Source organism: Nocardia fusca NBRC 14340, assembly GCF_001618425.1.
GTDB classification, from domain to species: domain Bacteria; phylum Actinomycetota; class Actinomycetes; order Mycobacteriales; family Mycobacteriaceae; genus Nocardia; species Nocardia fusca.
This window is the reverse complement of the sequence record NZ_BDCU01000010.1, coordinates 1-84,912: the sequence shown is the minus strand read 5'-3', so window position 1 is coordinate 84,912 and position 84,912 is coordinate 1. Positions and strand designations below refer to the sequence as shown.

Sequence of the window (84,912 nt, the reverse complement as noted above, 5' to 3'; positions counted from 1 at the left end):
CCCCGACCCGCCCCGCCGCAGGCGGGGCAAATAAACACAGCTAGGCTCGGCTGGTGTTCGTTGTCGCAATTCTCCTGTTCGTCCTGGCCGTGGTGGCCCTGACGGCGGGTGTGCTCGGCCTCATCGGCCGTCTGCCCGGCAACCGCTATATCGGTGTCCACACCGAGGCCGCGCTGCGGGACGAGACCGCGTTCCGGACCGCCAACCGGGTGGCCGCGCCCACACTGATCATCTCGGCCGCGTTGCTGTCCGCGGGCGGCCTGGTGGTCATGGCCGCCGGCGGCTTCACCGGAGTCCTGGTGGCAGTGGGTGTGCTGGTCATCGCACTGTTCACCCTCGGTGCCGGGGCGAACGCCGGTGCCCGGGCGGCCGAGGCGATCGCGCCGCCGCCGGAACCGGCCGGGGGTTGCGGTGGGTCCTGTGGCGGCTGCTCGCTCAAGGAGATGTGCGAACCGGCGGCCGGCTCTCGGCCGGCCTGAACCGGTCAACCCAGCCAGTCCAGTACCGACGCGGCCGTCCAGGACTGCTGCATACTGCCCAGCGGTTCCCCGGTGAACGGCTCGTAGTACTCGGCGAAACTGCCGTCGCTGGCCTGGCGCAGGGCTTCGGCCCGCAGCATGAACGACCGTTCCGCCCAGCCGCGGTGGGCGAACACCCAGGAGAACAGCCAGCTCATCACCGGCCACACCGGGCCGCGCCAGTACTCGCGCGGCCGGAAATCCTTCGAGACCGGCGAGGTGGAGGGCGGTAGCGCGTAACGCAGATCCGGGTGACCGCAGAAGCGCGGCCCCTCGAAAAGGCGCAGTAGGTTGCGTTCGGTGGCCCGCGGCAGGCCGCCACTGATCAGCGGCGCGAACATGGCCAGTGTCTCGGTGGTGATCCAGCGCTGCAGGCGGGTGTCGTAGTCGCGCGCCGCGCCGGTGCGGGCATCGGTGGTCGCGATCACCCCGGCGCGGAACCGGTCGGCCCAGCCGAAGAGTTCCCGGACATCCGATTTGGGCTGGTGGTATTCCTCACCGATCTGTCCGAGGACCTCGCAGGCCAGGGCGAAGATCGCGGTCACGAACACGTCCTCGACCGCGAAGTCCATCGCCGCACTGAGGGCATCGTCGTCGTAGCGGGCGCGGCGCATCTGCTCCACCAGCCACAGATACCGGTCGTATTCGCGATCGGTGGGCCGCTGGGTGGGGTCGGCGACGACCAGGACGTCCTCGCGCCGGTAGGGCGGCAGCTCACCGGGCACCACGTGCGCGTAGGCCCGGTCCCAGCGCGGGGAGTTGTCCATTCCGGATTCCCAGCCGTGGTAGAGCGTGATGCGCCCGTTGCCCAGCGGGTCGCGGGCGTGTGCCAGCCAGCGATGCCAGCGCACCAGATCGGTCCAGCGCCGGTTGAGGAACTCCTCGGCCACCGCGCGCGTGCTGCGGCCGTGCCGGCGCGAATGGTCCAGGATCCGCTGGACCGCGATGGCGTGGACCGGCGGCTGGGTGATCCCGGAGGTGTCCGGACCGGCGGGCGCGTTGGCGGCCAGCAGCCGGCATTCCCAGCGGGCCGGGCCGGGGAAGTAGCCGTCGACCCCGTTGGCGAAGACGATATGGGGGATCATGCCGTTCTTCCACTGCGCCGAGAGCAGGGTGTCGAGTTCGATCACCGCGCGTTCCACGCTCAGCGGCGCCAGCCCCACCGCCACGAATGCCGCGTCCCAGCTCCACATGTGCGGATACAGGCGGGGCGCGGCGCTGGTCATGGTTCCCAAATCGTTGCCGCGCAGCAGATAGGCCGCGCGGGCGGCGAGCTGCGTGGGAGTGAAACCTGGGTGTGCCATCTCTACATCTTGCTGGTTCGGACCGGGGGCACGCTTCCTCGGGCGTGTGAACGCAATATCTACCGAGCCACGGTTTCGCCGCGGTGTGCGGCATATTTCGTATGCGCTACACGAACTTGCCGAACCCTCCCGCCGCGCCCGCGGCGGCGTGCGGTGTGTGGCACGCTGTCCGGCGGACCGCCCGGCACGCAGCGGACCGGTGGCGCGGCGGGCGACGATACCGAGGAGTGGCGATATGCAGCTGGAAGCCGATCGCGCACCGGACGAGCAGCGAGTAGCGCTGATCACCGGCGCCGGCCGTGGACTGGGCGCGGCGGTCGCCCGGGAGCTGGCGCCGGACCACCGGCTGCTGCTGGGCGCGCGCACCCCGGCCGGTCTCGAATCGATCCTGGCCGAACTGCCCGGGGCCACCGGGTGGCCGGTGGAGCTCACCGACTACGCGGCGGTGGCGGCCGCGACGGAGCCGATCGACCGGCTGGACGTACTGGTCCACAACGCGGGTATCGCCGATCTGGGCACCATCGCGGAATCCTCGGTGCGGCAGTGGCGCGAAACACTCGAGGCCAACCTGATCGCCGTTGCGGAACTGACCCGTCTGCTGCTGCCGGCCCTGCGGGCGGCGGGCGGCCATGTAGTGCTCGTCAATTCGGGGGCGGGTCTGCGTGCCAACGCCGGCTGGGCCTCGTATGCGGCCAGCAAGTTCGGTCTGCGGGCGTTCGGCGACGCACTGCGGCTGGAGGAGCCGTCGCTGCGGGTGACCTCGGTGCATCCGGGGCGTATCGATACCGATATGCAGCGCGCGATCGTGGCCGGCGAGGGCCGGGCCTACGAACCCGATCAGTTCCTGCGCCCGGAGACGGTCGCGCGCGCCATCCGGACCGCGATCGACACCCCACGCGACGCCCATCCCACCGAGATCGTGCTGCGCCCCTGGTGAACGCAGCCGCCCGCTGGCCGGACCGCCTCGTCGTGCGCCCCTGGACCCCGGGCGACGCGCGGCGTGTCGCCGCGTGGCGTTACGGCGGGCCGTGGCAGGTCTACGACCTGCCCGGCACCGAACTCCCCGGCGCTACCGGCGGTTGTCTGGCCGTGGCCGGCGCCGCGGACGGGCGGCTGGTGGGCTTCTACTGCACCGGGGACGAGGCGCGAGTGCCCGGTCTGGCCGCGGAGTTCGGTGTGGTCGACCTCGGCGCGGGAATGGATCCCCGCTGGGTCGGCCGGGGCAACGGGGCCGGTTTCGGGCGGGTGGTGCTCGCCGACCTCCGCCGGGACCACCCCACGGCCGTGGTCCGCGCGGTGGTCCAGTCGTGGAACACCCGCAGCCTACGGCTGCTCCGGACCCTGGGCTTCCTGGAGTCGGGGCGTCATGTGTGCGTGCAGAACAGCCGACCGGTCGAGTATGTGGTGGTGCTGCTGTCGCCCCGGTGATGATCGGCGGGAGGAGGTGGCCGACGACGCGGAGCGGGCCGGTGCGCGGCATGAGCCCCCTGCCGCGTGATCCGCAGGGCCGCCGGGGAATTCAGGGCGGGTGGCGAGGGACGGCCCTTCTCCGATCGCGATCCGCGACGATCGGGGGGAGGCCCTCCGGCACACTCCGCGGCCCGGGATCGGCGAGCGTGCATCCACTCCCGCCGATACCCGGCCGCGAACGCGGTGATCAGTGCTCGTCGTAGTGTCCGTCGTGGGCGGCGTGCCGATGCCCGTCGTGGATGTAGTCGACATGGTCGCCGTGCGGCACCGCGACATGACCGCAGCCCTCACCGTGGACGTGGTCGTGCGAGGTGACCTCGCTGTGCCCGTGGGTTTCACACTCGTCGAAGTGCCCCTCGTGCGCCCGGTGCAGGTGTCCGTCGTGGACATAGTCGACGTGATCACCGTGCGGGACCGCGACATGACCGCAGTCCGGCCCGTGTACATGCGTGTGGTCGGTATGCTGATCGTGTGCCGTTGTCATCGGTGTTCCCTCTTTCCTCGAAGCGGTTGCTCTGCTCGAAACGGTCACCTGGAACTACGCACTGGAATACATTACCAAGTGCGCATCAATGCAGGTAGCTACCTCTGCGCCGAGCGCCGACGAGACGGCGGGTCGCGGGAGAACCCCTCACACCTTCCCCGCTATAGCAAACCTTGACAGGTACCCGAATCATCGGATCTTCAAACCGGTTTCGGGAATTTTTCGCACAGTTTTTATGTCTTTCGGATACCAACCGCGTAACGTCGATGGAGTTGGGAACCGCCGGGCGACAGCGTTTATGCCCGGCGGCAACAGCTGCGCGACAGTTCTGGCTGGTTATTCCACTGGCAACACCGTGATGAAGATCGGACACGAGACCTCATGATGATCCGCAAGATCGTTGCGGCGGTAGTACCGCTGCTCGCCACCACCACCGTGGGCGCGGCAGTCGTGCACGCAGAACCCGCCGCCAACCCCGAGATCGGTTACCACGCCGAGCTCGTCGGTAACAGAGTGGTCACCACCCTGACCAACGGCACCTTCGAGGTCGCCGGCGAAACCGTCGAGATCCTGGACAACTCCGGCGCCACCGTGATGTCGTTGCCCCTCGCGGTACGCGAGGGCGCCACCGAGTACCCGCTTCCCCACGCGGTCCGCGAAGAGGGCCGGGTCCTCGAGCTGACGGCGGTCAAGGATGTGGCGGCGGCCCGGCCCACGGCGCAGCCGGTGGCCTCACCGCAGGAGAACTACGCGGCGCAGGCCAACTTCGCCTCCCAGTTCGGTCTCGCCACCGCCATCGGCGGCTTCATCGGTACCGCACTCGGCGCGCTGGTCGGATTGACCGGCGTCGTGACCGGACCCGGCGTGGTCGCCAGCGTGATCGCCGGTGCCGCTATCGGTGGCATCATCGGCACCATCGTCGTAGGCGGACCGACACTGATCATCGCCGGCGTCGATCTGTTCAACACCCTGACCGCCGCCCCCGGCACCACGCAGTGGGCGCCGCGTCAGCAGGTTCAGTCGGCGAACTGAGCCCACTCCGACGGATCGGTGAACACGGGTCGGTGACCCGATCCGCTCGGCATACGAAACCTCTCGGGCCCGGTCTGCGCTGGCAGACCGGGCCCGAGGGCTGTGCCGGTGGTCAGGCGATACCGCTGACCGGCTCCGGGTTGATCTCGTCGCGCCACGCGATGGCCTCGCGGACCTGGGACAGGTCGTAGTCCGGGCCGGTGATGCCGACCGTGAACAGCGTGGCCCCGGCCTTCAGGTATTCCGGCGCCTGCGCCGTGCCCGGCCAGGACACCGAGCGCTCGATCCGGTCGGTTTCGGTACCCACCCGCGCGCAGTGTTCGTCGAGCACCTGGCTCTTGTGGGTGAACACGTCCAGCTCGCCGAAGCTGTGCCAGATATGGGCGTACTCGGCCACCAGCCGCAGCGTCTTCTTCTCCCCGCCGCCGCCGATGAGCACCGGGATCTCGCGCACCGGCGGCGGGTTGAGCTTCGCCAACCGGCCGGTGATACGGGGGAGGTATTCCTTCAGCAGATTCAGGCGGCTGCCGGCGGTACCGAAGTCGTATCCGTACTCGTCGTAGTCGCGCTCGAACCAGCCCGAGCCGATGCCGAGGATGAGCCGGCCGCCACTGATCCGGTCCACGGTGCGGGCCATATCGGCGAGCAGATCCGGATTGCGGTAGCCGCCGCCGGTGACCAGCGCACCGATCTCCACCCGTTCGGTCTGTTCGGCGAACGCCCCGAGCATGGTCCAGCATTCGTAATGCGCGCCGTCGGGGTCCCCGTACAGCGGAAAGAAATGGTCCCAGTTGAAGACGATGTCCACACCTGCGTCCTCGGCCCGCAACACGGCGTCGCGGATGAGTCCGTAATCGGGCGCGTGCTGGGGCTGGAGTTGGACTCCGATCCGAACTGGTCGGCTCATCTTGTTTGACTCCTCGTCGTCGGGTGATGTCCCGGACCCGAGGCTACCGGGGCCGGGGAGGCCGGGCCGGGGCGGAAACAGCGGGTGCGGGCCGGCCGTCGACGCGGGTCGATACCGGCGCCTGTTCCGGTCGCGCATGGATTGCGTAACGGATGAATACAGTCCCTTTTCCGGACCGTTCCGTCGGTAGCATTTCGGGCGGCGTCTCGTTGTCACGACCCGCTGCCGGTCGGCGAATCACGCACAGAAGGAGGCTCCGCCATGCCTGTGTGCACGACACGCGACAAGGTGAATATCTTTTACAAGGACTGGGGCAGTGGTCGCCCGGTCGTCTTCATCCACGGCTGGCCGCTGAACGCCGACGCCTGGGAAGACCAGATGAAATTCGTCGCCGACAACGGTTACCGCGGTATCGCCCACGACCGGCGCGGTCACGGCCGCTCGGATCAGCCGTGGACCGGTTACGATTTCGACACCTTCGCCGACGACCTGAACGATCTGCTCACGGGTCTCGATGTCCAGGACGCGACGCTGGTGGCACACAGTATGGGCGGCGGTGAGCTCGCCCGCTATATCGGCCGGCACGGGACCGGGCGGGTGCACTCCGCGGTACTGCTCTCGGCCATCCCGCCGCTGATGGCCAAGACCGAGAGCAATCCCGAAGGTGTGCCGGACGAGGTCTTCGACCAGATCAAATCCGGAATCCTCACCGAGCGTTCGCAATTCTGGAAGGACACATCGGAGGGGTTCTTCGGCGCGAACCGCCCGGGCAACAAAGTGACCCAGGGAAATCGCGACGCGTTCTGGTTCATGGGCATGCAGGAGAGCATCCAGGCCGGAGTGAAATGTGTCGACGCGTTCGCGTACACCGATTTCACCGAGGATCTGAAGAAGTTCGATATTCCCACTCTGATCGTGCACGGAGACGACGACCAGGTGGTGCCGATCGATGCGACCGGACGCAAATCGGCGGAGCTGATCCAGGATTCGACGCTGAAGGTCTACGAGGGCGGCTCGCACGGTATCGCCCTCGTCCCAGGGGACAAGGAAAAGTTCAACGCCGACCTGCTGGAGTTCCTCGACCACTGACGGCACCGGGCACGGATCGGGCGCCGCATCGGCCGACGGGACGCGATCGACTGTGCTGTCCGGACCCCCCTCGGTTGTCTCGGCCGTCGCGGAGACGGAAGAATCCCGCGGATCCCGGGGTACCGGAAACCACAGGGCTCTTCCGCTGTTGCCGGCCGAATCCGGCGGCGGCGGGGTCGCCACCGCAACCGGACCGGGTAGACCGGGACGGGAAAGTCAGCCCCGGACGAGCGACATGAGACCGGCCGGCGATCCGGCCGACGGCAGTGCGAGCGCACGCTCGGCGACCGTCCCCGCCTGCGCCGCGGAGAGGTGACCTTCGACGTTCAGGTCGAACTTGAGAGTGAGTTCGTCATCGGAGAGCGGATTCGCCGGGCCGCCGCGGTTGTGGTCGACACGCGCCTCATGCCATTGCCCGTCGCGGGTGCGCACCCGCAGCACGGCCGGGAACTGGTGCGGGTAGATCTCGTCGCACCGGGCGTCGGGGTGCGCGGTCACGAGCGCGGCCAGCGCCAGCGTGCGTGGGTCGCGTGCGGCTTCGTCGGTGAAATCGGCATGGCCCACGCCCAGCCCGGATCCGCCGAGCAGCGCCCGTGCCACCGTGAACGGGCCGGAGAAGGCCGCGTGGTAGCCGGATTCGGGGGCGGCTTTGGCGGCGGGCGGTTCGGCGATGGTGCGCAGCACCGGTGTCGGCACGCCGAGCTCGATCTCCACGATCGCCTCCGGATCGATGCCGCCCGCTCGCAGCGCGCGGGCGGCATCGATACCGGCGTGGGTGAAGTGGTTGCACGGATACGGCTTGAAGAAGATCCCGGGCAGTTCCCAGTGTTCGCCCAACCGGTCGACGACCTTGGCGGTATCGGCCCGGTCCCCGCAGAAGGCGTGCAGGAATCCGAACCGGCCTTCGATCACGGTGGGCGGTCCGGTGAGCCCGTGCCGGGCGAATTCCGCCGCGGTGACTCCCGAATGCGCGGCCCAGCCGCAGTGCGCACGTTTCACCGTGCCGCCGGTCCGGTTGGCCTCCAGCAGTCCGGCGCCGAAGCTGGCGGCGATACCCATCGCGTCCGCGATACCTTCGACGTCGAGGCCGTAGAGCATGGCCGCCGCGGCGGCGGAGCCGACGGCGCCGCAGATGGATGTCGCGTGCTGGCCGCGTTCGAAGAATTCGGAATTACCCAGTTCTTCGTCGTAGCCACCCATGCCCAGGCGCACCGCGATCTCGATACCCACGCCCGCCGCGTCCAGGACCGCGGCACCCGAGGCTCCGGTGGCCTCGCCGACCGCGAGCGCGGCCGGGACCACGGACGCGGAAGGGTGCAGTACCGAGGGCAGATGGGTGTCGTCGGAGTCCATCGAATGCGCCAGGGTGCCGTTCACCAGCGCGGCGGTGGCGGCCGGGAAACGCTGGCCGGTGCCGATACCGGTGGCCGCGGCGGCCCCGGCCCAGCCGCGCGCCACGGCCGTGACGGCGTGCGCCGAGGGCTGCCCCTGCGCGGCGAGGGAGTTGCCGAGTACATCGAGGACCCGCCGTGCCACATCCCTGCGCAGGTCGGTGGCGAGTCCGGCGGTGCGGGTGTCCGCGGCCAGGGCCGCGAGCCGGCCGACCACGGTTCCGGTGAGGTCGTGGCGGGCGGTGGTGGCGGCGGTCACGCTGTGCCGGCCGGGCATGAGCGAGGGCCCTGCGTGGTCACGCTTCGCTACCGCCTCCGGGCCTGACTCGCTCATGCCGCCACCACCGCGACCGGGCGCACCGGCGAACCGGTACCACCGGTAATGCGCAGCGGCGCCATCACGAAGGTGAACTCGGTCAGGCCGCGGGCGCTCGCGTCCTCCAGATTCAGGTGCTCGATGATGTGGATTCCGTTCTCCACCAGCAAAACTCGGTGCACCGGCAGCACGCTGTGCCCCTTGCCGGGCGGAATATGTTCGAAGGCGGTGGTATCCGCTCCCGCCGCCACGATCCCGGCGGCGGCCAGCCACTGCGCCGCGCCCACATCGGCGCCCGGCACCCCGTCCTGCTGACCGAGGTAGCGCTGGGCGTCGTCGAAATGACGGGCCCAGCCGGTACGGATGAGGACCACGTCCCCGCGCCGCGGCGTCACCCCGGCCGCGTCGGCGGCGTCGCGCAGATCCTGCTCGGTGACGGCCTGGCCCGCTTCGAGGGCTGCGACGCCGCGCACCCGCGGCACGTCCAGCAGCAATCCGCGCCGGAGCATGAAGGGGATGGTTTCCGCGCCGAGCCGGGAGAACCGCCCGCCGCGCTGGGCTTCCTCGGCGTCGATATCGCCGTGCAGTTTGCCGCAGTGGCTGACATGGGACAAGGCATCCACATGGGTGCCGACATGCCCACCGGTCACGATGATCTCGTTGGACGCCGATCCGCCGTCCGGACGGACCATATCGCCGTGCCGGCGGATCAGGGTCATCCGGAACCCCGGATGGTTGGGTGAGCAGGGCATACCCGTCGTATACGGATGCCCGAGCTCGACGACGTCGACGTCGCTGTTCACCACAGCGTGCAACAGCGCGTCCGATGCGGTCACGGTTTTCTCGGTCAAATCCTCACTCCTCGTATTGCGGTGGCCTCTGCCCGGTCGAGCACCACGCGGGCGTTCGCGACGACGGCGGGATCGATGAATCTGCCGTTCTCGTCGAGAACCGCGGATTCCCCCGCCGCCTGGGACGCGGCCGCGCACTCCACGATTCGCCGGGCTCGGCTCTGTTCCTCCGGCGACGGTGTAAAGGCGTGGTTGACGATGCCGATCTGATTGGGATGGATGACCGAACGCCCGAAGAAGCCCTGGGCGCGGCCGATGCGCGAACTCTCCGCCAACCCCGCCGAGTCATCGACCGCCGTCCAGACGCTCTGGACCGGTGAGGACAGTCCGGCGGCGCGCGCCGCGGTGACGATCCAGCCGCGCGCCCACGCCAGGCCGTCGGCCTCGGTGCGCAGATCGGCGGCCAGATCCGCTTCGCCCAGCGCGATACCGGTGACCCGTGGATGACATTTCGCGATAGCGGGCGCCGCGAGCAGGCCCGCGGCCGATTCGATGATCGCGTGCACCTGGCAGGTGAGCCGGTCGGTGGTGGCCGCCACCGATTCGGGCGTTTCGGCCTTGGGGAGCCGCACCCCCGCGGGCGGGACCTGCGCGGCGGCCAGTTCGGCGAGCTCGTTGTCCAACCAGGATGACCCGATGGCATTGAGCCGCAACCAGATCCGGCGCTCTGATGGTGTCGTGCGCAGGGCGGCGAGGGCATTGGCCAGCGCGCGTTCCTTGGCGTGGACCGGTACGGCGTCCTCCAGGTCGATCACCACGGCGTCGGCGGCGCTGTCGATCGCCTTGCCGATCCGGTCGTCGCGATGTCCGGGCACGTAGAGCCAGCTGCGCGGGGTCATTTCGCCTCCGCCGCGACGGGGTTCGGCGGCCGGTAGCCCAACGCTCGCGAAACCCGCTGCGCCGCCTCGACCAGTGCGCTCTCGTAGCGGTCGCATGCTTCCTCGGTCATCCGGTAGCTCGGGCCGCAGACCGATACCGATCCGATCACCGTGCCGTCGGCGCCGAACACCGGCGCCGCGATCGATCCGGCGCCCTCCTGGCGTTCGCCGGTGGACCGGCACACTCCCCGTTCCCGCGCCTCGCGCAGCGCGGCGCGCAGCGACGCGGGGTCGACGATCGTGGTGGCGGTCAGCCGGGGCAGCGGTCGCGACAGCAGATCGTCCTGTTCCTCCTCGGAGAGGTGGGCCAGAATGATCCGGCCCGACGAGCCGCTGTGCAGGTCGAACCGGCGACCCAGCTCGACGGTCATCTTGATTTCCTGAGTACTCTCGACCTGATCGAGGTAGACGCGACCTCCCGGTAACCGGCCGGTGACGGTCGCCGTCTCGCCCGTGGCGCGCTGCAGGTCCACCAGGGCCTCGCGGGCCATCCGCCGCAGCGGGGATACGTCCAGTGCGCGTGCGCCCAGCGTCGCCGCCGCCGGTCCGAGCAGGTACCGGCGGGTCGAGGGCTCGTAGAGCAGCAGACCGCATTCGACGAAGGTTGTGAGGATGCGGTGGGCGACCGCCTTCGACATACCGGTCGAGCGGGCGATCTCCGAGACGCCGAGCGCGCTCGACCGGCGGCCGAACTCGAGCAGTACCTCGGCTGCCCGGGCGGCAGACGTGGTGCCTCCACTGGAGGACTCCATCGTGGCTCCGTTTCTGCGGGGTCTTTTCGTTGTTCCGACGGCGACGCTACCGCCGCGACCGACGTACATCTGAACAAAGTTGTACCGCTTAGCGAAACGATTGTCCAGGCCGCTCGACCGGCTCATGCATGAGTTTCGTCGGCGTTAATCGTTTCTACAGGCACTTGTGTCCGGATTGTCGAACGTGCATAGTGCAGGGGACCACATTCTTGCGTTCCGCTAAGCGGAACAGATTAGGAGGAAGCGTGGACGGTCCGGATTTCGATCTCGTCGTCGCCGGTGCGGGCGGCGGGCTGGTCGCTGCGCTGCGCGCCGCCGAACTCGGCGCGAACGTGCTCGTGGTCGACGCCGACGAGTACTTCCAGCGCGGGAACAACACCTCGATGTGCACCGCGATGATCCCGGCCGCCGGTACCCGCTGGCAGCAGGCCGCGGGTGTCGCGGACAGCCCGGACCGGTTCCTCGCCGATATCGACCGCAAAACCGGCGGTACGGCCGATCACCGTCTGGCCCGGGCCCTCGCCGAGTCGAGCGCGCGGCTGGTCACCTGGCTGGCCGACGCCCAGGAACTCGCCCTCGAACTGGTCACCGACTTCCGCTACCCCGGCCACAGCGCCGACCGCTGCCACACCCTCCCCGGCCGCCACGGTGCCAAGCTGCTGCGCCACCTCGTGGAGCGCGCGCGGGCCCACCCGCGGATCGAACTCATCGCGCCGATGAGCCTGCGGGAGGTACTCACCACCGACGGCCGGGTCACCGGGGTGGAGATCGTCACCCCGGACGGCAACGCCGAACGGCTGACCACCCCCGCCGTCCTGCTCGCGACCAACGGCTTCGGCGCCGACAGCGACCTGGTGCGCCGCTGGATCCCGGAGATCGCCGATGCCCACTATCACGGCGGCCGGTTCAGCCGGGGCGACGCGCTGCGGATCGGCCGGGGTCTGGGCGCCGACACCGGTTTCCTCGACGCCTACCAGGGGCACGCGGCGCTCTCCTCGCGCAGCCAGACCCTCATCGGCTGGGCCACCGTCGTCCACGGCGGCGTCATCGTGAACAGCGCGGGCCGCCGGTTCGCGCCCGAGACCACGGGTTATTCGGAGTTCGCGGCCATCCTCGCGGCCCAGCCCGGCAGTGCCGGATGGATCGTCATCGACCAGCACATCGAAGCGCTGTGCTCGGTGTTCGACGATTTCCGCGCGGTTGCCGAGAGTGGTTCGCTGGTCCGCGCCGCGACGGCCGCCGAACTGGCCGCACGGATCGGCGTACCGGCCGAAGCGCTGGACGACGAGCTCGGTGCCGCCCGCCGGGCCGCGGCGGGCGCGGAACCGGACCGGCAAGGTCGCACCGACGAGCGCCATCCCCTTACCGCGCCCTACGTCGCCGTCGCCGTGACCCCCGCCCTGTTCCACACCCAGGGCGGTCTGGTCGTGGACGAACACGCGCGGGTACTGGCCGGCGGTGTGCCGGTCCCCGGCCTCTACGCCTCGGGCGGCGCGGCCATCGGCATCTCGGGTCACGGCGCCGGGGGTTACCTCGCCGGTAACGGCCTCATCACCGCGCTCGGCCTGGCGTTCCTCGCCGCCGAGCACGTGAGCAGCCCGGTCGCCGCCTGATTCCCAGCTTTCACCTATCGGATATTCGCCAGGAGAAGAAATGACCTCGTACCTGATCAAGAACGGCACCGTGGTGCGCACCGACAACTCGGCCCCCGCGGAGGGCGAGTCCGCGGACATCCTGATCGTCGACGGCAAGATCGCCGCCATCGGCACGAACCTGGAGTCCGCGGATGCCGAGATCGTCGACGCGTCCGGCAAGCTGATCTTTCCGGGCGTAGTGGACGCCCACCAGCACTGGGGCATCTACAACCCGCTGGCCGAGGACACGCAGACCGAATCCCGCGCGAGCGCCCAGGGCGGTGTCACCACCGCGCTGACCTATATGCGGACCGGGCAGTACTACCTGAACAAGGGCGGTGCCTACGCCGACTTCTTCCCGGAGGTGCTGGACGCCTCGGCGGGCCGCAGCTATATCGACTACGCGTTCCACCTGGCGCCCATGTCCAAGGAGCACATCGGTGAGATCCCCGAGCTGGCCTCCGATCAGGGCGTGACCTCGTTCAAGATCTTCATGTTCTACGGCAGCCACGGCCTGCACGGGCGATCCACCTCGCAGAGCGATTTCCTCATGATTCCGGAGGACGAACGCTACGACATCGCGCATTTCGAGTTCGTGATGCGCGGGGTGCAGAAGGCACGGGAACAGTTTCCCGAACTGGCCGATCACATCTCGCTGTCGCTGCACTGTGAGACCGCCGAGATCATGAGCGCCTACACCAAGATCGTCGAGCAGGAGGGGAAGCTCAGCGGCCTCGCCGCCTACAGCGCCTCGCGCCCACAGCACTCCGAGGGCCTGGCCGTGACCATCGCGTCCTTCCTGGCCGACGAGACCGGACTGCCGAATATCAACCTGCTGCACCTGAGCTCGGCCAAGGCACTGAAGGCCGCCATGAAGATGGCCGAGGCGTTCCCGCACGTGAACTTCCGCCGCGAGGTCACCATCGGTCACCTGCTCACCGATATCGACAACGCGAACGGACTGGGTGCCAAGGTGAACCCGCCGATCCGCCCGCGCGAGGATGTGGAAGCCCTGTGGGAGCACCTGCTCGCCGGCAATATCGACTGGGTAGTCTCCGATCACGCCTGCTGCAAGGACGAGGTGAAGTTCGGCGCGGACCGCGACGACGTGTTCGCCGCCAAGTCCGGTTTCGGCGGCACCGAGTACCTGCTGCCCGGGCTGCTCACCGAGGGCCGCAAGCGCGGTCTGTCGCTGCGCCGGATCGCCCAGCTCACCGCGTCCAACCCGGCCGACCGCTACGGCCTGCCCGGCAAGGGCCGCCTCACCGAGGGCGTCGACGCCGATATCGCGATCGTCGACCCGAACCGCACCTGGACCGTGCGCGCCGCCGACTCCGAATCCACCCAGGAGTACACGCCTTTCGAGGGTTTCGAGCTGACCGCCGCGGTCACCGACACCTTCGTGCGCGGTAACCGGGTGCTGGCCGACGGCGTGGTCACCGGCGAGCCCGCGGGCCGCTACATCTCGCGCCCGTACTGAGGAGTCCGTAGGTGAACGACGAGTCGCAGCCGACCGGACCGCTACGCGGAATCAAGGTCCTGGATGCCTCCACCATCCTGGCCGGACCACTGACCGCCCAGATCCTGGGGGATTTCGGCGCCGAGGTCATCAAGATCGAGCACCCGCAGAAACCGGACGGGATGCGCGGCCACGGCCTCGACAAGGACGGAATCCCGCTGTGGTGGAAGATGGTCGCCCGCAACAAGCAGACGATCACGCTGAACCTCGGCACTCCCGACGGCCAGCAGATCTTCCGGGATCTGGCCGCCGACGCGGATGTGGTGATCGAGAACTTCCGCCCGGGCACCTTCGAACGCTGGGGGCTGTCCTACGCGGAACTCTCGTCCCGTAATCCGGCGCTGATCATGTTGCGCGTCACCGGTTTCGGGCAGCACGGCCCCTACGCCACACGTCCCGCGTTCGGCACGCTGGTCGAATCGATGAGCGGGTTCGCCCACCTGACCGGGCAGCCCGATGGGCCGCCCACCCTGCCTGCCTTCGGGCTCGCCGATTCCATCGCCGGTATCGCCGGTTCCTCGGCGATCTCGATGGCGCTGTTCGAACGCGAACGCAACGGCGGCACCGGACAGGAGGTCGACCTCGACCTGCTCAGTCCGATCATGACCGCGGTCGGCCCCGGCGTGATCTATGCCGATCAACTCGGGATCGACCAGGAGCGGACCGGTAACCGGTCGCAGAACAACGCGCCCCGGAACCTGTACCGCACCAAGGACGACCACTGGGTCGCGATCTCCACCAGCGCCCAGGCCATCGCCGAACGCGTGATGCGGCTGGTGGGGCATCCCGAGGTGATCGACGAGGAATGGTTCGCGACCGGGCGCACCCGCGCCCGGCACGCCGACCTGCTCGACACATACGTCGGCGGCTGGATCGCCGAACGAACTCGTGACGAGGTCACGAGTGTTTTCGAAGAAGCCGGCGCGGCCGTCGCGCCGGTCTACCGTCCGAGCGACCTGCTCACCGATCCGCAGGTCGTCGCCACCGACATGGTCACCACCGTGGAGGACAGCGAGCTCGGCCCCATGCGCATGCAGAACGTGATGTGGCGCATGACTCGATCGCCCGGGGCGATCCGGCACACCGGACGACCCGCCGGTGCCGACACCGACAAGGTCCTCACCCATCTCGGGCGCAGCCCCGAGGACATCGACGACCTGCGGGCACGCGGGGTCATCTGACCCGCGGCAGCTTTATCCGAGGAGTTCGTTATGAAATCGCGTTGGTGGACAATCGCCATCATCTTGGGCCTGGTGGTGGTGAATTATGTAGACCGCAGCGCCATCTCGTTCGCAGCAAGCCACCTGCGGGACGAGTTCGGAATCACGACCGGCCAGTACGGCGTCATCAGTTCCGCATTCTCGATCGGCTACATGCTTTTCGCCCTGCTATCGGGGCCGCTGGTCGACCGGTACGGTTCGCGCCGTGTCCTCATCGTGGGAATGTTCATCTGGGCCGCGGCCACCGCGCTGACCCCGTTCGCGGGCGGGTTCATCGGTCTGATCCTGCTGCGTATCCTCCTCGGAGCCGGTGAAGCGCCCTGCTTCCCGGCGGCGACGCGGATCGCCAGCCGGTGGCTGCCGGCGCACGAACGCGGTAAGGCGCTCGCCCTCATCGGCGGCGTCGCCGTCTCCGGCAGCCTGCTGATCGGCGGACCGATCCTCACCCAGCTGATCGCGCTGGTCGGCTGGAAGGGCATGTTCTTCGTGCTCGCGGTCGCCGGACTGATCTGGGTGGTCGTGGCCTACCCGTTCCTGAAGAACTCGCCGAGCGAGGCGTCCTTCGTCTCGGACAAGGAGCTGCGCTACATCCGCGCCGGTCAGACCGACGGTGAGGACAGCGGGCACGAGGAGAAGGTCGACTGGGGCGAGATCCTGCGCAACCGCAACCTGTGGCTCGTCGGACTCGGCTATTTCGCCTGGGGATTCATGTTCTGGGCCTTCATGTATTGGCTCCCGCAGTACCTGGAACACGAATTCGGACTCTCCATCAAGCAGGTCGGCGGTTTCTCGGTGGCACCGTGGGCGGCCGGTGTGGTCGGCGCGCTCGCCGGCGGCATCCTGGTGGACCGTGTGTACAAACGCACCGAGAGCATCCGGTCGCGATTCCTCATCATCGGCGTGGCGCTGCTGCTCGCCGGTGCCTCGATCGCCCCGATCCTGTTCTTCCCCGGCAACCTCACCGTCGCCCTGATCTGTATCTCCGCGGGTGTCGGCTTCGGCTTCATCACCGGCGGGATCTGGTGGGTGGCCTCGATCGACGCCGCCCCGACCCAGCCCGGTACCGCGGCCGGTTTCGCCGACGCCTGCTTCGCCCTCTCCGGGATCGTGGCCCCGGCGGTGATGGGCTTCATCGTCTCCGAAACCGGCACCTACGACGGCGGCTTCGTCGTCATGACGGTCCTGTGCCTCATCGGCGCGGCGGCGATGCTGTTCTTCACCAAGGAACCCGAACGGCCGGCGAACCCGCCGGTCCGTCCGGGAGAACCCGAGGGCGAACTCGCCACCACGAGTTAGCGTCCGCCGGATTCGTCCGGGGTGTTCGCGCGACGCACCGCGTACCCGATGAGGGGGTTACGCGGTGCGTTCGCGTATCGCGATCTGCACAACCTGCGGCAGGAGTGTGACCGTGGCCGACATCGCGTTTCCTACGCGCGGCAATCCACCCGAGGCAAGGTTCAGGTGGAACTACGCAGTACCGGCGACCACGGAAGCCGGCACGCTCCAGGCAACCATCGGTAACCCGAGACCATCCATGGGTCAGTTCGTTTCGGCAACCATCGGCACTCGGTGAAGGAAGCTACGAATCAGGCCGACCATTTCGTCGAGATTGGTTTCGAGCAGCCAATGCCCGCCGCGCAGCAGGTGAAGCTCGGCGTCGGGGTGGTCACGATGATAGGCGTGCGCGGCGCCGGCCGGCATGTAACCGTCCTGCGGCCCCCAGGCGATCAGCGTCGGAGGACGGTGTTCTCGCAGGTAGGCTTGCTCACGGGCGAACCACGCCAGAGTGTTGCGCTGATCGGCCAGCAGATTCGTCAAGTTCTCCCGGCGTTCAGGTGTTCCCAGCTGTGCCCACGCCAGCGTCCACAGATCCGGGCTGACGAGTTCGACGAGGTCCCGGTCGATCTCGCCGATGAACTCATCGCGGAATCCCTCTTCGGTTACGGCCTGGGAAAGCTCTCGGCGGCCTTCCTCGGTGGGGTTGTCCCAAAACCGGCGCAGCGGCCGATACTTCGGTCCGTGCTGATCCTCGTAGATGTCGCCATTACTGATGATGAGACCGTTCACCTTGTCCGGAGCGGCCATAGCCAGACGAAACCCGAACTGCGAACCGTAGTCGTGCAGATAGATCACATATCGCGACAGGTCCAGTACCTCGGTGAACCGCCTCAAGAACCGCGCGTAGCCGTCGAATGTGTAATCGAAATCGTCGGCGGCGGGTGTAGCGCTGTATCCGAAACCCGGAAAATCCGGGGCCAGTGTGCGCCATCGGTCGCCAAGGCATGGCATCAGGTTCCGGAACGCATACGACGAACAAGGGTACCCGTGAGGAAGCAGAACCACAGGTCCATCGACCGGGCCGCATTCACGGTAGAACACCGATACTCCGTCGACTTCCGCCCACCGGTGGTGCACCGTCGGCACACTGTCACCCATCGCAAACTCCTCCGCACAGCAGCGTCTTGCAGAACAGATGACCCACCAGGGTATAGGCACATCCCGGACTGCTTCCAGCCCGAGATCGTCGCCGATAGCTTGCGCTGTGCACCTGCACATTCCGTCCAGGACCCCGGCCTGCTGCAGTTGGTTTCTCGCGGGACGCCGCGACGAGATGGGCCCGTGGTACCGATGGATGTCACCGTAATCGTGCGGCCCTCCATCGGGCCGGTTGTTGTCATTCGCCGAGCGGGGCCGTCCCCCGGTCGGCACCGGGACAACGTTGCACTGCGATGTGGACCTTCCGCACCGCATCGGGGTGCTCGTGCTTGCGCAGAAGCTCGATGGTCGGTTCGACTTCGCCGGGGCTCTAGCCGTGCAGCGGCGAAGATCGGCCGGTTTCGCGCACTTTCGAAGAGTAGAGCCCCGGCCGGGCCTTACCGGCCGGAGCCCTGCCTTCACGCGGCGTCGAGGGCGGTGGTGATCTTGCGGGTCATATCCACGAGGGCGGGGGCGGGCGCGGCCTTGTCGGGACTGGTGGCCGACTCGACTGCGACGAGGACTGCGTTGCGGAAGTTGTCCGCCTCGGCCGGATTCTGCTGTTTCAGCAGGCTCATGGCCGCGGTCAGGGCCGGCAGTACCTGATCGGCGAGTTCCGCGACGTTCTTTCCCTTCAGCGTGATCTCCTTCGCTTTCACATCGGCGAGCACGTGTCCGATCGGGCCGGTCGCCGAGCCCAAGGCGATGGAACCGTCGGTGGCGGCCTTGTGCGGCGAGCCACCGACCGCGCTGGTGGCCGAGATCAGCGAGACGGCGCCGTAGGCGGCGGTACGCAGGGTGGCTTTATCCTGATCGGTCAAGGTGACGGACATGATCTTTCTCCTCCGGGAGTTGTGGGCGACCGGCTGTTCGAGCCGGTGGACAATGCCACTCTCACCGGCCCGGCTGACACCGGCCTGACGCCGGGCTGATACACCCACTGACACGGGAATCCGCACGGCGCTCGCGCCGGCCGCCACCGCGACGATTCACCCCGGGCCGGGCCGCCGATCCTTGCCCGGCGGCTGCCCGTCCGGCCCGTAGAGCAGCCGGTTCACCTTGACCAGGACGTCGATCTGGGCCGGGTTGTACAGATCCCGCAGCGCTTTGCCGACCGTTTCCGCCGCCCGCTTCGCGCCCACCGGCGAATCGGTGGCCGGGGCGGTGATCTCGGGATACTGCGAGGTCAGCTCGTCCACGTACGGAGCCAGCCGTTCGGCCAGCTCGGCCCGGGTGGATTCATCGGCGTCGGCGGGGAGGTTGTCGAACTCCGCCGTCGCGGGCTCGTCGCGCTGGTCGTTCAGCAGGTCCCGCAGCGCGCCCATGCCGGAAGGGCCCAGGACCCGGGTGAGGATGACGGTGAAGGCGCGGTCGGCGTCGGTGAGTACCTGGGCGGCCGGACCGATATCGGGTGGAAGATCGGTATGTGTGCCCTGCCGCAGGATCAGCGCCAGTTCCACCCGGATGCGCTGCAACCGTTCGATGGTCGTGGCCAATTCGGCATCCAGGGTCTGGAGCGCGTCGCGGGGGAAACCTTCCCCGTCGCCCATCTCGGCGATCTGCGACAGCGGTACGCCGAGATCGGCGAGTCGTTTGATACGCAGCACCCGCAGCAAGTGTGCAACGCCGTAGCGCTTGTAACCGTTGGAGGCGCGTTCGGGTTCCGCGAGGAGGCCGATGTCGTGGTAGTGGCGCACCGCCCGCACGCTCGTGCCGGCGAGTTCCGCGAGCTGACGGGTACTCCATGTCATATCCGACTCCTCCGCTACGTTCCCGCCGCGAACGCGCCGGCGCGATACCCAGCCTCAACCGTGCCGCAGCGGCACAGTCAAGTGTCGTCGGCAATGCGGTGCTGCCGCGGCGGAGCAGGGCCGCGGCACCGGTTCCGCGCCTCGACCGCCCGGCGCGTCACAGGGCGCCGGCGGGGGTGGACAGTCGGTGCGTTCACTGGCACGATACGCACCGAAAACGTACAGACCATGCGGAGCTCGAGAACACCAGCGGTAGCCTCTGACGCCATGACCACGCACATGTTGCGAATTCGCTCCACTTCGCGTGTTCCAACCGGTGAAGGGAAGTGAACAAGCCGTGGCCACGGTGACCTTCGATCGCGCCACCCGGCAGTATCCGGGGGCCAAGACACCCGCTGTCGATCAGTTGCAACTCGAGATCGCCGATGGTGAGTTCCTGGTGCTGGTCGGCCCCTCGGGATGCGGGAAGTCGACTTCGCTGCGCATGCTCGCCGGACTCGAGGAAGTATCGGGCGGCCGCATTCTGATCGGTGACCGCGATGTCACCCATTCCGACCCCAAGGATCGCGATATCGCGATGGTCTTCCAGAACTACGCGCTGTATCCGCATATGACGGTGGCCGAGAACATGGGTTTCGCACTCAAATTGGCCAAGGTCGGCAAGGACGAGAAGCAGCGCCGGGTAGGCGAGGCGGCCCGTCTGCTCGATCTGGAACCGCTGCTGGATCGCCTGCCCAAGGCACTGTCGGGTGGTCAGCGGCAGCGGGTCGCCATGGGCCGGGCCATCGTGCGCGACCCGCGGGTCTTCCTGATGGACGAACCCCTGTCCAATCTGGACGCGAAACTACGGGTGCAGACCCGCACCCAGATCGCGCAGCTGCAGCGCCGGCTGGCGACGACGACCGTCTATGTCACCCACGACCAGGTCGAGGCCATGACCATGGGCGACCGGGTCGCGGTGATGCGCGACGGGCTGCTGCAGCAGTGCGCCGCCCCGCGCGATCTCTACCGGGATCCGGCGAATGTGTTCGTCGCCGGGTTCATGGGGTCACCGGCGATGAACCTGTTCACCCTCCCGGTCACCGACGGGGCGGTGCGGATCGGCGGGTTCTCGCTGCCGCTGCCGCGATCGGTGGCCGATGCCACGGGCGCGACGGTGACGGTGGGTATCCGTCCCGAGCATTTGGAAGCCGGTGATTCGGGAATCGAGATCGAGGTGGACGTGGTCGAGGAGCTCGGCTCCGACGCCTTCATCTACGGCCGGCCCACCGAGGACACCCAGGGCGCGGACACGATCGTGGCACGTACCGATTGGCGCAACCCGCCGGCGAAGGGCAGCCGGGTGCGTCTGGCCACGGCCCCCGAGCACGTCTACTTCTTCGCGCCCGACGACGGCCGCCGCCTGAGCTGATTCGCGCGCCACTGCTCGTTGAGCCGGACGCCGAGATCGTCCACGCCGATCTCGCGGCCGGATTCGCTGCGCACCTGTACCCGGACCGGGTCCCCGGTGGCCGCCTCGACCAGGCCCAGCGGGGGCGGCCCGGGTTGCAGGTGGGCATTGCCCCACTGCATGAGCGCCAGCACCACGGGTAGCAGATCGCGGCCTTTCGCGGTCAGTACGTATTCGTGGCGGGTGCGTTTTCCTTCTTCCCGATAGGGCTGCCTGGTGAACAGCCCGGCCTGGGTGAGCTTGCGCAACTGGCCGGCCACGGCGGCGTCGGTGATTCCCACCCGGGCGGCGAAACCGTCGAACCGGGTGGTGCCGTAGTAGGCCTCCCGCAGGATCAGGATCGCCGAGCGGGTGCCGACCACCTCGAGCGCCATCGCGATCGAGCAGTGGTCGGGTTTCCACGAGTCGAGATCGGCCAGAGGGCCTTCCATCACCGCTGCCATCCGCCCATCATATCGACCCTGACTTGCCTCCACTGATGTCAGCACCTAATCTGGCTTTAGATAACTTTAGCCAGGGTTCGCCCCGGCGGCGGAAGGAATCGATATGCGAGACGCGGTCATCGTCGATGCGGTACGGACCCCCATCGGACGCGGCAGGCCCAACGGCGCCCTGCACGGCATCCACCCGGTGGACTTCATGGCCCACAGCCTGAGCGCGCTGATCACCCGGACCGGGGTGGACCCGGCCCTCATCGACGACGTGATCGGCGGGGTGGTGAGCCAGGTCGGCGAACAGGGCGTGAACATGACCCGGCGAGCGGCGCTGGCGGCCGGTTTCCCCGAATCGGTCCCGGCCACCACGGTCGACCGCCAGTGCGGCAGCAGCCAGCAGGCCGTCCACTTCGCCGCGCAGGGCGTGCTCGCCGGCGCCTACGACATGGTGGTGGCCACCGGAGTCGAATCCATGAGCCGTGTCCCGATGGGCGCGAGCGCCCGGGGCGCCGACGACATCTCCGGGGTGGGTTTCGCCCGGCGGTATCCGGACGGGCTGGTCCCCCAGGGCATCAGCGCCGAACTCATCGCCGCGAAATGGGGGCTGAGCCGGGCGCAGCTCGACGAATTCGCACTGAACAGCCACGAAAAGGCGGCCCGGGCCACCAAGAACGGGCAATTCGCCGCCGAGCTGGCCCCGCTGGCGGGCCTCGACACCGACGAGGGCATCCGCACCGGCTCCACCCTCGACACCCTGGCCGGGCTGAAGCCCGCCTATTACGACCCGGCCATGGCCGAACGGTTCCCGCAGATCGGCTGGAACATCACGGCGGCGACGGCGAGCCAGATCAGCGACGGCAGCGCCGCCGTGCTCATCACCACCAGTGAACGGGCCCGCGCGCTCGGCCTGCGCCCACTGGCCCGGCTGCACAGTTTCGCGGTGGCCGGAGACGACCCGCTGCTCATGCTGACCGCGGTCATCCCGGCCACCCGCAAGGTCCTGGACCGGGCCGGGCTCACCCTCGCCGATATCGACCTCATCGAGATCAACGAAGCGTTCGCCTCCGTGGTGACGGCCTGGGAACACGACACCGGCGCCGACCCCGGGCGGGTCAATGTCAACGGCGGTGCGATCGCCCTCGGCCATCCGCTCGGCGCCTCCGGGGCCCGGCTGATGACCACCCTCGTCCACGCCATGCACGACCGCGGCGCCCGCTACGGTCTGCAGACCATGTGCGAGGCGGGCGGCCTGGCCAACGCCACGATTCTCGAACGGCTCTGATCGCGGGCGGTACGGACCGGGTGGTGGCCGCGCGGCCACCACCCGGCCGACGCCGGCTCGTCCCCGGCCGCGCGCACGACCTGGCCTAGTGTGGTCACGGTGAGCGAACTGCCCCGGATCGACGAGGTGCACGTCTACGCGATTCCGCTGCGGTCGAAGTTCCGCGGGATCACCGTGCGCGAAGGGGTGCTGCTGCGGGGGCCCCGCGGCTGGGGCGAATTCTGCCCGTTCGCCGAATACGCCGACCACGAGGCCGGGCACTGGCTGGACACCACCCTCGAACAGATCACCGTCGGCTGGCCGGAACCGGTGCGGGACCGGATCCCGGTCAACTGCACGGTGCCCGCTGTCGGCCCGGACCGGGCATACGAGATCGTCGCCGGGTCCGGTTGCCGCACGGCGAAGGTGAAGATCGCCGACCATCCCAGATCACTGCCGGAGGATCTGGCCCGGGTGGAAGCCGTACGGTCGGCACTGGGACCGGGCGGCGCGATCCGCGTCGATGCCAATGCCGTCTGGGATGTCGCCACCGCCGTCCGGCACATCCGCGAGATCGACCGGGCTGCAGGCGGTCTGGAATACGTCGAGCAACCGTGCCGCACGATCGAGGAACTGGCCGACGTACGCCGCCGGGTCGAGGTACCCATCGCCGCCGACGAATCCATCCGCCGCGCCGAGGACCCGCTGCGGGTCGCGGTGGCCGGCGCCGCGGATATCGCGGTCCTCAAATGCACTCCGCTCGGCGGCGTGCGGCGAGCCCTGCGGGTCGCCGAGGCCGCCGGACTACCGTGCGTGATCTCCTCCGCCCTGGAAACCAGCGTCGGGCTGGCCGCGCAGCTGGCCCTGGCCGGCGCCCTCCCGGAGCTCGATCACGCGTGCGGTCTCGGCACGGTGAACCTGTTCGAGGGCGATATCGTCACCGAACCCCTGCGCCCGGTGGATGGTTTCCTACCGCTCCCGCGTACCGCCCCCGCACCGGATCCCGACCTGCTGGAGAAGTACCGCCACCCGGATCCGGAGCGCACCGAATGGTGGATCGCCCGCATGCGACGGTTGCTGGAGTCGCGGCACACCGAAGTGTGAGGTCCTATCGCGGTCGCATCCGGCGGCATCTCCTCCGCCCGCGGCCGCCTACCAGAACTGCCGGAAGGTTCATGGTTTCGGTCGCCGGGCCGCGTTTCTACCACTGACGCCTCGTTTCAGGCCGTGCGCGGCGCGGCCGGCCTCGTCGTTCAACATGGCGTCGGAGGCGGCCGCGGCGACGGGCACCGTCTCCCCATCGCACGGCTCCACCCTTTTCGACCAGCCGTTTTCCGGCTTTTCGGCGCGCGCCTCCAGCACCACCCGGCTTCATATTTGTTGGTTATACCAACTGTTGCTATCGTTGGCGTTACCAACAAAAGGAGCCACATGGACGGTCCTGTTCGATACGCCGCCCTCGCCGCGATCGCCCTCACCCTCACCGTGACGGGGTGTACCTCCCTCATTCCATCCGCCGACCCTCGACCCACTCCCGCTCAGGAGACCACCGTGAACCCGACCGCCATCACCGCTTTCCAGATCGATATCCCGCAGGCCGACCTCGACGATCTGGCGGACCGGCTCGCCCGCACCCGCTGGCCCAACGAGATCACCGACGCCGGTACGGATTACGGATTCCCGCTGGCCCGGCTGCGGGAGCTCGCCGAATACTGGCGCACCGGCTACAACTGGCGCGCGCACGAAGCCGAACTCAACGAACTCCCGCACTTCACCACCGAGATCGACGGGCAGAACATCCACTTCGTCCATATCCGATCGGCGAAACCCGATGCGCTGCCGCTGATCCTGACCCACGGCTGGCCCGGCTCGTTCCTGGAGTTCCTCGACGTGATCGAACCGCTCTCCCGCGATTTCCACCTCGTGATCCCCTCCATCCCGGGCTTCGGTTTCTCCGGGCCCACCCATGAGCGCGGCTGGGACACCACCAGGGTCGCCAGGGCCTGGGCCGAACTGATGCACCGCCTCGGATACGAGCGCTTCGGCGCGCAGGGCGGCGATTTCGGTTCCGGTATCTCCCAGGCGCTCGGCGCGCTGGCACCCGAACACGTCGTCGGAGTGCACGTCAACTACCTGCCGACCCGGCCGGACCCCGCCGCCGGCCTCGAACTGTCCGAAACCGATCGCGCCCGGCTCGACAAGGTGCAGTACCTGATGGCGAACCGGCCCCCCTACCAGGCGTTGCAGGCCACCACCCCGCAGACCATCGGCTACGCGTTGACCGACTCACCGGTCGGCCAGCTGGCCTGGATCGCGGAGCGCTTCGCCCAGTGGACCGACCCTCGCACACCCGTCAGCGATGAGCGGATGCTCACCGATGTCTCGCTGTACTGGCTGACCGCCACCGCGGCCTCCTCGGCACGACTGACGCGCGAGTCCGCCCGGGGGTCGGCACCGTGCCCGGTGCCGCTCGGGGTGGCGGTGTTCGCCCACGACATCACCCAGTCGGTGCGACCGCTGGCCGAACGGCTCTACGACATCCGGCACTGGTCGGAGTTCGACCGCGGCGGCCACTTCGCCGCCATGGAGGTCCCCGAACTACTCGCCGAGGACATCCGGGCCTTCTTCCTCACCGACCTCCGGACCGGACCGGACGCGCCGCGCTGAAACTGCCGGCCACGAACACCCGGGGCGAGAACGGTGTTCGTGGCCGACGACACGCTCGGCCCGTATGCCTCCGTGCCCGTCCGACGAACCCGGATGCGCTCTGGACGAACTTCCCGGGGCGTCGAAACCGCGACTCAACCCAACCGAACGCCCGAGTCGTGGAAGGTCAGGCGTAACAGCAGCCCCGCCTCCGGTCCGATCACGCCGTCGGCCAAATCCACATACCGCGAACAGAATTCGGGTCCGTGTGCGGCCACCGCCTCCGGCCGTGGTTCGAGATGGTGTGCCAATTCGTGCAGAACGACCAGTTCTCGCAGCGCCCACGCGGTCCGACCGCGCGCCGAGGTCTCCGCGCGCAGGGGTACCGCCAGCACGGCCTGCCCGGATTCGTAATGAGCGGCGATATTTCCGGCACGAGCGCGCACCCGGATCGGCACACCCGCCCGCTCCCAGGTAGCCGCGACCCAGCCGAGAGCGAGTACCCGGTCGCAGTACTGCTGCACCGAATCCACCGAGGCGAATTTCCGCTCCACCGGTAAGGTCAGCCGCGACCCGTGCACTTCGACCGTGCGCTGCCCGAATTCCGCCGCCCGGTCGAAGACCGAACGCACCAGCTGCTCGGCGTCGTACACCCTGGCGCGCTGCGTATCCCGCACGGCCGGCTATCCGGGGAGTTGCCCGCGCGCCCCGTCCAGTTCCCGCGCCGGCCCGAGCCGGGCCGCCCGCCCGGCCCGGTCCCCCGCGCGCCGGGCGTCCGGGGCGTAGCCGGTGGAGGTGCGCGGTCCGCGCCAGGTGCCGCGGGCCTCCGAGTTACGGGTGTAGAAATCGGCGAGCTCGATCTCCTTGCCGCGCAATGCCAGCGCCGTTTCCGCGGCCCGGTCCGCAGCGCCCGGTGTGGCGGTCCGGACGTCGCGGCCGGTCGCGGACCGTTCGACGTCCGCTCTGGCCTCGGCGAGCCGGATTCCGATGCGCTCGGCGAACGCGAGCTGGAAATTCAGCCTGGCCGTCACCCCGGCCACCGGGACCCGCACCACGCGGCGCACCCGCCGCCCGGCCCGGCGCTCGGTGACGACCTTCTCCATGGTCGCGGCCCGGTGATCGCCGGACTTGATGTACCGGTCCGACGCCCGCACCATCTGCACCAGCAGGCTGGAGTAGAGCGCTTCGCAGACGGCGATATCCGCCGCGAACCCGTAGGCGTAGACCTGGGTCGAGGTGCGGGCCACATCACAGCGCACATCGTTGGCGGTGGCGATGGCCACGAACAGCTGCACATAGGTGCGCAGACCCTTGCGGCCGGGTTCACCGATCGGGATCATCCGCTGGATCAGCGCGCTGGGCCGTTCCCGGTCCCGGGTGTGTGCCCGCGCCACCGCCAGGTCGATCGAGGACCGGGTCGCCAGCCGCTGCGCCGCGGCCAGGAACGCCTCCGCCTCGTGCTCGTTGTCGGTGGATTCGGCTTTGCGCAGCAGTCCACCGATCCTGGTGAGCAGGCGATCGGAGACTGCGTTCGCGGAGGACATCGGGCTACAGCCTAATCGGCGCAGCCCGTCCTCTGTCCGCGCACGGCCGGAGCGAATGCGGAGGTACGCCCAGCCGGCGCAGCCGGGCATAGCCCGTCCTCTGTCCGCGCACGGCCGGAGCGAATGCGGAGGTACGCCCAGCCGGCGCAGCCGGGCATAGCCCGTCCTCTGTCCGCGCACGGCCGGAGCGAATGCGGAGGTACGCCTACCAGTCGTTATACCCGCGACGCCCGCCGACGCCCGGCCTTGCGCCCCGTCCCGGCGGAGTCGCCGATGTCCGTGGCCACGCGCGCCTCCGCTCACTTCGGTACGGGAGTATCCGACACCGAGCGTGCACACCATGTATGTTGCGTTGTGCTGCCGCTCACTGTGTCGACCCTGGAGTTCCGCGATGGCTTTCAAGAAGGCGCCGTCTCTACGTGCCGCGCTCGTCCTATGGCCGATCGCGCTGCTGACCGTGACCTTTGCCACCGCCTGCAACACGAGCGACACCGATGAACAGCTCGGCATGAACCAGGACGGCCGCGGCCCGATCACCTACGTCGAAGGTAAGGACACCACCGAGACCGGTGCGGTCAAGCAGGTCATCGACCGCTGGAACGCCACCCATCCCGACGAGCAGGTCACCTACAAGGAACAGTCCAACGACGCCTCGGCCCAGTACGACGATCTGGTCGAGCACATGCGCGCGAAATCGACCGACTACGACGTGGTCGCCCTCGACGTGCCGTGGACCGCGGAGTTCGCGGCCAAGGGCTGGATCCAGCCCTTGGAGGACCAGTTCGCCATCGACACCTCGCCGCTGCTGTCGCCGCCGGTGGCCAGCGCCACCTACAACGGCACCCTGTACGCCGCGCCCCGCAACACCAACGGTGGCCTGCTGTTCTACCGCAAGGACCTGGTGCCGAATCCCCCGCTCACCTGGGCCGAGATGCGCGCCGGCTGCCCGCTGGCCCGGGACAACCAGATCGGCTGCTACGCGGGCCAGTTCGCGCCCTACGAGGGCCTGACGGTGAACACCGCCGAGGTGATCAACGCCTTCGGCGGAACGTTCGTCGGCACCGACGGCCGCACCCCGACGGTCAACAGCCCGGAGTCGCGGGCCGGGCTCGAGCAGCTGGTGGACGCCTATCGGGTCGGCGATATCCCCCGCGAAGCCATCACCTTCCAGGAACCGACGAGCGGTGCCGCGTTCACCCAGGGCAAACTCATGTTCCTGCGCAGCTGGCCCTCCACCTACGGTGACGCCGCTTCGGAAGCCTCCGCGGTCAAGGACAAGTTCGGGGTCGCGCCGCTGCCCGGAGACACCGGGATCGGCGCCTCGACCCTCGGCGGCTACAACGCCGCGATCAGCGCGTATTCCGAGAACAAGGCCACAGCACTGGATTTCCTGAAGTTCCTGATCAGCGAGGAAGCCCAGCACATCATCGCCTCCGGCGCGCTGCCGTCGGTACGGGCCTCGATCTACGACGATCCGGCGCTCATCGCCAAGATGCCGTACCTGCCCGCCTTGAAGGATTCCATCGCCAGCGCGGTGCCCCGACCGGTCACCCCGTTCTATCCGGCGGTGTCCAAAGCCATTCAGGACAACGCATATGCTGCCCTGACCGGAACCAAGTCCGTGAACGACGCGATCATCGGCATGCAGAAGGGCATCGAGACGGCCGGATCGTAGAAATTGTTCAACCGGACCCGGCGAGCCCGTAGGAGAGAGTAACGGTGTCGGATCCTTCCGGAACGGACGCGCAGGCGTCGGTCCGTACAGTAAAGCCCGCGAACGCGACCGACGATCGCGGGACGTCCAGCAGGCTTCGCGACGAAGTCCGTATGTCGGGCCGGGCGTGGCTGTTCGTCGCGCCGGTGCTGATAGCGCTCACCGTGGTGATCGGTTATCCGGTGCTGCGGGCGCTGTGGATGTCGTTCACCTACGACGATCGGCTCGACGAGACGACCGGCCGCTTCGTCGACAGCGGCGAAAGCACCTTCTACAACTACCTGCACTGGATCCTCGGCCAATGCCAGGTCATCACCGGCGGCGTCACCGAATGCCCCACCGGTAATCTGGGCGCCGAGTTCTGGGGGGCCGTCGGCGTCACGCTGTTCTTCGCGGTTGTCACGGTGACGCTGGAGGTGGCGATCGGGCTCGGTATGGCCATCGTCATGGGCAAGACCTTCAAGGGCCGGGCGCTGCTGCGCGCGGCGGTGCTGATCCCGTGGGCGATCCCGACCGCGGTGACGGCCCGGCTCTGGGAGTTCATGTTCCAGTACGACGGTGTGGTCAACACCGTGTTCGGCACCGAGATCCTGTGGACCTCCGACGCGTGGCCGGCCCGTTTCGCGGTGATCGCCGCCGATGTGTGGAAGACCGCGCCGTTCGTGGCGCTGCTGCTGCTGGCCGGCCTGCAGATCATCCCCGACGACGTCTACGAGGCGGCCCGGGTGGACGGCGCCTCGGCCTGGCAGCGGTTCACCCAGATCACCATGCCGCTGCTCAAACCGGCGCTGCTGGTCGCGGTGCTGTTCCGCACCATGGACGCGCTGCGCATGTACGACCTGCCCGCCATCATGACCAATAATCTCCCGGCCACCCGGACGCTGTCGGTCCTGGTCGTCGAGCAGACGCGGCAGGGACCCAACAGTGCGGCCGCACTGTCGACGATCACCTTCTTGTTGATCTTCGCGGCGGCGTTCGTACTGGTGAAGATATTGGGCGCGAACGCGGTGCGGACGCAGGAAGAACAGCGGAAGGCGTGATGGCCGCGGTGACAACTCAGCAAATCGGTACCACCCCCGCGTCGTCGTGGCGGCGCAGGCTCGGCTCGGCCCGCATCTACGTGGGCGCCCTGATCGTGCTCGTGTGGGGGCTGGGCCCGTTCTACTGGATGGCGGTGACCGCCTTCCGCGATCCCGCCCACACCTTCGATCCCACTCCGTGGCCCACGCACATCACCCTGGACAACTTCCGGGACGCGTTCGACACCAGCCGCGGTAACAATTTCGCTCACGCGCTGCTCAACAGCGTGATCATCGGCGCGGCCAGTACCGCGATCGCGCTGGTCATCGGGATCATGGCGGCATATGCGCTGGCCCGGCTCACCTTCAAGGGCCGCTACCTGGTGTCCGGCGTGATCCTGAGCGCGTCGATGTTCCCCGTGGTCGTCCTGGTGACCCCGCTGTTCCAGCTGTTCACCGAGATCGGCTGGATCGGCAGGTACCAGGCGTTGATCCTGCCGAACATCTCCTTCGTGCTGCCGCTGACGGTGTACATCCTGGCCTCGTTCTTCGCCGAACTGCCGTGGGAACTCGAGGAGGCGGCCCGGATCGACGGCGCCACCAAGGTGCAAGCGTTCCGGCTGGTGATGCTGCCGTTGGCCGCGCCGGCCGTGTTCACCACCGCGATCCTGGCGTTCATCGCGGCGGTCAACGAGTATCTGCTCGCCCGGGTACTCTCCGGTAGCGAAACGGAACCGGTGACGGTTGCCATCGCCCGGTTCTCCGGGAACAATCCGCTGGTCCCCCCGTACGGTGCGATCATGGCGGCGGGCACGCTGGTAACCGTGCCGCTGGTGATCCTGGTACTGATTTTCCAGCGACGCATCATCTCCGGACTCACGGCGGGCGGAGTCAAAAGCTGATCTCTGGGTATCCTGAGGTCTGGCGGTGGTGCGCCTGAGTTTTTCCGACGCTCCGAGAGGAGATGATCGTGAGCTCGTTCCGTTCTCGACGTGGCCGCAACACACCCCAGCCACCGCAGTACCCCTCGATAGCCGGTTGGAAAGAGCTCGACGATCCCGGGCCGCGTCCCCGTCCGCCCCGGCCACCCACCTATATCCGCCCACACCGGACCCGCGGCCAGCGTATCCGGCAGCTGGTGCTGTGGCTGTTCACCATCCTGATCGCCATCCCGACGCTGCTGATCGCCCTGGTGTACTGGAGTGCGGAAATTCCGGCCGCCGGGACGGTACCGATCAACCAGACCGCGACCATCACGGCCGCCGACGGCTCCACCGTGCTGGCGAAGGTGGTGCCGCCCGAGGGCAACCGTACGCCCGTACCGCTGTCGGATGTGCCCGAGCACGTCCGCGAGGCGGTCCTCTCCGCGGAGGACCGCAACTTCTACAGCAACCCGGGCTTCTCGGCGTCGGGTCTGCTGCGCGCGGTCCGCGACAATGTGCTGGGCCGGGCGAACGCCGGTGGCGGTTCCACCATCACCCAGCAGTACGTGAAGAACGCGTTTCTGGGCTCCGAGCGCACGGTCAGCCGCAAGATGCACGAGCTGATCATCTCTTCGAAGATGGCCAAGGAGTGGAGCAAGGACGATATCCTCGGCGCCTACCTGAACACCATCTACTTCGGTCGCGGCGCCTACGGGATCGCCGCCGCCGCCCAGGCCTACTTCGGTAAACCGGTTGCCGAGCTGACCGTCGCCGAGGGTGCGGTCCTGGCCGCGCTCATCCGTTCACCCTCCGCGCTGGACCCGCAGACCCGGCTGCCCCAGCTGCTGCAACGCTGGAACTGGGTGCTCAACGGAATGGTCGAGATGGACACGCTCGCCCCGGGGGAACGGGGCGCGATCGTGTTCCCGCCGACACTCCCGCCGCCCGCCCCCGAGGACGTCAACACCACCCGCGGACCGGAAGGGCATATCAAGACCCAGGTGCTCCGTGAACTGGCCGACGCGGGAATCTCCGACGAGGAGCTGAACACCGGCGCACTGCAGATCACCACCACCATCGACGCCAAGGCCCAGCAGGCCGCGACGGCCGCCGCGACCGGTGCACTCGGGGGCCAGCCACCGGAATTGCGGACCGCGGTGACCTCGATCGATCCGCGCTCCGGCGCGGTTCGCGCCTACTACGGCGGCGCCGACGGTATCGGATACGATTTCGCCCAGGCACCGGTACAGACGGGGTCGGCGTTCAAAACGTTCGCGGTACTCGCGGCGCTTCAGCAGGGCATCCCGCTGTCCCGGGCGTTCGACAGCGCCCCTGTGGACGTCAACGGGGTGCTGGTGCGCAACGTCGAGAACGAATCCTGCGGTGTCTGCAGTGTGAGCGAGGCCTTCAAACGCTCGCTCAACACCAGCTTCTACCGGCTCACCCTCGCCATGCACAACGGTCCCCAGGCCATCGCAGACGCCGCCCACCAGGCCGGGATCCCGCAGGACATCCCCGGCGTCCCGGGACAGTCGCTCACCGAGATGGGTGCGCCGCCCATGCCCTCCATCGTGCTCGGTACCTATCTGGTGCGGCCGTTCGATATGGCTTCGGCCTACGCCACCATCGCCGGTGCAGGCCGCTACCACCAGCCGTACTTCGTACAGCGCGTGGTCCGCGGGGACGGCCGCGTCCTGCTGGACCGCGGCGGCGATCCGGGGCAGCGCACCGGCGCCCAGCTGCCACCGTCGGAGCAGCGGATACCGCAGACCATCGCCGCGCAGACCGCCACGGCCATGTTGCCCATCGCCTCGTATTCCAACGGCCACTCGCTGAGCGGGCGCCCCTCCGCCGCCAAGACGGGCACCACCCAGTTGGGCGATACCGGCCAGAACAAGGACGCCTGGATGGTCGGTTTCACACCGTCGCTGTCCACCGCGGTCTGGGTCGGCACCGAGTCGAACCTTCCGATCGTCACCGCCGGCGGTGGCCGGATCTACGGTTCCGGGCTGCCCTCCGATATCTGGAAACAGACCATGGACGGCGCCCTGGCCGACACTCCGGCCGAGCAGATCGGGGCACCGGCCCCGAACCCCTCACCGGTCGTCCCGGCCGCACCCCAGCAGCCCTCCCGCAACCCGTACGACATCCTCAACCCGCCGCCCCCGCAGCAGCCGGAGCCGCAGCAGCAACCGACGCAGCAGCAACCCTTCATCGTCATCCCCCCGGCCGCCGAACCGTATGTCCCCGAGCCCGAATACGAATCGGAACCCCAGGCGCCCGCGCCTCCTCCGGCCGAAGCGCCCGCACCACCGGTGGCACCTCCGCCGCCGGCCCCGCGCGTCGTCGAAATCCTTCCCGGCGTAACGATACCCGTACCGTGACCGACGGATTCCGGTCGTGATCCCACCGAAGGAACGGTCGGCATGGCAGCATCGTTGGCCAGAGTGAGATGTCGCCCATCCGACCGACCGGCACGGGCCGACGCCCGGGCCGGGACGGGCGTGCGGGAGGATATGCGCTGGAGCGACGACGTATGACGAGACATAGGGGCTACGCCGGTGGAATTCAATGTCGTTGACCGCCCGGAAACGCTGGTGGCGGGAATGGTGCTACGCAGCCCGGCACTGGCCGTGGAAGGACCGCGCCGCACGAGAGTCGAAGAAGCCTGGAAAACCACACTGGCCCGATCGTTACCCGGCCACCCCGCCAGCGCCTTCGTCGATCATGCCCCGGAGATCAATTCCTACCTCACCCATATCATCGGCTACCGCTGTCACAGCCTCGACGATCTGCTACCCGGCGATGTCCTCGCCCGTATCCCCGCCGGCCGCTACGCCCGCTTCACCCTCAGCGGCGACGACCTCGGCGAGACGATCGTGACCCTGTGGCGGGCGATCTGGGATGCGGAGGCCGCCGGTCGGCTGGTCCGCTCCTATACCGGTGACTACGAGCGCTACCCCGACGAGCACACGGTGGAAGTGTTCGTGGCAATGGCGGCAGACGATGCGGCGAGCAGGTAGGAAGCAGCTGTGGATTTCGAAATTGTCGAACTCGACGAAAGCCTGGTGGCCGGGCTCACCATCCCGCTGGCCGGCCGGGAGGTGACCGCCCGCGACCTCGACCTGGTGAACTTCACCTGGGACCGGTACCTCGGCCGCGAGAAGAACGTCCCCCGGGTCGCCGCCTATATCGGCCAAGGGGATCACGCGGTGGCCGTACTCGGCTACGAGATCAAGAAGATGACCGACCTGGATCCGGGCGATGTCCTCACCCGGGTTCCCACCGGCCGCTACGCGAAATTCGTCGTCACCGAGAAGCCCTACGACCTGCTCCGCACGGCGTGGGCGCGAGTCCGGGAAGCGGAGAAGGCGGGCACGATAACCCGCTCCCACACCGCCGAACTGGAACGCTATACCGGACCCACATCGGTGGAGGTCTACGTCTCCCTGGACTGAATGCCGGCTCGGGCCGAAGTCGAGCCGAGCGCGCGGCAGGCGACCCTCGGCTCCCCGGCGGGGACGGTCACGGCCGGTTCGGGTCGACAATATGTTGTGCGGCTCGGTCACCGATGGCCGGAATTCGGATGTTCAGGTCGCACCCCCAGGCCGATGAACCGTCCGGCGAGGTGCCGGAGAGCCGGAACCCGGGCCGAGAGCCGGAGCATGAACGGCGGTCGCAGCGCCTGGTCGGCGGTGTCGCGGTAGAGGCCGGCGATCAGGTGGGTCTGGAAAATCTGGGTGATACGAGCGGGCCATGCGCGGCGGCGGCGTACCCGGTCGAGGTCGGCCGGGGTCGGGGTTCGGTCCCACAGGACCGGGGCGAGGATATTCGCCGTGGCCACCGCGTCTTGTACGGCGAGGTTGATCCCGACGCCACCGGCCGGTGACATGGCGTGGGCGGCATCGCCGATACACAACAGGCCCGGCCTATGCCACTGGCGCAGTCTGTCGACGGTGACGGTGAGCTGATGCACATCGCTCCAGTCGGTGATCGCATCGAGTCGGCCGGCGTAGGCGGGCTGAAGACCGGCGATCCGTGACCGCAGCGCGTCCAGACCCTGTGCGCGCAGTATCCGGCCTGTTCCGCGTGGAAAAGCGTAGGCCAACTGCCAGTTGTCGCCGCGATCGATGGAGATCAGCGATCCGTGCCCACCCGTGAACAACGGCATCTTCTCGCGGCTCTCTCTGGGGATTTGGAGCCAGAAAACATCGATCGGCGCCGCCGACTCCGACTGCCGTAGCCCGGCGAGACGGCGGGTGATCGAATGCCGACCGTCGGCACCGATCACCAGATCCGCTGGAATCTCGACCGTGTCCGCACCCTGCCGGGCGACAACACCGACCACGGTTTCTTCGCGCACCAGCAAGTCGGTCACTTCGGTCTCGCGCTGAAGCGTGAAGCTGTCGAGATCACGAGCCTTATCGGCGAGAAACGACAGGAAGTCCCATTGCGGGACGAAGGCGATGAACCGGCAGTGCACAGGCAGGCGACCGAAGTCGGCGACAGTGATACGGCTGTCGCCGAAAGCCACGTCGACCGTAGGCATGCGGTTGTGCGGAAGACGAAGGAAATCCTCGAGCCATCCCAGCTCTCGGATGATCTCCAACGTCGACGGATGAATGGTGTCGCCACGGAAATCACGGTGGAAGTCGGCGTGTTTCTCGACAACGACGACCTCGATCCCCGAGCGGGCGAGCAAGACACCGGCCATCATGCCGGCCGGTCCGCCGCCGACTATGCACACTCGTCGAAGCCTGGTGTGGGCCATATAGATAATCCTTTCTGGCAAGGTGCGGCCCATGCTCTGCGACGACAGGCATACTGGCAATCGTGGTGAATAACCGGCGCGGCCGGCCGGCGGGCGGATCGAATGCCCGTCAGCGCCTCATCGATGCAGCAGAGGAGCTATTTCTGCGCGACGGGTTCAGCCGGACCACAATCCGCGGCATCGCCGGACACGCGGGAGTCGACCACGCTTTGGTGAATTACTACTTCGGCAGCAAAGAGGGCCTTTTCACTGCTGTTATGGACCTGCTCGCCAGCCCGGGCGAACTCGTCGAGCACGCGACCGGCGCGGGGCCGGAACACCTTGCCCCACGGCTACTGAATGCACTGCTCACAACGTGGGACTCGCCTTCGGTCCAGGAGCATTCCCGTCGGCTGCTGTCCGCCATCCAGACGGACCCCACGACCCGAGACGCCTTCCGCGACTACCTGGAACACCAAGTCATCGCCCAGATCGCCGGAACGCTGACCGGCCGGGACGCCACGGCGCGAGCAGGTGCCGCCGCGACGGTCATCGCCGGGCTCTTCCTCACTCGCTACGTCGCACGCGTCGAACCGATCGCCGGCATGACCCGACCGCAGGTCGTCGGCTATCTGGGGCCCGCCCTCCACGCCTGCCTCGCGTCACGCCCCCGGCGATGAGCCCACCCCCACAGCCGCCGACCGGCCCCGGAACAGAAGCGGCCGCCGCGAACACTCGATTCGCGGCGGCCTCCTGTTCACACCTCGGTTACGCGTCGATGATGAAGGCTTCGAGCTGGGTGCGGGCGATATCGTCGGCCAGCTGCTGGGGCGGGGACTTCATCAGGTACGCCGACGCCGGGATCACCGGTCCGCCGATACCGCGGTCCTTGGCGATCTTCGCGGCGCGGACCGCGTCGATGATGATGCCGGCCGAGTTGGGCGAGTCCCACACCTCGAGCTTGTACTCCAGGTTCAGCGGCACATCGCCGAAGGCGCGGCCCTCGAGGCGGACGTAAGCCCATTTGCGGTCGTCGAGCCAGCCGACGTGATCGGAGGGGCCGATGTGGACATCGCCGGCGCCCATCTCCTTCTTCAGGTTGCTGGTGACGGCCTGGGTCTTGGAGATCTTCTTCGATTCCAGGCGTTCGCGCTCGAGCATGTTCTTGAAGTCCATGTTGCCGCCGACGTTCAGCTGCATGGTCCGGTCGAGCTGGACACCGCGGTCCTCGAACAGTTTCGCCATCACGCGGTGGGTGATGGTGGCACCGACCTGGCTCTTGATGTCGTCACCGACGATCGGCACACCCGCGGCGCGGAACTTCTCGGCCCATTCCGGGTCCGAGGCGATGAACACCGGCAGCGCGTTGACGAACGCCACACCGGCGTCGATCGCGCACTGGGCGTAGAACTTGTCGGCTTCCTCGGACCCGACCGGCAGGTACGAGACCAGGACGTCCGCCTCGGCGTCCTTCAGCGCCTTGACCACGTCGACCGGTTCGGACTCGGCGAGTTCGATGGTTTCGGCGTAGTACTTGCCGATGCCGTCGAGGGTGGGGCCGCGCTGGACAGTGACGCCCAGCGGCGGCACGTCGGAGATCTTGATGGTGTTGTTCTCGCTGGCGAAGATCGCCTCGGACAGGTCGAAGCCGACCTTCTTGGCGTCCACGTCGAAGGCGGCCACGAACTGCACGTCCCGCACGTGGTATTCGCCGAACCGCACGTGCATCAGTCCGGGCACCGTCGTGGAATCGTCGGCATCCCGGTAGTACTCGACGCCCTGGATGAGCGAAGAGGCGCAGTTGCCCACACCTACGATGGCGACGCGAACACTGGACTTGTTGGTGTCTCCACTACTCATGGCCGGTATTTCCCTCTTTCTGTGGTGCCGCCTTCGTCGATTGCTCCGCCGCAATCAACTCGTTGAGCCAGCGCACTTCGCGCTCGCTTGATTCGAGTCCGAGTTGATGGAGTTGGCGGGTGTAGCGATCCAGCGATCCGCTCGCCTTCTTGATCGCTTCCCGCAGCCCCTCTCGGCGCTCCTCGACCTGACGCCGCCTGCCCTCCAGGATCCGCATCCGCGCTTCGGCGGGGGTGCGGCTGAAGAAGGCGAGGTGAACGCCGAAGCCGTCATCGGTGTAGTTCTGCGGACCCGTATCGGCCAGGAGGTCGTTGAAACGCTCCCGGCCCGCCGGGGTCAGCTGGTAGACCCGCCGGGCCCGGCGAGTCGTGGACAGTCCCTCGGGTACTTCCTCCGCGATCAGTCCATCCGCCCGCATGCGCTTCAAGGTCGGATACAGCGACCCGTAGGAAAAAGCCCGAAACGCCCCGAGCAGACCGGTGAGCCGCTTCTTCAGCTCGTAGCCGTGCATGGGCGATTCCAGGAGCAGCCCGAGGATTGCCAGTTCGAGCAACGGGCTTCACCCCCTGACTTCCGTACAGACCTAACCAATGGATGCGATTACCCACTATATCGGAGCGATATAACCACGCATAGTTCAGCGCGAACAGCAATGCATCAGCGCAGGTGAGAGCAGATCTCTACAGCGGCCGGGCGGGTCCGGTCAGTCGGCCGGGTGGACTTCCCGCGGCGTTCCGTCGAGGGAGAGCTGCACCGTTCCGGTGTGATCGCCCCCGTCACCGACGTAGATTTCGATCACCGGCGCGGCGGCCTCGGGCGCGATGAGCTCGTAGCCGATACCGATATGACCGACCCGCCCGCCGGCCAGCTTCACCGTCGCCGGCGCACCGGCCAGTACCGCCGCCACGACGGGCAGGTCGATATCGGCGAGATCGATCGGGCGGCCCTCCGAATAGCTCGACAGGCTCGAGGTCTCGGTGGTGAACTCCGAGCCGTCGAACTCGTAAACCTTCTCCTCACCCCGGTCCAGGCGCTGGACGAGGATGCGATCGGAGAAGATCGTCGCCGTGTCGATGATCGTGTCACCGAACTCGCGGCGATAGCTGTCGACGAAGAGGGCCAGGCCGCCGCCGGTGGCCAGATCGGCGGCGGCCTCCTCGGCCGCCGCCTCGGTGGCGGCCTCACCCGCGCTCGCGGACTCGTCGGGCAGGGCGAGGCCCACCACCGCGCCGAGTACCGCGGCCGCCGTCAGCAGGGCGGCAGGTACCCACCAGGGCCGCGCCGGCCGGTCGCGGTTCAGGATCGCGGCATCGGCGAGTTCGCCCGGGACCTGCAGGTCCGCGATGAGCGCGTCCAGGTCGGCGGTGTATTTCGCCCGCATCGCCGACCGGGTACGCGCGGTGTGCTCCGCGTCGGAGAGCTGGCCGTCCGCGGACGCGGCGTCCAGCAGCGCGCACACCTCCACCCGGTCGCTGTCACGTGCCCGGACCTGTTCTCTTCTCGCCACGGTCGCTTCCTCTAGCCGTCGAAAGGCCACACCCTCAGCACCTCACCGGCGGGGCTGAGGACGAACCAACCGGATTCGTCGAAGGTGTTGCCCACATGGATACTCACCGCCGGCCGGCCCTCGAGCGGGTCGGAGGACTGGACATCGAGTTCGATCATCGAGACCACCCCGTCGGGCACCCGGGCAGTGGCCGCGGCCGTGCCGGCGGCCGCACCGATGGCGGCGGTGTCCACTGCTGCCAGGTCGACGGTGGGCGTATCGACGGAACGGGTGGTCGGATCGCTGTCCTGGTGGAAACCGCCGGTATAGGTGTAGGTCACCTTCCGGTTCGGCTGCCCCGGCAGCGCGCGGGTCACCCGGGCATGGGCCGGGAAGAGCGTGATCTCGTCGGCGACCGTATCGCCGAATTCGGTCCGGTAGTGGTCGACGAAGTGGGCGAGTCCGGCCTCGGTCACGAGATCCGGAGTGGGGATGACCAGCGGCTCGACCTCGTTCAGGGCGGCATACGACATCGGGGCGGCGGGCTCGGGCGCGGCGGCCACGGGCGGTACGGCGGGGGCCGGCTCGGCCTCGCGCTGGACGAGGGCGAAGGTGCCGAAGGCGACTGCGAGCGCGGCGGCACCGATCACCGCGAAGTACCGCCCCTGCCCGCCGGACCGGGCCGGCGGCGGGACGGGTGCCGGCCGCGCGCCCTGGAGATCGGCGGTGAGCTCGGCGAGATCGTCGAGGGTGACCGCGTCGGCGAGCAGTTCGGCGCGGACGCGGTACTCGTCCTCGGCGAGCTGGCCCTCGCCGAAGGCGCGGCTCAGTACCGCACCGGCGGCGTCGCGGTCGGCGGTGCGGGCGCGGGTGCCGGGCGGATATCCCGATGCCGTGGCGGCCGCGGCGGCACCACGCCCGGCGCGCACCCGCCGGGCGTCGGGCGTCTGCAGATCCGCGACCAGTTCGGACAGCTCACCGAGCGTTTTCGCGGCCCGGGCCTGCGCGATGCGATCGTGGTACTCGGCGGCGCCGAGCTGACCCTCGGCGTACGCGCCGTCGAGCACGGTCGCGGTTTCGGCACGGTCGATATCACGCGCGCGCAGACGACCGGGAAACACCGTGGACACCCTCGAATCGTACGGTGTGAGCAGCTCTGGCGTGGGTTTCCACGGTCACCCTTCATACCGCGGTAACCGGACGGGCACCGACGGTCCGGATGGCACACATGCGCCAATCGATCGCGCCCGGAGTGACGCGACCGGACGCCGGGACCCCGCCGCATCTCCGCACGCGGAGAATCCGCGAGGGCCGGGCCCGGCCCGCCGGCACCGGAACCGAACCGCCGCGACAGAGGTACGAATCCAATGCGGCCGTGGGCGGCGCCATTACATCACCGCTACTCTGGGAGCGTGCGAATACAGCGGCAAGTGGTCGACTATGCGCTCCGGCGCAAGTCGCTGCTGGCTGACGTCTATGCGGGCCGTGTCGATGTCGCCGAGGTATGTGACGCCAATCCCTACCTGCTGCGTGCGGCCAAATTTCACGGTCGGGGGAGCGAGGTCACATGCCCTATCTGCCGGAAGGAACAACTCACCCTCGTATCCTGGGTCTACGGCGACGGCCTGGGGCCGGTCGCGGGTTCCGCGCGCAGCCCGGAAGAGCTGGTACGCCTGGCCGAGACCCGAGAGGAATTCTCGGTTCACGTGGTCGAGGTGTGCCGGACATGCAGCTGGAATCATCTGGTGCAGTCCTATGTGCTCGGGAAGACGCCGCAGGGCCGGCGTTCCGGTTCCCGGGTGAACCGGCGCACCGCCGCGGAATGAGACCGCCCGGCCCGACGATGGTGCACGTGCCGAGCCCCCAGGGGCGCCGCGGAGCGAGCCCATCCGACCGATACGAGCTTTGGAGACCTTGTCAGTGACTTCGCCCTACGACCCCCCACCCGGCGATGACCCGCGCGGTGGTCGCACCCAGCGCGGACCGCTTCCGGGTCGAGAGCCGCAGCAGCGACCGGGTGCACCCAACCGTGGTCCCGCACCGAATGCGAACGCACCGCGCCCCGGACCGGGCGGCCGGCCGCCGGCACCGGGCGGGCCGCGCCCCGGACCGGGTGGGCCCCGACCGGGTCCGGTGACGGGTCCGCGACCCGCCGCAGGCGGACCGCGTCCGGGACCGAACGGGCCGCGTCCCGGGCCGGGCGGCACGGGACGACCGCCGGCGCCGGGTCCCCGGCCCGGCCCCGAGGGTCGCCGGCCGGGACCGAACACCGGTGGCATGCCCGGTGCCTCGCGAGGTCCGCAGCCGCCGCAGCGTCCCGGTCCGCCGCCCGGGCGCCCGCCGCAGGGTCAGCCGCCGAACCAGCCCACCCAGCGCATGGGCCGCCCCGGGGAACCGGGCGCGCCGCGCGGTGAACAGGGCACCGCGAAGATGGCGCAACCGGGTGCGCCCGCCGAAACCACCCGCCGCGAACGCACCCCGACCGGCCCGCGCCCCGTAACGGCTCGTCCGGGTCCGAACACCGGGGAGCGCCGAGCCGACGCGCCGGAGGGCCGGCCCTCCCGCTCCGGAGCCGCGGGCGGTCCGCCGCCGCGGCGGCCCGGCGGCCGCTCGGGTGGTCCCGGCGGCCCCGACGGCCGCGGACCGGCCCAGAAACGCAAGAACCGGTGGAAGATCGCGCGCCGGATCGCCTACGTCCTGGTCGCACTGGCGATCGTGGTGCCGAGCACGGTGTTCCTGATCGCCTATTCCACGGTGTCGGTGCCCGAACCCGGTGATCTCAAGACCAACCAGGTCGCAACGATTCTCGCGGCCGACGGCGAAACCGAGATCACCCGGGTGGTGCCGCCGGAGGGCAACCGCACCGATGTGACGATCGATCAGATTCCGCCGCATGTGCGCAACGCGGTCATCGCCGCCGAGGACCGGGATTTCTACAGCAACCCCGGTTTCTCGATCTCCGGCTTCGCCCGCGCCGCCCGCGACAACGTGCTCGGACGCGAAAGCGCCGGTGGTGGTTCGACGATCACCCAGCAGTATGTGAAGAACGCGCTGGTCGGTGACGAACGCAGCCTCACCCGTAAGCTGCACGAGCTGGTGATCTCGGCGAAGATGGCCCGGCAGTGGAGCAAGGACGAGATCCTCACCGCCTACCTGAACACCATCTACTTCGGGCGCGGCGCCTACGGCATCAATGCCGCGGCCAAGGCATATTTCGACAAGCCGGTGCAGGAACTGAGCGTGGCCGAGGGCGCGGTACTGGCCGCGACCATTCAGCTGCCGTCGCTGCTCGATCCCGAGTCGAACCCCGAAGGCGCGAAAACCCGCTGGAATTACGTCCTCGACGGTATGGTCGCCGGCGGCAATCTCGACCGTGGCGAACGCACCGGCCTGACCTATCCGCAGGTGGTTTCCTCGGCCAAGGCCGGGGAAACGACCGAGGCCGCCGGCCCGGAGGGGCATGTCAAAGCGCAGGTGCTGCGCGAACTCTCCGAAGCGGGGATCAGCGAACAGCAGCTGAACACCTCCGGCCTGCAGATCACCACGACCATCGATGCCAAGGCGCAACAGGCCGCCGTCGATGCCGCACGCAAGAACCTCGAGGGCGAACCGGACAAGTTGCGCACCGCGGTGGCCTCGATCGATCCGAAAACCGGTGCGGTACGCGCCTACTACGGCGGCGAGGACGGCTACGGCTACGACTTCGCCAATGCCGCCCTGCAGACCGGTTCCTCGTTCAAGGTGATCGGCCTGGCGCAGAACCTGGAGAACGGTGTTCCGCTGTCGCAGATGTACGACAGCTCGCCGATCACGGTGAACGGTATCGAGATCACCAACGTCGAGGGTGAGCAGTGCGGCGTCTGCACCATCGCCGAGGCGCTCAAACGTTCGCTGAACACCAGCTTCTACCGGATGCAGCTGGAAATGCAGAACGGCCCGCAGAAGATCGCCGATATGGGGCACAAACTGGGCATCCCGGAAGAACTTCCGGGTCTCGGCCCCACGCTGACCGAACCGGGCGGGGCCGGACCGAACAACGGTATCGTCCTCGGCCAGTACCAGGCCCGGCCGCTGGACATGGCGTCCGCGTACGCGACACTGGCCGCCTCGGGCATGTACCACAAGCCGCATTTCGTGAGCAAGGTCGTGTCGGCGGACGGCACGGTACTGCTCGATCGCGGCGACGTGGCCGGGGAACGGCGCGTTTCCGAGGCCGTCGCCGACAATGTCACCGCGGCCATGGAACCCATCGCCGGCTACTCCCGCAACCACGGACTCGCCGGCGGCCGCCCCTCGGCCGCCAAGACCGGTACCGCGCAGCTGGGCGACACCGGTGAGAACAAGGACGCGTGGATGGTGGGTTACACGCCGTCGCTGGCCACCGCGGTGTGGGTCGGCACCACCGACAACTCGCCGCTGCGCAACTACGGCGGCGCGATGATCTACGGCTCGAGTCTGCCGTCGGATATCTGGAAGGCCACGATGGACGGCGCCCTCGAGGGCACGCCCATCGAGAAGTTCCCCAAACCCGCGCCGATCAAGGGTCAGGCCGGTGTGCCGAAGTGGACGGCCCCTTACACCGCGCCCTCCACCACGATGCCGACCTTCGAGCCCCCGGTGGTGATCCAGCCGAGCCAGGTCGAGATCCTGCCCGGTATCACCATCCCGGTACCCGGGGTGGCGCCCAACCCGCGGAGCCAGCAGCAACCGCAGAACCAGCCGCAGGGCAACGGCGCAGGTCCGCTACCCGGGCAGCCCACTGCCGGACAGACCAGTACGGCTCCCACGGTCACCCAGGCGCCCGACGCCGGCGGCGGCACCGACACCGGCGGCGACAGTGGAGACAGCGGCGACACCGGCGGCGACAGCCGTCCGGACTCGGGCGGATAAACCCGCAACACTGTCCGGGGTCCCGGCTCGGTCCGGGCCGGGACCCCGGTAACAGGTAACCTCGGGTGCCGTGAGCGAGCAGCGACTGGTGGGTGGGCCGGACGACGGTGTAGGTCCCGGAAACGGGCGAACCGGTCGGGCCGCCACAGCCGGTTACGATTCGCCCGCCCCGCTCGCCCGGGATCTCCGCTCCGCCGACGCGCGCGACAAGCCGAGCCGCAACGATTCCATGACCGCCCAGCTGTGCACGGTCGTGGGCGGCCCGGTCGGCGATCACGCACTGATCGGGCGCGCCCGGTTCTGGACGCCGATACGGGTGCTGCTGGCGTTCACAGTGATCTTCCTGGCGTTCGGCTGGTTCGCCAAGGCCGGATGTATCCAGCAGACCACCACCACCGGCGGGCTGCTCACCCTGGACTGGAACAACGGTCGGCAGTACACGGCCATGTGCTATTCGGACACCGTGCCGCTGTACGGCGCCGAACGGCTCAACGAAGGCGCGTTTCCGTACAAGAAGTCCTGGGTGGAGGAAACACCCGGCGGCGGTACCGAGGTCCGGCATATGGAGTATCCGGTGCTGTCGGGCATGTACCAGTACGTGTCCATGCTGGTGGCCAAGAGCTGGGACGCCAGTCCGCTGCCGGGGGCCCTACAGGTGGTGCTGTACTTCAATGTGGTGGCCCTTGGTCTCTCGGTCGCCTGGCTCGTCACCATCTGGGCGACCGCACTGCTGTCCGGGCGCCGGATCTGGGACGCGGCGCTGGTGGCGTGTTCTCCGTTGGTGATCGTGCACGCCTTCACCAATTTCGATTTCCTCGCGACCGCCTTCGCCGCACTGGGGCTGCTGGCATGGGCCCGTCGGCGACCACTGCTGGCCGGTGTCCTGCTGGGATTGGGTGGGGCGGCGAAGCTGTACCCCCTGCTGCTGCTGGGCCCGATCGTGGTGCTGTGCCTGCGCGCCGATCCGATGCAGCGCATCCCCCGCGCGCATCAGGGGACCCGGCTGCACGATATCGACAGTGCCGCGGGGCTGCGCATCTGGCTCGCGGAGGTGCCGGCGCGGATCCGGTTGCTGGGCACCCGCCCGCTCGGCGCGGCCGCGCTGACCGGCGGCGGCGCCGCGGCCACCTGGCTCCTGGTCAATCTGCCGATCGCGCTGCTGTACCCGGAGGGGTGGCGGGAATTCTTCCGGCTCAACACCACGCGGCACGCCGATCCCGATTCGCTCTACAACGTGGTGATGTCATTCACCGACTGGTCGGGCTTCGACGGTGCGCTGCGCCACGGCGAACCACCCACGGTCCTCAACCTGATCTCGCTGCTGCTGTTCGTGGCGGCCTGCCTCGGTATCGCCTATATCGGCCTGACCGCCCCGCGCCGGCCCCGGCTGGCCCAGCTGTGCTTCCTGGTCATCGCCGCGTTCCTGCTGACGAACAAGGTGTGGAGCCCGCAGTACTCGCTGTGGCTGGTGCCGATCGCGGTGCTGGCCCTACCCCACCGGCGGCTCCTGCTGGCGTGGATGACGATCGACGCCCTGGTGTGGGTGCCGCGCATGTTCTACTACCTCGGCGAGGACCGTAAGGGCCTGCCGGAGCAGTGGTTCACCGCGACCGTGCTGCTGCGCGACCTCGCGGTGATCGGACTGTGTGTGCTGATCGTCCGGCAGATCTACCGGCCCGAGCAGGATCTGGTGCGCCACGACTATCTGGACGATCCGGTCGGCGGGGTGGTCGACCGTGCCCCGGATCCGCTGCTGCCGTGGTTACCGGAGGTGCTGCGCCCACGGATCTCCCTCGACACCCACTGGACCGGTGCGGTGGCCGCCACGCGGACCGGTAAGCGGGACACCGCAACCGCCGCGGCACCGGTGGAGCAGGTTCGGGAGTTCCAGCCGCCCGCGCGCCTGGGCTGACCTCGACGCCCTCCCCGGGTTGGAGGTGAAGCCCGGTGAAACACGAAACGCCCGCGCGCCGATTGACGTTCGGGATCACCGGAGGCGCCTGCCGGCGCCCCGCAATCAGTCAGGGGATATCGGTGGATGATCGACAGCGGCACGCGAATATCGCTCGGCGCGGACGAGCGAACCGGAACATACTGATCGTGGCCGGGATCGGTCTCGGCGCGTTCGTGCTACTCGGCATCATCGGCTACCTGATCGGTAGCGACGACACGGCAGCCGAGGAAGCCGCGCCCGCCCGGGCCACCAGCGTGGTCGCACCGGCTCCGGTGGCGCCGCCGCCCGCCGAGCCGAGCAGCGGTCCGCCGGCTCCCCCGGAAACTCCCACAGCCGCATCATCGACTCCCCCGGCCGCTCCGCCACCCCCCGCGGCCACGACGGCCTACGCCGACCCGCGGTGCGCCCCGGCGAGCGCCGAACTCGTCGCCCTGGTCGCCGCCGGCCTCACGACCGACGGCCACGAACTCGCCAACGGCACGGTGATCGATGAGAACGGAACGACATATTTCGGTGCGACCACTCTCGATGCCTTGGGCGAGATGGACGCCCGTTCGGATGTGTGGATCGTGCGGGACGGCGCCGTGTACTCCTCCTCGGGTGGTGCCCGCAACCAGACGAGCTTCCCCCGAGCGAGTGACGAACTCGGGATCTCGCCGGGTGATCCGATCGTCATCGCCGTGGACAACTGCGTAATCGACCTGACCGGCTGATCACCGAACCGAGCAGCGTCCTCGGGAACGACACGGTCGCCGCAACCTCTCACATGCCTCCGGCGCTCGAATCGCCCGACCCGGACTCGGCCCGCAGAATGCGCGCCCGCTGTTCGGGTTCGTGCGGTAGCAGGTCCAGGTCCAGCTGCCAGGCGTTACCGGTCCACGGATCGAAGAGCGGGGTGCCGGTGACGGTCGGCAGATGGCGGCAGGCACGCGACAGCGTGGCCACCGCGCTGTCCCCCGACTCGGACTCGTTCGCGCCGACGATGATGATCGACAGGCCGATCAGATCCCCGCGGGCCAGCAACGCCACCAGCCGCTGCGCGTCCGCGGCCTGGTATCCGTGCGGGAAATCCGCCGCCAGTAGGATGCGATGCTCGGCCGGCGGTATCGCCTGCCCGGAGTTGTAGGCCATCTCCGCCAGTTCGGCGGCGTCCACGAGCTGCTGTAACCGCGGGGAGATATCGGAGTGATCGGTGATCGGCGGGCCCGCCAGCACCGGTGCCAGCATCCCGGTGAAACCGGTGAACGCGCCGGTGAGATCGATGATGTCGACCAGGGTCCGGCGTCCCGGCGCGGCCCGCATCAACCGGGCGAGCAGGGCGCCGATCACCGGCGCGACGGCCGCCGAAGATTCGGTGTCCACCCACAGCGGGCGATTCAGCGGGACCGGCACACAGTAGGGGATTCGCAGCGCGCCCCGGTCGAGCGCGTAGAGCTCACCGAGCCGGATACCGTCCGCCGGGGCGGCCGGGCGGTCCCAGGCGGGGGATTTCCACGAGGCCAGCGCCGCGGGCAGCACCGCGTCCGCCTCGTGCAGTTCGCGCAGTAACTGGGTGCTGTCGCGCCGGTGATTGTGTTCGGCGGTCGCCGTGAGTTCGTCGTGCCGCCGCTGCGCGGCCGCTCGCGCGGCGTCGGCGGCGGGGGTGTTGCGGGTGGCCGGATCGGAGACCGCGGCCGACAGTTCCTGATCCAGGCGTTCGGCCGCGAAACCCCGCGCCGATTCCAGGGCGGCGGCCGAACGGGCGGCGTCCTCGAAGATCATCCACAGGCGTTCCAGCCCGTGCCCGACCTCCAGGGGCGGGATCTCGGCCTGCGCACCCGGCACAGCGGTCGCTGCGGTGGGGGCGGCCACCGTCGCGTCGAGCACAGTGGGCGCGGCCGCCGCCGCGGCGGGTGCGGCGGCGGCGAAACCGTCGGCGCCGTGTGCCCGGAGCAGTTCACCGATACCGCCCGCGTACCCCTGACCTACCGCGCGCAGCTTCCAGCCCGCACCGCGCCGGTACAGTTCGAAGCAGATCAGGGCCGTTTCCCCGGCCTGCGGAGCGATCACGAACTCGGCCACCGCGGCATCGTTCTCCGACAGCGATGCGGTCACCACGCCGAGCCCGCTCTGCGCGGCGGCCACCAGCAGTACCGCCTGAGCATCCGCGCGGACTTCGGCCGGCGTGACGACGACCGCCGCCTCCTCGACCCGGACCCCGGGGCCGGACGGACGGTCGGACACCAGCACATCGGCCGCCGAACCGACCCGCAGGTCCGCGGCCACCACCAGCGCCGAAACCGTCAGCGGCACAGCCGCGTTCACCCGGAAGCGGGTGACCCCGCCGGCCAGCGGGATGTTCTGCCCCGCCTGCAACTGCTTCATCGCCTGTCCCCCGACGCCGTTCATACCGCCAGGAACCGGCCCAGCTGGGGAATCGCCTCACCGGGATGTTTGGCGTTGAATCCCTCACCGATGGCCTGCATCTTCCAGTCGTTGCCCGCCCGGAACAGCTTCGCCATCGCCATGGCGGTGGTCGGCGTGCCGCCGGTGAGCGAGTAGCGGGCCAGCTCCGCGTTGTTGGCACCGTCGATCAACCGGCAGAAGGCGTTCTGCACTTGGCCGAACGTATGCCCCTTGTACGAGGTCACGACGAAGATCAGGCTGTTGACGTGGGCAGGAAGCCGGGTGAGGTCGACCAGGATCATCTCGTCGTCGCCCGCGCCCTCACCGGTGAGGTTGTCGCCCTGGTGCCGGACAGAACCGTCCTTGGAGGTCAGCTGTCCGTAGTAGGCGACATCCACCGGGTTCATATCGGCGAACATCACCACCGAGGCGTCGAGGTCGATATCCACGGTCCGGCTCCCGAAGAGGCCGCGCTGCTGCACCGGATCCCAGCCCAGGCCCATCTTGACGAAGGTGAGCGCCGCGCCATCCTCTTTGCGGAGGCTGACCCGCTGCCCCTTCTGCAGGCTGACCGGGCCGGTCTTGCTCAGACTGATCTCGCCGGGATGCTGCTGGGTGGGCGCCGCGGGAGCGGGCTGCTGCTGTGGGTAACCGGGCCCGGGCGGCGGCGGATAACCGCCACCCTGCGGCGGGTAACCGCCACCCTGCGGCGGGTAGGGCGGAGCCGGCGGCTGCTGCTGGGTGGGATAGGCCTGCTGGGTGGGCGGCGGTACCGGCGCGGTCTGTTGCACGGGCGGAGGCGGCGCGGCGGCGGGGGCCGCGGCCTGCGTTTCGGCCGGGGAATCGTCCACTGTGACACCATGATCGGTGACCAGCGCGGCGAAACCACCCGCGTAACCCTGCCCGACCGCCCGCACCTTCCACGCGCCCTGGCGGCGGTAGAGCTCGAGCGCGATCACGATGGATTCGGTGGCCAGTCCGTCGATCCGGTACTCGAACAGCTGCGCGCCGGACTGATCCGATACGTAGGCGACCGGGGGCGCGAACTGCCCGAAATTGCTGTTCGGGTCGTCGAGCGTGATGACCGCGCGGACCTGCGCGATATCGGCGGGAACCGCACCGAGGTTCACCGCCAGCGAAGCGGGCTGCCCGGCCGGGCCCGGCCGCAGGTTCACCCCCGGACCGCTGGGCTGGTTGTAGAAGACGAAATCCGCGTCGGACCGAACTTTGCCCTGCTCGGTGACCAATAGGGCGGACAGATCGGCCGGAGCCGCCAACTGGATGGAGACCACCACGTCGTTCGTGGCCAGTGGACCGTTCTGGCCCTTGGCGAGTGTTGCGGACAAGTCAGACCCTTCGCTTGTCGGTGCGTATGGATGCCACTGTACGAGATAGTGGGCAACCACGACCTCCGTTAACACCCGGAGCGGTATTCTCCGGCGTCGCCCGCGGCGCGCGGGCCGGCGCCCTCGCGACCCCGGCCACCGAGGCCGACCATCCGGCGCGGACGAAAGTTATGGGACCGGGCATGGACTCGGTAGACCTGCGGCGATTAAGGTGACGGCGACGGATGAGCACCGGCGGCGGGCCGGGCTCCGGGGCGGCGAGAACAGGCGACTCTGCATGGCACAACTCTTCGAACAGTCGAAGAAGGTGATCGAGGTACACCTGGCGAACACCAGTATCCGCGCCATCTCCGGCTCGATGGTCGCCTACGAGGGCGCCGTGCAGTTCAAATCGGCCGGGTTCGGTGGCGGGGACGGAGTGCTGGCCGGGATGAAGCGCCGCGCCACCGGCGAGAAGCTCTCGCTGATGGAATGCGGTGGCCAGGGCCGGGTCTTCCTGGCGGTCAACGGCCAGTACGTCTCGGTGGTGAACCTGAACAACGAGACCCTGCAGGTCGAATCGCAGCAGTTGCTGGCCTTCGCCGGGAACCTGCGCACCGATGTGCGATTCGCCGGTGTGCGCGGGGCGTCCAGTGGTCAGGGGCTGTTCACCACCACGGTCAGCGGTCAGGGGCAGGTCGCCCTGCTGTCGGCGGGCGGCCCGCTCATCCACCTGGAGGTCTCGCCGCAGTTCCCGCTGGTGGTGGACCCCGACGCATTCGTCGCCGCCCGCGGCAACCTCAACCAGTCCTTCGTCACCGATGTCTCCTGGCGTGCGGCGATGGGACAGGGTGGTGGCGAGGCGTTCTCGCTGCGCTGGGACGGGCAGGGCGTGGTCTCGATCCAACCGGCGGAACGGTAGGTCATGTTCGAGAAGATCAATTCCAAGGTCGTCGCCGTCGATATCGCCACCGCGGGCGGCGTGGTCGCCCGGGCCGGCGGCATGCTCTTCTACACCGGCGATGTCTCTTTCGCACCACACGAGATACCGGGTGGCGCCGGTATGGGCGGCGGCGGACTGGTCCGGATGGCCGGGCGGATGATGGCCGGCGAGCATCAGCGCACCATGCTCGCGCAGGGCAGCGGCAGCGTCCATTACGGTTTCGCCGGTCTGGAAGTGCAGGTGGTCCACGTACAGCCGGGTGCGGTACTGCAGGTGGAGGCGTCCCGGCTGCTCGCCTACACCGCCGGTCTGCAGACCTCGGTGGTGTCGGTGGCGAGCTCCGGCGGCGGGGGCGGCGGGGGCCTGATGGGCGCCCTGCGCGGTGCCGCGTCGGGTGCGCTCACCGGTCAGGGCATGTTCACCACCCAGTTGTCGGGGCAGGGCAGCGCCGTCCTGCTGGCCCACGGTGGTTTTCTCGAACTACAGGTCGGCGGGCCGAATCCGGTGGTGGTCGATCCGCAGGCGTTCATCGCCTCCTACGGGAACGTACACACCGATCTGAAGGCCGCGGTGAGCTGGCGTGACGCCGTGGGACGCGGAGCAGGCGAGGCCATGCAACTGCAGTGCGCGGGCCAAGGTCTGGTGTACGTGCAGGCATCGGAGGAGAAACTGTGAGCGAGATCCTCAACCCGATGAACCTCGGGGAAAGCGACAACGTCCCCGGCAACAGCTACGCGTACTGCATCGACCTGAACAAGCCGTGGTTCATGCGCAAGGGCGCGATGATCGCCTACTACGGGCAGATGCGGTTCCAGGCGCTCACCCAAGGCCTGCAGGGCCAGCTCCTGCACATGGTGGCGAACCAGTTCTCGGCCCCGCTGTTCACCGGCGACTACGTGGTCGCCGAGGGTCAGGGAAAACTGCTCATCGGTGACCGCGGCTACGACATCAACTCCTACGATCTCGACGACGGCAACCTCACCATCCGCGCGGCGAACCTGCTGGCCTTCGAGCCCGGGCTGTCGCTGAATCAATCGATCGTGCCCGGTTTCCTGACGCTGATCGGCACCGGGAAGTTCCTGGCTTCCTCGAACGGCCCGGTGATCTTCGCCGAGCCGCCGCTGCGGGTGGACCCGGAATCGCTGGTGGGCTGGGCGGATTGCCCGTCTCCCAGCCATCATTACGATCAGCGGTGGGTGTCGGGTTATCTGGCGGCCGGGGCGGCCGCGTTCGGGGTGACCTCCGGTGAGGAGCGCCAGTTCGATTTCACCGGCGCGGGAACCGTTCTCATCCAGTCGAGCGAGAAGGTCCTCGGCGACGCCGCCCTCATCCGCACCATCGAGGGGCAGCTGCAGAGCGGGATCACCGTCCCCGGCCTGCAGCGGCTACAGGGGGTCATCGCCCAGCAGCTCGCCGGCCAGCAGCAAGGGTACTGACCGGACGCCCGCAACCGGGCACGTCCGGCTGCGGACTGCTGCGCCGGCCGGGCAAACTTGCCGCATGCTGCATGTGCGGATGATGTCACCGGCCGAATTGACCGACGATGTGGTGGCGATCCTGGAGTCCGACGACTCGGTCAGCGGACTGGCGGTCCTACGCGGAAGCTCGCTACGGCCGAAAGGTGATGTGGTGTTCGCGGACCTGGCCCGCGAAGCCGCCAACGATGTCCTCGATCGCCTGCGCGCGATCGGCCTGCACCATCGCGGCAGTATCGAAGTGGAGCAGATATCCACCTGGATGTCGCTGTCCGGGTATCTCGCCGAGCTACGCACTCCCGGCTACAGCGCCGATTCGGTCGTCTGGGCCGATGTCACCCAGCGCTCCTACGAGGAGACCGAACTCAACTGGACCTATGTGAGTTTCATGACGCTGGCGACGGCACTCGCCAGTATCGCGATCGTGGTCGATTCACAGATCCTGGTGATCGGTGCGATGGTGCTCGGGCCGGAATTCGGCGCCATCGCCGCGCTGGGTGTGGCGCTGGTCCGGCGCCGTGCCGCGCTGTTCGGTCGCGCCGTGGCCACGCTGGCCATGGGTTTCGGCGCCGCCATCGCGATCACGTTCGCACTCGTCCTGGTCGGCCGGTTGTTCGGCTGGATAACCGTCGATGTCGTCACCGGGGACCGGCCGGAGACCTCGTTCATCTACACACCCGACAAATGGTCGTTCATCGTCGCGCTGATCGCGGCAGCGGCCGGGGTGCTGTCGCTGACCTCCGCCAAGTCGGGTGCGCTGGTGGGAGTGTTCATCTCGGTGACCACTGTTCCGGCCGCGGGCAATATCGCGCTCGGACTGGCCTTCGGCGCCGGTTCGGCCATCTGGGGTAGCGCGTTGCAGCTGGTGGTGAACCTGGCCGGGATGGCGATCGCGGGCTGGGCGACACTGGCGCTGCAGGATGCCGTGTGGTCGCGGATCTCGTTGCGGCGTTCGCGCGCCGAGGCGCGGGCCCGGCGGCGCATGCTCTAACCCGCCGTCCCGGCGGTCACCGGACCCGTGAGCGCGGCGGCGAACCAGCCGAGAATTTCTTCCCCCGCCTCGATTCCGCTGGCGGCGGTGACGGTCAGCCCCGGCCGGGTCCAGCCGAGTTCTTCGAGCTCACCGTGCCGGGGGCGGATGGCGTGATCGGCCGCGGCGAGCATTTCGGCGTCCAGCGCGCCGTCGCCGGCGGCCAGCGTCTGCGTCGTCGCGTCCAACGCGCCGGACTCGACGAGCCGGGCCCGGACCTCGGCCACCGCCCGGCTCTTGCACACCGCCGTCGGCATCGTGTAGATCTTGCGGCCCTGCCGCGACGCCGTCCAGCCACGCTCCCGGCACCAGGCGTCCCAGCCGGTGAGGAAATCCGGGGGAGCCGCGGCGAGGTCCACCACCAGATAGCAGAACAGGCCGTCGGCCTCGCGGAACTTGAGCACCCACGAGTCGTCGATCCGGGCCCGCAGCGCGGTCTCGACCTCGGCGAGACCGGCTCCGCCGGCCCGGACCGCCGCGTCGATCCCCCGACGCCACCGCGCATCCGGTACCCCGTCGACCAGGATGTTTCCACCGTTGCTGGTGACGGCATAGGGCCACGGCGCCCCGGGCAGCCGGATCCGGCCGAACTGCTCGATGGTCCGGGTGGTGGTGGGTAGGACCACCGCCGCGGCAGCGAGTTCCCGCAGCCGGTCGGTGGCGGCCGCGGTCATGTACGACAGCGGAGAGCCGTCGAGATGCTCCACACATACTGTCGCCGCGGCGGCGGTACCGGCGGCCGCGGCGGAGTAGATCATCGTGCGATCCAGATCCGTGGCGACCAGCAGTGATTTCGGAGACGACATCTACCGCTGCACATCCTTGATCAATCCCATACACGAATACGCCAGGTCCGGTACGACCTCCACCGGCACCGCCCGGGCCTGTGCCAGCAGCCGGATATGGGCGTGCTCGGGCGCGTCCGGTTCCCGGACCAGCACCCGCCACGGCACCCGGCGCAGCAGGACCCGGGTGGTCTCCCCGACGCCCGGCTTCACGAAGTTCACACTGTCGATCCCGTATTCGGCGCGCACCCGTTCCACCGACGCCCAGCCCGCCCAGGTGGGCGCGCGATCTCCGGAACGCACCGCCGCGACCTGTGCGCTCACCCGCGGCCGGACCGTCTCGAACGCCCCGGTGACGGTATCGATCAGTCGCGCGGAAACATCCTCGGCGGCCAGATCGGCGTAGAACTTGGCGCCGTGGAAATCCCCCGGGCCGATGAGGTCCCGGTTGAGCACCGTCCGCGAGACCAGTCCGGAAACCGTGGAGTTCAGGCAGGCCGAGGCGATCAGGAAATCGTCACGGGTGCCGTAGGTGCGCACACAGTGCCCGGGGTCGGCGAGCACGGCGAGGTCGTCGTCGAACCGGGCGCCACCGGCCGCGTGGTACTCGTCGAGCGCCGCGGTCAGTTCCCGGCTGATCGCGCCCTTACCGGTCCAGCCGTCCACGAACACCACGGACGCGGGATCGTGATGATGGGCCAGATAATCCAGGGCCACGGTGTCGATCCCACGATCGCGCACGATCGACACCGCGTAGTGCGGGATATCGAGCGCGGGGCGCTGCCCGTGCCCGGTGGCCAGCCAGCGGCGGATCAGGATGCCGACGGGGGTACCCGCCCGGGCCAGCGACGCCAGCACGATATCGGTGCCACGTTCGGCGGCCACCAGTTCGGCCACCGTCCCCACCGCCAGGGCCAGCCGCTCGGCACTGTCGGCCAGTACCCGGTCGAACAGTTCCCGGTAGGCGGCGTCGGGCTGGTATTCGATGGGCAGCGATTCGGCGTAGTGCGCGATTCCGGACTGGATCCGCCGCTCACGGGAGGCGGTATCGGCCTCCAGGTCGGCGCCGGACAGATCCTTCAGCAGCCACGCCACATCGGCCCGGTCGTAGGAACCGAATTCGGGACCGAACAGCGGTGCGGGCCCGGCGAAACCCCCCGAGCGCGCGGCGGCCAGCATGCGCGGATCGGCCTCCCGGATGATCGCGACCACCACATCGGAACCGGCGGCGGTGAGGACATCGACCAGCCCGCCCGGGGCATGGAGCCGCTCACCGTCGGCAGGGGAATCGGCCACGAACACCAGTACCGGGTCCGCATCCGGCTCGTCGGGCCAGCCCGCGTTGTAGAGGTAGCGCGGTGTGTCCTCGCCTGCTTCGGGAGCCGGGAACCGGAAACCGCGGCGCAGTGGATAACCGGGCTCGTCCAGGACGTACGCCGGGGAGCGCGTGGTGGTCTGGTACCGCACCGGCACCCCGGACTCGGCGATTCCCACGGCCAGGCACAGCGGCAGGTACATCAGCTCTTCGTGGGCGAGCACGATCACCGGGCGACCGGGATACTCGGTGACCAGCTGGTCCCGCAGCATTTTTCCCGCGACGGCGGTGGCCTGCTCGAACCCGGCCCGATCGGCGCGCAGGAACCCGTGCCGGCCGCCCTCGGGCACATCCCGCGGCCAGGGCAGTTCCAGCCGAGCCGGCACACCGCGACGCTCCGCCACCGGATTGAGTTCGGCCGCGGGCAGTTCCGAGACGGTGACCGCCAACCCGGCGGGCAGCACGGTGGCGCCCGACGCCAGGCACACGGTATCGATCCGCGCGCCCAGCGCCGCGGCCGCCGCGGCGAACCGGTCGCGGTCGGCGTCGGTGCGCATATCGACCAGCGTGGCCAGCACATAGTGTGTCCGTGGCGCGAACTCGTGCAGTGCCTCGATGGCATCCAGCGCGGTCGCACCGGTGGAGATTTCGTCGTCCACCAGCACCAGCGGCAGTCCCGCGGTGAAAACGTCCCCGGGCATCGGCTGCAGCAGATGCGAGGTCGCGTGCGAATGTCCCTCCTCGAACCCGGTGAGCGTCACCGCGCCCGGCACCACGCGACGGGTCGAATGCAGGTAGCACGCCGCGTCGATCCGCGTGGCCACACAGTGCCCGAGCCCGGTCGCGGTCTCGGCGAACCCGAGCACCACGGCGTCCTGTTCGCCGAGTACCGCGCGCACCAGATCACCGAGGCGGTCACCCGCGTCCCGGACCCGGACGGGATCGGTCGGCAGGTGTTTGCCGAGTACCGTGGAGACCAGCAGATGTGCGCGCCGCGGATTCTTGCGCAACCCCGGCTGCACCAGATCGGCGATCTCCGGTTCGGCCGCCAGTGTGTCGGGGGTGTCCCCGTGCCGGAACGCTTCCCGGTGCCGCAGTTCGATACCGAGGGCGCGGGTTGCCCAATACGACTCGCCGGACCCGTCGCTCATACCGTGACCAGCGCCGATAGCAGATCCACGAAGGACACCCCTTTCTTGGCCACCCCGAAGACCCGGGCCCGGGTCAGGGTGTTGCGCGCCCAATTGCGATGGGGCCGCATCTCGTTCATCTTGTTGCGGTAACCGGACGCGGCGACCCCACCGACCTCGGCCTGCAGAATGTCGAGGGCATCGGAGTATTCCTCGTGCGTGACCACCGACAGCGCGTGCACGGCCGCCACATGCGAGGGATGGATGACGGTTTTGCCCTGCATACCGTTGGCACGATCCAGCGTGATCTCGCGCAGCAGACCGTCCAGATCCCGGCTCACCAGATAGCTGCGGAACGGTACCGCGTCGGACTCCTCGAACGGCGCGGTGCGCAGCAGCGGCCGGAACATCCGTTCGTGGTCGGCGAAGTACTCCCAGACCGGCCCGGTGATCACGAAACCCGAATCGTCGGCCCGGCCCAGGTAGTTCACGATATCGGCGATCACATCCGCGATGACCCGCACGTCGTAGATGGTCAGGTCACGGTCGCGGCGGATACCGAAGGTCGCGCACATATCGGTGGCGCCGATCCGCACGGCCAGGATCCGTTCCCGGACCTCGGCCAGGCAGGCCGCGATCTGGGTGAGTTCGGAATCCCTGGTCTGCCGGTGTACCAGCGCCGCGGATTCGAGTACCGGCATCCCGTAGAGCGGCCGTTCCGTACGAGCCGCGGCGGCGGTCAGCGCGGCGAGGTACTTCGGCGCCGAGGAGCTGTCGAACTTGGGGAATACGAAACCCGTCAGCACCTGCGCGCCCGCGCCCAGCCGGTCGAGCAGTTCGGGCACGGTATCGGCGTCCCGGACGCGGACGAACAGCATCGGGTTCGGACCCCGGCGGGCGGCGAGTTCGTCGAGAGTGCGCACGGTCTGCTGTTTCGCGAACTCGACCTCGTGGTCGGCGACGGCGTCCTCGAGGTCGATCACCATCGAGCACACTCCCCGATCGGCCCGGCGCACGATCGTCGCCGTCAGATCCGCGCGGGTGGCCGGCACATATAGGGTGGCGCCCAGCGCCATCGCCAGTATCTCCCGATCAGCACAGTCGTCGAACGGTTCTGGCTGGCGGTGGAACAGCGTTCTGGCGTCCGGCCCCTGCAAATACCTGAAGTGTCGGCGTGGTACCTGCTTGTACAGGGAAATTTCCTGCCGGACGGCCGTGCCTACGGTCATCGAGCCCCCGTCTCATCCTCGTCGTTGTCCCGGTGGTGGTTGTTTCCGCATTCGCTCGACGACCCCGGCAATGAATTCGGTGATGGTGTCGAGTTCGTTTACATACGCCCAATAGTCGGGGTGGCGCCCGGTGAGGGATGCGGCTACCCGGTCGAGGCGCTCGACCTGAGCATCCAGTACCGAACCCCATTCGGCGACCAGCCCCCGTGACACCGCCAGCATCTGGGCGTCCCGGAGGCGGAACCGTACGGCCTCGGCGCGTTGGCGCGGATCTTCGCGGACCGCCCGCAACTCGGCCAGCCGTTTGGTCACGGCGTCGACCAGTTGTTCGGCGTCGGCGAGGTGGCCGCGCGCGGTGGTGGTCAGTTCAAGGGCCTGCTCCGGGGTGTTCTCGGCCGCGGCGGCACGGGCCCCGGCCAGGGCTTGTGCCGCGGCGGCGATATGACGCTCGCTGGTTCGCTCATTGTCGGCCAGATCCGCGGAACTCGCAGCATTGAACTCCCGTAGCAGCGCCGAGTGCGCGGGTCCGATCCGTTCGGCCCGGGTGCGGACCGCGGAGAGCCGGGTGGTGACCGAGGAGATGGCGTTGTGCGCGGCCGGGGTCCGAGAAGGTGCCTGGGCCAGCGATTCCGACAAATCGGCCGTAACGGAAGCGAGCCGGTTCGCCGCCGCCCGGGCCCGGCCGCGTTCGTCCGGCGGCACCGCGGTCAGTGTGAGCATTGCCTCATCCACCGCGGCGGCACCCGCACGTACCGAGGGATACTCGGCGTACTCCGAGTCGGCCGCCTGCCTGCGCACCCGTGCCGCATCGGCGCCGACCCGCTCGACCAGTTCCGGAACCGCCCGCCGTACCGCGATCGCTTCCTCGAGCGCGGCCCGGTCGCCGTGGTAGAAGCGGTCGACCCGCTGCGCGACGGATCCCAGCTGCCGGACCACCGCGTCCACCCGCTGTTGCCGGTCCGACCGGCGCGTCCCGGACTGTTCGTCCTGGTCCAGCTCACCGGCGAGCTGCAGATATGCCGCAGCGGCGGCATAGCAGTCCTCACGGACCGAAGCCCAGCGACGGCCCAGGCCCCGTTCCGGGAACATCTCCTCGGCGGCCACGGTGGCCGCCTCCGCGGCCGACTGCCGCCGGTCCATATCCAGGAACGCCGTCGTCAGCGCCGACCGTGCCTGTTCGAACCACGGATCCTCCCCCGACCGGAACCATCCACGCCTGCGGCCTGCCACAGACCCGATGGTATGAGATCCCACCACCCGCGCGCCGCCACACCGCGTACGGCCCGGCTCCGCGCACATTCCGTCGAACACCGTGACGGCGACGGAGCGGCGCGGGCCGGCACTCGGAAAGCGTTCGATCCCAAACCATCCGGGCCCGCCGCCCGCGCGTGCCGGTGACCGGCTTGCCCGAGTTTGTACGCAAGTTCACCGAAACCCACTACTGTCGTATTCCGTACCCGGCGGTTACCGACATGCTGGGAATCACAGACGACTACGAAAGGGAATCCCGCATGGGTGTCAGTTTGTCCAAGGGCGGCAACGTCTCGCTGAGCAAGGCGGCTCCGGGCCTCACTGCGGTCGCCGTCGGCCTGGGCTGGGATGTGCGCACCACCACGGGCACCGATTTCGATCTGGACGCCAGCGCGATCGCCACCGGAGCCGACAAGAAGGTCGTCTCCGACCAGCACTTCGTGTTCTTCAACAACCTCAAGTCCCCCGATGGCGCCATCGAGCACATCGGTGACAACACCACCGGTGAGGGCGAAGGCGACGACGAGGTCATCAACGTCGACCTCGCCAACACTCCGGCGAATATCGAGAGCATCTTCTTCCCCGTCTCGATCTACGAAGCGGACGGCCGTTCGCAGTCGTTCGGTCAGGTGCGCAACGCCTACATCCGCGTCGTGAACCGGGCAAACGGCGAGGAGCTGGCCCGCTACGACCTGTCCGAGGACGCCTCCACCGAGACCGCCATGGTCTTCGGTGAGCTGTACCGCAACGGGGCCGAGTGGAAGTTCCGCGCCATCGGCCAGGGTTACGCGTCCGGCCTGGCCGGTATCGCGCGTGACTACGGTGTGAACGTCTGACGATCCACACCTCCAGGTAGCGTGAGGGGGTCCGGTGACGGGCCCCCTCGTTCTCTGCCCGCAGAGGCGTCAGGGGACAAATTGGACAAATAGGCGGTCGGCGGCAACGCTGGTGTCTGGTCGTCGATGCCGCCGACCAGGTTTCTCGTACAGGCCGGGATACCGACCGCAGTCCGGCCACCGCACACGAAAGGTCCCAGCGTGGTCCTGCGCATATTCGGTTTATCCTTAGTCGTCACGGTGCTGTCGCTGGGGGTGGCATTCCTCTACGGCGGCCCGACCGCCCTGGCGCTCTGCCTCATCCTCGGCATCCTCGAGGTGTCGCTGTCGTTCGACAACGCCGTCATCAACGCCACCATCTTGGAAAAGATGAGTGAGTTCTGGCAGAAGATCTTCCTCACCATCGGCATCCTGATCGCCGTCTTCGGTATGCGGCTGGTCTTCCCGCTGGCCATCGTGTGGATCACCGCGGGCCTCAACCCGGTCCAGGCCTTCGACCTCGCGCTGAACCCGCCCGCCGACGACGCCGCCTTCTTCCCGGACGGTAGTCCCAGCTACGAGACCCTGCTCACCGACGCTCACCCGCAGATCGCGGCGTTCGGCGGCATGTTCCTGGCGATGCTGTTCCTCAACTTCATCCTCGAAGAACGCGAGCTCACCTGGCTGTCCTGGCTGGAACGCCCGCTGGCCAAGGCCGGCAAGCTGAACATGATGTCGGTGGTCGTCGCCGGGATCGGCCTGGTGCTGGCCGCGGAGTTCCTCGCCCACGAGGAGGACCGCTCCACCGTGCTGCTGGCCGGCCTGCTCGGCATGATCATCTACATCGCCGTCGACGGTCTGGGTTCGATGTTCAATGCCGAGGAGCATGCCGAGGAAGCCGTGGGCGGCCCGTCGGGCCTGGCCAAGGCCACCGGTAAGGCCGGGTTCTTCCTGTTCCTCTACCTCGAGGTCCTGGACGCCTCGTTCTCCTTCGACGGCGTGATCGGCGCGTTCGCCATCACCGCCGACCCGATCATCATCGCCCTGGGTCTCGGCTTGATCGGCGCCATGTTCGTCCGGTCCATCACGGTCTACCTGGTCCGCAAGGGCACGCTGGCCGAATACGTGTACCTCGAGCACGGCGCCCACTGGGCCATCGGCGCACTGGCCCTGATCCTGCTGATCACGGTCGGCGATATCCACGTCCACGAGCTCGTCACCGGTCTCATCGGTATCGCCTTCATCGGTGCCGCGGTGCTCTCCAGCGTCCGCCGCAACCGCAAGGAAGACGATACGAAACCCACCGAGGCTTCGGAGCCGGCTCCGGTGGGCTGACACGACACGTCCCGAACGGCAGTGGGAGCGGACCCGAGGGTCGGCTCCCACTGCCGTTTCATCGAGTAGGAGCAGCAGCGCGCTCCTTCACACGGCCGGCCGGACGGATCTCGCCGCGCGCGGCCCGGCAGCGCCATCAAGCCCCCGGTGTACCCGTCTCGTGCCGCGCAGCGTCGTACTGCTCGAAATACGCCTGACCCACCGCGAACATGCCGCGTTGCGGTAACCGGAAGTCACCGAGCGCCGTCTGCTCGGCCAACGGCCCGGCCGGGCCGATATCGACGCCGTCGATCCGGGCCACCGTACGCTCGACCGTCCACAGCATCCGCGGCTCGAGCCGGAACCATTGCCTGTTCGGGGTGGTACCGCGCAACCGCACCTGTCCCACGCCGAGCGCCGGGCCCGCCACCCGCGACATGACCGACAGCACCGTGGGGTTTCGCCACAGGGCCGCGGGCAGCACACTGCCCAGCGCCGTCATCGCCGTCGTCGCGGGCGAGCGCCCCAGCTCGATCTCCCATACCAGCGTGCCGGGCACTTGTACCGTCAACGCGAAGGGACCCGTCCAGGTCACCGGGATATCCGCGACCCGCGCGTCCACGAGCGCGGCACCGTAGTACCGCGCACAACTGGTCTCCGGCGCGACACTGCTGTAGATGACCCATTCCCGCTCCGGGTTCCGGTGCCAGACCGATTCGTATCCGGGCCCCACCGAGCTGGCGGCGAAATGCCGGAACGCAAGGTAGTGGCCGCTCGCGAACGGCTGCCCCATCACTCCGTACCCGGCGAAGCGCTCCGCGTCCGCACCCGCGGGCAGCGCCGGCGCGGTTCCGGCGATCGTTCGCGGACTCTCGACCATTGCCGTCCTCCTCGGCGAGCGGACGTGACACCCCTAGCTTACGTCCGTGAACTGGGAAAACGTCTACTCCGACAGCAGATCGCCCGCACTGCGCCGCTGCGGGGACGCCGCGTGTGACCGTGCGGCGCCGCGCACAACAAAACACCGCGCGCCGGTACTTCGCCGAGATCCGGGCCGCGCCGCACACAGCACTTCCGCTGCACGGCACCGCCGAACGGCCGGCAGATCGCCACGCGCACCGCACCGATCCGGCAGTATCGAGTCCATGGCGACCGATAAGGAACGTATGCTGCGCGGCGATCTCTATCGCGGCAACGACCCGGAACTCGTCGCGGAACGCCGCGCCTGTCACGCGCTGACCGCCCGCTACAACGACACCGACCCCGATGCCGAGACCGAACGGCAGGAAATCCTCGGCAAGCTGCTGGGCGCGTGCGGTGCCGACACCGTGATCATGCCGCCGTTCCGCTGCGACTACGGTTATCCGACCAGAATCGGCAGCAACACCTTCCTCAACTACGACACCGTGATCCTCGACTGCGCCCCCGTCACCATCGGCAACGATGTAGCGATCGGTCCCCGCGCCCAGATCCTCACCCCGCTGCACCCCATGGAGGACCACGAACTCCGGCGGGCCGGCTGGGAATCCGCCGCGCCCATCGCCATCGGCGACAACACCTGGCTGGGCGGCGGCGTCATCGTCTGCGCCGGAGTCACCATCGGCGAGAACTCGGTGATCGGCGCCGGCAGCGTGGTCACCCGCGATATCCCGTCCCGCGTCTTCGCCGCCGGCAACCCCTGCCGCGTCATCCGGGATCTCTAGCCGCGAGGACCCGCCCCGCGTCCGGCGATCCCGTCTGTCACGGGACAGCCCCCGTCCAGGCGCACAGATGAGAGTGTCGTGTGTGTGGAGTTTCCATACCTCGACGAGTCGGCGTGCTTGCCGGTAATTCCTTCGCGAGGTGGGGCCCGGCCGGCCGAGGTTCTCCGGCAACCCGGTCCTGGGGCGTGCCCGCGTCGGATGATCTCAGCTGTGGGTGAGCAGAGTTGTCAGTGCCACGTGCAGGGCAGTGCCCGCCAGGACGCTGAGCACGGCATTGCGGCGCCAGAGGTGGAGGGCGAAGGTGGCGACGAGGGCCGGCCCGGTGGCGGTCAGCTGGGCGGCGGTGATGTCGCGCAGGGTGTACGCGGCCAGAATCACCATGACGCCGACCGGCATGTGCCGGCTCAGGTACCCGACGGTGGCGCTGCTCCGCAGCGGGGCCAGCGCGGCGAAAGGTAGCGCGCGCAGCGACCAGGTGATCACGGTGCACACCGCGACGGCAGCGATCAGGTAGCCGGTATCAGGCACGAGTGAGCTCTTTACTGGTGAAGGATCGACGGACCAGCAGGGCGGCGGTGAAAAGCCCCAGGGCGACGGGCAGCATCTGCCCCGGTAACAGAAACCGGGCGGCCAGTGCACAGACCAGCGCGATGACCGGGACCGGGATATCGCGCTCGGCGCGGTAGCCGTCGACCGCGAGTACGACGAACAGCGCGGTCAGGGCGAAGTCGAGGCCGTCGAGTCGAACCGGCAGCAGCGCCGCGCCACCGGCACCGATGGTGGCGCCGGCAACCCAATAGCCCTGACACAGAACTTGCAGCCACAGAATGCGCCGGCCGCTCCACTCCCGCGCCGACGCGCCGGTGGTCAGCGCATAGGCCTCGTCGGTCAGCGCGAAGGTGGCATACCCCCTGCCCCATCGGCCGCGGATCCGGTGCAACGGAAACGACAGCGCGTAGAAAATGTGGCGGAAGTTGACCAGGAACGCGGTCAAGGCCACCTGGGCCAAGGGTGTGGCCGCGGTGACGAGCCCGATGAGCAGAAATTCCAGCGACCCCGCGTAGACGACACCGGCGAACACCGGCGCCCACCACCACGCCAGCTGGGAGTGCACCACCAACACCCCAAGAGCCAGCCCGAGGGGGAACAGCGCCAGGCCCACCGAACCGGAGTCGGCCAGCGCTGCCCGCAGATCCGGCGGCGTGGGTGTGGGACCCGGCGAGCCGGGGATACCGGAAGCTGTGGTCTGCGTCGGACTGCTCACCTGGTCATTTTATGTGTGTAACCGCGTAATATGGTTTCTGAAGATACCTATGATCGGCGATTGCGAGATATTAATGCAGCTGGATTCGGTCGATCGGGATATTTTATTTCATCTCCGACGAGACGGCCGCCTGACCAATGTCGAACTGGCCAGACGCGTGGGCCTGACCCCGCCGCCCTGTCTACGCCGAGTGAAGCGGCTCGAGGACGCGGGGATCATCAGCGGCTACCGGGCCCGCATCGATCCGGCCGCGACCGGCCGCGGTTTCGAGGTCGTCGTCGCGGTCGAGATCAGCATCAACGACCTGCAGACCGTGGAGGAATTCGAGAACGCCATCGCCTCCTATGACGAGGTCGTCGAATTCCACCGTCTCTTCGGCCGCCCCGATTACTTCGTCCGTGTCGCGGTCGCCGACCGCGAAATCTTCGAAACCTTCTTGACCAGCAAGCTCATGGGCCTGCGGGCGGTCGCCCGGGTGGATTCCCACCTGATCATGAAAAAGATCAAAACCGACGACTGAACCGGGCCCGCGGTCGCCGGGCCGGCGGCCTCGCCACCGACTGTTCCTACCCGATGAGCAAGGCGACCGGGCGGCGTGACTGTTGTCACAGGCGTATGTGGAACCTGTTGTGCGTCAATGCCGTCGAAGTGTAGTGAGAGAGCAGAGGAATCCGTAGGGGCGCGGTGTCGAGGCCCGCGCCACACACTGACACGTGCAGCGTCACCCGTTCTGCCGAACCAGGGTCTGGGTGATGCTCACGGTCGGGCAATGGATCGGGGGGGATATGGGTTCAACAGCGCCCGGTAACTCGGGGAACGACTGTAGGGATGCCGTGCAGTACTGGCTGGAGGGGGCGGCGCTCGTGCCGGTCGAAATGGTGCCGGTGGCGAGGCTGGTGCCGGGAATGTCTCCACGCACGGACCGCAGCCGGAGCACGGACCACATCAAAATGCTGGCCGAACTGGACGATCAGCTCCCGCCGCTGATCGTGCATCGACCCACCATGCACATCATCGATGGCGAGCATCGGTTGAAAGCCGCGATCGAGCGGGGCCGCGACTCTGTCGCAGTTCGCTTCTTCGATGGCAATACCTCCGACGCGTTCGCGCTCGCTGTCCACGCGAACGTAACGCATGGTCTGGCGCTGCTGGTCGGTGAACGCAAGGCTGCCGCGGCCCGGCTGTTGGTCTCGCACCCCTACTGGTCGGACCGCATGATCGCTCGGATTGCGGGGTTGTCCCACAAGACCGTCGGGACGATCCGGCGCCGTTCAACTGGGAGCGCTCTCCAGCTGCACAGTGGCCGATTAGGCCTCGACGGGAAAATCCGTCGCCCGGAAATGGTCGAACGTAGGCGTACCGCGCGCCGGTTGATAGAGCAGAACCCCCAGATGTCGCTACGACAACTCGCGGCTGCGGCCGATATCTCGGTGGGAACTGCTCGTGACGTGCGGAATCAGTGCCTGGCAGAGCAATCGGGGGACTCCGGGCAAACTCGCGCAGATACCGCTTCCGTGGATCCGCAACCCCGGCCGACTCCCTCCGTAGGGCGGTTATCCGCCCCACCCTCAGGAAGCGAAAAGCTTCTCGTCAAGCTCCGCAACGACCCCGGCCTGCGATTCACCCAGAAGGGGCGTGAGGTTTTGCGAAGACTCTCGGGATCCATCCGTGAGATCGAACTACTCGATCAGCTGCTTGCAGAAACGCCACCGCATTGGCGCTCAGCAGTCGCCGATATCGCCCGAGAAAACGCAGCGAACTGGGCAAAAATAGCGGATGAGCTCGCTTCCGAGAATTGATCAGGCAGTGCGGAGAGCCGAATTTTCCAGAAATGACGATACCGCTCACCTCTACGTCATTCGTCGGCCGACGCATCCGGACAACTCCTGGACGGCCGCAAGAAATGAACACCTTGATTTCTCAGAAACTGCTGTGCCACAGTACATCTGCCCTTCGGGGAAAGATCCGGGAGATTTCCCGGACAGCATCGAATCTCGTGAAAGGTGGATCAAAATGATTCGCAAGCAGAAGTACGACACGCCGGCCCTCATCAAGGTCGGCGATTTCCTGCAGGACACCGGAAACCTCAAGCGCGGCGGTTTCGAGCCGAACATCGTTCTGCCGCTCGGCGCGTGACAGATTCTCTGAAATTTAGTCACTAACCGGAAGGAATAAGACGTGCGCCACGGCGAGGGTTTCTTCATTGTCTTGCCAGACCTTATCGATTCGCTTGCCGTGGCGTCGCGTTTATCGACGCCCGGAATCAAACAAATTTCCTACCCCTCCGGGAACCCATTTGTCGTAGGCGTGTGGGACGACCATGAGCTCAGCTCCGCCGAAACCAGCAGCAGCATCGTCGCGCTCATCGGTGCGCACAGCGCGACCTCGGCAACCGCCGAGGCGGTGGCTCGGGCAGCTTCGGGAGCACAGTCGGTGGACCGGCTGGCGTACGCCATGGCCGGTAGCCACCACGTGGTCGCCTGGGACGGCCGCCGGACCCGTGTCCAAGGCACAGCGTCCGGGATGCGCAGGACCTACTACGGAATGACAGGCGACATCGTCGTGGCCGGTAACCGGGCCGATGTCCTCGCAACCATCTGCCACGCCTCGTTGAACGACGAGCAGCTGGCATTGCGGATGATGGATTACGTCCCATACCCGCTCGACGCTGTGTCGATGTGGCACGGCATCGAGGCTGTGCCACCCGGCCACTACCTCAGCATGCGTCGTAACGGGAGGTCGGCGACCACTCACCGCTGGTGGGACGCGCCGGAACCGGCCAAAAAGCTCGAAGCGGGCGCAGAAGTTCTTCGACAAGCACTCCAGGACGCGGTTGCCGCCCGGATGGGACATGGCACAGTGAGCTGTGATCTGTCCGGTGGACTGGACTCGACACCCCTGTGCTACCTCGTCGCCGCCGCCGGTGAGCGCTTCCTCGCCCGTACGGTGGCAAGTCGGGATCCCGCCGACGACGATATGGCCTGGGCGATGCGGGCAGCCGAAACTCTGAGCGGGATGGACCACCTGATCGTCTCCGCCGATGAACTGCCACTGTCCTACGCGGGGCTGACCGAACCCCTGGACCGAGCCGACGAGCCGGCCGGCACGCTGCTGGACAGCGGCCGGCAGTTCGTCGGATTCGACCGGTTGAGTGGCACCGCCACTGTCCACTTGACAGGCAACGGCGGTGACCATTTGTTCACTCCCTCCCTGGTGCATTGCCGAGATGCTCTGACCAGGCGTCCGATCACGGCGATTCGAAATTTGAGGGCGCACAGGATTCAGGAGCGATGGACACGCCGGGCCATGATCATCGAGGCGGCCCGTAGCGACTCATATGCCACCTGGCTGAGGAAGGCCGCGACGGTGATCCACCGCAGCGAACCAGCGCCGACGCACCAGCTTCTCAGCTGGGACATGGTGCCCACCATGCCGCGTTGGGCAACCGCCGAAGCACGCGATATCGCCTACACCGCCCTGAAACGGGCCGGACGTGATGCTGCTCCGTTGTCTCCCCGACGAGGAATCCACGCGGACCTGGCAGTAATTCAGTTCGGAACCAGAACTGCCCGCATCCTGCACCAACAGGGAGAAGCCCGCGGCCTGCCCATGCAGTCGCCCTACTTCGACGACCGTGTCGTAGAAGCCTGCCTGGCCGTCGAACCACTCGAACGAGCCAGCCCCTGGGACTTCAAACCCCTCATCAAAGAAGCAATGCGCGACGTCGTCGAAAAATCATTGCTCACTCGCCGAACCAAAGGCTCCGGCGACTCCGACAAAGTCGACGGCCTGCACCGTCACCGTGACGACATCGCTGCACTGATGTCTCCATCCCAGCTGGCAACTCGCGGCCTGGTCGACACCAACTACCTCATCGAACGACTGCAACAGCCCGGCCGGCCGGGCATCGGCACCGAACAGCTCGCCGAACTCGTGCAGCTCGACAACACGATCGCTTGCGAGCGGTGGCTGAACTCGCAACCTCACACACCCGCCGAACGAATGGAGACGGCCGGCCATGCGCATAGCTGAACACGTAAGCACCGCTGAAACGAACGACGGACTGGTTCTTCTCGACGGCCGCGCCGGCACCTACTGGGAGATGAACCTAACCGGGCGTCTCGTGATCGAGACGATCCAGCGCGGGGAGCCCCTGGAGGACCTGCCCGGCAAGATCTCGGCGCAGTTCGACGTCGACCCCCAACGCGTCGAGACCGACATCGGCGCCGTCCTCGCGCACCTGATCGCCGAAGGTCTGGTAGCGCAATGACCTACCAAGCCGTCCTGGAGCGACCGGAGGGCACAGCGCCGATTCCACACAGACTCGTCGCTCGTTTCGCTGTCGCGGCCGCCATCGTGGTGAAGCGCCTACCGCCTCAGCGCATACACGCGCTCTTGAAGCTCGCCCGCCGAGGCGCGAGACCCGCAACCTACAGCGAAGCGCTCACCGCGAGAGATGCCGCGATCTCGGTTTCACTGCACTGCGCAAGCCGGGAAGGCTGCCTGGTGCGCTCGATCGCCTCAGCGCTCACATGCCGGGCCTTCGGGCGCTGGCCGACATGGTGTGTCGGAGTCAAAACACGCGCGCCCTTCGGGGCCCACGCATGGATCGAAGCCGAAAATGCAATTGTGGGCGAGGTCGTGCCCTATGAGTATCTGAGTCGGTTGATATCTGTTCCGCCAGCGGAAAACAAGGGGTGAAGGTGCCAGCGACGGCGTTCGATGACCGCGTCCGATACCGCGATCTGATCGCACTACTGCGTGGACACCGAGGGGAGGTAGGCCTCGGCGCACTGCTGCTGCTGGCCGGTACCGGAATGGGCATCGCGCAGCCGATGCTCACCATGCGGATCATCGACGCGGTCTCGGGCGGGCGCACAACAGCCGGTCTTGTCGCACTGCTGGTCGTCGTGTTCATGGCGCAGGCAGTGTTCGACACCTTCGGCAACTTTCTCATCGCACGTACCGGCGAGCGAGTCGTACTCGACCTGCGTGCACGACTCGTCCACCGCCTCCTACGGGTGCGGATGCCGGTGCTGGACCGGATGCGAGTAGGCGATCTCACCTCCAGGTTGGGGACAGACACCGCGGCTCTGCGTGAGGACGCGGTAACCAGCGTGATCCAATTCGGCATCTCGGCGGTGTCGGTGGTCGCGGCTTTGGCCGTCATGATCTGGCTCAGTCCGTTCATGACCGTCGTCGCGCTGTTCACCACCGTCGCGGCCGGCCTCCTGGTGACCGGAGCGCTATCCGGGATACGAACTGCCTCGGAGAGCGTGCAGGCCGGTGTCGGCGCACTCACCGCGGACACCGAGCGCGCCCTCAGCTCGCTGCGCACGGTGCGGGCGAGTCTGGCCGAAGACCGGGAAGCAACCCGGCTCACCGCCCAAGCGGACAACACATTCAACAGCGGCGTCCACGCCGCACGCCTGGAATCGGTGATTCGCCCCGCAACGCTGGCAGCGGCCAACGGGTCGTTTCTGGCCCTGTTGCTGATCGGTGGCATCCGGGTTGCCGGCGGTCACATGCAAATCGGTGAGCTGGTCGCCTTCCTGTTGTACGCCACACTCCTGGCAACACCGGTCGCCGGCTCCATCGCTCTACTCGGATCCATCCAGCGCGGGATGGGAGCATTCCAGCGTGTTGCCGAAGCCCTGCGCTTGGAGATCGAAGGCGACGGTCTTCCCCCAGGGCACAGTGACCGTGCCGACACCCCGGAGGGCAGCAACCGAGATCGGGCGGCGACCGTCGAAATCCGCGGCGTGACCTTCTCCTACGAGCCCTCACGCCGTGTCCTCGACGACGTGAACTTCGCGGTGCACAGCGGGGATCAGGTCGCGCTGGTCGGCCGCTCCGGCAGTGGAAAGAGTACGCTCCTGGCACTGATCGAACGCTTCTACGAACCCGACAACGGGATGATCGTCATCGACGGTACCGAGGCCTCCCGGCTCCACCTCAGCGCCCACCGTCGTCGTATCGCCTTCGTCGAACAAGGCGCTCCGATCATGCACGGCACAGTCCGCGAGAACCTCACATACGCTCGTCCGCACGCCACCGAGGAGCAAATCGAGCGCGCTGTCGAGCTCGCTGGATTCACCGATGTCCTCGATCGGCTCGACGGGGGCCTCGAAGCACAGGTCGGCGAGCATGGGCAGTCATTGTCGGGTGGTGAGCGGCAGCGCCTGGCCATCGCCCGAGCCCTGCTGACAGAACCGGAGCTTCTTCTGCTCGATGAGCCCACCTCCAACCTCGACCCTCTCAGCGAAGCGGCTATCTCACAGACCCTGCGGAAGCTGCGCGGTCGCTGCACCGTCATCGTCGCCGCCCACAGGTACTCGACGATCCGCGACGTCGACAAAGTCGTAGTGATCAGTGACGGTCGAGTAGAGGCCATAGGGACTCATGCCGAGCTCACGACGTCCAGCAGCTACTACCGCGAACTGGCAAGGGACACGGTCGCAGCCTCCGCGTGAACATCGCTCCAGCGTCTGTAGCGACGACCGGCTCGCCTGCTGCCTCAGGCCTGGTGGCCTTCCACCCGGACTCGGGACCGGAGCGAACGCCGACTCGCAGGGAAGTCCTGAGGGGTCGGCGTTCACACGTGGTCGGCCACTCTTTATGAGATCTGGCTCCGCATTTCGAGACCCCACCCGGCAGTCGAATGTCGGCGCACGACGCGGGCTGCGGCTAACCCGGCCGGGCTGAAGATCAGCACACCTCGCCGGGACATCCGAGTGGTGAGTCGGCCCGCCACCGTTACGCCGACTGCCGTAGGCCAGAGGGAATACGGTCACCAAGCGCCCAGCCGCAGCGGTACCGTCCCCGAGGCCCGCACCGAGGGACGGCAACAATCCGGCGATGACGTAGCCGTCGGAAGTCGTATCCGCGGCGGGGTTCGAAGCTGGACCGGTTCGGCGCGATCCGGACTACTTGGAGGGACGGCACCTACCGGTTCGCCGTGAGCGCGGTGGCGATTACTTCCGCGCTGTCGGCGTGCAGCGCCTGGGCCGCGGACTTACCCGTCGCCGCGAGGTAGGCGTCGACCAACCTGTTGCCAGCGGAATACCCCGCTCCCGTCGGCAATCCGACCGGGGTCACGCCCAGGTGCTCGGCGATGGTGTCGCCGTGTACCCAGGCCGTGAAGCTCTGCATCCCGGTGATATGCAGCCCGGAAACAACTTTTGTGAATGACTCGTCATCGTGCAAGGTCGGCACGCCGAGGCGGGCGTAGCCGAGGTCGTCACCATAGAGTTCGCGAGCGAAAGCGTCGGCCAAACCCTCGCCCACCACATGCTCACCGACGGTGACGGTCATCGGATCCCACACCACACCGCCGGGGCTGTAGCGCAGGTTGTGGTGGAGTTCGTGCACCGCGGTGCACTCCAGACGCTCCAGGTTCTCCGGGTACGGCCACAATGTGATCGTGATGTAGCCGGAGATACCGCCGAAGCCGGTGACGCCCAGACTCGGGCCCATGAAGTTGGTATCGCCCGGGTCGCCGAGCACCACGAGCACAGTGATGTCCGGCGCTTGGAACCCCGGTGTCGCGGCGAGCAATACGGCTGCCGCGTCGTCGGCCGCACGCTGCATGCGCTTCCAGGCATCGGCCGCCGCGAGCGTTTCGAGGGCGTCGAGGCAACGTTGTCCGTCGCGGTCGAGCGGGAACCCGGCCGACTGCCGGTGGAACGCCACCAGGTCGACCTCTCCCGGGAAGTACCGGTACATCCCGGTCGTCGGTTCGAGCATCGCCCGCAGCATGTCTTCTCGATCGGCCATCGGTGCCTGCAGGATTTGCTTCATTGCCGAGTAGGAATCGAGAACAGTGATCGTCACCGGCCCGACGGTAAACCCTGACGTAGCGTGAGGTGCAATCCGACTCAGGACCCGGCCAGGTCATAGTTGGCGATGTGGTCGGCGAACAGGTCGGCGATGATCTCTTCTTGCCTCGGGGTGCATTCACCTCCCGGCGGACGAGCCCACCGGGAGGCGCAGATCGCATCTCAGAGCTTTGGTGAACGCATTGCGAGGCGTGCAGGACGCACTACTGAGTGCGACCTCCGGCAGCATCCTGGTTCTGCTGCGCAGCGGGTGCACACCATCCGGTACTCCGTGGCCGGGAGGTTCCCGGAAGCGCTCAACCCTCGCCGTCAAGGGTCAGCACGACCAGCGGTATAGGCCGATCGACTTTGGTGGACTGGAAGTCTGCCAGCAGGGGGTTGTCGGCCAGCACCCAGGCTGCGAACTCGTCGTAGTCCGCGCCTTCGAGCACCTTGCCGGTCGCCTGGTAGGTCTTGTCCCGGAGCTCGATGGTGACCTGCGGATTCGCCTTGATGTTGTACCACCAGGCCGGGTACTTGTCCTCGATGAACGAACTCACGTACATGGTGTCGCCCCGGTACAGGGGGCCCAGCGGAGTCGTGTGCCGCTTGCCGCTCCTGGCTCCCGCGGTGTGAGCAGGATGAGGTCCCCGCCCGCGTAAGCGCCGCCCACCTTTGCCCGAGTTCTCCCGGAACTCCTTGATCACATCATCGTTCCAGTTGGCAATGCCGCCTTCCTGGTCCCACGCCTGGTTCCACGGCGCGTTCGGATCGTTGTAGTCGGTGATGTCGGTCTGATCCGGAGTCGATTCGGTTCCGCTCATGAGCCGAGTGTGTCGCGGAATCAGGACAGTTACCGTCCTAATTCGACGAGAGAACCGTACCTTGGCCCGCTATGTGACACTTACGGCTTGGCCGACGAGGCGGTCAGCGGTCCGGCCAGGACTCCGGAGTCCGGCAGCCCCGCGTAGTTGGGCAGTTCGACGCCGTTGATCGCGCGCTCGACCAGCTCGGCGAACCACTCTCCGGTGAAATCGGGGCCCGGCTCGGCATCGGACCCGGGGATGTCGCGGCTGCGGGCATTCAGTTGGGCGATCTCCTGATTGGCCTCGACGAACGAGCGCATCCGCGCCTCATAGCAGGCGAAACCGATCTCTGGATTCCACTCGGCAGCAGCCAGCTCGCCGGCCAGCACATAGGCGCCGACCAGGGCCAGCCCAGTGCCCTGTCCCGACATCGGGGAGGAGCTGAACGCCGCGTCGCCGAGCAGCCCCACCCGCCCACGCCACCAGCGATCCATCACGACCTGGGCGACCTGATCGAGATAGAAGTCCGGGGTGTCGTCCAGATGCGCGAGGATGCGCGGGGTCAACCAGCTTCTGGGCCTCGATATCGCGGTAATCGACGTCGGCCGCGGGGAAGGAGAACATGGCCATCGCCCGGGTGGCGTCCTGTATCGGCCTCAGCCCGGCCGAGCGCCCGGACTCCTGATACTCGATCAGCCATTTGTCGAGCCCGAACTCGTTGGGCACGCTGAAGAAGGCCAGCACGTGCCCGAGGTGGCGGACGAACTGCTCGTGCGGCCCGAAAGCCATCGTGCGCAGCGCCGAATGCAGCCCGTCGGCTCCGACCACCAGCTCGAAACGCCGCCGGTTACCGCTGTCGAAGACCACCTCGACCCCGTCCGGGTCCTGAGAGAGCTCGGCGATCCGGTCGCCGAAGATATATTCGACATCGTCACGAGTGTCCTCGTAGAGCACCTGCGACAAGTCACCGCGCAGGATCTCGATCTCCGCGATGAATCCGTCGCCGCCGTCGTCGTCCACGCGGAAGGTCTCCAGCACGTTCCCGGCCGCATCCACGGTGTATGCGCCGATGGTCTGGGTGCAGGCCGCGCGTACCGCCGGGTCCAGCCCCATCCGCCGGATGACTTCCTTGGTCACTCCACGCGCGTCCACGGCCTGGCCACCGGGACGCAGTTCGGCGGCCCGCTCCACCACGGTCGCCACAGCTCCCCGCCGGTGCAACCAGTGGGCCAGCGCGGGTCCTGCAATGCCGGCTCCCGCCACCAACACTCTCGCACCGCTCACTGCGCCTCCCACTCACCCCGCCGAATCACTGTCCGGATCGATTGCTTTTGGTCCGACCTACCGCTGTCGGCGTGTCCAGAGGTATCGACGGCGGATCCGCCAGGAATTCATCGGTGCAGCCGAAGTCGTGTCCGTGTTCCTGCGAACACCTCTAACTCGGCTACCGGGCACTCGGACCCCCACGCCGAGCCGCTCGTAAGAAGGTACGCATACGGACGGCCGGGGCAGTCGGCGAAGGTTGCTCGGTCACCGCAACAGTCGGGCATGCCAATCTGGCAGCAAGGGTGCGGAACCGAGCTTTGAGACCCTATGTAGGGTCTCGAAATCCATGGCATCCCGCGGGGCCGTGAACTGTGGTTACTGAGGTCGTCTCACGGGCTGGCCGCCGTGATCGGTCTCAAATCTGTGGCATTTCTTCACGGGTGTCGCCGAGGGTGCGCTGGGCCTGGGCCTCGAATCGCGGGCAGTAAAATGCGCGGCGTGGACAGGAACCCTTTGCCGGAGCCGGCTCTATCATGACTTCCGCTCCCCGCCTGCCACGCGGCCCGCGCCAACGCCTCAGCGAAGATCAACGACGGAAACAGATCATGGTGGCGGCAATCCAGGAGGTCGTCGACCGCGGCTACGAGGGCGCGTCGCTGACCCGGATCGCCCAGCGCGCCGATGTCGCCAAGGGGTTGGTATGGCACTATTTCGCAGGCAAGGACGACCTGATGGCCGCGACGGCGAAGGCGACGATGGAGACCTTGCGGGAACATATCGTTGACGCGCTCGACCTCGATCGGCCCGTGCCGGACATTATCCGCGCGGCCCTGCGCGAGGCCGCCTCGCAGATCCGGACCCGTCGGAACGAACTGGTCGCGCTGAACCGCATCATTCACAACCTGCGCCGCCCGGACGGTGGCGAACCGGTGACTGCCGACTTCTACGAGGAGACCTACCGCGGGCAGGAGGAGCTGTTCCGTCGCGGCCAGGCCGAGGGCAGTCTGGGCGCCTTCGACACCAGGGTCATGGCGGTCACTTACCAGGGCTCGATCGACATCATGCTCGCCTACCTCGAAGAGCATCCCGACGTCGATCCGTGTGACTACGCCGCGGAACTGGCAGCGATCCTGCTCGGTGGCATGCAGGCCCGGAGCTGACCCCGGAGCAGGTCCGTCCGCGGATCCGAAATATCACATGAGGCACTCACCCGCCTCAACTATTGACCCTCCGGTCAGTTACTGTTGACTGTATGGTCAACAGTACGGGCGCCCCGATTCTGGTGGGGCGACGGTGAACCGCACGCCGCCTGGAGCGGATCCGGCATCTACCAGTGGCGAGGCCGGCGCGCAACGCGCGATCGTTCTCAGCCTGCTGGTCAACGCAGTGGCGCCGATTGCGGTGTGCTACGGATTGCGCGCTGCCGGAGTCGACCATTGGTGGGCCCTGATGCTCGGGCTGGTTGCACCGGCCGCCAAAGCGGTGCACTCGGTGATCGTGAATCGACGGATCGACATGCTCGGCGGTCTCGTCATGTCCGTCCTGCTTCTCAGCGTTGGGCTCTCGTTCCTGACCGGCAGCCCGAGGACCCTGCTGGCGCGCGACGGCTGGATCACCGGGCTGGCGGGCGTATGGATTTTCCTCACGCTCCTGCGGACCCCGTACTACCTGGCCGTTTTACGGCTCTTCACCGGCGGTTCGTCGCGCGAGCAGATCAACGGTGCGTGGCGTGATACGCCAGCTTTCCGCCGAGTTGTGTACGTGGGCACGATGATCTGGGGTTCCGCGCTGCTGCTGGACGCGGCGACCACGGTGGTGCTGGCCTACACGATGCCGATCGACAGCGTCCCACTGATCGGTGCGCTCAAACTCGTGGCGGTGATCGTCCTCGCCGAGGTGGGTAGCCGGGCGTACTTCCGGCGCAAGGGCGCACCGCACCTCGTGGTCGAACCTGCCGACGATAACGCGGGCGGGGCAGGCTGGTGACCGAACGCAGATATGTCGTCACCGGCTCGGCCTCGGGCATCGGCGCTGCCACCGCGACGATCCTGCGTGACCGAAGTGCCCGGGTCATCGGCTGCGACCTGCGCGACGCCGACATCATCACCGACCTGTCGACGCCGGACGGCCGCCGATCACTGGTGGACCAGGTCGCGAAGTGGGGGCGCATCGATGCGGTGCTGGCGATCGCCGGCGGCGGCCGGACCGGGCTCCTCGAGACGAACTACTTCGGCGCAGTGGCAACGCTCGAGGGGCTGCGACCTCTCCTGGCGCGCAGCGACGCGCCCCGGGCTGTCGCCGTGTCCTCGACCGCATCACTGGCGCCCGCGGACGAACGAATCCTGCGGGCCTGCGCGGACGGCGACGAAGCTACCGCAACCGCGTTGGTGGACGCCGACCCCGCCCTGCGCGATTCCGCCTACGGCATCGCCAAGCGCGCCCTGAACAGGTGGGTGCGGAGAGCCGCCCCTTCGCCCGAATGGGCCGGCACCGGCATCCCGCTCAACGCGGTCGCCCCCGGTGTTGTGGACACCCCGGCCGCCGCGTGGATCTTCGCCGACGACGAAGTGCGTACAGCCGTCGAGGCCGCCGCGCCGCAGCCCCTCGGGGGCTTCCCGGGGCGACCGGAATGGGTCGGGCACCTCATCAGCTGGCTGGCGGGCCCGGAGAACTGCTTCGTCACCGGTCAGGTGATCTTCGCCGACGGCGGCGCCGAAGCAACACTGGTCGGGGACCGTCCCTGGCGGGACTGACACTCGACTGGACGGTTCTCTGACGCTGTGCAGCCGGTCTGTGGCCTACGGTGCGGAACCGGTTCGATGGCCTACTGGCCGAATCATGGCCAAACTTTCCGAGATCTGGCCACGAGTTCTGAGACCCTACACCTCGGTTGTAGGGTCCCAGAATTCGTGGCATCTCGTAATGCTGTGACCTGTGGTTTTGGTATCAGTCTCATGGTGACATGGCGGGTTGCGGTCTCAAATCGGTGGCATTTCCTCGGGATTGACAACCCAGTGCCAGATGTCCTGAAAAGTGACTGCGAATCCTCGGGAACGAACGCCTGAACCGCCCGGAGATCCGTGGCGGCCGTCTGTCAACCCATGGACATGACTGCTGCGGAACCTGCGGTGGCGGCCGAACCGAAGAATTTCACCAGCACGTCGTAGTACTCGCGCAAGTAGTCGAGCTCGTCGTCGGCGGGTGTGGTTTCGTAGTGAGCGGCGAGTGTGGCGAAAGGTATGTCGCCCAGCTTTTCCGCGGTCCGCTGGACCAGTGCGGACGACCAGTAGAACAAACCTTCGGAGCCATCGATCAGCTCGCCGTCGGCGATGAGGTTTATCCCGGTGCCGGAACTCATGAGGAGGTCGGAAAGGCCGGACCAGGCTTTGTCGAGATAACCGTCGGGCACGGTGCTGCCCGGGTCGTCGTCGATCACTTCCCAGTACTGGTCCGGATCGGCGACGATCTGTGCCAGTTGTGCGTCGGATATGCGTTTGAACGATACTACGGTTCCCATGATTCACTCCGATGGTCGGATTCGGTCAGCGGGATGGACGCTAGCGGTGAGTGCCGACAGTTTCCACCGGTCCGGTTGTGGCGGTTCTATTCCGTGTGACCGACCAGCATGTCTGGTTGTCGGTGGCAGATGGCGTCGAGGACGGCTTGGCCGAGTGGCGTCAGCGTCATCGGGGTTCTCCGGCCGCGGGTGCGGCTTGTGAGGATTTCGCCGTCGAGGTCGACGTCCGGCTCGAACAACCAAGCCCGCCGGTAGCCCGCGAGGAATCGGATATTGCCCAGTTCGATCGGCTCCGGTTCGCTCCAGACCTCATATCGCCAGCCACGCGCCGCCACCGCCTGCTCGGTCCACTCGAACGTGAACGCGACCTCCGGATTCTGTAACCGTTTAGCAGGTTTCACATCGGCCACCACTGGACCCGATCCGGTGTGCAGCAAGAAGTCCGGGATGTGCCGGCGACCCCTGCCTCCGATCTCCACCCGCAGCCGAAAAGGCTGCGCCACGATCCGCTGCACCGAACAATCGAAATCGGCGAACAACAGCCGGGCCAGCTCGAGCCTCGACTCGTAGACGACATGCCCGGACTCGGTCGCCGACCGATACGAGCCCGAATAGCGCCGCTGGCCGTGATACCAGCGGAACGACCGCCACGGAGCCGCCCCGCCCAACACCTCGGCCCTAACGGCTTCCAGCGGCTGGACCTGCTCGGATCCATCAGCACGCCGAAAAGCGACCTCGACAGCATCGACGCCGACAAACCGCCGAGACCTCGGCGCACTCACGCTCGCCAACTCAAACCTCCCGCTACGGAAGCCGACTGGCGAAGATCATCCACCAATCAGCCCGCAGCAGGAGCGGAATCTCAGAACTATGTCGGATCCGCTACGACACCGTCGATCATTCTGAGATTCCGACACGAGTTCTGAACCCTACAAGAGGGTCAGCCGCGGGCCATATCGACGAAGCGCGACAGGTGCAGCTGGTGGGCGACGGTGATGGTCGCCGTGGGCCCGTTACGGTGTTTGCCGACGATGAGGTCCGCTTCGCCGCCGCGCGGATCGTCACGCTCGAAGGCGTCCGGCCGGTGCAGCAGGATGACCATGTCCGCATCCTGCTCGAGTGAGCCGGATTCACGCAGGTCAGAGACTTGTGGGCGCTTGTCGGTGCGCTGTTCCGGACCACGGTTCAGCTGGCTGATCGCGATGACGGGAACTTCCAGCTCCTTGGCCAGCAGCTTCAGGTTTCGCGAGAAATCCGATACCTCCTGCTGCCGGGATTCGACCTTCTTACCCGAGGTCATCAGCTGGAGGTAGTCCACCACAACGAGTTTCAGGTCGTGGCGCTGTTTGAGTCGCCGCGCCTTGGCCCGGATCTCCATCATGGTGAGGTTCGGCGAATCGTCCACGAACAGCGGTGCCTCACTGATCTCGCTCATCCGCCGCGCCAATTTGGTCCAGTCGTCGTCGCTCATCCGGCCGGCCCGCATATCCCCGAGTTTGATCTTCGCCTCGGCCGACAGCAGGCGCATGACGATCTCGGTCCGGCTCATCTCCAGCGAGAAGATCACGCTCGCCAGCCCGTGCCGAATCGAGGCACTGCGCATGAAATCCATTCCCAAAGTCGATTTGCCCACGCCAGGTCGCGCGGCGACGATGATCATCTGGCCGGGGTGCAGGCCGTTGGTGAGTTCGTCGAGTTCGGAGAATCCGGTCGGCACACCGAGGGAGATACCGCCCCGGGAGGCGATGGAGTCGATCTCGTCCATGGTGGGCTGGAGGAGCTCTTCCAGCGGGAGGAAATCTTCGGAGGTCCGGCGTTCGGTGACCTCGTAGACCTCGGCCTGGGCGCGGTCGACCACCTCGGCGACGTCCTGGCCGTCGGCGCCCGCGTAGCCGTACTGCACGATGCGGGTGCCTGCTTCCACCAAGCGGCGCAGGATCGCCTTCTCGGCCACGATCTCGGCGTAGAAACCGGCGTTCGCCGCAGTGGGGACGGTCTGGGTGAGCGTGACCAGGTAGGGGGCACCGCCGATTCTCTTCAGTTCGCCGCTGCGGTCCAGGCCGGCGGCGACGGTGACCGGGTCGGCGGGTTCGCCGCGCCCGTAGAGATCGAGGATGGCGTCGTATACGGCCTGATGGGCGGGCCGGTAGAAATCACCGGAGCGCAGTACTTCGACCACGTCGGCGATGGCGTCCTTGCTGAGCAGCATGCCACCGAGCACCGACTGTTCGGCCGCCATATCGTGTGGCGGCTGGCGCCCGAAATCCTCGCCGGGAGGCTCCGGCGGGAAGTCCGTGTGCCCGCGGTCATCGACGACTGCCATCCGACTCGACCGTCCTCTCCTTCTGACCGGACGCACCCTTCGACGACCGGTTCTACCCCACGGGTCCGACAAGTTCGCCGGGATGCCGAGGCACCGGTGACCAGTGGTCAGGCGTACCAGCTATCACCCAGATAGAACCGAGCCCCCGCATCGTGGCGGGGTGTCGCACATGGTGCTGCGATGAACCTAGGCGAGGTTCTATCCACATGCCAACCACGCCTGTGCACAGACCTGTGGATAACCTGGGGATAGTTCACCTCAGGTTGTGCACAACTTGTGGACAACTTGGGGAAAACGCAGGTCAGCCCGGGAAAACACCCAGCTAGATCCAGATTTTTCGCGACCACGCAGTGTGGATAAACAAAGCATCGGCGTGTCGGAGATGTTGAACATCCGGGCGTGTTGAGTTGACAGACAGGCGAACAGATATGAGCTGCGTCACATTACGTCCGGTTGGTTTTGTGAGCGATCCACAGGACTCACGTCTTGTGGATAAGACACCCCCAGCTCGAAGCGGCGCCGCCCGCGGATATGCAGGCACCCGCCGTCACAAGAATTTCAGCAATCTCCGGGCTAACCATCGATTGCTATGGCACAACACAACCCACCGGAGATCACGTTTACCCATGGCCGAGCGGACGTGATCCCCGGTTTCGGGGTGATGTATTCGTGGACCGGCTCAGCCGGCGGCCACGACCTCCAGCGCGAACCTCGCGGCGACGTCCGGGTGCAGATGGACGGTCACCTGGTGCTTACCGGTGGCCTTGATATGCGACTTCGGCAGTTCGATGCTCCGCTTGTCCAGCACCGGGCCTCCGGCCGACTTGATGGCGGCGGCGACATCGGACTGGGTGACCGAACCGAAGAGTTTTCCGGTGCCGGCGGTCTTGACCGACAGCGAAACCCCTTCGAGGCCCTCGATGGCCTGCTTCAGTTCGTTGGCATGGCCGAGATCGCGCACCCGGCGGGCCTCCTGGGCCCGGCGAATTCCCTCGACCTGCTTCTGCGCACCGCGGCTGGCGACGATGGCCAGCCCCCGGGGCAGCAGGTAGTTACGGCCGTAGCCGTCCTTGACCTCGACGGTGTCGCCGGGAGCGCCGAGGTTGTCCACATCGGCAGTCAGAATGAGCTTCATATGCTTGACCGACCTTTCTCAGCGAGCCGTCGAAACGTAGGGCAGCAGCGCCATCTCACGCGAGTTCTTCACCGCGATGGCGATATCGCGCTGGTGCTGTACGCAGTTGCCGGTGACCCGGCGAGCGCGGATCTTGCCACGCTCACTGACGTACTTGCGCAGCAGCGGCACATCTTTGTAGTCGATGTCGACGATTCCGGACTTGCTCTCCTTGCAGAAAGTGCAAGCCTTCTTCTTGAGCACCTTTTCGCGCGCCGGTGCCTTGGCCATTTTCGTTCACTCCGTATTCTTGGTGGCCCGCTGTCGCGGGCCGGTGCGGGCCGTCTCAGAACGGCGGTTCATCGTCCATCCGCCCGCCCCCGAAGGAGCCGGCCGCGGGCGCGCTACCCCACGGGTCGTCCGCAGCGCCCTGCTCGGACCGTCCACCGCCACCGTTTGCGGCGTTGTAGTTACCACCACCGCCACTGTTGGAACCGAATCCACCGCCGCCGCCACCGCGACTGGTCTTGTTGACCTTGGCCGTGGCGTACCGCAGCGACGGGCCGACTTCGTCGACCTCGAGCTCGACGACCGTGCGCTTCTCGCCCTCACGGGTCTCGAAGGAGCGCTGCTTGAGCCGGCCGCTCACGATCACACGGGATCCCCTGGTCAGGCTCTCGGCGACGTTCTCCGCGGCCTCGCGCCAGATATTGCAGCGCAGGAACAGCGCTTCGCCGTCTTTCCACTCGTTGGTATTACGGTCGAAAATGCGGGGTGTGGAGGCCACGGTGAAATTGGCCACCGCCGCGCCCGCGGGCGTGAATCGAAGCTCGGGATCGGCCGTCAGATTTCCGATGACCGTGATTACCGTATCGCCAGCTGCCATGGGGGGTTCCTCCTGCTCGGTGTGCAGTCCGGGTGCACTCGCCTGTTGCGCTAGAGCCTAGAGACAGACTCCGACGAAACGGCGGTGGCGCCGGGACTACTTGTCGTTGCGCAGAACCTTGGTGCGCAGCACCTGCTCGTTGAGGCCCAGCTGGCGGTCGAGTTCGTTCACCGTGGCGGGCTCGGCGGTCAGATCGATCACCGCGTAGATGCCTTCGGCCTGTTTACGAATCTCGTAGGCGAGGCGCTTACGGCCCCAGATATCGACCTTGTCGATTTTGCCGCCCTCGGTGCGGACAACGCCGAGCATATTTTCCAGGGACGGTCCGACGGTGCGCTCGTCCATGCTCGGATCGAGGATGACCATCACTTCATAATGACGCACGAACCAATCACCTCCTGTGGTCTGGGGTCGGCCACGGACGGTCCGTGGCAGGAGGGTCGTCGCGTCAGCAACCGGGCAAGAGTACCCGAGTGGACCGCCGGAAACGAAATCGATCTTCGTCACTGTGCCGACCTCGCCACCGAAGCCGCGAAATGGAATTCCACGCTCGGCCCGAGGTCGATTTCGACTATTTCTCGTACATCTTCCGACCTGGTCGAACGCGGGCACCACCGGCGGCCCGGTGCCGATACGATCGCGCGGCGGCACGTGGCGTATCCCACTAGTGTGTCGGTATGTCGATCGGACCGGCCCTACGTGTGCCCGGGGCCGATCGCGTCGGCCGCGGTACCGCCGTCCTCATGGTTGTGCTGTTGTGCGGCGCGACCCTCGTGGTGGCATTTCTCAACAAGGCGCGCTGCGCCGGAGCCCCCTTCCGCGCCGACGGTCGCAGTGCCGCTTTCGATTACGTCAAGGACGCCCGGGTCTGTTATTCCGATATCCAGTTCCTCTGGCTGGGCCGCGATATCGATCAGCATATTTTTCCCTACGTGCACGGCGGCATCACCGCCGACGGCACCCTTACCGGCGGTGCCGTGGAATATCCGGTGCTGAGCGGCCTGCTGATGTGGCTCGGCGCGCTGGGAGCCCACAACGACGCGGCCTTCCTGCTCCGTTCGGCACTGCTGCTGGCACCGTTCGCCCTGGTCACCGCCTGGCTGCTGGCCCGCTTGGCCGGGCGGGCCGCGCTGCTGTGGGCCGCGGGACCGCCGCTGGTGCTGTACGCGTTCCACAACTGGGAACTTCCGGTGGTGTGCACGATGGTGGCGGCCGCCGCGGTGATGGCGGCGACCCGCTGCCCGTTACGCGTCCGCGGGGCGGTGGCGGCGATGCTGCTGGGCCTGGGGTTCTGTTTCAAGATCTATCCGGCGATCTTCGTGATCCCGCTGCTGCTGTACGTGCTGACCGGCGGGGAGCGGGGGCGCGCCGGCCCGGGAGAACGCGCCCGGCCGGATGTGGCCGGCGCGCTGGGCACCGCGGCGGCCGCATGCGGCACAGTGGTGGCGGTCAATCTGCCGTTCGCGCTGGCCGGTTTCGACGGCTGGCGGGCTTCGATCGAGTTCCAGCAGCAACGCGAGGCCGATATCACCACGAATTCGATCTGGTACTGGGGTCTGCGGCCGCTGTTCGGCTCCGACCCGCTGAGCAGCGCCGCGTTCACCGAAATCGTGTCGATCGCCTCGCCGACGCTGATCATCGTGTCGTTCGCCGTGGCCCTGGGGGCGGGATGGCGGCAGTACACCCACTCCGGTGTGTACCCGTGGCTCGGCGTCAGCGGGGCGATGCTGTGCGGGTTCCTGCTGTTCCACAAGGTGCATTCGCCGCAGTACACCCTGTGGCTGATTCCGTTCCTGGTGCTGCTGGCGGTGCCGTGGCCGGTGGTATGGAGCTATCTGGTCGCCGATATAGCGATCGGAGTGGGCGTCTTCCGCTACTTCTACACGATGGGGGCCGGGCATTCGGTCGAGCTGATGGAGGCGGTGGTCCGGTTCGGCGTCTGGGGTCGGGCCACCCTGCTGGTGGTGTTGTTCTGGGTGTTCCTGAGGGTCCCGGCGCGGGCACCGCGGGTACACGCCGCCGCGGATCCGGAAGAGGCGAGGCCGGTGCGGGCGGCCGGATCGAGAGCGCGCGGCTGAACCGGTTCCAATAAAACTAGAACGTGTTACATTCAAGGTATGACACCCGTCGCGGTCCACTGCGCCGACCACCGTTATCGGAGGTGTTCGCCGAATTCGGGCCGCACGGGTGACAGCGGCCGGATCAGCCGCCGCGCGGCAATTATGTAACTTGTTCCAGGCATAGGGAGACAGCACCGCCATGCGTACCGATATCTGCGACCGGCTGGGGATCGAGTTCCCCATCTTCGCCTTCACCCACTGCCGCGATGTGGCGGCCGCGGTCAGCAACGCCGGCGGTCTCGGCGTACTCGGCGCGGTCGGGTTCACCGCCGAGCAGCTCGAGGTCGAACTGGCCTGGCTGGACGAACACGTGGGCGACAACCCCTACGGCGTCGACCTCGTCATCCCCTCCAAATACGAGGGCAAGGGCATCGACGGCCTGTCCCCCGAACAGCTCGAGGCCGAACTCGCCAAACACGTTCCCCAGGGACATCGCGACTTCGCCGAGAAGATCCTCGCCGACCACGGCGTGCCGAAACTTCCCGAAGAAGAGGTCCATCCGCAGCTGCTCGGCTGGACCGCCACCACTGCCGCGCCGCAGGTCGAGGTGATCCTGCGGCATCCGAAAGCGAAGCTGGTCGCCAACGCGCTCGGCACCCCGCCGCCGGAGTTCGTCTCCCAGATCCAGGAATCCGGCCGGTTGATCGGCGCGCTGTGCGGTTCGGTGAAACACGCGCTGAACCACAAGGACGCCGGCCTGGACTTCGTGGTCTGCCAGGGCACCGAGGGCGGCGGCCACTGCGGTGAGGTCTCTTCGCTGGTGCTGTGGCCGCAGGTCATCGACGCCGTGGGCGATCTGCCGGTCCTCGCGGCCGGTGGAATCGGCGACGGCCGCCAGGTCGCCGCCGCGATGGCGATGGGCGCCGCGGGCGCGTGGACCGGCTCCATCTGGCTGACCGTGGAAGAGGCCAATGTGCCGCCCGCCCAGATGAAGACCTATATCGACGCCACCAGCCACGACACCATCCGTTCCCGCGCCTGGACCGGCAAACCGGCCCGTATGCTGCGCAACGACTGGACCGACGCCTGGGAGTCCGCCGATACCCCCGACCCGCTGCCCATGCCGCTGCAGATGATGGTTGCCCTGGACGGCGTGAAGCGCGGCCACCGCTACCCGGAAGCCGCCAAGGACGTGAACTTCAACCCGGTCGGCCAGGTGGTCGGCATGATGAACAAGACGGAACGCTCGGCCGACGTCATGAACCGGCTGGTCGAGGAGTACGTCACGGCCTGCGAACGGCTGAACAAGCTGAACGGCGATATCTGACCGCACCGAAGAGTCGGCTTTCCGGAAGCCGAAAGCAGAACCCCGCCAGAATTGCTTCGGGCGGGGTTCTCGCCTGGAGCCGCGTCCGACCCAAAACCGGCACGGATGGCGGCAACGGGCGCCGGTGAAGGGTCGCCGGGCGAGGCCGGCGGCGGCCTGCCCACGAAAGCTGGGGTTGACCTGAAGGGGTCTCAACCCGCAACGCCGCACAAAAACACAGCGCCTTCCGCGAGTGAGCCCGCGCTTTCGCCTTCGCGAGTGAGCTCACCGGCAGAGGTCGGGTTGTGAGCTTGCTCGTGACGGTGCTGTG

At 67.7% G+C, this 84,912-nt stretch carries 81 protein-coding genes and 1 pseudogene; 43 read left to right on the top strand and 39 right to left on the bottom strand.

Annotation, left to right across the window (positions count from 1 at the left end; genetic code table 11):
• The first annotated feature begins 53 nt into the window (after positions 1–53).
• A complete protein-coding gene (locus NF4_RS03730) occupies positions 54–479 on the top strand; it encodes an SdpI family protein (protein WP_063125888.1) in 426 nt (141 codons plus the stop codon).
• 5 nt (positions 480–484) lie between these two features.
• On the opposite strand, the gene ggh is transcribed toward NF4_RS03730, so the two are convergent.
• Positions 485–1,822, bottom strand: coding sequence for a glucosylglycerate hydrolase (gene ggh, locus NF4_RS03725; RefSeq protein WP_063125887.1), 1,338 nt, complete (start codon positions 1,820–1,822; stop codon positions 485–487).
• 235 nt (positions 1,823–2,057) lie between these two features.
• Between ggh and NF4_RS03720 the strand changes: the two genes are divergently transcribed.
• Complete coding sequence (locus NF4_RS03720) at positions 2,058–2,759, top strand: SDR family oxidoreductase (RefSeq protein WP_063125886.1); 702 nt, start codon at positions 2,058–2,060, stop codon at positions 2,757–2,759.
• Entirely contained in the window at positions 2,756–3,250 is a 495-nt protein-coding gene (locus tag NF4_RS03715; protein ID WP_063125885.1) for a GNAT family N-acetyltransferase, read from the top strand. Before NF4_RS03720 ends, NF4_RS03715 begins: the two co-directional genes overlap by 4 nt.
• Before the next feature lie 229 nt (positions 3,251–3,479).
• On the opposite strand, the gene NF4_RS03710 is transcribed toward NF4_RS03715, so the two are convergent.
• A complete protein-coding gene (locus NF4_RS03710; RefSeq protein ID WP_063125884.1) occupies positions 3,480–3,776 on the bottom strand; it encodes a hypothetical protein in 297 nt (98 codons plus the stop codon).
• A 381-nt stretch (positions 3,777–4,157) separates the two neighbouring features.
• Between NF4_RS03710 and NF4_RS03705 the strand changes: the two genes are divergently transcribed.
• Positions 4,158–4,808 carry a DUF8020 domain-containing protein gene (locus tag NF4_RS03705; protein ID WP_063125883.1) on the top strand — a complete coding sequence of 217 codons (651 nt, stop codon included), beginning with the start codon at positions 4,158–4,160 and terminating at the stop codon, positions 4,806–4,808.
• Positions 4,809–4,920: 112 nt separating this feature from the next.
• Here NF4_RS03705 and NF4_RS03700 read toward each other — a convergent pair whose 3' ends face one another.
• Positions 4,921–5,715 (bottom strand): LLM class F420-dependent oxidoreductase, encoded by a 795-nt coding sequence (locus NF4_RS03700; RefSeq protein ID WP_063125882.1) that lies wholly within the window; start codon positions 5,713–5,715, stop codon positions 4,921–4,923.
• 261 nt (positions 5,716–5,976) lie between these two features.
• Here NF4_RS03700 and NF4_RS03695 point away from each other — a divergent pair, with 261 nt between their 5' ends.
• On the top strand, positions 5,977–6,804 hold the full coding sequence (locus tag NF4_RS03695; RefSeq protein WP_063125881.1) for an alpha/beta fold hydrolase: 828 nt from the start codon (positions 5,977–5,979) through the stop codon (positions 6,802–6,804).
• Between the two features lie 216 nt (positions 6,805–7,020).
• Here the strand turns inward: NF4_RS03695 and NF4_RS03690 are convergent, their stop codons facing one another.
• Genes NF4_RS03690 through NF4_RS03675 form a run of 4 tightly spaced genes read right to left on the bottom strand, consistent with a single transcriptional unit; the run spans position 7,021 to position 10,992 of the window.
• A complete protein-coding gene (locus NF4_RS03690; protein ID WP_232330301.1) occupies positions 7,021–8,529 on the bottom strand; it encodes an MmgE/PrpD family protein in 1,509 nt (502 codons plus the stop codon).
• Positions 8,526–9,347 carry a cyclase family protein gene (locus tag NF4_RS03685; RefSeq protein ID WP_063125897.1) on the bottom strand — a complete coding sequence of 274 codons (822 nt, stop codon included), beginning with the start codon at positions 9,345–9,347 and terminating at the stop codon, positions 8,526–8,528. The genes NF4_RS03690 and NF4_RS03685 overlap by 4 nt, the downstream gene beginning before the upstream one ends.
• Before the next feature lie 11 nt (positions 9,348–9,358).
• Positions 9,359–10,201: an HpcH/HpaI aldolase/citrate lyase family protein gene (locus tag NF4_RS03680; RefSeq protein ID WP_063125879.1), complete on the bottom strand. Its 843-nt coding sequence runs from the start codon at positions 10,199–10,201 to the stop codon at positions 9,359–9,361.
• A complete protein-coding gene (locus NF4_RS03675) occupies positions 10,198–10,992 on the bottom strand; it encodes an IclR family transcriptional regulator (protein WP_063125878.1) in 795 nt (264 codons plus the stop codon). The genes NF4_RS03680 and NF4_RS03675 overlap by 4 nt, the downstream gene beginning before the upstream one ends.
• Before the next feature lie 245 nt (positions 10,993–11,237).
• Between NF4_RS03675 and NF4_RS03670 the strand changes: the two genes are divergently transcribed.
• Genes NF4_RS03670 through NF4_RS03655 form a run of 4 tightly spaced genes read left to right on the top strand, consistent with a single transcriptional unit; the run spans position 11,238 to position 16,661 of the window.
• Positions 11,238–12,605, top strand: coding sequence for an FAD-dependent oxidoreductase (locus tag NF4_RS03670; RefSeq protein WP_063125877.1), 1,368 nt, complete (start codon positions 11,238–11,240; stop codon positions 12,603–12,605).
• A 40-nt stretch (positions 12,606–12,645) separates the two neighbouring features.
• On the top strand, positions 12,646–14,106 hold the full coding sequence (locus tag NF4_RS03665) for a dihydroorotase (RefSeq protein ID WP_063125876.1): 1,461 nt from the start codon (positions 12,646–12,648) through the stop codon (positions 14,104–14,106).
• A gap of 11 nt (positions 14,107–14,117) precedes the next feature.
• Complete coding sequence (locus NF4_RS03660) at positions 14,118–15,326, top strand: CaiB/BaiF CoA transferase family protein (RefSeq protein WP_063125875.1); 1,209 nt, start codon at positions 14,118–14,120, stop codon at positions 15,324–15,326.
• Positions 15,327–15,356: 30 nt separating this feature from the next.
• The gene (locus NF4_RS03655) at positions 15,357–16,661 is read left to right on the top strand and encodes an MFS transporter (RefSeq protein WP_063125874.1); all 1,305 of its coding nucleotides are present in this window, start codon (positions 15,357–15,359) and stop codon (positions 16,659–16,661) included.
• 243 nt (positions 16,662–16,904) lie between these two features.
• Here the strand turns inward: NF4_RS03655 and NF4_RS03650 are convergent, their stop codons facing one another.
• From NF4_RS03650 to NF4_RS03640, 3 genes are all read right to left on the bottom strand, one after another.
• Entirely contained in the window at positions 16,905–17,744 is an 840-nt protein-coding gene (locus NF4_RS03650) for an alpha/beta fold hydrolase (RefSeq protein WP_232330300.1), read from the bottom strand.
• Between the two features lie 515 nt (positions 17,745–18,259).
• Positions 18,260–18,673: a hypothetical protein gene (locus NF4_RS03645; RefSeq protein ID WP_063125896.1), complete on the bottom strand. Its 414-nt coding sequence runs from the start codon at positions 18,671–18,673 to the stop codon at positions 18,260–18,262.
• Between the two features lie 156 nt (positions 18,674–18,829).
• Entirely contained in the window at positions 18,830–19,591 is a 762-nt protein-coding gene (locus tag NF4_RS03640; RefSeq protein WP_063125872.1) for a helix-turn-helix domain-containing protein, read from the bottom strand.
• A 337-nt stretch (positions 19,592–19,928) separates the two neighbouring features.
• Here NF4_RS03640 and NF4_RS03635 point away from each other — a divergent pair, with 337 nt between their 5' ends.
• A complete protein-coding gene (locus NF4_RS03635) occupies positions 19,929–21,002 on the top strand; it encodes an ABC transporter ATP-binding protein (protein ID WP_063125871.1) in 1,074 nt (357 codons plus the stop codon).
• On the opposite strand, the gene NF4_RS03630 is transcribed toward NF4_RS03635, so the two are convergent.
• Positions 20,963–21,484: a winged helix-turn-helix transcriptional regulator gene (locus NF4_RS03630; protein WP_063125870.1), complete on the bottom strand. Its 522-nt coding sequence runs from the start codon at positions 21,482–21,484 to the stop codon at positions 20,963–20,965. The two genes, NF4_RS03635 and NF4_RS03630, sit on opposite strands and share 40 nt — an antisense overlap.
• A 103-nt stretch (positions 21,485–21,587) precedes the next feature.
• Here NF4_RS03630 and NF4_RS03625 point away from each other — a divergent pair, with 103 nt between their 5' ends.
• Together NF4_RS03625 and NF4_RS03620 are read left to right on the top strand one after the other, a co-directional pair.
• The gene (locus tag NF4_RS03625; RefSeq protein WP_063125869.1) at positions 21,588–22,757 is read left to right on the top strand and encodes a thiolase family protein; all 1,170 of its coding nucleotides are present in this window, start codon (positions 21,588–21,590) and stop codon (positions 22,755–22,757) included.
• A 99-nt stretch (positions 22,758–22,856) separates the two neighbouring features.
• On the top strand, positions 22,857–23,840 hold the full coding sequence (locus NF4_RS03620) for an o-succinylbenzoate synthase (protein ID WP_439956727.1): 984 nt from the start codon (positions 22,857–22,859) through the stop codon (positions 23,838–23,840).
• Positions 23,841–23,909: 69 nt separating this feature from the next.
• Here NF4_RS03620 and NF4_RS37470 read toward each other — a convergent pair whose 3' ends face one another.
• On the bottom strand, positions 23,910–24,101 hold the full coding sequence (locus tag NF4_RS37470; RefSeq protein WP_157119946.1) for a hypothetical protein: 192 nt from the start codon (positions 24,099–24,101) through the stop codon (positions 23,910–23,912).
• A 66-nt stretch (positions 24,102–24,167) separates the two neighbouring features.
• Here NF4_RS37470 and NF4_RS03615 point away from each other — a divergent pair, with 66 nt between their 5' ends.
• Positions 24,168–25,403, top strand: coding sequence for an epoxide hydrolase family protein (locus NF4_RS03615; protein ID WP_084532833.1), 1,236 nt, complete (start codon positions 24,168–24,170; stop codon positions 25,401–25,403).
• A gap of 134 nt (positions 25,404–25,537) precedes the next feature.
• Here the strand turns inward: NF4_RS03615 and NF4_RS03610 are convergent, their stop codons facing one another.
• Both NF4_RS03610 and NF4_RS03605 read right to left on the bottom strand, forming a co-directional pair.
• Positions 25,538–26,059, bottom strand: a complete 522-nt coding sequence (locus tag NF4_RS03610; RefSeq protein ID WP_063125868.1) for a TIGR04338 family metallohydrolase — start codon at positions 26,057–26,059, stop codon at positions 25,538–25,540.
• 6 nt (positions 26,060–26,065) lie between these two features.
• Positions 26,066–26,926 carry a DUF2786 domain-containing protein gene (locus NF4_RS03605; protein ID WP_063125867.1) on the bottom strand — a complete coding sequence of 287 codons (861 nt, stop codon included), beginning with the start codon at positions 26,924–26,926 and terminating at the stop codon, positions 26,066–26,068.
• A 391-nt stretch (positions 26,927–27,317) separates the two neighbouring features.
• On the opposite strand from NF4_RS03605, the gene NF4_RS03600 reads away from it, so the two are divergent.
• The 6 genes from NF4_RS03600 (at position 27,318) to NF4_RS03575 (ending at position 34,040) form a co-directional block, all read left to right on the top strand.
• Positions 27,318–28,601 carry an ABC transporter substrate-binding protein gene (locus NF4_RS03600; RefSeq protein ID WP_063125866.1) on the top strand — a complete coding sequence of 428 codons (1,284 nt, stop codon included), beginning with the start codon at positions 27,318–27,320 and terminating at the stop codon, positions 28,599–28,601.
• 44 nt (positions 28,602–28,645) lie between these two features.
• On the top strand, positions 28,646–29,680 hold the full coding sequence (locus tag NF4_RS03595; protein WP_396966787.1) for a carbohydrate ABC transporter permease: 1,035 nt from the start codon (positions 28,646–28,648) through the stop codon (positions 29,678–29,680).
• Positions 29,680–30,561: a carbohydrate ABC transporter permease gene (locus NF4_RS03590; protein WP_063125865.1), complete on the top strand. Its 882-nt coding sequence runs from the start codon at positions 29,680–29,682 to the stop codon at positions 30,559–30,561. Before NF4_RS03595 ends, NF4_RS03590 begins: the two co-directional genes overlap by 1 nt.
• 62 nt (positions 30,562–30,623) lie before the next feature.
• The gene (locus tag NF4_RS03585) at positions 30,624–32,966 is read left to right on the top strand and encodes a transglycosylase domain-containing protein (RefSeq protein ID WP_063125864.1); all 2,343 of its coding nucleotides are present in this window, start codon (positions 30,624–30,626) and stop codon (positions 32,964–32,966) included.
• Between the two features lie 177 nt (positions 32,967–33,143).
• Positions 33,144–33,605, top strand: coding sequence for a GyrI-like domain-containing protein (locus NF4_RS03580; RefSeq protein WP_030524570.1), 462 nt, complete (start codon positions 33,144–33,146; stop codon positions 33,603–33,605).
• Positions 33,606–33,614: 9 nt separating this feature from the next.
• Positions 33,615–34,040: a GyrI-like domain-containing protein gene (locus NF4_RS03575; protein ID WP_030524569.1), complete on the top strand. Its 426-nt coding sequence runs from the start codon at positions 33,615–33,617 to the stop codon at positions 34,038–34,040.
• Positions 34,041–34,147: 107 nt separating this feature from the next.
• Here NF4_RS03575 and NF4_RS03570 read toward each other — a convergent pair whose 3' ends face one another.
• On the bottom strand, positions 34,148–35,296 hold the full coding sequence (locus tag NF4_RS03570; protein WP_232330303.1) for an FAD-dependent oxidoreductase: 1,149 nt from the start codon (positions 35,294–35,296) through the stop codon (positions 34,148–34,150).
• Between the two features lie 119 nt (positions 35,297–35,415).
• Between NF4_RS03570 and NF4_RS03565 the strand changes: the two genes are divergently transcribed.
• Complete coding sequence (locus NF4_RS03565; protein ID WP_063125862.1) at positions 35,416–36,012, top strand: TetR/AcrR family transcriptional regulator; 597 nt, start codon at positions 35,416–35,418, stop codon at positions 36,010–36,012.
• An 88-nt stretch (positions 36,013–36,100) separates the two neighbouring features.
• Here the strand turns inward: NF4_RS03565 and NF4_RS03560 are convergent, their stop codons facing one another.
• The 4 genes from NF4_RS03560 to NF4_RS38430 all read right to left on the bottom strand — a co-directional run bounded on the left by NF4_RS03560 (position 36,101) and on the right by NF4_RS38430 (position 39,808).
• Positions 36,101–37,192: an inositol-3-phosphate synthase gene (locus tag NF4_RS03560; protein WP_063125861.1), complete on the bottom strand. Its 1,092-nt coding sequence runs from the start codon at positions 37,190–37,192 to the stop codon at positions 36,101–36,103.
• Complete coding sequence (locus NF4_RS03555; protein WP_063125860.1) at positions 37,185–37,745, bottom strand: PadR family transcriptional regulator; 561 nt, start codon at positions 37,743–37,745, stop codon at positions 37,185–37,187. Before NF4_RS03555 ends, NF4_RS03560 begins: the two co-directional genes overlap by 8 nt.
• A gap of 150 nt (positions 37,746–37,895) precedes the next feature.
• Entirely contained in the window at positions 37,896–38,699 is an 804-nt protein-coding gene (locus tag NF4_RS03550; RefSeq protein WP_198165204.1) for a DUF1707 SHOCT-like domain-containing protein, read from the bottom strand.
• Between the two features lie 11 nt (positions 38,700–38,710).
• Positions 38,711–39,808, bottom strand: a complete 1,098-nt coding sequence (locus tag NF4_RS38430) for a DUF1707 SHOCT-like domain-containing protein (protein WP_063125858.1) — start codon at positions 39,806–39,808, stop codon at positions 38,711–38,713.
• Positions 39,809–40,090: 282 nt separating this feature from the next.
• Between NF4_RS38430 and NF4_RS03540 the strand changes: the two genes are divergently transcribed.
• The 4 genes from NF4_RS03540 to NF4_RS38425 all read left to right on the top strand — a co-directional run bounded on the left by NF4_RS03540 (position 40,091) and on the right by NF4_RS38425 (position 46,235).
• Positions 40,091–40,504, top strand: coding sequence for a DUF5318 domain-containing protein (locus NF4_RS03540; RefSeq protein WP_174372459.1), 414 nt, complete (start codon positions 40,091–40,093; stop codon positions 40,502–40,504).
• 451 nt (positions 40,505–40,955) lie between these two features.
• Complete coding sequence (locus tag NF4_RS03530) at positions 40,956–43,568, top strand: transglycosylase domain-containing protein (protein WP_232330298.1); 2,613 nt, start codon at positions 40,956–40,958, stop codon at positions 43,566–43,568.
• A 70-nt stretch (positions 43,569–43,638) separates the two neighbouring features.
• Positions 43,639–45,480 (top strand): glycosyltransferase family 87 protein, encoded by a 1,842-nt coding sequence (locus NF4_RS03525; RefSeq protein WP_232330297.1) that lies wholly within the window; start codon positions 43,639–43,641, stop codon positions 45,478–45,480.
• Between the two features lie 188 nt (positions 45,481–45,668).
• On the top strand, positions 45,669–46,235 hold the full coding sequence (locus NF4_RS38425) for a DUF2510 domain-containing protein (RefSeq protein ID WP_198165203.1): 567 nt from the start codon (positions 45,669–45,671) through the stop codon (positions 46,233–46,235).
• Positions 46,236–46,284: 49 nt separating this feature from the next.
• Here NF4_RS38425 and NF4_RS03515 read toward each other — a convergent pair whose 3' ends face one another.
• Entirely contained in the window at positions 46,285–47,886 is a 1,602-nt protein-coding gene (locus NF4_RS03515; RefSeq protein ID WP_063125893.1) for a TerD family protein, read from the bottom strand.
• A gap of 20 nt (positions 47,887–47,906) precedes the next feature.
• On the bottom strand, positions 47,907–49,253 hold the full coding sequence (locus tag NF4_RS03510) for a TerD family protein (RefSeq protein WP_063125855.1): 1,347 nt from the start codon (positions 49,251–49,253) through the stop codon (positions 47,907–47,909).
• 277 nt (positions 49,254–49,530) lie between these two features.
• On the opposite strand from NF4_RS03510, the gene NF4_RS03505 reads away from it, so the two are divergent.
• The 4 genes from NF4_RS03505 to NF4_RS03490 all read left to right on the top strand — a co-directional run bounded on the left by NF4_RS03505 (position 49,531) and on the right by NF4_RS03490 (position 52,641).
• Complete coding sequence (locus NF4_RS03505; RefSeq protein ID WP_030524556.1) at positions 49,531–50,154, top strand: AIM24 family protein; 624 nt, start codon at positions 49,531–49,533, stop codon at positions 50,152–50,154.
• A gap of 3 nt (positions 50,155–50,157) precedes the next feature.
• Positions 50,158–50,850, top strand: coding sequence for an AIM24 family protein (locus tag NF4_RS03500; protein ID WP_063125854.1), 693 nt, complete (start codon positions 50,158–50,160; stop codon positions 50,848–50,850).
• Entirely contained in the window at positions 50,847–51,611 is a 765-nt protein-coding gene (locus tag NF4_RS03495) for an AIM24 family protein (RefSeq protein ID WP_063125853.1), read from the top strand. The genes NF4_RS03500 and NF4_RS03495 overlap by 4 nt, the downstream gene beginning before the upstream one ends.
• Before the next feature lie 64 nt (positions 51,612–51,675).
• The gene (locus NF4_RS03490) at positions 51,676–52,641 is read left to right on the top strand and encodes a DUF389 domain-containing protein (protein WP_063125852.1); all 966 of its coding nucleotides are present in this window, start codon (positions 51,676–51,678) and stop codon (positions 52,639–52,641) included.
• On the opposite strand, the gene NF4_RS03485 is transcribed toward NF4_RS03490, so the two are convergent.
• From NF4_RS03485 to NF4_RS03470, 4 genes are read right to left on the bottom strand one after another with little or no spacing between them, the layout of a single operon-like run.
• Positions 52,638–53,486: a hypothetical protein gene (locus NF4_RS03485; protein WP_063125851.1), complete on the bottom strand. Its 849-nt coding sequence runs from the start codon at positions 53,484–53,486 to the stop codon at positions 52,638–52,640. The genes NF4_RS03490 and NF4_RS03485 overlap by 4 nt on opposite strands.
• A complete protein-coding gene (locus NF4_RS03480) occupies positions 53,487–55,931 on the bottom strand; it encodes a phosphoribosyltransferase (RefSeq protein ID WP_084532830.1) in 2,445 nt (814 codons plus the stop codon).
• Complete coding sequence (locus tag NF4_RS03475; protein ID WP_063125850.1) at positions 55,928–57,139, bottom strand: HpcH/HpaI aldolase/citrate lyase family protein; 1,212 nt, start codon at positions 57,137–57,139, stop codon at positions 55,928–55,930. The genes NF4_RS03480 and NF4_RS03475 overlap by 4 nt, the downstream gene beginning before the upstream one ends.
• Positions 57,140–57,151: 12 nt before the next feature.
• A complete protein-coding gene (locus tag NF4_RS03470) occupies positions 57,152–58,369 on the bottom strand; it encodes a hypothetical protein (RefSeq protein WP_063125849.1) in 1,218 nt (405 codons plus the stop codon).
• Between the two features lie 281 nt (positions 58,370–58,650).
• Here NF4_RS03470 and NF4_RS03465 point away from each other — a divergent pair, with 281 nt between their 5' ends.
• Together NF4_RS03465 and NF4_RS03460 are read left to right on the top strand one after the other, a co-directional pair.
• Positions 58,651–59,226 carry a TerD family protein gene (locus NF4_RS03465; RefSeq protein WP_063125891.1) on the top strand — a complete coding sequence of 192 codons (576 nt, stop codon included), beginning with the start codon at positions 58,651–58,653 and terminating at the stop codon, positions 59,224–59,226.
• A gap of 201 nt (positions 59,227–59,427) precedes the next feature.
• Positions 59,428–60,540 carry a DUF475 domain-containing protein gene (locus tag NF4_RS03460; protein ID WP_063125848.1) on the top strand — a complete coding sequence of 371 codons (1,113 nt, stop codon included), beginning with the start codon at positions 59,428–59,430 and terminating at the stop codon, positions 60,538–60,540.
• Positions 60,541–60,676: 136 nt separating this feature from the next.
• Here the strand turns inward: NF4_RS03460 and NF4_RS03455 are convergent, their stop codons facing one another.
• Positions 60,677–61,399 (bottom strand): hypothetical protein, encoded by a 723-nt coding sequence (locus NF4_RS03455; RefSeq protein WP_063125847.1) that lies wholly within the window; start codon positions 61,397–61,399, stop codon positions 60,677–60,679.
• Positions 61,400–61,664: 265 nt separating this feature from the next.
• Here NF4_RS03455 and NF4_RS03450 point away from each other — a divergent pair, with 265 nt between their 5' ends.
• Positions 61,665–62,222 (top strand): sugar O-acetyltransferase, encoded by a 558-nt coding sequence (locus tag NF4_RS03450; RefSeq protein ID WP_063125846.1) that lies wholly within the window; start codon positions 61,665–61,667, stop codon positions 62,220–62,222.
• A gap of 204 nt (positions 62,223–62,426) precedes the next feature.
• On the opposite strand, the gene NF4_RS03445 is transcribed toward NF4_RS03450, so the two are convergent.
• A complete protein-coding gene (locus NF4_RS03445) occupies positions 62,427–62,750 on the bottom strand; it encodes a branched-chain amino acid transporter permease (RefSeq protein ID WP_063125845.1) in 324 nt (107 codons plus the stop codon).
• Positions 62,743–63,486 carry an AzlC family ABC transporter permease gene (locus NF4_RS03440; protein WP_232330296.1) on the bottom strand — a complete coding sequence of 248 codons (744 nt, stop codon included), beginning with the start codon at positions 63,484–63,486 and terminating at the stop codon, positions 62,743–62,745. Before NF4_RS03440 ends, NF4_RS03445 begins: the two co-directional genes overlap by 8 nt.
• A gap of 49 nt (positions 63,487–63,535) precedes the next feature.
• Here NF4_RS03440 and NF4_RS03435 point away from each other — a divergent pair, with 49 nt between their 5' ends.
• From NF4_RS03435 to NF4_RS03415, 7 genes are all read left to right on the top strand, one after another.
• Positions 63,536–64,006: an Lrp/AsnC family transcriptional regulator gene (locus NF4_RS03435; RefSeq protein WP_232330295.1), complete on the top strand. Its 471-nt coding sequence runs from the start codon at positions 63,536–63,538 to the stop codon at positions 64,004–64,006.
• Between the two features lie 313 nt (positions 64,007–64,319).
• On the top strand, positions 64,320–65,285 hold the full coding sequence (locus NF4_RS03430) for a ParB/RepB/Spo0J family partition protein (protein ID WP_198165202.1): 966 nt from the start codon (positions 64,320–64,322) through the stop codon (positions 65,283–65,285).
• Positions 65,263–65,622 (top strand): keywimysin-related RiPP, encoded by a 360-nt coding sequence (locus tag NF4_RS37460; protein WP_157119944.1) that lies wholly within the window; start codon positions 65,263–65,265, stop codon positions 65,620–65,622. The genes NF4_RS03430 and NF4_RS37460 overlap by 23 nt, the downstream gene beginning before the upstream one ends.
• 42 nt (positions 65,623–65,664) lie before the next feature.
• Positions 65,665–67,518: an asparagine synthase-related protein gene (locus NF4_RS03425; protein WP_157119943.1), complete on the top strand. Its 1,854-nt coding sequence runs from the start codon at positions 65,665–65,667 to the stop codon at positions 67,516–67,518.
• Complete coding sequence (locus NF4_RS03420; RefSeq protein WP_063125841.1) at positions 67,505–67,756, top strand: lasso peptide biosynthesis PqqD family chaperone; 252 nt, start codon at positions 67,505–67,507, stop codon at positions 67,754–67,756. Before NF4_RS03425 ends, NF4_RS03420 begins: the two co-directional genes overlap by 14 nt.
• A complete protein-coding gene (locus NF4_RS39940) occupies positions 67,753–68,187 on the top strand; it encodes a lasso peptide biosynthesis B2 protein (RefSeq protein ID WP_084532829.1) in 435 nt (144 codons plus the stop codon). The genes NF4_RS03420 and NF4_RS39940 overlap by 4 nt, the downstream gene beginning before the upstream one ends.
• A gap of 2 nt (positions 68,188–68,189) precedes the next feature.
• A complete protein-coding gene (locus NF4_RS03415) occupies positions 68,190–69,959 on the top strand; it encodes an ABC transporter ATP-binding protein (protein ID WP_157119940.1) in 1,770 nt (589 codons plus the stop codon).
• Positions 69,960–70,431: 472 nt separating this feature from the next.
• Here NF4_RS03415 and NF4_RS03410 read toward each other — a convergent pair whose 3' ends face one another.
• The 4 genes and pseudogenes from NF4_RS03410 to NF4_RS03400 form a co-directional block, all read right to left on the bottom strand.
• Positions 70,432–71,319 (bottom strand): DUF2268 domain-containing putative Zn-dependent protease, encoded by an 888-nt coding sequence (locus NF4_RS03410; RefSeq protein WP_063125839.1) that lies wholly within the window; start codon positions 71,317–71,319, stop codon positions 70,432–70,434.
• 301 nt (positions 71,320–71,620) lie between these two features.
• Positions 71,621–72,127, bottom strand: a complete 507-nt coding sequence (locus tag NF4_RS03405; protein WP_232330294.1) for a nitroreductase/quinone reductase family protein — start codon at positions 72,125–72,127, stop codon at positions 71,621–71,623.
• Positions 72,128–72,207: 80 nt separating this feature from the next.
• Positions 72,208–72,603, bottom strand: coding sequence for an FAD-dependent monooxygenase (locus NF4_RS40375; protein ID WP_501193523.1), 396 nt, complete (start codon positions 72,601–72,603; stop codon positions 72,208–72,210).
• 172 nt (positions 72,604–72,775) lie between these two features.
• Positions 72,776–73,372: pseudogene (locus tag NF4_RS03400) on the bottom strand (FAD-dependent monooxygenase); the annotation flags it as partial.
• A gap of 608 nt (positions 73,373–73,980) precedes the next feature.
• On the opposite strand from NF4_RS03400, the gene NF4_RS03395 reads away from it, so the two are divergent.
• From NF4_RS03395 to NF4_RS03385, 3 genes are all read left to right on the top strand, one after another.
• A complete protein-coding gene (locus tag NF4_RS03395) occupies positions 73,981–74,535 on the top strand; it encodes a TetR/AcrR family transcriptional regulator (protein ID WP_063125838.1) in 555 nt (184 codons plus the stop codon).
• A gap of 133 nt (positions 74,536–74,668) precedes the next feature.
• On the top strand, positions 74,669–75,361 hold the full coding sequence (locus tag NF4_RS03390) for a VC0807 family protein (protein WP_063125837.1): 693 nt from the start codon (positions 74,669–74,671) through the stop codon (positions 75,359–75,361).
• Positions 75,358–76,128, top strand: coding sequence for an SDR family oxidoreductase (locus NF4_RS03385; RefSeq protein WP_084532827.1), 771 nt, complete (start codon positions 75,358–75,360; stop codon positions 76,126–76,128). Before NF4_RS03390 ends, NF4_RS03385 begins: the two co-directional genes overlap by 4 nt.
• A gap of 341 nt (positions 76,129–76,469) precedes the next feature.
• Here the strand turns inward: NF4_RS03385 and NF4_RS03380 are convergent, their stop codons facing one another.
• From NF4_RS03380 to rpsF, 7 genes are all read right to left on the bottom strand, one after another.
• The gene (locus NF4_RS03380) at positions 76,470–76,892 is read right to left on the bottom strand and encodes a DUF1877 family protein (RefSeq protein WP_063125835.1); all 423 of its coding nucleotides are present in this window, start codon (positions 76,890–76,892) and stop codon (positions 76,470–76,472) included.
• Between the two features lie 86 nt (positions 76,893–76,978).
• On the bottom strand, positions 76,979–77,674 hold the full coding sequence (locus tag NF4_RS36245) for a TnsA-like heteromeric transposase endonuclease subunit (protein ID WP_232330302.1): 696 nt from the start codon (positions 77,672–77,674) through the stop codon (positions 76,979–76,981).
• 158 nt (positions 77,675–77,832) lie between these two features.
• Positions 77,833–79,215 carry a replicative DNA helicase gene (dnaB, locus tag NF4_RS03370; protein WP_030524536.1) on the bottom strand — a complete coding sequence of 461 codons (1,383 nt, stop codon included), beginning with the start codon at positions 79,213–79,215 and terminating at the stop codon, positions 77,833–77,835.
• A 679-nt stretch (positions 79,216–79,894) separates the two neighbouring features.
• Positions 79,895–80,350: a 50S ribosomal protein L9 gene (gene rplI, locus NF4_RS03365; RefSeq protein WP_063125834.1), complete on the bottom strand. Its 456-nt coding sequence runs from the start codon at positions 80,348–80,350 to the stop codon at positions 79,895–79,897.
• An 18-nt stretch (positions 80,351–80,368) separates the two neighbouring features.
• A complete protein-coding gene (rpsR, locus tag NF4_RS03360; RefSeq protein ID WP_063062020.1) occupies positions 80,369–80,620 on the bottom strand; it encodes a 30S ribosomal protein S18 in 252 nt (83 codons plus the stop codon).
• 55 nt (positions 80,621–80,675) lie between these two features.
• Entirely contained in the window at positions 80,676–81,215 is a 540-nt protein-coding gene (locus NF4_RS03355; RefSeq protein ID WP_039827426.1) for a single-stranded DNA-binding protein, read from the bottom strand.
• Between the two features lie 96 nt (positions 81,216–81,311).
• Complete coding sequence (gene rpsF / locus NF4_RS03350) at positions 81,312–81,599, bottom strand: 30S ribosomal protein S6 (protein WP_063042545.1); 288 nt, start codon at positions 81,597–81,599, stop codon at positions 81,312–81,314.
• 293 nt (positions 81,600–81,892) lie between these two features.
• On the opposite strand from rpsF, the gene NF4_RS03345 reads away from it, so the two are divergent.
• The gene (locus tag NF4_RS03345) at positions 81,893–83,293 is read left to right on the top strand and encodes a glycosyltransferase family protein (RefSeq protein ID WP_439956726.1); all 1,401 of its coding nucleotides are present in this window, start codon (positions 81,893–81,895) and stop codon (positions 83,291–83,293) included.
• A gap of 181 nt (positions 83,294–83,474) precedes the next feature.
• Positions 83,475–84,602 (top strand): NAD(P)H-dependent flavin oxidoreductase, encoded by a 1,128-nt coding sequence (locus NF4_RS03340; RefSeq protein WP_063062018.1) that lies wholly within the window; start codon positions 83,475–83,477, stop codon positions 84,600–84,602.
• Positions 84,603–84,912 lie beyond the last annotated feature (310 nt).

Coding starts and splice junctions, on each gene's coding strand:
- NF4_RS03420 (WP_063125841.1), top strand. CDS start 67,505: ATGCGCATAGCTGAACACGTAAGCACCGCTGAAACGAACGACGGACTG.
- NF4_RS03705 (WP_063125883.1), top strand. CDS start 4,158: ATGATGATCCGCAAGATCGTTGCGGCGGTAGTACCGCTGCTCGCCACC.
- NF4_RS03395 (WP_063125838.1), top strand. CDS start 73,981: ATGGTGGCGGCAATCCAGGAGGTCGTCGACCGCGGCTACGAGGGCGCG.
- NF4_RS03455 (WP_063125847.1), bottom strand. CDS start 61,399: ATGGTCGAGAGTCCGCGAACGATCGCCGGAACCGCGCCGGCGCTGCCC.
- rplI (WP_063125834.1), bottom strand. CDS start 80,350: ATGAAGCTCATTCTGACTGCCGATGTGGACAACCTCGGCGCTCCCGGC.
- NF4_RS03585 (WP_063125864.1), top strand. CDS start 30,624: ATGATCGTGAGCTCGTTCCGTTCTCGACGTGGCCGCAACACACCCCAG.
- NF4_RS03655 (WP_063125874.1), top strand. CDS start 15,357: ATGAAATCGCGTTGGTGGACAATCGCCATCATCTTGGGCCTGGTGGTG.
- NF4_RS03435 (WP_232330295.1), top strand. CDS start 63,536: ATGATCGGCGATTGCGAGATATTAATGCAGCTGGATTCGGTCGATCGG.
- NF4_RS03720 (WP_063125886.1), top strand. CDS start 2,058: ATGCAGCTGGAAGCCGATCGCGCACCGGACGAGCAGCGAGTAGCGCTG.
- NF4_RS03675 (WP_063125878.1), bottom strand. CDS start 10,992: ATGGAGTCCTCCAGTGGAGGCACCACGTCTGCCGCCCGGGCAGCCGAG.
- NF4_RS03485 (WP_063125851.1), bottom strand. CDS start 53,486: ATGTCGTCTCCGAAATCACTGCTGGTCGCCACGGATCTGGATCGCACG.
- NF4_RS39940 (WP_084532829.1), top strand. CDS start 67,753: ATGACCTACCAAGCCGTCCTGGAGCGACCGGAGGGCACAGCGCCGATT.
- NF4_RS03465 (WP_063125891.1), top strand. CDS start 58,651: ATGGGTGTCAGTTTGTCCAAGGGCGGCAACGTCTCGCTGAGCAAGGCG.
- NF4_RS03490 (WP_063125852.1), top strand. CDS start 51,676: ATGCTGCATGTGCGGATGATGTCACCGGCCGAATTGACCGACGATGTG.
- NF4_RS03515 (WP_063125893.1), bottom strand. CDS start 47,886: ATGAAGCAGTTGCAGGCGGGGCAGAACATCCCGCTGGCCGGCGGGGTC.
- NF4_RS03380 (WP_063125835.1), bottom strand. CDS start 76,892: ATGGGAACCGTAGTATCGTTCAAACGCATATCCGACGCACAACTGGCA.
- NF4_RS03405 (WP_232330294.1), bottom strand. CDS start 72,127: ATGAGCGGAACCGAATCGACTCCGGATCAGACCGACATCACCGACTAC.
- NF4_RS03605 (WP_063125867.1), bottom strand. CDS start 26,926: ATGTCCTCCGCGAACGCAGTCTCCGATCGCCTGCTCACCAGGATCGGT.
- NF4_RS03560 (WP_063125861.1), bottom strand. CDS start 37,192: ATGAGTAGTGGAGACACCAACAAGTCCAGTGTTCGCGTCGCCATCGTA.
- ggh (WP_063125887.1), bottom strand. CDS start 1,822: ATGGCACACCCAGGTTTCACTCCCACGCAGCTCGCCGCCCGCGCGGCC.
- NF4_RS03645 (WP_063125896.1), bottom strand. CDS start 18,673: ATGTCCGTCACCTTGACCGATCAGGATAAAGCCACCCTGCGTACCGCC.
- rpsR (WP_063062020.1), bottom strand. CDS start 80,620: ATGGCCAAGGCACCGGCGCGCGAAAAGGTGCTCAAGAAGAAGGCTTGC.
- NF4_RS03690 (WP_232330301.1), bottom strand. CDS start 8,529: ATGAGCGAGTCAGGCCCGGAGGCGGTAGCGAAGCGTGACCACGCAGGG.
- NF4_RS03355 (WP_039827426.1), bottom strand. CDS start 81,215: ATGGCAGCTGGCGATACGGTAATCACGGTCATCGGAAATCTGACGGCC.
- NF4_RS03500 (WP_063125854.1), top strand. CDS start 50,158: ATGTTCGAGAAGATCAATTCCAAGGTCGTCGCCGTCGATATCGCCACC.
- NF4_RS03625 (WP_063125869.1), top strand. CDS start 21,588: ATGCGAGACGCGGTCATCGTCGATGCGGTACGGACCCCCATCGGACGC.
- NF4_RS03345 (WP_439956726.1), top strand. CDS start 81,893: ATGTCGATCGGACCGGCCCTACGTGTGCCCGGGGCCGATCGCGTCGGC.
- NF4_RS03530 (WP_232330298.1), top strand. CDS start 40,956: ATGCCCGGTGCCTCGCGAGGTCCGCAGCCGCCGCAGCGTCCCGGTCCG.
- NF4_RS03340 (WP_063062018.1), top strand. CDS start 83,475: ATGCGTACCGATATCTGCGACCGGCTGGGGATCGAGTTCCCCATCTTC.
- NF4_RS03680 (WP_063125879.1), bottom strand. CDS start 10,201: ATGACCCCGCGCAGCTGGCTCTACGTGCCCGGACATCGCGACGACCGG.
- NF4_RS03590 (WP_063125865.1), top strand. CDS start 29,680: ATGGCCGCGGTGACAACTCAGCAAATCGGTACCACCCCCGCGTCGTCG.
- NF4_RS03640 (WP_063125872.1), bottom strand. CDS start 19,591: ATGACATGGAGTACCCGTCAGCTCGCGGAACTCGCCGGCACGAGCGTG.
- NF4_RS03480 (WP_084532830.1), bottom strand. CDS start 55,931: ATGAGCGACGGGTCCGGCGAGTCGTATTGGGCAACCCGCGCCCTCGGT.
- NF4_RS40375 (WP_501193523.1), bottom strand. CDS start 72,603: ATGGATCGCTGGTGGCGTGGGCGGGTGGGGCTGCTCGGCGACGCGGCG.
- NF4_RS03570 (WP_232330303.1), bottom strand. CDS start 35,296: ATGGCCGGTGTCTTGCTCGCCCGCTCGGGGATCGAGGTCGTCGTTGTC.
- NF4_RS03710 (WP_063125884.1), bottom strand. CDS start 3,776: ATGACAACGGCACACGATCAGCATACCGACCACACGCATGTACACGGG.
- NF4_RS03615 (WP_084532833.1), top strand. CDS start 24,168: ATGGACGGTCCTGTTCGATACGCCGCCCTCGCCGCGATCGCCCTCACC.
- NF4_RS03450 (WP_063125846.1), top strand. CDS start 61,665: ATGGCGACCGATAAGGAACGTATGCTGCGCGGCGATCTCTATCGCGGC.
- dnaB (WP_030524536.1), bottom strand. CDS start 79,215: ATGGCAGTCGTCGATGACCGCGGGCACACGGACTTCCCGCCGGAGCCT.
- NF4_RS03700 (WP_063125882.1), bottom strand. CDS start 5,715: ATGAGCCGACCAGTTCGGATCGGAGTCCAACTCCAGCCCCAGCACGCG.
- NF4_RS03630 (WP_063125870.1), bottom strand. CDS start 21,484: ATGGCAGCGGTGATGGAAGGCCCTCTGGCCGATCTCGACTCGTGGAAA.
- NF4_RS03505 (WP_030524556.1), top strand. CDS start 49,531: ATGGCACAACTCTTCGAACAGTCGAAGAAGGTGATCGAGGTACACCTG.
- NF4_RS37460 (WP_157119944.1), top strand. CDS start 65,263: ATGAGCTCGCTTCCGAGAATTGATCAGGCAGTGCGGAGAGCCGAATTT.
- NF4_RS03475 (WP_063125850.1), bottom strand. CDS start 57,139: ATGACCGTAGGCACGGCCGTCCGGCAGGAAATTTCCCTGTACAAGCAG.
- NF4_RS03665 (WP_063125876.1), top strand. CDS start 12,646: ATGACCTCGTACCTGATCAAGAACGGCACCGTGGTGCGCACCGACAAC.
- NF4_RS03695 (WP_063125881.1), top strand. CDS start 5,977: ATGCCTGTGTGCACGACACGCGACAAGGTGAATATCTTTTACAAGGAC.
- NF4_RS03600 (WP_063125866.1), top strand. CDS start 27,318: ATGGCTTTCAAGAAGGCGCCGTCTCTACGTGCCGCGCTCGTCCTATGG.